Raw genomic sequence first — 111,876 nt, forward strand, 5'->3', positions numbered from 1 at the left:
CCACCACCTGTGATATAGATGAATTTGTGTTTTTCTTCTGTTGGGGTGATGACAAGAGGGCCACCAAAACCGCCACTACCTTTTACAACTTTTATGCTTTTGTATGTCATAGGAATGTCCTCTTTCTATCAAAGTGTCTTGCTCAATGTGATACCTTGTTGTTTAGAAACGTAAGCTGTTGTGAAGTCTGTCACCCAACCACCTACGAAGTTCATCACCAAACCAACTAAAAGGTAACGAATCGCCAAATCCATAGTGTTTAGACCAAGCGCTTGAACACCTGATGCAATCCCCATCCAAACGAAGAGTTCACCTGGGTTAATGTGAGGGAACACGCCGTTTGATGTATGACAGAATTGCATCTGAGCAGCTACAAAACCTGGCTTGTAGTATTCTGGCAAGAAACGTCCCATACTGATAGACATTGGGTTTCCTAAGATAAATGCCGATACAAATGGCAAAATCATATAGCGGCTAACTGGATTTTTAGCAGAAGCCTGAGCCAATTTGTTAACTTTCTCTTCACCTAGGAGAGCAATCAAGGTATTCATAGCTACCAAGAGCATAAGAACAACAGGTACGATACCAGTCATCCAGCTGATAAAGGTTTCTCCACCTAGCTTAAAGAGGTTCATAAAGCCTTCGGCAAATTTTACAATATAGTCCATAATAAACTCCTTTGTTTTTTATTTTTTGAACTGTAACTTAAGACGAGTGGACAAGAGTTTCAACCGATTGCCCACATTTAACACTGGTGCGAACTTAGGAACATCTTCATAATTCCCAGCTTCTGTTCTGAGAAAGACTTCCCTCGCATCTTCAATCGCAATTTGTAAAAGCTTGTTCTCCTTTCTAACAAGTGGATTGTAGGTGTCAAAGTAGTGAATATCCTGACCGATATAATCTGGCATGGTCTTAAAGCGTGCCGCAACGGTTACACCCTGCATCCGTCTGGCATCTAATACCTTACCTGACTTGTCCACTGCAAACATGACAATGGTTCCAGCCTTGATTTTCCCTGCTCGACGTCCGATGGCCACACGGCCCTTTTTACGTAATTCAGAATAGGTGGTATTAAAATGTTTCAGCTGTCTGAGTCCGAGGATAATTTGCAAGATATAGGCAACAATCACCACCGCTCCCAAAATATAAATCGAATCCATCTCTTCCTCCTATTCTGTTACTCTATAAAGTAAGAATATCTGACCGCTGGCCAATTCCTAATCGCTCTTTAATATGCGACTTCTTGCCCATACGGAAAGTATTATCAAAAATGTTAAATAATAAATCTTGATTAAAATCATCTAGTTCCGACGGAACGAAAATGAGGATAAAGTCTTGAACAAGCAAACCTGACTGACTCTGTAAATCTAGTTTGTCCTGATCTGCTACCACTAATACTATCTGTTCCAAACTTGCGTCCGTCAAGTGTGGAAAAGCATATCCATTCTCCGAAATAGCTAAGCGATCCTGTTCTTTTTCTTGCAGTTTCCGTGCTACTTCTTTCCCGATAACCTTCCTTGCGACTAACTGATCCAACAAAGAATCTCGATTCTCTTCATAGCTTTTCGCTTCATCAAAACGAACTGTTTCAACTTGGCAATGCATTTGAATCTTTCGTCCCAACACTGTACGTTCTAAAGCTTCTCGCTCTGCTTGATTTTCCTTAGTTACCAAAGACAAGGACAAGAAGGGTTGAAAGAGTTCTTGACTATACAAAAGATTGTCCGTAAAAATCAAATCATAAGTCCGATTCAGTTCTTCATAAGGTGGATGATTCGTAAAATCCAAAAAATCCAACTGTACTTCACTGTTGAAAATCTGACGAATTTGATTCTCAACCAAGTAACTGAAAGACTGACCAGACTGAGTAATAACGGCAACCTTAGCAATTAAAGGCTTGCTCTTCCGGGCAAGTAGCAACTCCATCCAAGCTGCCAGCAAAACCACCTCTTTATCTGATATTGTCAATCCTGTCCGTTCAACGACCTGATCTACAAAATACTGGGAAACAACTTTGGAAAAAGAACTTTGAATCAATTGTTCCCGCAAACTGATTTCCGTAAACTGCCACTTCATCACACTTCGATTAAGCATATATACTAAGTGGCGTTGTAGAATGATAGCACTTTCTTCAATGTCCAAACTGATTCCAAATTCTTGGATTGTCAAACCTAAGATTTCCTCGGCCATAGATAGAATATCTGGTCGCCCAATCTCTGAAGCTAACAAACCAATCTGCATAGGAAAAGTTAAAAAAGTTTTTTCTTCCGTACTTATCTTTCTTCCCAAGAAATAAGTTAGGATATCGTAGAAGATAGACGGCAAATCCAGCTTATCCTGACTAGTAAACCATGATAACCCTTCTTCTTTTACCGGCATCTCTTTTCGGAGAATAGTCAATTTTAGAGTGGACAGGAAGGCCCGCTCTACATCAATTGGAAAGCGGTGGTTTTCCATAAAATCCGTATAGGTTGCCAACAACTCTGGTGGCAGTTCCAGCTCGTGCTCCAGATAGTCCATGACTTCGTAGAGGTAGAGCAAGCGCTTGTTCAGCTCTGTCCCAACAAGTTTTATCCCCACCCCCGACTTAGACTCCAAGTCAAGTTGGTAGACCAACAAGACCTCTTTCATCCGATTGATATCACGGCTAAGACTTCGTCGACTAATCCCTAGCTCTTCTGCAATGTGATCAGCAGATACATAACCTTCCGCTTCTAGTAAGGTTTGGAAGAAAATAGCCTGACGCTTATGGAAAGAATTTAAATCTGTCGAAAGCAATAAATCTTCGGTGACTAGAACTTTAAAAGCTTCCTCATCAAAAATATGAAGACTTAACTTTCCAGATTGTTCTTGAATGGAAAAGATATGGTCATAGCTATACAAAAGTCCCTCGATCAGCAACTTCAAAGAGTGTCTGGATAGATTCAATCTCTCTTCTAGCTTGTCATAACTGACACTGGCATGAGATGATAGATAGTACAATAAGGCTTTTTTGTTTAGCTCTAAACTCATTTCTGTTTCCTAACCTCTTGTTTTTCCGCCTGCCACGTTGGTTGTCACACCGGTGATGTAGCTAGCCCTATCTGATAAGTAGTAACATACCAAGTCAGCTACTTCACTCAAACGGCCACTACGACCCAATGGAATGGTGCTGGTATTTCCATATCCTGCCCGCAATTCTTCAACAGTTTTGCCACGTGTATAGGCTAACGCTTCTTCATAGGCTAGAGTGCGAAGACCAGTTGCTTCCATGATACCCGGTGCAATTCCTACCACACGAATACCATGCTTGGCCAATTCCTTGGACCAAGACCGAGTCAGCGAATAAACTGCTCCTTTAGTCGCTGCATAGACACTCTGTCCCTCACTACCTTCTAGACCTGCTTCTGAAGCCATATTAATGATAACACCTGAACCCTTGGTTGCCAAAATACGAGCAACTTCTTGGGATACGAAGAACAAACCTTTGAAATTGATATTTATCATCTTATCAAACTTAGCCTCATCAAGTTCATACTGGCTGGCTTCTTCCTTTGTATCGACCAACAAGCTTGGAATGTTGATTCCCGCATTATTGACCAGACCATCAATGGTCCCAAAATGTTCTACGACTACCGCAACTGCTTCTTTTACAGCCTGATGACTGGCTACATTTGTTTCCACAAAAAGTAGTCGCTCGTGGGATACGTCCGAATCTCGAATATCCAAGTTAGCGACCTTGGCTCCCTGCTCTAGCAATCCTTCTACGATAGCTAGACCAATACCTGAACTTCCACCCGTGACAACATAAACCTTATCACGAATATTCAACCAATCTGACATCATCATGTCCTCCCCTTGTTTTCTAACATATTCAGTATAAACTGAAAACGCTTCAAAGTTAAGGACAGGATTTTTCAGACTGTTAAAAAAATAGTGTCTAGAAGTTCTTCCACCTCTAGTATAGCAAAAAGTTAACTCTCGCTGAACAATTTCTGAAAAATATCAGAAAAAGAAAAAACAGCCCCGAAGGACTGTTTTGAAGGTTGTTATTAAAGTTCACCAACCAGTTTCACAACATTTTCAACTGTGAAGCCATAGTTGTCGATAACGGTTTGGGCTGGAGCTGAGGCACCGAAGGTATCGATACCAAGGACTTTTCCATCCAGACCGACATACTTGTACCAGCTGTGAGTAGCACCCATTTCGATTGCCAAACGACGACGGATAGCGCTTGGAAGGATTTCTTCCTTGTAAGCTGCATCTTGGGCATCGAAGAGTTCAGTTGATGGCACAGAAACCACACGAACCTTAGTGCCTGCTGCTTCTAGTTCTTTGGCAGCTTTAACAGCCAAGTTGACTTCTGAACCTGATGCAAGAAGGATAGTATCAAAGCCTTCTGCCTCATAGACAACATAAGCCCCTTTTGCAACCTTGTCAAAGTCTGTTCCTTCTTCAACTGTCAAGTTTTGACGAGTGAGAACAAGGGCTGATGGTGTAGACTTGCTAGTCAATGACAAGTACCAAGCTGCCTGTGTTTCACGCGCATCTGCTGGGCGGAAGACATTGAGGTTTGGCATAGCACGAAGTCCTGCCAAGTGCTCAATCGGCTCGTGAGTTGGTCCGTCTTCACCAACTGCGATAGAGTCGTGTGTGAAGACGTAAGTCACAGGAAGTCCTTGAAGGGCTGACAAACGAACTGCTGCTTTTACATAGTCTGAAAAGACGAAGAAGGTACCACCATAGACACGAAGTCCACCGTGGGCTGCCATACCATTCAAGATTGTCCCCATAGCAAATTCACGCACACCAAACTGGATATTGCGGTTGAGGGGATTTACTGAATCTTGCAGACCATCTTCCTTGATATAGGTCATGTTTGAGTGAGCCAAGTCAGCTGAACCACCTAAGAAAGTTGGCAAGACCTTAGCCGCTGCGTTGAGGGCATCTTGTGATGAGTTACGAGTTGCTTGTGAGAAGCCATTTTCATAAACAGGGAAGTCTTCTGGCTTGATTTCGACTACATCACGACCTTCCAAGATAGCTGTTACTTCAGCTGCTAATTCTGGATGAGCTACTTTGTAGTCTTCGACCAATTTCACCCATGCATCGTAGGCAGCAGCACCGCGGTCTGCTACATTTGCTTTGAAGTCCGCATAGACTTCTGCTGGAATTTCAAATGGTGCGTAGTTCCAGTCAAGTGCTTTGCGAGTTGCTTCTGCTTCCTCTGGTCCAAGCGGCGCACCATGGACGGCATTTGTACCTTGTTTGTTTGGCGAACCATGACCGATAACAGTCTTGATTTCGATAAGAGATGGCTTGCCTGCTGCCTTAGCTTTTTCAATAGCAGCAAAGATTGCATCCACATCTGTACCGTCTGTTACGAGGTCTGTATGCCAGCCATAAGCATTGTAGCGTGCGCGCACATCTTCTGTGAAGGAATCTTTTGTTTCACCATCCAAGTTAATGTCGTTTGAATCGTAAAGAACGATGAGTTTTTCTAATTTTTGAAGACCAGCGTAAGAAGCCGCTTCTGCAGAAACACCTTCCATCAAGTCGCCATCACCACAGATTACGTAAGTATAGTGGTCAAAGATTGGGAAACCATCGCGGTTGTACTTAGCTGCAAGGAAACGCTCTGCTTGCGCAAAACCCGTCGCAGTTGAGATACCTTGTCCAAGAGGACCTGTTGTTGCATCTACACCTGCTGTGTGACCAAATTCTGGGTGACCTGGTGTTTTTGAACCCCATTGACGGAAGTTCTTGATTTCATCCATAGTGACATCTTCAAATCCTGACAAATGAAGAAGTCCGTAGAGGAGCATTGACCCATGACCTGCTGATAAGATGAAGCGGTCACGGTTGATCCAGTTTGGTTGAGCTGGGTTGATACGAAGTTCTTTAGTAAAAAGGCTGTAGGCCATTGGAGCTGCACCCATAACAACACCTGGGTGACCTGATTTTGATTTTTCAATGGCGTCGATACCAAGGAAACGAATTGCGTTTACTGAAAGTTGTGACATGTTTTTCTCCTTTTAAAAAGTCATAGTTCTATTATACCATAAAGCGTTTTCGCTTGTCATTTTCAAAAGGCAGGACTTGCGTCCCGCCCTCGGAGTGATCTATTATAGCAAAGCCTTGAATTGAATGTTTGAATCTTCCAAGAAGCAATCGTCAAAGCCACGTGGGTGATGGTATTCAATACGGTCTTTGTCAAGTGGATAGGTGTACTTGCCACCAACTTCCCAGATAAATGGATGGAAGTCATATTGCAAGCGTTCCTTACGCATTTTCCAGAGCTGCAAGATTTCATCTGTTGACGCCATGAAGTTAGACCAGATGTCATAGTGAACAGGGATAATCACCTTAGCACGCAAGTTTTCTGCCATACGGAGAAGGTCGATTGATGTCATCTTGTCCTGAATACCGATTGGGTTATCACCATAGTTGTTGATAGCAACGTCAATGTTGAAGTCACGACCGTGTTTGGCAAAGTAGTTTGAGAAGTGGGAATCTGCACCGTGGTAGATGGTTCCGCCAGGTGTTTCAAAGACATAGTTGACTGCCTTGCGAGCCATGAGTTCATCTGTCACAGGAAGTCCTGCCAATTTACCACCATTTTCGTCATAACCTTCGATCGGAAGTGTCACCAAGCAAGTACGGTCGAAGGATTCTACAGCGTGGACCTTGATGTCTTTGAACTCAAAGCTATCACCTGGTGCGATACGGATGATACGATCAGCTGGAACACCCCATTTCTCCCAGATGTCGCCACTTTCAACTGGACCGACAAATTTGACGTGGTCCAATTTAGGATTGTTGATGATGGCAGCGGCTGTGCTGATGTCCATGTGGTCACTGTGGACGTGCGATACTAGGTAGTAGTCCAATTCATTGATGGCAAATGGATCGATAACCATTGGTTGCACTCGCAAGTTTGGTTGCAATTTGCGCACACCGGCCATGTTAGCCATTTGGTGTCCCCAAACCATATCTTTCACTTTTTTAGTGGATTTCCCACGTGATGACCAGAGGTCCATGACCACGTTCGCTCCACCAGGTGTCTTAATCCAGACACCGCAGTTTCCAAGCCACCACATAGCAAAGTTGCCCTCTGGCACTACTTCTTCTTCAATTTCTTCATTGAGCCAAGTTCCCCATTCTGGGAAGGTTGAAAGAATCCATGATTCTCTTGTAATATCTTGAACTTTAGCCATTTTTCATTCCTCCTATAAGGCTGATTGTATTTCTATGTTTCTAGTATATGCGCAACAGGTCACAAAAAAAAGACCAAATAAAACACAGGCTTGTGTTCACATTTGGACTTTTGTACATCTGGTTAATAAAGGTCTGTTTCTAAATCGGAACTAGCTAAGCTTGCCAATAATTCATTGGCAATCAGATTTTGCAAACGCTGTTTCAATTCCAAGGCTTCCTGGCCATTTTCAACATATGACGCTAGGAGTTTGTCCAATTCCATAGCAAAACCTTTTTGGCTGTCGGTCAGACTGCGGTATTTGGCAAAATGAATCAAACGCAAGACATCATCAAAATCCAGAATCGGATGGACCTGAATCACAGGCAAATCCGTATCTGTCACTTCATTGGTCGAAATCAAGAAGTCCACCTCCAACAGGTCTTCCACACTTTTAAATTGCTCTGTTGTAAAGACGGCAGAGATGGTTTTTTCAGGTAGGTGGTGCTGGCATTGTTTCATCAACAATTTCTGCACAGAAACTCCCTCATCACAGATAAGAAAGACAGTCGGACTGGTCAGCTTTCGACTACTACTTCGACGAAGGGCTCCACCCAAATGCACCGTCAGATAAGCAATATCCTCATCTGTCAACTGGATTTGCCAGGCCTCTTCCAGAATATGACTAGAAGATTTTGTCAATCGAAAAAGAGTATCATACTTGTAGCGAATTTGATCAACCAAAGGATTGCGCGATAAAATCCCATAGGTTTTTCGAAACAGCATGGCCTTGCAGTGAGCCAGCAAATCATGGGCTAACTCCTCTTTTTTCTCCAATTCAAAATCTGAATGTAACTCAAAATGACGGATGAAGACATCGACAATCTTCTTCAAATCCGCAAAATCCTGGCTAGTAACATGGGCATCCCGGTCCTTGCGATAAGACAAGAGCAAGACAGCAATCAGCGACACTTCAATCTCGTCTAAATCAAGACCAAACTGCTCTTCCAGGGACTGACTGATTTTTTGGGCAACACCATACTCAATCCGTTCATAGACCAAGGCAAATTCTCGGACAATCGCATCCTTTTCCTCTTGCTCCAAACTCATATTGCGATAAGTTAGCAACATATAGGGTAGAATCTTGAGCATCAGTTCAATTTCAGAACGGTTGATTTTCTTACCTAAGTCTTTTTCAATTCCATAAACCTGCTGAGACAAAAATTTTGCCAACTCCTTCGAAAACAAGGATTGACACCCGTGAAAAAGACTAACCTTGTCTTCCAAAATGCTGACAAAACTCTTGCTCGCTTCTGTGAACAAACTATAGAGTAGAGAGTGGATATACTGGATTTTTGTCAAGGGATGACAGGCCAGATCGTAACCTTGTGACTTGGAAACATAGAGGGTCATCTGATACTGTTCCTTGCTCAATCGACTACGGATTTCATTTAGATCGTTGAGAACGGTATTCCGTGAGACTTCTGTCAAATCCATCAATTTTTCCAAGGTAATTCGTTCGTGTGCAATGCAGATATAAAGGAGCACCAACTGCATGCGCTCATCCATATTCATAATATAGCTATAGGAATCAATGGAATCTAAGAGTTGACGACAGGCTTGCTTTTGCTCTTCGGATAAACGAATACCAATCCGAGGCAAACTTTCCTGAGCTTCAATACCTTCTGGTAAAGATGCATTGATTTTTTCCAAGTGGTAGTAGATTTTTCTACGCGATTGTTGCAATTCCTTGGAAATAGCCATAATGGTTTCTGGCTCTTGGATACCAATCAAATGACGCAATAAGGCACAACTACTTTTATCTAGTAACACCCTTTCTCCCTCCTTTCTTTCCCTATCTCTATCTTAACACATTTATGTATTAAATTCTAATAAATGCAAAAACTGAGCTTGCTCTTGCGCCTTCATTCAAAGGTGCCAGCCCCACCTAAAAAGCTTAGTAGATACTCTTAATAATCTCCACTCGTGTAATCAATTCACCATGCATATTGTCAATCCGTAGAGCCACATTCTTCAGATAGACACAGGCACCAATAGCAATGGTTTTCTCTTCTTCATTGAGTTTTCGTGTCACAAAATCTCTCAAAGTCTCGCTACCTTCACTTGGAATTTTTACTCGTGCGATGATATTGGCAACTTTGACCTTTTGACTGGCCCGCATGATGATGTTATTAGAGTCATCAAACTGGGTAAAGAGGTACTTTCTCACGGCAAATAAGATGGCAACCGATGCAATACCAATCAAGTAGTCCATGCTTGAGCCATGTTCCACAATTAGTTGACGAGCAATGGCCACCAAGAGCACCTCGATGACAGTACTAGGGGATTGTTTGCAGAGCATTTTGATGAATTCGACCCCGACTGCCAAAGTCATAGCCTTGCTTAAAAAACTCTGGATAAAGTTATCCGCTTGAATACCACCCGTCAGTGAACCAACTAAATCCGCCAACAACAAACCTGACAGCGCTAGGAGGGCTAATCCTAAAATAGCTGATAATATCAATTCTAGATAATAGGCAATCTCTGTCAGACTATCTTGTAAAAATTTTCTCATATCCTCTCCTTTCAAAAAAAGAAGAATGAGGAGAGCTCTTTTCTCATTCTTCTAATCATTTTTGGCTAGAAACAAAGCTTAGTGTTCATCACCTTTTTGTCCGTAGTAGGCATTTGGACCGTGCTTACGGAGATAGTGCTTGTCCATGATATAGCTTGGTGCTGGTTCCACCCGTGGATTGATTTGCTCTGTGTAGCGGTTCATCCGAGCCACTTCTTCTAGGACAACACTGTGGTAAACTGCCTGAGCAGGATCCTTGCCCCAAGTAAACGGACCATGATTGCGAACAACAATTCCTGGCACAGCAACTGGATCGATGCCACGGCGCTCAAATTCCTCAATGATGACTGAGCCTGTTTCTTTTTCATAGGCAGCGTTCACCTCTTCAGCCGTTAAGGAACGAGCGCACGGTACTGGACCGTAGAAATAGTCTGCGTGCGTTGTTCCATAAAATGGAATGTCACGACCAGCCTGAGCCCAACCAACTGCCTCTGTCGAATGTGTATGCACAACAGCATGGACATTTGGCCAAGCCTTGTAGAGAGCAACGTGGGTCGCCAAATCAGAAGAGGGGTTGAGATCACCTTCTACCACATTTCCATCCAAGTCAGTCACCACCATGTTTTCTGGTGACAATTTTTCATAATCCACACCAGAAGGCTTGATAACAATGCGACCAAGTTCACGGCAGACTTCTGATACGTTACCCCAGGTGAATTTGACAAGACCGTGGGCAGGCAGAGCGATATTGGCTTCATAGACCCGCTGACGCATTTCCTGTAAATCTTTTGGCATTAGTTCAACCCCGCTTTCTCAATCAATGGATAGAGGAAATCTTGTGCCTCTTTAATGGCTGCACGTGTTTCCTCAACAGTTTCACAATTCTCTGACCACATTTCAATCAAGAATGGACCTTGGTAGTTGGTCTTTTTCAAGACTGCAAACATATTGTCCCAGTCCACACAACCCTGACCGAATGGTACATCGCGGAATTGACCTTTGGAGCTTTCAGTTACCGCATAGGTATCTTTGAGGTGAAGGGCTGCGATAGAGCGATGACCTAGGTAAAATTCGCTATAAATATCATTGTGCCAAGCAGACACGTTTCCAGTATCTGGATAAACAAAGAGATATGGTGAGTCGATTTCCTTCTCAACTGCTAGATATTTTTCAATGGAGTTGATAAATGGATCATCCATAATCTCAATAGCCAACATGACCTGAGCCTGTTCTGCCCAGTCGCAAGCCTTGCGGAGATTCTTGATGAAACGTTCTCTGGTTTCAGGTGATTTTTCCTCGTAGTAAACATCATAGCCAGCCAACTGGATGACACGGACACCCAAGTCCTGAGCTAGTTCGATACACTGTTTCATGGTCTCCAAAGACTTAGCTTCAAGAGCAGGGTCATTAGAACCAAGCGGATAACGACGGTGACCAGAGAAGCAAATGGTCGGAATACGGACACCTGTTTCATAAATTGCTTTGACCAAGTCTAAACGCTCTTCCTTGGTCCATTCCAAACGAGCCAAACGAGCATCGCTCTCATCCACCGACATTTCCACAAAGTCGAAACCTAATTCTTTGGCAAACTCCAAACGCTCTTTCCATGTAAAGTGTTTGGGCGTTGCCTTTTCATATATTCCGATTGGTCGTGCCATAGGTCTTACCCCCAGATACGACGGATTTCGTCTTTGAATTCACGCGCTGCAGCTGCTGGATCTGCTGCTTCTGTAATACCGCGACCTGCGATAAAGGTAAAGACATCTACACCCTCGAAGAGTTTGAGGGTATCCACATCCAAACCACCTGTCACAGAAACGCGGAAGCCCATGTCAACCAATTTTTTCACTTTATTGAGGTCTTTTTCACCCCAGGTTTCGCCAGCAAGAAGGGCGTCACGAGATTGGTGATAAATCGCTTGGGAAATGCCTGCGTCCAACCAAAGTTGAGCCTGTTCATAAGTCCAGTCACCGTAAAGCTCGATTTGGATTTCACCCTTGTCGCCACGCACTTCCTTGATAGCCTTCAAAGCAGCTTCCATGGTTGGAATGGTCGCAGAACAGATACAAGTCATCCAGTCCGCACCGCGAACGGCATTGTTTTTGGCAACTGTACCACCAGCATCCGCACATTTGGTATCTGCAACGATAATCTTGTCCGGGAAGAGGCTACGAAGAACTTCCACCAATTCGCTACCAACTTGGAGCAAGCAAACCGTACCTGCTTCAATCACGTCAACTTCATGACCAACAGAGACAGCAGCCTTAATCGCTCCCTGCAAATCTGAGTGATCCAATGCAACCTGTAAATTTGGGATATGTTTTGTCATAATACTATTACCAAGAGTGAATAGACGGCCGATAAAGCTTTCTATTCACCTTCAATTCCTTTCATTTTTGTCTACGTCAATTTCTAACCGTCAAATTAGCTTTCCAAGTCTAAACCTTCTAAGTAAGGGCTGTTTTTAGACTCTTCAACCATTGCCAATACTTCTTCTGGTGTCTGACAGGCTACCAGACGCTCAATGGAATTTTCCAATTCAAAGAGGGCAATAATCTGTGGAATAGCTACTGATGTGTGAATCTTTGGATCTGTCGCAGCCAAGGTCAAGAGGACAGAAACCTCTTTACCATCTGAAAAGGCTACTGGCTTGGTCAGGGTAATTAAAGCAAAAGAATCTTTCAATACACCGATACCTGCCTGGGCATGAGGCATAGCCATACCTGGCATGAGCACATAGTAGGGACCGTATTCCTCGGTTGAAGCAATGATTGCATCGTAGTATTCTTCTGTTGCAGCACCACTTTCAATCAAAGGTTCAACAGCCTTGTGAACAGCCTCCTGCCAGGTTTCCGCCGTCAATCCCAAGCGAATGGAATTGTTTTCCGTAAATGATTTTTGTAAATTCATGTTATTCTCCTCTCTATGTGAAAGGGGATGAGAAGAAATCCCGCCCCCTTTTTCCATTACAATACTTGACTAAGTTTTGTCTTGATTTCGTTATCGTCCATGAGGTTGTCAAGACCAACCAGATGACCTTTTGTACGACCTTCCAATTCAGCGATCAAGTGATTTGAAGCAACAACGATGTCATAGCCTGCTGCCAAGCCTTTTGCTTCACCTACTGAGCAAGAAGCAGATTGGAAATCTGTTACACCGAGTTGACGAAGGGCATTTTCAACCTTCATCTTGATAACCATGGATGAACCCATGCCATTACCACAAGCTGTTAATACCTTAACCATATTGTTTTCTCCTTGTTTTTTTATAAAATATATTTTGTTGTTTTTCTTAATGAACCAAGTAATAAATGAAGTTTTGTTCTGTTAATTTTCGAAGGGCTATCATCTTACTGAAGAACAGGCACTCAATGAAAATCAGAAGTTGTCGATGTTAGTCAGCTTGCGCCTCACCGCGATAATAAGCTTCCTTATCTTTTGCTTTTGCAAATTGAAGTTGTGGGATTGCCAACAAGAAGAGGCAGACAAGAACATAACCAGCAATACCAAGGTATTTGAAGGCATAACCGAATGGCAACCATGGGATTTCGAAGTCGATGTTTCCGTGGTAACCACCGCTCAATTCAAGCAAGCCGACGCAGACTGCACCAAGAGCTACTTGAAGGACACCTGAGAGGAAGGAAAGGATTGCTGCTGCTTTCCAACCACCACGTTTGTCAGCGTAAACTGCGATAGCTGCGTTATCGAAGAATACAGGTACGAAACCAGTGATGATGAGGATTGGGCTCTTGAAGACAATCAAGAGAACGATAGTGATCAACTGACCGACCAAACCGAAGGCAAATCCTGAAAGAACTGCGTTAGATGAACCGAAGCCGTAAGAAGCTGCAACGTCTACCGCTGGGAATGAACCTGGAAGCAGTTTGCTTGAGATACCTTGGAAGGCATTGGTCAATTCTGCTACGAACATACGTACACCTTGCATCAAGATGAAGAGATATACTGAGAAAGTGAAGGCTGTTTGTACAACGTACATGAAGAAGGCTTGTTTAGCTGGGTTGTATGGAGTACCAGAAGTGATCACTTCTGGGTTTGCCATGATTTCTGGACCCAAGATGAACAAGATAACACCGAAGAATACCAACATCAAGGTTGCTGATGCAACAACTGTATCGTGGAAGATGTTAAGGAAGCTAGGCAACTTCAAGTTGTCCAAGTTTTCTTCTTTTTTACCAAGTTTTGGAGCAATCTTATCTACAAACCAGATAGCGAATTGTTGTTGGTGACCGATGGCAAATCCACCACCACCAGTCAAGCGTTGTGTTGCTTCAACAGTCATGTTTGAGCTGACTGCCCAGTAGATACCACAGATGATACCGATAGCTGCTGTACCGAATTGGTTACGAAGACCTGGGATAAGGAAGAGCACCATCAATGAGATTGTTGCTGCTTGTTGTACCATGATGTGTCCAGTGATGAACAGAGTACGTACTTTTGTAACCTTACGAAGTGCAACCAAGAGGATGTTGACACCAAAACCAATCAAGAGAGCTGTCGTTGCTGCTGATACGAAATCAGGAAACTCTTCAGCGATTTTTCCGTTTGCTGCTGCAAGACCGAAGTAAGGATCGATAACTGCCGCATCAATTTGGAACTTGTAGTTCAAGGCTGCCAAGATTGGACGGAAGGTTGTTACCAAACCACCAGCAGCTACGTTCAAAATCATGTAGCCGACCGTTGCTTTGATAAACCCTGCAAAGACATCATGAGGCTTTTTCTTTAAGAGGGCATAGCCCACCAATACCAAAAGACCTACGAAGAAGGCTGGATTCTGCAAGATGTTTTGCGAGAACCAGTTTAATGGGGTTTGAAGAAAATCCATTTTTCAATTCTCCTTTTTGAAATGATTTTTATGGCTTTATTATAATTCTTGAAAGCGCAAACAAAAAGACCAAATAAAACACAGGCTTGTGTTCACTCTTGGACTATTTACCAAAGTTTCTATTGACTACTTCTAAATCGTAAAATTTAAAAGACGATTTGGTTTCTGCCCACAAAATAAAAAAGGCTCTATAATTTCTGTAGTGGGTAAAACCACCATGGAAATTATGGAGCCTTTTTGAGTGTAGAAAAAAAGTCCCATATGACCTATAATGAAAAGCGACTAAACTCACATTAGAAAGGGTTCATATGGAACAACTAAATCTTATCACAAATTTTCTCAGAATTAAAGACAAAAATATCACTATCACTGATGAATTTGATATGGGAACTCACTTAGAACTCCACGGTCACTTGGATTACACAGCCCCTAAATGCCCTAAATGCAAGGGACAAATGGCAAAATACGATTTCCAGAAAGCCTCTAAGATCCCCTACCTAGAAACAGCTGGCTATCCCTTACTTATCCGCCTTAGAAAGCGTCGTTTCAAGTGCAAGGAATGTGGGAAAATGGCTGTCGCTGAAACTCCTCTTGTCAAGAAGAACCACCAAATCTCCGTCGCTGTTAACCAAAAGATCGCTCAATTACTCATCGAAAATCAAGCAATGCAACATATTGCACACAGGCTATCTATCTCAACATCATCAGTTATGAGAAAGCTCAATGAGTTCAAGTTTGAAACGGATTGGAATACCTTACCTGAGGTGATGAGCTGGGAGTCAAACAGTCTGGGAAGAGACTGTTTGAGCTGCCTTCAAGAAGGGGAAGATGAGCTTTATTGCACAAGATTTCAATTCCCTAAATGTCATAACCATTCTGGACGGAAGAACTCAAGCAACTATCCGAAACCACTTTCTACGCTATCCTAGAAAGGTTAGAAATCGGGTCAAAGTGATTACCATGGATATGTTTAGTCCCTATTATCAACTTGCTAAACAACTTTTTCCGAATGCAAAAATCGTACTCGACCGCTTTCATATTGTTCAACACCTTAGCCGTGCTATGAATCGTGTTCGTATTCAAATTATGAATCAATTCGACAGAAAATCGCAGGAATACCGTGCCTTGAAACGTTACTGGAAATTGATTCAACAGGATAGCCGTAAACTCAGCGATAAACGATTTTATCGCCCTATGTTTCGAATGCATTTGACCAATAAGGAAATACTGGAAAAACTCCTGTCTTTCTCCGAGGAACTACGACAGCACTATGAACTCTATCAATTGCTCTTATTCCATTTCCAAGAGAAGAACTCAGACCATTTCTTTGACCTCATCGAACAGGAAATAGCCACTGTTAATCCTATTTTCCAGACGGTATTTAAGACATTTCTAAAGGATAAAGACAAGGTTTTGAATGCCATGGAATTGCCTTATTCCAACGCCAAACTGGAAGCTACCAATAATCTCATCAAAGTCATTAAGAGAAATGCCTTTGGTTTCAGGAACTTTGAAAACTTTAAAAAACGGATTTTGATTGCTTTGAACATAAAAAAAGAGAGAACGAAGTTCGTCCTCTCTAGATGTTAGCTTTTCATCTACCCACTACAGTTGACAAAGAGCCTAAAAAAACTAGAGATGTGCATCTAATCTTATTCAGTTACAGCTTCAAGCTCTGCTTCTGCTGCAAGTTCTTCAGCAACTGTATCTTCAATGATTTCAACTTCATTGATGGCTTGTGGTTCAAGATTACGGTAGCGGGCCATACCTGTACCTGCTGGGATAATCTTACCGATAATAACGTTCTCTTTAAGACCAAGAAGGTTATCACGTTTACCACGAATGGCTGCATCTGTAAGGACACGAGTTGTTTCCTGGAAGGATGCGGCAGACAAGAATGAGTTGGTTTCAAGGGAAGCCTTCGTGATACCCATAAGAACTGGACGAGCTGTTGCTGGGATACCACCTGCAATAACCACGTCAGCATTGGCATCTGTAAAGTCTGTGATATCCATGAGGGTACCCATGAGAAGATCTGTATCACCTGGATCCATGACACGAACTTTACGAAGCATTTGACGAACCATTACCTCGATGTGCTTGTCGCCGATTTCTACACCCTGGCTACGGTAAACTTTTTGAACTTCAGAAAGAAGGTAAGTTTCAACCGCCAAGACATCACGGACTTCAAGCAAGCGTTTTGGTTGGATAGAACCTTCGGTAAGGGCTGCTCCACGCGCAACTTGGTCACCAACTTCAACCTTCATACGGGCTGTAAATGGAACCACATACTCACCTTCACCAGTCACACCTTTAACAAAGACTTTCTTAGTACGAGTAGAGGCATCTTCTTCAATTGCGATAACTTCACCTTTAACCTCTGTGATAACCGCTTCTCCTTTCGGATTGCGGGCTTCAAAGATCTCTTGGACACGAGGAAGACCCTGCGTGATATCGCTGTTTGAGGCTACACCACCCGTGTGGAAGGTACGCATTGTAAGCTGTGTACCAGGCTCACCGATAGATTGAGCTGCAATCGTACCAACTGCTTCACCCACTTCAACCGCATCACCTGTTGCCAAGTTGATACCGTAACAATGACGGCAGACACCGTGACGAGTGTTACATGTAAATACGCTACGGATGGTTACTTGTTCAACGCCTGCATTGACAATTTCACGGGCAATATCTTCCGTAATCAATTTGTTTGGACCAATGATAACGGCACCCGTTTCAGGATGTTTAACAGTTTTCTTAGTGTAACGACCTTGCAAACGCTCTTCAAGTGGCTCGATCATTTCCTTGCCATCTGTGATAGAACGGATGTCAAGACCACGGTCTGTTCCACAGTCGTCTTCACGGATGATGACATCTTGGGCAACGTCAACCAAACGACGAGTCAGATAACCTGAGTCGGCTGTCTTCAAGGCCGTATCCGTCATACCCTTACGGGCACCGTGAGTTGAGAAGAACATTTCAAGTACTGAAAGACCTTCACGGAAGTTAGACAAGATAGGCAATTCCATGATACGTCCGTTCGGAGCTGACATCAGACCACGCATACCGGCCAACTGGGAGAAGTTGGAAATGTTACCACGGGCACCAGAGTCCATCATCATAACGATTGGGTTCTTCGGATCTTGTTTTTCAACAAGAAGTTTCTCCAATTTTTCCTTAGCTGAACGCCACTCATCTGTAACAGCTGCATAACGCTCATCATCGGTAATCATACCGCGACGGAATTGTTTCTTAATTTGTTCTACACGTTCGTGAGATTCTTCAATGATTTCAGCCTTGTTGTCGATAACTGGGATATCAGCAATACCCACTGTCAAACCAGCAAGTGTTGAGTGATAGTAACCCAAGTCTTTCAAACGGTCAAGAAGGGCTGATGTTTCAGTTGTACGGAAACGCTTGAAGATTTCCGCGATGATATTTCCAAGGTTTTTCTTCTTGAATGGTGGGTTGATTGGCAATTCTGCGATAGCAGCTTTGATGTCAGCACCTGGTTCCAAGAAGTATTTATCCGGAGTTCCTTCTGTTAAGTTAGCATTGTTTGGCTCTTGCAAGTAAGGTAGACCTTCAGGCATAATCGCGTTGAACAAGATTTTTCCGACTGTTGTCATCATAATCTTGTGTTTTTGGTTGTCTTTCCAAGGTTTATCAAGGCTGTCTGTTGCGATACCAACACGGGTATGCAAGTGAACATAGCCATTGCGGTAGGCCATGACAGCCTCATCCGCATCCTTGAAGACCATACCTTCACCTTCACGACCTGCATCTTCCATGGTCAAGTAGTAGTTACCCAAAACCATATCCTGAGATGGTGTTACAACTGGCTTACCATCTTTAGGGTTAAGGATGTGCTCTGCAGCAAGCATAAGGATACGTGCTTCTGCTTGTGCTTCTTCTGACAATGGAACGTGAATCGCCATCTGGTCACCGTCAAAGTCGGCGTTGTAGGCTTCACAGACAAGTGGGTGCAAGCGAAGTGCTTTACCGTCAATGAGAACTGGCTCAAAAGCCTGGATACCCAAACGGTGAAGGGTCGGTGCGCGGTTCAAAAGAACTGGGTGTTCTTTGATCACTTCTTCCAAGATATCCCAGATGCGATCATCACCGCGTTCAATCAAACGTTTTGCAGCTTTTACGTTTCCAGCAATATCACGAGCAACGATTTCACGCATGACAAACGGTTTGAAGAGCTCGATAGCCATTTCACGTGGCACACCACATTGGTACATCTTAAGTGTTGGACCAACAGCGATAACGGAACGTCCTGAGAAGTCAACACGTTTCCCGAGCAAGTTTTGACGGAAACGTCCTTGCTTACCTTTCAGCATGTGGCTGAGTGATTTAAGCGGACGGCTACCTGGTCCTGTAATTGGACGACCACGGCGACCATTATCAATCAAAGCATCCACCGCTTCTTGGAGCATACGTTTTTCGTTTTGCACAATGATTCCAGGAGCATTAAGTTCCAAAAGACGTGCCAAACGGTTGTTACGGTTGATAACACGACGGTAGAGTTCATTCAAGTCAGATGCAGCAAAACGGCCACCATCCAACTGAACCATTGGACGTAAATCTGGTGGAATAACTGGAAGAATGTTGAGAATCATCCATTCAGGTTTATTTCCGGATTTGTAGAAAGCGTCAAGCACATCCAAACGACGAACTGCTTTAATACGTTTTTGACCAGAAGCTGTTTTCAATTCTTCTTTCAAAGCTGCGATTTCTTTTGGAAGGTCAACTTGTTTCAAGAGGTCTTGAATGGCTTCTGCCCCCATTTTTGCAACAAACGAGCCATGACCGTATTCACGTAAACGCTCACGGTATTCGCGCTCTGTCATAATGGACTTGTGCTCAAGCGGTGTTTCTTTTGGATCAATCACCACATAGGCCGCGAAGTAAATAACTTCCTCAAGTGCACGTGGGCTCATATCCAAGGTCAAGCCCATTCGGCTTGGAATTCCTTTAAAGTACCAGATGTGTGAGATTGGAGCTTTCAACTCGATGTGTCCCATACGCTCACGACGGACTTTGGCACGAGTTACTTCGACACCACAGCGGTCACAAACAATCCCTTTGTAACGGATACGCTTGTATTTTCCACATGAACACTCCCAGTCTTTTGTTGGACCAAAAATCACTTCATCAAAAAGTCCATCTCGTTCTGGCTTAAGTGTACGATAGTTGATTGTTTCAGGTTTTTTAACCTCACCATAAGACCATGAGCGGACCTTGTTGGGTGAAGCTAACGTGATTTGCATACTTTTAAATCGATTTACGTCAACCACTAATAATCCCTTTCTTTCTTTGTGAGAGGCGGATGATTCACACCTCGGATTCTTGAATAACAGACAAAGTTGCTGGACTGACCAGCACCAGACAGACCCAGGCGATCCTTGTTGATGCGAGTTCAAGCAAGGACCTGTCCTAGCCTCCTAGCTGCTTATTCTTTGTCTTCTGCTTCTTCTGCTGCAAAGGCTGCCGCTGCGTCAGCTGCTGCTTTTGCACGTGCTTTTTCAAGATCATCTACGTGGATGATGTCATCATCTTCACCTTCATCAAGGTCACGCAATTCTACTTCATTATCATCTTCATCAAGGACACGCATATCCAAACCAAGTGATTGCAATTCTTTAACAAGAACGCGGAAGGATTCTGGAACGCCTGGTTTTGGAATTGGTTTACCTTTGGTAATAGCTTCATAGGCTTTGAGACGGCCTGTCACATCATCTGACTTGTAGGTCAAGATTTCTTGAAGGACGTTTGAAGCACCGTAGGCTTCAAGGGCCCAAACCTCCATCTCACCGAAACGCTGACCACCAAACTGAGCCTTACCTCCGAGTGGCTGTTGGGTAACGAGTGAGTATGGTCCGACTGAACGAGCGTGAAGCTTGTCGTCAACCATGTGGTGAAGCTTGATCATGTACATGACACCGACAGACACACGGTTGTCAAATGGCTCACCTGTACGACCATCGTAAAGAATGGTCTTAGCATCTGAGTCCATACCTGCTTCTTTAACAGTTGACCAGAGGTCTTCTGAACTTGCACCGTCGAAAACTGGTGTTGCAATATGGATACCCAAGTTACGAGCTGCCATACCCAAGTGAAGTTCCATAACCTGACCGATGTTCATACGAGACGGTACCCCAAGCGGATTCAACATGATGTCAACTGGTGTTCCGTCTGGAAGATACGGCATATCCTCAACAGGTACAATACGTGAAACGACACCCTTGTTACCGTGACGACCGGCCATCTTATCTCCGACCTTGATCTTACGTTTTTGAGCGATGTAAACACGAACCAGCATGTTGACACCTGATTGCAATTCATCACCGTTGGCACGAGTAAAGATTTTCACATCACGAACGACACCATCGGCACCGTGAGGTACACGAAGAGAAGTATCACGTACTTCACGTGATTTGTCACCGAAGATAGCGTGCAAGAGGCGCTCTTCAGCAGAAAGATCTTTTTCACCTTTTGGTGTAACTTTACCAACAAGAATGTCGCCTTCTTTAACTTCAGCACCGATACGGATAATACCCATTTCATCCAAGTTGCGAAGAGCATCTTCACCAACGTTTGGAATTTCGCGAGTGATTTCTTCAGGGCCTAACTTGGTGTCGCGGGTTTCTGATTCGTACTCTTCCAAGTGAACAGATGTATAGACATCATCTTTCACAAGGCGTTCAGACATGATAACCGCATCCTCGAAGTTGTAACCTTCCCAAGTCATGTAGGCAACGATAGGGTTTTGACCAAGGGCCATTTCCCCGTTTTCCATAGACGGACCGTCTGCGATAAAGTCGCCTTTTTCAACGATATCGCCTACTTTTACAAGGGTGCGTTGGTTGTAGGCAGTACCTGAGTTTGAACGACGAAATTTCTGGATGCTGTAAACATCCAAGGAACCATCTTCACGACGTACTTCTACCTTGTCCGCATCTGCATAGACAACCTTACCATCATATTGGGCAATAACCGCCGCACCTGAGTCATGGGCAGCCTGGTATTCCATACCAGTACCAACGTAAGGTGCTTTTGGATCAATCAATGGCACAGCCTGACGTTGCATGTTGGCACCCATGAGAGCACGGTTGGAGTCATCGTTTTCCAAGAAAGGAATACATGCTGTCGCAACGGCAACTACCTGTTTAGGAGAAACGTCCATGAAATCTGCTGAATCAGCTGGGAATTCTTGGTTGTTCCCTTGGTGACGACCCATGACAATCTTATCAACGAAACGGTTGTTTTCATCAAGTGGTGAAGTTGATTGTGCTACGATGTAGGCATCTTCTTCATCCGCTGTCAACCAAACGATTTCATTTGTAACAGTGCCCGTTGCACGGTCAATCTTGCGGTATGGCGTTTGAATGAAGCCATACTTGTTGAGGTGACCGTAAGATGACAAGTTATTGATCAAACCGATGTTTGGTCCCTCAGGCGTTTCAATCGGACACATACGACCGTAGTGAGTATAGTGAACGTCTCGAACCTCATAACCAGCGCGGTCACGTGTCAAACCACCAGGTCCTAAGGCTGACAAACGACGTTTGTGAGACAACTCAGAAAGTGGGTTGTGTTGGTCCATGAACTGTGACAACTGAGAAGAACCAAAGAATTCTTTAATAGCAGCAGTAACAGGACGGATATTGATGATTTGTTGTGGCGTCAATACTTCATTGTCTTGAACAGACATACGCTCACGCAAGTTACGTTCCATACGAGTCAAACCGATACGTACTTGGTTGGCAAGCAATTCACCAACGGCACGAATACGACGGTTACCCAAGTGGTCAATATCATCTACACGACCAAGACCTTCAGCCAAGTTGAGGAAGTAGCTCATCTCTGCCAAGATATCCGCAGGTGTTACTGTACGTACGTTTTCCGCCGGATTAGCATTCCCAATCACAGTGACTACACGATCTGGATCTTTTGGTGCAACAATCTTGAATTTCTGCAAAAGAACTGGCTCAGTTAAAACAGCGGAATCATTTGGAATATATTCCACCAAGTTGAGCTCGTCAAACTGATCTTCAATGCGGTCCAAAACATCACGGCTCAAGACTGTACCTGCTTCCAAGACGATTTCGCCCGTTTCACCGTTGATTACGTGCTCAGCCAATGTTTGGTTGAGCAAACGAGTACGAAGGTTGAGTTTTTTATTGATTTTGTAACGACCAACAGGTGCTAAATCGTAACGACGTGGGTCAAAGAAACGAGCAGTCAAAAGGCTACGAGAGCTTTCAGCTGTCTTTGGTTCACCTGGACGAAGGCGCTCATAGATTTCCTTGAGGGCTTCATCTGTACGAGAATCAGCAGGGTTCTTGTGGATGTCTTTCTCGACAGTATTGCGGACCAATTCGCTATCACCAAAGATGTCAAAGATTTCATCGTCACCTGAGAAACCAAGAGCACGCACAAGAGTTGTGAATGGAATCTTACGCGTACGGTCGATACGGGTATAGGCAATATCCTTAGAATCTGTTTCCAATTCCAACCAAGCTCCACGGTTAGGGATAACCGTTGAACCATAACCTACTTTACCGTTCTTATCTACTTTATCATTGAAGTAGACACCTGGTGAACGAACCAACTGAGAAACGATGATACGCTCTGCACCGTTGATGATGAAGGTACCCATTTCAGTCATGATTGGAAACTCACCGAAGAAGACTTCTTGCGTCTTGATCTCGCCAGTTTCTTTATTCACCAGACGGAAAGTTACATAAATTGGAGCTGAGTAGTTCGCATCATGCGCACGCGCCTCTTCCAATGTGTATTTAGGTTCCTTCAATTCATAGCCAACAAATTCCAACTCCATAGTTTCAGTAAAGTTAGAAACTGGAAGCACATCCTCAAAAACTTCCTTCAACCCATGGTCAAGAAAATCTTGGAAAGAATCCGTTTGGATTTCAATCAAATTTGGTAAATCAAGAACTTCCTTGATTCTTGAAAAACTACGACGGGTACGGTGCTTACCGTACTGAACTTCATGTCCTGCCAAAAGTTTTCTCCTTTGTAAAATAAGATACGAGGGCGTGTAGCACTCCAATAGAAAATAAGCGGTAAGTCCGAAATCTTTGATTTCGTTGACGCACCCTCGTCAGAACGACTAGGACTTTCGAGACAGAATGTCGAAGAAAGACCAGACGTTTACGACGCTACGCAGTAAACAAAACCAAAGCTCTACAAACCACATTTTTCTACAGGAGTGTAGCCCGAGTTCAATTAAAAGATACGAGGACGTAAAATTCGAGAGAAAAATAAGCGGTTAGTCAGCTCAAATTATCCAGTGGATGATTTGAGGTTGGAAATGAGAGAAGCAACGCTTCTATCACTTTGATTTCGTCGACGCGCCCTCGTCAGAACGACTAGGACTTTCTAGACAGAATGTCGAAGAAAGGCCAGACGTTTACGACGCAATAAGCAGTAGACAAAACAATTATTCTATTTAATTAACAAAACTTTTTTCCGACGAATTTAGTCCGAGTTCAATTTCCAGCCAACAAGTTGGCTGTTTTGTCCTTTTTCTGAATATTTAGAATCTTTAAGAATAAATGACAAATCTCAAAAATTAGCCTCATAGACACAAAAAGAGCAGCTAAATCTTCCTTTTGAAAAGTATGATTTAACTGCTGCAAGCCTTGTTTGGACAATATTTCAAACAAGACACACGACAAATTATTTAAGTTATTATACCATAAAAACAGATAACATACAAGCCACTTAGACACATAAAGAAAATATACGCAACTTTTCAAATACATGTATTTTTATGTTTTTCGACAACTTACACTTTAATAGGAATGATTATTTTTCCATTTTCAGCATGAGAAAAAACAGTCCTCAGACTGTCTTTCTAATCCAAATAATGAATCAAAATCTTCTCTGTCAAAATATCAGAATAGGTGTAAGACTCAACAAAGGTATTATTCGGATCTTCAAATTCCACGATAAAGAGGGATTGATAAACCTCAATAATTCTCCCTTGCTTATTTTTCTCACGTTTACGACCATTTTCAAGAGTCAATTCAACAACTTGTCCCTCATGGTCCTTGATATCTTGTTTGATTTGCTTCATTTTAGCAACATCTGTAAATGCATCACTCATTCTCTATCCATCCTCTCTCTTGGAAATGCTTGCAAATTTATTGTATTCTTTTTGGAACATCAACTCCACGGTACCACGTGCACCAGAACGGTTTTTCTCGATGATTACTTCAACCGTATTGTTTGGAATGCCACCGTCTTCCTGCTCACCACGTTCATAGTAGTCATCACGGTACAAGAAGGCAACGATATCCGCATCTTGCTCGATGGACCCAGACTCACGAATATCAGACAGAACTGGACGTTTGTCCTGACGTTGTTCAACACCACGGGATAGCTGACTGAGAGCAATAACTGGTACCCTGAGTTCCTTAGCCAAAATCTTCAACTGACGTGAAATCTCCGAAACTTCTTGTTGGCGGTTTTCCCGACCAGTTCCTGTAATCAACTGAAGATAGTCAATCAAAATCAAGCCAAGATTCCCAGTTTCCTGTGCCAATTTTCGCGACCGTGAGCGGATTTCTGTAATCTTGATACCAGGTGTATCATCAATGTAAATACTAGCCTTGGCCAGGTTGGCTTGAGCAATGGTCAACTTCTTCCACTCTTCATCTGTCAACTGACCTGTACGAATGGAACGCGAGTTGATGACACCTTCTGCTGCCAGCATCCGATCCACCAAACTCTCCGCACCCATCTCCAAGGAGAAAATAGCAACTGTCAAACCCAGCTTGGTTCCGATATTCTGTGCGATATTAAGGGCAAAGGCTGTCTTACCAACGGCTGGACGAGCAGCGAGAATAATCAACTCCTCCTCATGCAGACCAGTTGTCATGGCATCAAGAGCAGGATAGCCTGTCGCAATTCCTGTAATATCCGAAGTTTGCCGCGACCGAATCTCCAGATTTTCAAAGTTGATATTCAAAATATCATCAATTTTCTTGAAACCACTACGGCTAGCACCTTCACTAACATCGATCAAGGCCTTTTCTGCCTGTGCAATAATCTCATCAGACTCATCCGCACCTTCGTAGGCAGAGTTGACAGCATCCGTTAACCGCTCAATCAGTTTACGAAGATTGGATTTCTCTGCGACAATCTTAGCGTAATACTCCGCATTGGCTGAAGTAGGTACAGAGTTGATGACCTCCGCCAGATAGGCCAAACCACCGATATTTTCCAAATCACCATGATTGGCCAAATAATTGCGCATGGTTGTCGCATCGATAGCCTCATTGCGATCTGCCAGAGCAATCATAGCCTTGAAAATCAGTTTATGGGCATACTTGAAAAAGTCATCCGCTTCTATGTACTCACGGACGAAAACCAGCTTGCCCTCGTCTATGAAAATCGCACCGAGAACGGACTGCTCCGCGAGGATGTCTTGGGGCTGTACCCGCAATTCATTAATTTCTGCCACCACTCTCACCTCCTATCTGCTGAGTTTTTTACTAGGCTTCTTTTATACTTAAGTTAATCACACCCGTTACATCATGGTAAAGTTTGACCGGAACATCAATCAAGCCGAGAGCACGGATTGGATGATCTAGTTGAATATGACGTTTATCTACTTTTATTCCAAATTGTTTCTCTAGCTCCTCTGCAATTTTCTTGCTAGTAACAGAGCCAAATGTACGACCATCTGGACCAACCTTTTCAACAAATTGAACCAAGGTAGCTTCTTCTGCCAATTTAGCCTTGATGGCTTCTGCCTCTGCAACCATTTCTGCATGTGCTTTCTCTTTTGATTTTTCTTGTCCACGTAGAGCACTGATTGCTTGATTGGTCGCTTCCTTAGCTAAATTTTTCTTAAGCAAGAAATTTTGAGCATAACCTGTTGGAACTTCCTTAATTTCCCCTTTTTTCCCTTGACCTTTAACATCTGCTAAAAAAATAACTTTCATTTGCTTACCTCTCTCTTAGTTCTTCAAAAATGAGATTTGTCAAAGACTCTTCTACCTGTCCAATGCTCTGATGTTCAATCTGAGCAGCTGCTAGGTTGAAATGTCCTCCTCCCCCCATTTGTTCCATAATCCGTTGAACATTAACTTTGCTATGGCTACGAGCTGATATTGCCACATATCCCTTAGTATTGCGACTTAGAACAAAGACAGCCTCAATGCCTGCCATCTCCAAAATTGTATCCGCTGCTTTGCTCGGAATAACAGAATCATAGGTTTGTTCCTCATCACCGCAAGCAATGACAATCTGGTCCGTTAGCTTTCTCCCTCTGAGAATCAGCTGATTAATTTGCCGGTACTCATCAAAATCCGTAGCTGCAATCTGCTGAATTTCCAAACTATCACTACCCCTAGTTCGCAAATAACTAGCCACATCAAATGTCCGGCTCGTCACACGAGTAGTAAAGTTTTTTGTGTCCAACATCATACCAGCCATAAGCAAACTAGACTGGAGACGATTTAATTTGTGATGTTTATCATTTTGAAATTGAATCAATTCTGTCACAAGTTCACTGGCCGAGCTAGCACCACTTTCAATATAGGTCAAAATAGCATTGCTTGGAAAATCCGTATCCCTACGGTGATGGTCAACAATAACCACTTGACCAAATTGACTATAGAATTCTTTTGATAGAGCCAAACTAGTCTTGGAATGGTCCACCATAATCAAGAGAGATTGCGGGGTCACCATTTTTTGGGCTTTTTCAACAGTCAGTAAATTGGAACAATTCTCTCCTTCAAGCTTCTGAATTGCCCGGGCAATATCTGGTGCCATTTCAGTTTCATTATAGACTGTATAGGCATTATTCATAATGTTTTGAGCAAAATGCTGCATACCGATTGCAGCGCCTAGAGCATCCATATCCAGATTACGATGGCCGACAACAAAGACACGGTCCACTGACTTCAGTTTATCCGATACAGCCGTCATCATTGCTCGAGTACGAGTACGGGTTCGTTTAACAGAAGAAGCCGACCCTCCTCCAAAGAAAAGCGGTTGCTTACTCTCATTATTTTCTTTGACAACAACCTGATCGCCGCCGCGTACTTCAGCCATATTTAGGTTTTGTAGAGCAACTTGACCAACTTGCTGGTGATTTCCGTCCCCGTACGCAATCCCCATACTAAGCGTCAAGGCTAAATCTAAATTTTTCGCCTCTTCTCGAAACTTATCAACAACCTTAAACTTATCATCAATTAATTTTTCTAAAACCGCGTAGTCTGTAAAAAAGTAGAAGCGATCCATAGCGCCACGACGATAGTATATATCATTCTCATCAGCGAAATCCGATACGAACTGAGCCAAAAAGGAATTCACTTGACTCACTTGAGAGTCCGTCAGTCGGTCCTCTAACTCATCATAATTATCAACCGAGACAATCCCAATGACTGGACGGCTACCAATTAGATTAGTCGTTGCCGTATATTCTGTTGAAGCGTCAAAAAAATAGAATAGCCCTTGTTCAAAGTCTACATGAACTGCATATCGTTTATCTGAGAAATTGGCATAAAGGCGGTCCTCATCCAGACCAACATTAACAATCTCTCGTAATTTTTTTTGATCAAACTCCCCATTTTCCTGGGCGAAAATTAATTCTGCATAAGGGTTAAACCATTCTACTTGATTACTATCCAATCGCACCTTTATAACACCAACCGGCATCTTATCTAGAAGTTTCATCAGCCCAGTATTAGCTTGTTGGTTTAGGTATTCAATCTGTTCTAGCTCACTAATCGCATAAGATTTCTCTTGAAAAACAAACAAACAGACTAGTAAAAACAGAGCAATAAATAGTGACAATAATAGGATATGTGACCCCGGGAACAAACTAACAATTGTCGCCAACAGACCAAACAAAATAACGCCAATCATCACAAAGTGAATCGTTGCAAACCGAAATTTTTTCATCATTAACCTCTTCCAGCCATTTTACCATAAAACACTGTAAAATGCTAGCTTTGTTTAGTTTCTTACCTAAGCTCCTATATCAAGAAAAGCATGTAACTCTATTCGAATTACACGCTTCCTCCAATATGTTTATGTAATGATAATTCCTTTGCCACCAAACCTTTTGTAGAACATTTCCACAAACCCCAATCGCTAGTACATTTTACCTCCGCGAATTCTCCTCTGAACTAGTAGAGGTCGAGGAATTACTTGTAGACGAACGATTTGTGGTTCTTATTCCTAACGAATTCCACGCTTGTGCATAATCGCTATCTGTCCCCCCAATCATAAATTTATATGTCATGGCTGGAGCACCTGATTTTGCCCAATAACTTGTGGTAGTCGCTCCTGAAACAGTAATCGATTGGCCATTGACTTGGACGGTTCCCGGTCGTAGACCTGTCGACACCAATACGTTAGATGAAATCACGTCCGAATCCAATTCAAACTTACCTTGGAATAAACTTGGGTTTGTATCATATAAAGCACTCACTAGATAGGCAACATATTGGGCGTTATTATTGTAGCCGGTTAGACTATCCATACCCGTGTTGTCATCGTGTCCAGCCCAAGTTCCCAATGTAACTTGAGTTGTCGCAAGCATCAACCAGACATCTGCTGTATCATTACTTGTCCCTGTTTTACCAATTAAATCTGTGGAAGCTGCTTGTGGATTGAGAGCTGCCAACCGACTTGGGAAGGTAGTGGTCTCTCCTGATGCAATAACTTGTCTCAATAATTGCGTCATGATACTAGCCGCTTCTTTTGAGTAGACTTGAACTGGTGCTTGCTCGTACTGATACACAACGTCCCCATTGTGATCTGTAATCTTTTCGACAATGTGTTGTTCGTTATACACACCGCCATTCGCTAAAGTTTGATAAGCATTTGTATTCTGAGCTACCGTGGTTTCAATCCCACCTCCGAGCGGTAAACTCTCGATATCATACATAGAGATATCGTAGTTCATCTTATCCATATAACCTTTGACATCTACTCCTGCATTCTGCAACATTTTATAGGTCCAGAACGCAGGAATGTTAGCAGACTTGTTCAATGCATCTTGCAACGTCATCATACCGGTACCTCGGCTACTACCATGCATAATTTGAGTTCCATCTGAAAATGTCGTCGGATAGTTCGATAAGATACTAGCAGAACCCATCAAGCCCTGGTCTATCGCAATACCGTATGCCAAAAATGGTTTGACTGTCGATCCTGGAGACCGCTGTGTATCAAAAACATGGTTATTCTGGTTGCTAGCATAATCACGCCCACCAATAAAACCAAGCACCGCTCCTGTTTTGTTATCTAAAAGAACACTACCCGTCTCCACCAAACCTGTACCATCATCTAAGACCGATCCATAATTGGCAACAACACTCTGCATTGCATCGTAGATTCCTTTATTAACCGTACTTGTGACTGTGTAGCCACCTTGACTCAATTCTTGCTTAGCCAATTCCTGATAGGCAGCAACCGTGGCATCATTTTTCAAATCATTTTCAGACACCTTATCTCGTTCAATCAAATAGTCATATATTCGTTGCTCTGCTTCCTCCATAACCTCATAGTAGAGATAATCCTTAGTATCTTGAGTTACAGGATTTGGTGCAATAAAATCTTGTTTTATGTCATAAGCCTTATAAGTCTCATACTCTTCTTTCGTTAAGTATTCTGCACGATACATATTATAAAGCACATCTTTCGAACGCTCTATCCCATAAGCCATATTCTCATCTGACTTAAAGCTTCCATCTGAAGAATAGGGAGAGTAAACAATTGGACTCTGCGGAAGGCCAGCAATAAATGCCGCTTGAGGAATTGTTAATTCTTTCGCTGTTTTTCCAAAAATCCCCTGTGCAGCCTCCTCAACTCCAGCAATATTTTGCCCCTGATTATTGCGTCCAAACGGCGATACATTGAGATAAGTTGTTAAAATTTCATCCTTACTCATCACACGCTCTAGTGCTAGGGCAGATACAATTTCATTTGCTTTACGTGAGAAAGTCGGTGCATCACCAACCAACTGTTGCTTAATAAGTTGTTGTGTCAACGTCGAGCCACCGCTTGATGAACCGACACCTGCAGAACCTAGCGCTGCTCGAAGAACTGCCTTTGGAACTACCCCATTGTGACTTTCAAAAGTTTCATCTTCTGTCGCAATAACTGCATATTTAACATTATCAGAAATTTCATCACTCGCTACAGGAGTACGCAACAAATCTGATTGCACCTCCGAAATCAAGGTCCCATCAGAATATACAACCTTAGAAATACGCGTCACATCTGTTACTTTGCTGACCAATTCTTCCTGATTTGGAACGGTTACTTCATCAAATAAACTTGCGACATAGCCAATTCCTGTCCCTGCACCAAATAAAGCAACCAACAGAATTAAAATCCCAATGAAATCAAATAATAATTTTAATGTACGTAAAATAATGCCGATAATGTCTGAAAAAGTCAAAGACATATTTTTAGACGTTTTCTTCGCTTTTTTTCTTTGTTTCGTTGTCATAACAAACTCCTTATCTTACCATTATACCAAATTTTGTTTATTTTCCACAATTTCGTGGTATAATAGGGAGGAATTTTTATGATAATAAGCTGTCTTGGAAAGAAAAATGAATTTCATTTTCTTTCTTGACACACCCTATCTTATTAAGGAGAAACACATGAACATTTTTGAAGAACTAAAAGCACGTGGTTTGGTCTTTCAAACGACTGATGAAGAAGCCCTAGTAAAAGCATTAACGGAAGGGCAAGTATCCTATTATTCTGGCTACGACCCAACTGCCGACAGCCTGCATTTGGGTCATTTGGTACCAATCCTCGTCTGCCGTCACTTGCAATTAGCAGGGCACAAACCTTACGCTCTAGTTGGTGGAGCTACTGGTCTGATTGGCGACCCTTCCTTCAAGGATGCGGAGCGGAGCTTGCAGACCAAAGACACAGTGGACGGTTGGGTTGATAAAATCCAAGGCCAGCTCTCTCGCTTCTTGGATTTTGAAAATGGTGACAACAAGGCTGAAATGGTCAACAACTACGACTGGTTCTCAGACATTAGCTTTATCGACTTCCTTCGTGATGTTGGCAAATACTACACGGTCAACTACATGATGAGCAAGGACTCTGTGAAAAAACGGATTGAAACAGGGATTTCCTACACCGAGTTTGCCTATCAAATCATGCAGGGCTATGACTTCTACGAGCTCAATGACAAGCACAATGTGACCCTGCAAATCGGTGGTTCTGACCAGTGGGGCAACATGACAGCAGGTACTGAATTACTTCGCCGCAAGGCTGACAAGTCTGGCCACGTCATGACCGTTCCCCTTATCACCGACTCAACAGGTAAGAAATTTGGTAAGTCAGAAGGCAACGCTGTTTGGCTCGATGCCGACAAGACTTCTCCGTATGAAATGTACCAATTCTGGCTCAATGTCATGGACGATGATGCCGTTCGTTTCTTGAAAATCTTTACTTTCTTGTCACTGGATGAGATTGCTGAGATTGAAGAAAAATTTGACGCTGCTCGTCATGAACGCCTGGCTCAGAAGATTTTGGCTAAGGAAGTCGTGACATTGGTCCACGGTGAAGAAGCCTATAACCAAGCCCTTAACATCACCGAGCAATTGTTCGCTGGCAACATCAAAAACCTATCCGCAAAAGAACTCAAACAGGGGCTTAGCAACGTTCCAAACTACGCTGTACAGGCTGAAGACAACCTTAACATCGTTGAACTCTTGGTTACCTCTGGTATTGTCAACTCAAAACGCCAAGCTCGTGAAGACGTAGCAAATGGTGCCATCTATGTCAACGGTGAGCGTGTACAGGACTTGGACTACACTCTTTCTGACAGTGATAAAATCGACGGCGAGTTGACCGTTATCCGCCGTGGGAAGAAGAAGTATTCGGTGCTGACTTATTAAGCGATGAAAAATACTAAACAAAATCCTAAAAATCAAGAATTTTTGACTGATTATTTTGAGCAAATGGCTCAGGAAGCCTGTCTTTTGCATCCTGAATTAGAGCATCTGTCTGCCGATGAACGTCAAACTTTTTTGGACCAACTCTATCGTGAGGATGAGAGCCGTCGTGCCAAGCGTCTAAAAGAACATCTGGAAGTGTTCTCCGACGCAGTGATTGGGGTTATCATCACCATGATGTTACTGGAAATCCCGTTACCGAGCGACACTGTTGATACACATCACTTTTTCACTGGCATCCTCATCTTCTTTGTATCCTTTTTCATAGTGGCGGATTTTTGGTATGACAACCACAAGATTCTGGGACAGATTGAGCACGCAACCAGCAAAATCTTGATTGTTCAATTTAACTTCATGGTAACGCTGGCCCTCATCCCCCTCTTTACTCGGTGGATGATGGAAGGCATCACCACCACGGCTGTTGTTGGTTATGGGGTCGTGACCATTGCAGTCAATCTCTGTCAATCCATTTTGAATTACTTTGTCCTACAAGAAAAGTTTGCCGGAACAACATATACAAAGCGGTTTGTTTCCATGGCACACTTGCGGCAATTAGTGACCGTCGCCCTCTTCAATATCGTTGTTATCCTATTTGCTTACTTTAATCCGACACTTGCCTTTTATTTCTACATTTTACGGCCAATCGTATCTTTCCTAGGAGCAGCCTTCTTCGAAAAGAAACGCGCACAACGTCGTGAAAAAATGGCAGTTAGAGTAAATCACATATAATTCCCAAGTAAATCCTATGTGATTTCCTTTTCTGCTAACCTAGGAGAAAAGACATGACCTGCATTTTTTGCCACCAACTCAATGAAAATGACATTCTCTACCAGACGGAGCATTTCAAAGTAGTCTGGGATATTGACCCTGTCCAAACAGGGCATCTGCTGATTATCAGCAAGAAACACTATGACACGCTCCACCAAGTCCCTCCTGCTGTTCGCTATGAACTATCAGACTTGGAAGTCTTTTTGACTGAGAAACTCTGTCAAGCATTGGCAATTGACGGCGTGACCATAGCCTGCAACGACCGCTTGTTTGATGCCGGCACCCATTTCCATGTCCACCTAATTCCACGCTTTCAATCAGACGGCTTCTGGGATCAGATAAGTCTATCGCAGGTGCAACTGGATCTAAATGAGTTTCTCAAAGCATTATAAAAAGCAGCTCAAGAGCTGCTTTTACTTTTATTTACACCAATTCTTCTACTTCATAGATTGTATCTTCTAGCACTTCTTGGTAACGCTCCAGGTTGTACTCCACAGAAGTTTCCACTTCCGCTAACTGTTCTTCCAATTGGATTTTAACTTCTTCTATTCCATCCAAGTCCAACAGATGATCCGTCACATGTTGCACACAATTTTGGCACGATAAGTTTTTCAATTTCAAGGTTTGTTTCATTTTAGTTCTCCTTTTTTTATACTCAATGAAAATCAACCTCAGACTAGGCGACGCAGATGCAGATAGAACTAAAGTTCATCAAATCAAGTCAACAACGTCTGAGGTTAATTTTCGAAGAGTATGATGTCCACAAGTACACTGACCCACCAAGCAGCGACAAGCGATTCGCTCAGGTGCAGTCTTTTGTAACTCCGAGATTTTACTGGCTATCTCTTCAAGACTTTTTTGGGAAAATGTCCCTGTGTCTAACAAGTTTTCAACCAGTTGCCCCTGTTTTGTGGAGCATATGGTAGCCAGCAATAGTTCCACCTGCCCCTGTAAATGCTCCTCTTCGCTGACCAAGGGATAATAGTGGTACTTGCTGGTTTCCTTGACCATCTTCAAATAGTCTTTCTTCCGCAAACGCCCTAGGAGCGTCTTAATGGTCGTCGCCTGCCAGTCAAATCCTTCCTGTAAGGCCTGAATAATTTCCTGAGAAGTCGCTCCCGGTTGAGCCCATAGCACTCGCATGACCTGCCACTCCGCAGCTGAAATCGTCTGCTCCACACCTTCACCTCCCAACATCAGCTTTACTAAATTTAGTTTACAACTGTAGTCAAAAAAAGTCAAGAAGAAAGACTGAACTCCTCGTCCAGTCTTTTACCGTTTTATTGTTCTTCTTCCATAAAGCTATTGAAAACTTCTTCAATCATATCCCACTCTGCAGTGGCATCTTCTGGAATCGCTTGAAGGTCACCTTCTGTTCCATTCTCATTTTCAATATAGGAGTACGCTTGAATTTCAACTTCTCCATTTTCATCTTCTTCAGCGCCAGCTGGAATCAAAAGAACGTAATTTTTACCAAACTCTTCTTGACCGTCAATAGTCAATAAAATTTCAAACAAGGTTTCGTTCCCATTGTCATCCACCAAGGTAATCAATTCGCGTTCATCATGATTATGTTCATGGTCGTGATTATGTGCCATTTACTACTCCTTAAAATGTTCTATCTAAATAATTTTGTAAGATTAGCTGAGCAGCTAATTTATCAATAACTTTTTTACGCTTACTTCGACTGATGTCCGCCTGTTCAACCAGCATACGCTCAGCCGCAACAGTTGTTAAGCGCTCATCCTGATATTCCACCGGCAAACCAAAGAGCTCTATTAATTGTTTCCCATAAGACTGGCTCGCGTCAACCCTAGGTCCACTAGTATTATTCATATTCTTTGGCAAGCCAACAACGAACTTTTCTACATTATACTCTTTGACTAGCTCTGCAATCCGTTCAAAACCAAACAACCCTTTATCTTCATCAATCGAAATAATTTCCAATCCTTGTGCTGTGAAGCCTAATGGATCAGAAATTGCTACTCCAACTGTTTTTGAACCAACGTCTAACCCCATTATTCTCATCAGAAATCAATCCCGTTATTTTTGAGGTAAAAACGAACTAATTCTTCTACAATTTCATCGCGCTCATAACGACGAATCTGATTGCGGGCATCATTATAGCGCGGGATATAAGCAGGATCTCCACTTAATACATAGCCAACAATCTGATTGATCGGATTATATCCCTTATCGTCTAGCGAACGATACACATTTGTTAAAGTTTCACTTATCTCTTTTTTATTCGTATCATCTAGACGGAAACGGACAGTTTCTTCTGTGAATCCCATACTTACACCTTCCTTCTTTATCTTATTCGGTCTATTATATCATGTTTCAAACCAAATTTCAATGAATTAACACTAATATAAAAGAATAATACTTTGACTATGGCGAATAAAAAAAAGTCCTTTCGGACTCCTTCTTATAGCGCTGCTCTCATACGCGCTTGGGCATTTTCGACATTTCGGACAGAGCGTGGTAGAAATGCACGAATGTCATCTTCCTTATAGCCAACCTGCAATCGTTTTTCGTCAATAAGAATTGGACTTTTTAAAATGCGTGGATTAGCTGTAATCAGGTCAATCACTTCGCTGACACTCAATTCTTCAATGTCGCACTCCAAACTCTTAGCATAACGATTTTTTGAGGATACGATGCTGGCAATTCCATTTTCTGTTTTAGTCAAAATGTTTAGAATTTCTTCTTTGGTAATGGCTTCTTTTGCTAAATTATGCTCATTGTAAGATAATTGGTGGGCATTGAGCCAATTCTTAGCTTTTTTACAAGAGGTACAGCTAGATACTGTATAGATTTTTATCATGTAGGCTCTCCTTTGCTACATCTTCTTAAACACATTATAGACCATTATACCACATATTTTCTCGGTCGGAAGACCTATTTTTAGAAAAAACTTCAAATTTTTTAGGATATTTTTTGTATTTTCCCTTATTTCAGTCAAATATCGCTAAAAAAGTCTGGAATTTTCTTTCCAGACCTCTTTCTCTAATCTTCCAATTCGATTCCACCGTCTAAGTCTAACACAACATCTTGACTTTCGACAACCTCTTCCACCACTGGTGCTTCGGTATCTTCAATCAAGCCATAGTGAACACGGATTTTACGATCAATTTCTGCAAAAATTTCTGGATTTTCAGCCAGATATTTCTTGGCGTTTTCAGATCCTTGGCCAATTTTCTCATCCTTGTAAGAATACCAAGCACCTGCTTTTTTGATGATTCCTAGCTTGCTTCCAATTTCAATCAGTTCACCTGTTTGCGAAATTCCTTCACCATACATGATTTCCACAACAGCTTCCTTAAATGGTGGAGCTACTTTATTTTTGACGATTTTCACCTTGGTTTCTTTACCAACGTTTTGATCTTTTTGATCTCCAGTTCCCTTGATTTGTGTGTTCCCACGAACATCCATACGAACAGATGCATAAAACTTCAGCGCACGACCGCCAGGCGTTGTTTCGGGATTACCAAACATAACACCCACTTTTTCACGTAATTGGTTGATAAAAATGGCTACTGTTTTTGTTTTGTTAATTGAAGCACCAAGTTTGCGCATAGCCTGACTCATCATGCGAGCCTGCAAACCAACGTGGCTATCACCAATATCGCCATCAATTTCTGCACGAGGTACAAGAGCTGCAACAGAGTCAACAACAACCAAGTCAACCGCACCTGAGTCAATCAACTTACCTGCAATTTCAAGACCTTGCTCCCCTGAGTCTGGCTGTGACAAGAGCAACTCATCAATGTTGACACCAAGAGCTGCCGCATAGGCTGGATCCAAAGCATGTTCCGCATCGATAAAAGCTGCAATGCCGCCTTCTTTTTGAGCTTGAGCAACAGCATGAAGGGCAACTGTTGTTTTACCTGATGATTCTGGGCCGTATATTTCAATAATCCGACCTTTTGGATAGCCACCAGCACCCAAAGCAATATCAATTGACAAACTACCTGAGCTCATGACCTGTACTTTTTGTTCAGCACGCTCACCAAGGCGCATAATCGCACCTTTACCAAAGTCCTTTTCAATATTCTTTAGAGCATCATCAAGCGCCTTCTTACGCTCATCTCCAAATTTTTTCGTAATATCATCTAGATTTTTACTTGGTTTTTTTGCCATTTTTTTCTCCTATTTTCTAAATCAACTCATTATAGCAAACTTTTGTTATTTGACAAAGTTTTTCGTACGAAATTCAGAGTCTGCAAGGAGACAATTTGCCGAAGGTGTTGCCATGAATAGCCACCTAAATCCACCTCTTCTTCGACTAATTGTTCTCCTATCGCCAAGGCCAAGTAAACCCTTGCCCTGACATTATCAGCTTGTGACTCCGGTTTTATAGTAACCAATGTAGCCAGCCCCAAATCAGCCCGTCTATTTCGTCTTTCCTTTATAGCCATGTCTGCCGCGGTATCTCGGTCAACTCTGACTTCTGGTTCGATACGTCCACCACGATAGAGTTGACTTTCTTGTAACATTTCTATCAAGTTCGCCTGAACCAATCCAGCGGTCAGATTCTCAACAATTGTTAGACTCAACCCTTGCTCCATTAAACTTGTGACCGCAACTTTTGCCAGACTATTTTCTTCTCCATATCCGTAAAGATAATCTACTAGATTTTCCCTTTGCATAATCTCTGCCTCTAGCCGATCAAGTTTGGCAGTTGCTTCTTCTTGACTAGAAGCTTTTGTGGACAATCGTAAGGTTACTTCACCTGTTTTGGCATATGGAGCCAGGGTCGGATCTGTCTGCTTGTCAATTAGGTCCGCTAAGACAGTCACCAATTGGCTTTCTCCAATTCCAAAGAAGCGAAGAACGCGAGAATAGAGTTGTTGACTTGACTGTGCCAGCAAAGGTTGTAAACTTTCTGTAAACATAGACCTGAGCTCACTCGGTGGCCCTGGTAAAACGACATAGGTCACCCCTGCTTGCTCAAGCATACCTCCAACTGCTAGGCCATTCGGATTTTGTAATGGATGACTTCCTTCAATAATTTGTGCCTGTCGGTCATTGTTGGGAGTACGAACACGACCTGGACGACTAGCGAAGAAACGGTCTAATTTTGCCATAGCTTGCTCATCAAATACCAAGTTTTTTCCTAAAAAGGTTGCCAAGGTCTGCTTGGTCAAATCATCTTCCGTTGGACCAAGACCTCCACATAAAATAACTAAATCACTGCGCCGGCTAGCTACCTCTAACACTGAGAGTAGTCTGTTTGCATTATCTCCAACCGCTGTGTGGAAATAAACATCAATTCCTAGCTCTGCGCATTTTTCAGAAAGAAACTGGGCATTGGTATTGACAATCTGCCCTGTCAAAATCTCTGTCCCAACGGCAATTAGCTCTGCTTTCATATTCCTCCTCCAACTAAGATGCGATTGTTCGCTCATCTAGTATATTCGTTATTTTTTTCAAAAATCACAAGATTCTTCATGCTCATTCAAAAGTCCTGCCGCCTGCAAATAAGAGTAAATACAGACAGGACCGAGAAATTTGAAACCTCGTTTTTTCAAGTCTTTTGAAATTCGCTCTGACAAGTCATTCTTGGTCGGCAACTCTCGGAAAGACTTGACAGGATTGTCAATCGGTGTAAAGTCAACCCAAGACCAAATATATTTAGCAAAACTACCAAACTCCTCCTGTACTTTAAGAAAGGCCTGGGCGTTGGCACGGGTCGCATACAATTTTGCCTTGTGACGAATAATATCGGAATTATCCATAAGGCTGTCCAGCTTAGCATCTGTCATAACGGCTACCTTCTGGATATCGTAGTTGAAAAAGGCAGAGCGGAAAGCCTGGCGCTTATTGAGAACAATTTCCCAAGAAAGTCCTGCTTGGTAAGATTCCATGCAGAGCAATTCAAATAGAGCCTGTTCATCGTGTAGTGGCTTGCCCCATTCTTCATCATGGTAAGCAATATAGAGCGGATTGTTGGGATTAACCCAGGCACAGCGGGACATAGAATCTCCTTTTTTGGAATAGTTAACATCAAATCGAAACAAACTGAATTGAACACGGACTAAGGACTGTGAGAAAAAGACGCACCTACCTTGACCCTAAAGGCTCTACGTTAGGCTTCCTATTTTCTCTTTGTCCTTTACGTCCTTTGTATCTTGTTACTTCATCAACATCTTAAGAGCTGATTTGATGTAGTTTTCAGCGGTATCGGTTGTGCCGTCGAAGAATTTCTTAATCTTCTTGAGTTCAACTGGTCGGTAGCCAAGTGCCTCCATAGCTTCCATAGCTTCATCTAGGGCAATGTTTTCACTAGCAGGTGCTGCTGGTTGAACAGGGCCTGCCTCTTCACTCATGACAAACTTGCCTTCTAAGTCCAAAATCATCTGCTGGGCTGTTTTCTTGCCAATCTTTGGAAACTTGGTCAGGTAGGTAATGTTCTTCTGGTCAATAGCACGAACAAGCCCGTCATTATCATCGACAGCAATGATAGCCAAGGCCGTCGTCGGACCAATCCCTGAAACCGAAATCAGACTGAGAAAAACAGACTTCTCCGCCTCAGACGAAAATCCATAGAGTAAGTGTGCATCTTCACGAATCACTTGGTGAGTATAAACAGTTACTTCCTGCTGAACCTGCCCTGAATACGCATAGGGATTGGCTACTTGCAAGAGATAGCCAACTCCGTGGGTTTCCACCACAATATATTTTGCGGTGATTTTTGTTAGAACTCCTTTGATATAGTCGTACATATATTTCCTTTACTAATTTGTCAACGATTTAATATTTCCCCAATTCCCTCAAACTGGTGTGATTTTCCTGAATGCGACGGAACATTTTTTCCATGTCCGACTTGCTAAAGTGTACCAAGACAGGTCGGCCATGCGGGCAGTTATAAGGATTTTGACAATGCGATAATTGCCGCAATAAGTCGCGTGCTGAATAGTCATCCAAGGCATGATTAGCCTTTATGGACCGTTTACATGACATCATAATGGCCAATTCTGCTCGGTATTGCTTGATTGACACCTGATCTGTCAATAGTAACATATCACACATCTCATAAATGCCAGACTCAATTTCCTCTTCCTTCATCCAAATTGGATGTTCACGTAAGATGAATTGGTTGACACCGTATTCTTCCAAGTTGACACCAACTTGACGCAACGCATCCATTTTATGTGCAAGATTAAGGGCATCATTTTGAGGAAATTCAAAGATATAGGGCACTAAGAGTTGCTGGGCAGAGTTATCTACCTGACCAATCTTTTCACGATAATATTCATATTTGACTCGTTCTTGTGCGGCGTGCTGATCGATGATATAGAGCCCAGTTTTTCCTTGTGCAAACAGGTAAGTACCGTGCATCTGCCCAAAGTATTCCAATTCTGGAAAAGTCGAGGTTTCTTCCTGATCCAGCTTGTCTGCCAATTTAGCCAATTCTTTATTGGATAGGGCTGGATGCTCCAAATCCTCATCATTTTCTTCTTGCCGTTGGGCGAATTTGATATTGACAACTTTGTCAACTTGGCTTATCTCTTCTGTCAACTCCTTGTCTTCTTCCAGAGGCTTGATGTCTTCTGCAACCACCTCTGGTTTGAGGTAGAAGTCCTGCTTAACAATGTCATAGTAGAGATTGCTTTCCTTGAGTGGCAAGGTGACCTGCTCTGCTTTGACCTTGGTACGCGTACTAGATTGAGCTAGGTTTTCAAGGGCATCAGGAATCAAGTCCTGTTCCTTGAGAGCCTTGATAATAGCCTCACGAATCAGGGTCATGAGTTCCTTTTCCTTGGAGATGCGGACCTCTTGCTTAGTCGGATGGACATTGACATCAGCAAGGTAGGGGTCAATTTCAATAGAAATAACCGCTAATGGAAAGCGCCCCACCATGAGCTTGCTTCCGTATCCCTCCAAAATCGCTCGATTGAGGAGGAAATTCTTGATATAACGACCATTGATGAAAATAGAAATATAATTGCGGTTAGCACGGGTCAATTCCGGCAGAGAAACATAGCCAGAAACATGAAAATCCAAGTCTTCCGCTTCGATTTCTACCATTTTTTTAGCAGAAGCAATCCCATAAATGCCTGAAATCGCTTGGCGGAGTTTGCCTGTTCCAGCAGTTGCCAGTAATTCCCTATCTTCATTCACCAAAGTAAAGGCAATTTCGGGGTGGGCAAGGCTCAAGCGGTTAATAATATCCGCTATATGCGACAGCTCTGCCTGCTGACTACGGACATACTTGAGACGGGCAGGGGTATTGTAAAACAAATCCGCAACCCGTATCTGTGTGCCAACCGGACGGCTGATTGGCTCCTCCGACTCAATGACGCCGCCCTTTGCTTCCATACGAAGTCCGTGGGCGTGATCTGCCGTAGCTGTTTCAATCATCATGTGACTGACAGATGCGATGGACGGCAGTGCTTCGCCACGGAAACCTAAGGTCCGAATCCGAAAAAGGTCTGCCTGATTTTTTATCTTGCTAGTCGCGTGACGGCGAAGCGCCAAGGCCACTTGGTCAGGGGCAATTCCTTCTCCGTTATCTGTGATTTGAATGGTTTTAAGCCCTGCTTCTTCGATACGAATCTCAATTTGACTAGCACCTGCGTCAATCGAGTTCTCTACCAACTCCTTGACCACACTGGCTGGACGTTCAATCACCTCGCCCGCCGCAATCTGGTTGGCTAAGATTTCTGGTAATTCTATAATTTGTGCCATATGATTCTTCCCTGTCTGTTAATACTCCTATTATACCACAAAGCAAAAGCAGTCCCTATTTGGACTGCTGCTGGTTTTTCCAAAGGAAGTAGAGGTTAATCGAACAGGCAACGATAATCACCACAGACCACAAGAGGTTGAATACGGATGCCCGATTGATATTATAAATCATATAAAGTAGATTGTAGCCGACAGCCACACTATATAAAATTGCTAGAAAAATTTTCATAAAACACTCCAATCTTAGTGCTTTATTATACCACAAATTCATCTAGACCTACAATCTCCCGTTGATCTCCTTGATGTGCCGCTCCATTTTCCGATAATTTAGGAAAAATAGCAGAGCGTAAATCAAGATAAAAATAAACCAGAAAAAGAGGAGGGCACCAAGTTTCACAGGAAACCAGCCAGCCAAAATACTCAGCGGTGTGAAAACTAAAGCTGTGATGCTAAAATGCGTTGCCGTCATTCGCAGAAGACTCCACTCCTGTTCAAAAATCCTTTCTGCTAGCTGAAACAGGAGACCAATTGCTGCCCAAATCAGCACACAAATAAACATGACGGTTACCTGATTAAACGTACTCAGGTAGTAAGCCCCCATGGTTGAGTGTGGGTTAACTGGCAAATAATAGCCTTCGCCAAAGAAACCTGCCATAACGATTGAAATCAAACTGCCAATTGCAATGCCTTGACTGGCTGATGAGATGTATTTTTTCATAGTCCTAACCTTTCTTTAATGAGCTTGAGATAGCGACGGGATGAGTAGGTGACTGACCCATTTTTCATGACCAGTTTGACGAGCCCATTGGCTGTCAGTTTGAGGTGGTCTATTTGCTTGATATGGATAATCTCCGACTGAGAAATCTGCAAAAAGTTTGCAGGCAACTCTTCCTTGACCTGATACAAGCGTAGGTTGGAAATGAAAGAATCCTCCTCCGTTTCCACCTGCAAAACCTTGCCTTCCAGGTAAAGACGCACAATATTGGTATAATCTACAAAATAGACCTCTTCTCCTTTTTTGACCGTCAAACAGGAAGTTTGCTTGTCTAAGTTTTGGATATAGGTAACTAAGTGCGAAATTTTCTCTGAAATCTCTCTTGCTTCAATGGTCACCAAGTCTTCTAAAATGTCTGGTGAAATGTCTAGTTTTACTTTCATCTTCTCTCCTTTCTATCCCTATTAAACACCTTTCTTAGCAACCTTTCAAGAGCTTTTGGCTATGTGGTTGTTTCAGTGAGCTAGACGGTAAAAAAGCCAGAACAATCGTCCTGACTTCATTTACTTTACAATTTCTTCTTCAACTCTGCCACAGCCATCATGACTTCCATGGGGGTCATATTGTAGATGTCTAAACTAGCCAGCTCTTCGAGAACTGGGTGAGAAGGCTGTTCAGCAAAAAGGTCTAGTTGACCAAAGTCATGCTGACTGATTGGTTCTGCCTGACTAGGCTGGGCTGACGGAACTGGGCTAGTTGGTGCAGTCGGCGCTTGGTTTTCAAGCGTCTGCAAAATACTATCTGCCCGCTTCAATAAGTCCTCTGGCATTCCCGCAATCTTAGCCACATGAATCCCGTAGGACTTATCTGCTGGTCCCTTGGCAATCTTATGGAGGAAGGTGACCTGTCCATCTCTCTCCAAGGTTGAAACATGGACGTTTTCGAGGTGGGCCAAAGTCTGACTGAGATCTGTCAATTCATGGTAGTGGGTGGCAAAAAGAGTTTTCGCCCCAATCTTATCATGAATGTACTCGATAATAGACTGAGCCAAGGCCATACCGTCGTAGGTAGCCGTTCCTCGACCAAGCTCGTCAAAGAGAATGAGCGACCGCTCGGTGGCCAGACGAACAGCCTTATTGGCCTCCATCATTTCCACCATAAAGGTGGATTGACCGCTGACTAGGTCATCTGCCGCCCCGATGCGAGTGAAAATGGCATCAAAAATCGGTAACTCAGCCTGATCTGCAGGCACATAGGAACCCATCTGAGCCATAATGACAATGACTGCCAACTGCCGCATGTAGGTGGATTTACCACTCATGTTTGGACCTGTAATCAGCTGCATGTGCGTATCAGTGCCTAAGTGAATAGAGTTCGGAATATAGGTCTGCTTGCCCATAACCTTCTCCACCACCGCATGACGACCACGGTCGATAGTCAATTCCCTCCGCTCTGTAAAACGTGGGCAGACCAAATGTTGCTGCTCCGCCACAACTGCAAAAGCCTGAAGAACATCGATGGTCGCAATGGTCCGAGCTAATTTCTGCAAACGACTGATATACTTTTCAACTTCCTGACGAATCCGCATGAAAATCTCGTATTCCAGATTAGCCGACTTATCACGCGCCTCCAACATCTGCCCTTCAATTTTAGCCAACTCTTCCGTTCCATAGCGCTCCGAGTTTTTCAGAGTCGCCTTACGGAAAAAATGACTCGGCACATTGCCCAGATTTGAATTGGTCACATGGAAATAGTAACCGTCTTTTTTATTGTAATCAATCTTAAGATTGTTGATACCAGACGCTTCACGCTCCTTGGCCTCAATCTCCGCAATCCAACCCGCTCCCTCACGCATGACCAGACGGTACTGATCCAGCGTTTCGTCAAAGCCCGTACGGATGATGTTTCCATCTGTGATGGTCCCTTGGGCTTCTGGGTCAATAGCAGAGCTGATGAGAGCATGTAGTTCTGGAATTGGGTCCAGACCAGCTACCAGATTGCCTAGAGCAGGCTCATTGATTTGTTGCAAGATGTTCTTAATAGCTGGGACATTTCCCAAAGTCTGGGAGAGTTGTAAGAGATCCTTGGGCATAGTTTTTCCAAAAGATACCCGACTGGCCAAGCGTTCGATGTCATAGACACCTTTTAAAGCCTCGACCAAGTCACTCCGTTCAAAGAAGTAATCCAGAAAAACCTGCACAACAGCCTGACGATTCTCAATCCGCTTAAGGTCAATCAATGGACGGTCAATCCATGTCCGCAATAGTCGCATACCCATGGCTGTCCTTGTTTCGTCTAGCAACCAGTACAAACTACCATGCTTCTTTCCTGTCCGACCATTTTCAAGCAAATCCAAGCTTGACTTAGACGCATAGTCCATTTGCAAATAGTCCTTGATTTCATAGTGGACCACCTTCTGTAAATGGCTCAAATCCCGCATCTGCGTCCGATGAAGGTAGCTAAGGAGTTTGCCAGCCGCAGCCTTTTCCAAGTCTGTCAAGGAGCTGTCAATCAAGTGTAAATCTTCTGTCAACTCATCTTCAAAAGAAAGGAGCAAGTTCATCTGATTAGAAAAAACTTGTTCTTCCTCCTCCGACAGAGCATAGCCGATGACCAATTCACGCGCACGCAGATTGCGGATTTCACCGCAAAGACTGGTGAAATCATCTAGGCTCGTCACAAAAAACTGCCCTGTTGATACATCCATGTAAGAGAGTGCAAATTGTACACCTTGACGATCAATCGTCACCAGATAGTTGCTGTCGGCTCCCATTTTGGACGAATCCAAGACAGTCCCTGGAGTGATTATCTGCACCACTTCGCGTTTAACAACTCCAACAGCCTGCTTGGGATCTTCCATCTGCTCAGCAATAGCAACCTTATGCCCCAACTCAACCAGCGTGTCAATATACTGCTGGGCCGCATGATAGGGAACACCTGCCATGGGAATGGGATTTTCCGCATTCTTATTCCGGCTGGTCAAAGATAATTCCAAAATCTGTGCAGCTTCTACCGCATCGTCATAAAATAATTCATAAAAGTCGCCCATACGAAAGAGCAAAAAAGCATCTGGATAGTTTGCCTTAATGTCCAGATACTGCTGCATTCCAGGGGAAATTTTTTCTGTTCCCATTCTCCCTCTCAATCTAAGAAACTTTTGATTTCTTCCTCAATTTCTTGAGCCGCAGTTTCATCACTACATATCACCAAAAGAGTATCCGCTCCTGCCAAGGTCCCAAGTATTGTCTCTGGTTTTTCTGCATCAATGATATTGGCCATTAAGGCCGCCTCTCCCAAATCCGAATGCAGGACCAATATAAAACTTGCTCGCTCCACTTTGTAGGCATACTGAGCGAGAAGTTGACTAAAATCTGTTACATCTTCCTTGTCTGGCAAAGCATAGTAGGCCTCCCCATTTTCATAAAGTTTAACTAATCCCAGCTCTCGCAAATCACGTGACAGGGTCGTTTGCGTAACCGTAATCCCTCTCTGCTTCAAGCTCTCCTGAATATCTGCTTGACGACCAATTTTTTCCTGACGAATCATCATCTTGATTAACTCATGACGTTCTTGCTTATTCATCTTCTTACCTCAGAATGTATAATTATTAAACATTATAACATTTTTACCATATCTTGTGGCAAATTATGGTAAAATAGAAACAATGAATCCGGAGGTATGATTATGAATCAAAAACAAGTCATTGCAGAAAGACTGGCTGCCATCCTTCCGAGTTTGGATATTGAAGCCATCTACAATCTGCTAGAAAAACCAAAATCATCCGAAATGGGCGACATCGCCTTTCCTGCCTTTTCACTCGCAAAAGTAGAACGAAAAGCTCCTCAGGCTATCGCAGTGGAAATTGTTGAAAAACTTGATACAACTGGCTTTGAGAAGGTAGTCGCAACTGGTCCTTATGTCAACTTCTTCTTGGACAAGGCAGCTATTTCCCACCAAGTCTTGACAAATGTCATTACTGAAAAAGACCAATACGGTAAACTCAACATCGGTCAAGGTCACAATGTCACCATTGATATGTCTAGCCCAAATATTGCCAAGCCTTTCTCAGTTGGTCACTTGCGTTCAACCGTTATCGGCGATGCCCTTGCCAATATCCACGCAAAACTCGGCTACAATCCAATCCGCATCAACCACTTGGGTGATTGGGGCAAACAATTTGGTATGTTGATCGTTGCCTACAAGCTATGGGGAGATAAAGCTGCGGTCGAAGCAGACCCAATTTCAGAACTCCTCAAACTCTATGTTCGTATCAATGCGGAAGCTGAAGAAAAACCTGAACTCGACGAAGAAGCACGCCAATGGTTCAAGAAATTGGAAGATGGTGACCCAGAAGCACAAGAACTATGGCAATGGTTCCGTGACGAAAGTTTGGTCGAATTCAACCGTATCTACGACAAACTTGATGTGACGTTTGACAGCTATAACGGCGAGGCTTTCTACAACGACAAGATGGACGAAGGTATCCAAATCTTAGAAGAAAAAGGACTTCTTCAAGAATCTAAAGGTGCGAAAATTGTTGACCTTGAAAGCTACAATCTTCCACCAGCACTCATCATGAAGACAGATGGTGCAACACTTTACATCACACGTGACATGGCAACAGCTATGTACCGCAAACGCACCTACGATTTCGTGAAAAGTATCTATGTCGTTGGTCAGGAGCAAATCAACCACTTCAAACAACTCAAGGCTGTCTTGAAAGAAATGGGCTTCGACTGGAGCGATGACATGACCCATGTCACCTTCGGTCTAGTAACCAAAGACAAGAAAAAGCTCTCTACTCGTAAAGGAAACATCATCCTGCTCGAACCAACTCTTGACGAAGCTATTTCACGCGCCCTTACTCAAATCGAAGCTAAAAACCCTGATCTTGAAAACAAAGAAGAAGTGGCGCACGCAGTTGGTGTCGGAGCCGTTAAGTTTTACGATCTCAAGACCGACCGTGACAACGGCTACGACTTCGACCTCGAAGCCATGGTTTCCTTTGAAGGTGAGACAGGTCCTTATGTGCAATACGCATACGCCCGCATCCAGTCTATCTTGCGCAAAGCCAATTTTGTTCCAAACGCAGAAAATGACTACAAACTAGCTGACGCAGAAAGCTGGGACATCATCAAGCACATCCAAAACTTCTCAGCTGTTGTAGAACGTGCTGGTGACAAATTTGACCCATCCCTTATTGCAAAATACGCTATCAACCTAGCTCAAGCCTTCAACAAGTACTACGCACATACTCGTATCTTGGATGAAAGCCCAGAGCGTGACAGCCGTCTAGCGCTTGCTTACGCAACAGGTGTTGTCCTCAAAGAAGCGCTTCGTCTTCTTGGCGTAAAAGCACCAGAGAAAATGTAAAGAAAAAGACCCAGACGGGTCTTTTTATCATGAGCTTGAAAACGAGAGACCTACACAGGTCCTGTTATTAAATATCTGTTGCATTAGTTACCATACTTGGCACTTCTTTGGGTTTACGAAGCAAGAAGAAGACTGTCAAGCCAAAGTAAATTACAAAGAATATAGTACCAACGATAAAGGTTCCTAAGGCAGTAGCTTCCAATGTTACACGCAAGGTTTCATTGGCAATACCCGCATAAAGACCTTTGGTCGTCACATAAGCATATACTGCCTGAATCAATGTTCCAAACAAGTAACCGATATAGACATAGGAAGCCAACTCGTTTTTCTTTTGGAAAAGAAAAACAATCGTTACAATAAGAGCAAGTAAAAGTAAGATAGCAAAAACCTTATAAAAGATGCCTACTTGTGCTTCTAATAAGCTTTTATAGAGTGATAATAACTCTTCTTTCGTCCCAACCCCCAGGCTAGACTGCTGTTCCGCAAGTACCTCAGCCGCAGCCGGATTTGTAAAGAAAGCACTCCATACACGATTAATAAGGGTAGCAATAGTCGATAAAGTGACAAAAATATACAAATGAATTGGTCTTTTCATACAAACACCTCCTAATTTTAGTTTTATTCTACTCCAAAAACTATGCTTTGTCAATGTGATTATGCGATCAAGCTTCTATTTCATTTATTAATATGATATAATAAATAAAACAAAACTAATGGAGGTATGGTTATGAAACATTTTAGAAAATACTACTGGCTTTACCTATATCTATACCTACTCTTCTATCTTTTTGTGAAAATTCTCTTCCCTGACTTCGCTAATATCCTAGCTGCTATCGGTTTCTGGAGCTTTGTCGCCGCTCTACTCTATACCATCCACTACTGGATTAGCTACTGGCTCTACGTTCGTAAACAGAAACATAAAGGAGTGAGCAATAATGAATGATATCCTACAATTACTATCTATTACCATCTTCACTTCCTTGACTATCTACGCCATGTCTGCTTGGGAGAAATACTGGGAACAGGGAAATGATGATTAGTGAATAGTCCTTATAGAACAACTCCTCTAAGTCAGACTTAGAGGAGTTGCATTTTTTATGTTAAGGAAAGATATTGGAAAGTCCAAAAACCAATTGATGATTACGATTCTTGAATCTTCATCCTCCAAACATATCGCAAGCCTTTACAAAAAGAGACCGGGCTCAAGTCCAGTCTCGCTTCTCAGGGTTCGTATCAACATCTCAGCGCAGTGGTTGATTGGCAGATTTGTTCGTATTTCATACTCCAAATCTGACCTAATCAACTGTGCGGGGGGTGAGAAGACGAACTCTTTTTTAGCCGATTGAGTTCTTTCTCTCTCCCTCTGTAGTTTCTTGTTCAGTAGCTTTTGCAAGAACATTCTCACGTCGATAAGTTACTGTCAAATCAAGCAAGTCAGCTTCAATAGCTGGGGTTAGTTGGTCAGCAGTCATCCGCCAGGTCCAGTTGCCACCGAGGGTGTTTGGTAGGTTCATACGGGCTGATCCATCCAAACCAAGCAAATCTTGCATGGTAGCCACAGCCATAAAGGCTGGAGAGCCGAACAGCATACGGAACATGGCGTGATTAATTGATTCATCATCACGACGATTGCTGTACTTGTCTAAAAAGTCACGTGATTCTTCGGTCGTTTCATTCTCATACCAACCAAGAATGGTATCGTTATCGTGCGTACCTGTATAAGCTACGACATTATTGCGGTGGTTGTGTGGCATTTCAATGCTGTCACCCTCAGGGTCAAAGGCAAACTGCAAGACCTTCATGCCTGGGAAACCGGTCGTTTCACGCAGTTGAATAACCTTGTCTGTCACAGTCCCCAAATCTTCAGCAATGATGTTCAAATCACCCAAGTGATACTTGATGGTTTCAAAAAGTTCAAAACCTGGTGCTTCAACACGGTAGCCATTGATAGCTGTTTCTTCTCCGGCAGGAATTTCCCAGAAAGAAGCAAAACCGATAAAGTGGTCGATACGGACCATGTCGTAAATCTTGAAGGATTCTCTTAAACGGGCTACCCACCAAGTGAAGCCGTCATGCTTCATAGCTTCCCAGTCGTAGATAGGATTCCCCCAAAGCTGACCGATTTCTGAAAAGGCATCTGGCGGACAACCTGCAACCACGCTCGGCTTCCCTTCTTCATCAGTCTTGAAGAAATGAGGATTGGCCCACATATCCGCAGAATCAGCAGCGATATAAATAGGCATATCTCCAACAAACTCGATCCCTTTGGCATTGGCGTAAGCCTTCAAAGCATGCCACTGGCTAAAGAATAAATATTGGGTAATACGGTGGTAATCCATCTGTTCTGCCAAGAGATGACGGTAATACTCCAAAGTGTCATGGTAACGCAAACGAGCTCCCTGATCCTCCCAGTCCGTCCAAGGTTTGAGGTCAAAATGCTCCTTGATAGCCATGTATTCCGCAAAAGTGTGCAACCAAAAACCATTTTCCCACAAGAAGACATCATATTCTTCTGGCAAGCCTTGTGCCTTCATATTCGCCACAGCCTTTTCTAAGACAGGACGACGGCCATGAAAGACCTTGGCATAATCAACCTCTGTATCCTTGTCACCAAAGTCAATACCTGCTACATCTGCCTCTGTCAACCAGCCTTTTTCAATTAAAAAATCAAAGTCAATAAAATGAGTATTGCCTGCAAAAGCAGAAAATGATTGATAAGGCGAATCGCCATAACTGGTTGTACCTAAAGGCAAAATCTGCCAGTAGCGTTGCTTGGTTCTTTCTAAGAAATCAACAAAATCATAGGCAGCCTGTCCCATGGAACCAATGCCGTATTTTCCTGGTAGAGATGAGATGTGCATCAACACACCACTTTGGCGTTCTTTCATAATATTCCCCTATTTCTTTCTAAAAAAATATATAAAAAATACACGCAAACGATTGCTTTGTTCCATTATATAATGATAGCGCTAACAAATCAAGTGTTTCTTGTTCATTTCATACATTTTTTCTTATTCCCTCTCATTTTTCTTCTATTGTAGGAAATATATTTTGAGATATACGCTAAAAAAAATTAAAATTTTTTACGAAAAGTACTTGCAAGCGGATACATTTTGGTGTATAATGATAACAGTTTAAGAAAACGTTTGCGTTGATGCGACGTTATATCAATCAATTTTATTCTTGGAGGGAATAATATGAAACACAAATTGCTCAAAGGCGCTGCTCTTCTTGCAGCTTCAACTGCTGTTCTTGCAGCTTGCTCTTCAAACTCATCAAACTCTACTGATGCAGGTAAAACATTGACTGTTTATGTCGATGAAGGCTACAAAGAATACATCGAAGCTGCTGCAACTGAATTTGAAAAAGACAATGACGTTGACGTAACCGTAAAAACTGGTGACGCTTTGACTGGTTTGGACAACTTGTCCCTTGATAACCAATCTGGCTCAGCTCCAGACGTGATGATGGCACCATACGATCGCGTAGGTAGCTTGGGATCAGAAGGACAATTGAGTGAAGTCAAACTCGCTGAAACAAGTAAAGTCGACGATACAACAACTGCGCTTGTTACCAATGACGGAAAAACTTACGGTTCTCCAGCAGTTATCGAAACACTTGTTCTTTACTACAATAAAGACTTGATTTCTGAAGCACCAAAAACATTTGCTGAATTGGAAGAACTAGCTAAAGATAGCAAGTACGCTTTCGAAGGCGAAGATGGTAAAACAACTGCTTTCTTGGCTGATTGGACAAACTTCTACTACACTTACGGTTTGTTAGCTGGTTACGGTGGCTATGTATTCGGTGATAACGGTACAGATGCCTCTGATGTCGGTCTTGCTAACGATGGTTCTGTTAAAGCGATTGAATACGCTAAAACTTGGTACGAAAAATGGCCTCAAGGTCTCCAAGACGGGACAGCTGCTAACAACTTGATCAATACGCAATTTACTGAAGGTAAAGCTGCTGCAATCATCGAAGGCCCATGGAAAGCTGCATCTTACAAAGAAGCAGGTGTGAACTATGGTGTTGCAACTATTCCTACACTTGTAAATGGCAAAGAATACGCTGCATTCGGTGGTGGTAAAGCTTGGATAATTCCAACAGGCTCTCAAAACCCTGAAATGGCGCAAAAATTCGTAGACTACCTAACTTCTACTGACCAACAAAAAGCACTTTACGATGCTACAAACGAAGTTCCTGCTAACACAGAAGCACGTGAATATGCTGTATCTAAAAACGATGAATTGACAACTGCGGTTATCAACCAATTTACATCAGCTCAACCAATGCCAAACATCTCTGAAATGAGTACTGTTTGGGAACCAGCTGGTAACATGCTCTTCGAAGCTGCAAGTGGCGCTAAAGACGCTAAAACAGCTGCGACTGATGCGGTTGCGTTGATCAAAGATACCATTGCACAAAAATACGGTGAATAATAATGGTAAGTAAAGCAGGACTGGTCTCCCAGTCCTCTTTATTTATACAGACTTGTTTGCTATAATAGAGGAAGTAGATAGAATTATTTGGCACTCTATCTCCCTCATACCAAATAAGGAGTTTTATGATGACAAAACAAAATCCAGGTAAGGCACTACTCTTGTCCCTTATCCCAGGCCTAGGTCAGATTTATAACAAGCAAAAAGCCAAAGGATATATCTTCTTAGGAGTATCTGTTGCTTTTCTAATTTACTTTATAGCTATCGCATCGGGTGAACTTAACAACCTCGTCACACTTGGAGACATGCGCGGTCGTGATAATTCACTCTTCATGTTGATTCGTGGTTCCTTCCACTTAATTATCACCGTCGTTTATCTGGCTTTCTACGCCTTGAACTTGAAAGATGCTCGCGATACAGCTAAACGTTGGAATGAAGGTATTCCTGTTGCGACTTCCCTTAAGGATATGGTTAAAGGAATTTACGAGAATGGATTCCCATATCTCTTGATTATTCCTTCCTACATTGCAATGACTTTTGCAATTATCTTCCCTGTTGTTGTAACGCTTTTTATCGCCTTTACCAACTATGACTTCCAACATTTGCCACCAGGAGCACTCTTGGATTGGGTAGGCTGGACCAACTTTACAAATATCTGGAAATTGAGCACTTTCCGTGCAGCCTTTGGTTCTGTCTTGTCTTGGACCATTATCTGGGCCCTCTGTGCGTCAACTGCTCAGATTGTGATTGGTATCTTGACAGCGATTATTGCGAACCAACCTTTCATCAAAGGAAAACGGATTTTCGGTGTTATCTTCTTGCTCCCTTGGGCTGTACCTGCTTTCGTGACTATCTTGACTTTCAGTAATATGTTCAACGATAGTGTCGGTGCTATTAACACACAAGTATTGCCATTCTTGAGCAAATTCTTGCCATTTATCGATAACTTCTTGATTCCTTGGAAAACTGACCCATTCTGGACCAAGGTTGCCCTCATCATGATGCAGGCTTGGCTTGGTTTCCCTTACATCTACGTATTGACCTTGGGTATTTTGCAGTCTATTCCAAATGATTTGTACGAAGCAGCTTATATTGACGGTGCAAGTCCGATTCAAAAATTCCGTAGCATCACCCTGCCAATGATTTTGGCGGTAGCTGCTCCAACTCTTATCAGCCAATACACCTTCAACTTCAACAACTTCTCTATTATCTACCTATTCAACAACGGTGGTCCTGGTAGTGTCGGTGGTGGAGCTGGTTCAACTGATATCCTAATTTCTTGGATTTATAAGTTGACAACTGGTACTGCTCCGCAGTATTCAATGGCAGCAGCGGTTACGCTGATTATCTCAATGATTGTCATCAGTATTTCCATGATTGCCTTCAAGAAACTAAATGCCTTTGAAATGGAGGACGTGTAAAATGAAATTATCTGTAAAATTTAGACGTCGTCTTAACCAGACTTTAACCTATCTCTACTTGATTACCCTTTCGGTTATCATCATTTACCCACTCTTGATTACGATTTTATCTGCCTTCAAGTCTGGTAACGTGGTGGCTTTCAAGTTAGACGGCAATGTCAACTTTACCCTTGAAAACTTCAGTAAACTCTTTAGTGAAACCCTCTACGGCACTTGGTACCTCAATACCTTGATTATCGCCTTGATTACCATGACTGTTCAGACCAGCATCGTAGTCCTTGCAGGTTACGCTTATAGCCGTTACAACTTCTTAGCTCGTAAGCAGAGTTTGGTCTTCTTCTTAATTATTCAAATGGTGCCAACCATGGCAGCTCTTACTGCCTTCTTCGTTATGGCCCTCATGCTCAATGCACTCAACCAAAGCTGGTTCCTCATCTTCCTCTATGTCGGTGGTGGTATCCCAATGAATGCTTGGCTCATGAAAGGTTACTTCGATACGGTGCCAATTTCCCTCGATGAATCTGCAAAACTAGACGGTGCTGGTCACTTCAGACGTTTCTGGCAAATCGTTCTCCCTCTTGTTCGTCCTATGATTGCGGTACAAGCACTCTGGGCCTTCATGGGACCTTTTGGAGATTACATCCTATCCAAATTCTTGCTTCGTGAGAAAGAATTCTATACAGTTGCCGTTGGTCTTCAAACCTTCATCAGCGATGTGAAAAACTTGAAGATTGCTTACTTCTCAGCAGGTGCAATTCTGATTGCCCTTCCAATCTGTATCTTGTTCTTCTTCCTACAAAAGAACTTTGTATCAGGTTTAACAAGTGGTGGCGACAAGGGGTAACCTTGTCCCACCTTTTCCCTTTTCTTAAGGGAAGCAGAAATATTTATGAAAGAAATGATTTATGTTCCCTTATCCTTTTTCTTATTTTGCTAGTATTTTTCAGTCAAGAAAGATTTTTGCCAATCGCCAAATCTTGACTCTTTGGCAACGTATTTTTACAACAATTTTCTTAATTTCCCTCTTAATCATTCCTGCTTCCTTGCAGCCCCTAGAGTTAACTACCTATCCTATGGAAAACTTTGTAGAGGGGGTGTATTCTCCTCTAACAGACGAAGTTGTGGCTGATATGAAACAATATGCTCGGATTGAAAATGGCCAGTTCAGCTATACCGGAACTACCAGCTATGACCAAGTAACATTTGGGAATAGCGTGAGCGATACTAATGATTTTTCCTACCAATTTGCTCAAAATCAGCTTATCATCCGCAAAGGAAGTGATATTTTGACAGAATTGTCTTACGATAGTTTTGCAACTTCCAGCTTCGATAGCAAATCTAACCTAACTGCAAGTATCTCTCAAGGCTGGTTTAATAGCAATCGCCTGCTGATTAGTTTGTCTATTACCCTAGTCTCTGCTGTGATTTTAGCAACCAATTTTCTCTTTATCTTGTTAGGGGCTAGTTTCTTCCTCTTTTTAACCAAGAAGTCTCGCTTCTTCCAAATCGGTTCCTTCAAGGAAGCCTATAATCTCTCTCTTAACTGTTTGGGATTACCAACCTTGATTGCTTGTTTGATTGGGATTTTTGGTCAACCTGTCACAACCGTTCTGACAGTGCAAAATATTTGCTTTGTACTAATCTTGATTTGGGTCTTTTTCAAAACACGATTTAGGGACGAATAAGATTGTCTATCATTCCATTTTATCTTAGAAAGGATTAGGAGGTTTGTATGCGTGCCACTATTAAAGACGTCGCTAAGTTGGCTGGAGTTTCTCCATCAACTGTTACACGGGTCATTCAAAACAGCTCTGCTATTAGCCGAAAAACCAAAGATACAGTACGAAAGGCTATGCAAGAACTTAACTACCACCCAAATCTCAATGCGCGAAGTTTGGTTTCCAGCTATACACAAGTTATTGGACTAGTTTTGCCAGATGATTCGGATGTCTTCTATCAAAACCCCTTCTTTCCAACAGCACTACGAGGAATTGCCCAAGTAGCTGCCGACTATAATTACGCCATTCAGATTAGCACTGGGAAAAACGAGGAGCAACGTTTAGAAGCTATTTCCCAAATGGTCTATGGTAAACGAGTTGACGGATTGATTTTTCTTTACTCCAAACCAGACGATCCCGTGGTTCAACTAGCTATTCAGCACAATTTTCCATTCCTCATTTTAGGGAAGGCTGCCTCCCCTTTTGTCTCTCTAGTTGATAACGACAATATTCAAGCGGGATTTGAAGCGACTACCTACTTCATTAACCAAGGTTATAAGAATATCGGATTTGTAGCTGGTAACAAAGAATTGGTTGTATCTCAAGACCGTTATCAAGGCTATAAAAATGCTCTAAAATCACATAATATCTCTTTAGATGAAAATAAGGTTAAGTTTGTATCTGGCTTCCTTTTGGAAGACAGCTCTTATAAAATCTCTAAAAAATTACTTAAACAGGAGATTGATGCTATCGTAACGACAGATACTATGGTAGCCGAAGGTATTGTCAAGTACCTCAACGAAGTTGGAATCAAACTGCCGGTCATTTCTTTTGACTCTGTCAAACCAAAATTAGATATTGAAGCCTACGTTGATGTTCATGCAATAAAACTAGGACGTGTAGCCTTCAATACTCTTCACCAAATTATTGCCGATAGCAAAGACGGTAAGCAGGTGTGCTACCGTCGGGTTATCCCTCATACTATTACAGAACTTTAATCTTAGAAAGGAGCCTTTTGGCTCATGGCACTACGTGAATTTCAAACATTTCTTGACGATGATGCAACGATTCGTCTGGTCATGGAAAAGCGATTTGATTGCGATTCCATGACCTTTACATTGGAAAGCTCTGACAATGAAGAAGAGCTGTCTATCCATTCTCGTCTAGAGACAGACTGTGAAGTCATTTACTACTTGACTAGCTTACATGCACTAAATTTAGAAACAGATTACCTTGTCTATGACCAGGATCGCAATGCTGTAGAATTAGGTTACGGAGCGATTGTCCGATCTGCTCGATTTGAAAAAAAATTTACCTATTCAGGAGACGATTTGGGAGCTAGCTACCGACCTGAGCAGACTTCTTTTAAGTTTTGGGGACCTATTTCCAAAGCTGTCTTTGTTGTGATTGAAGGTCAACCTCATGCCATGACTTTGACAAAAAAAGGGGTGTGGCAAACCCAGGTAGCAGGGGATTTAGAAGGACAATCCTACCATTATTTGCATAAAGTCAATGGCCAGTGGGTTGCTGTCCATGATCCCTATGCTCTTTCATCAAAAGCCAACTCTGGTGATAGTTATATCATCGATCTTAATAAATTAGCGACTCCTCGTCGCGCAAAAACACAACTCCCTATCTCACAAGCAATTATCTATGAGATGAGTATTCGTGACTTTTCCCAACAAAAAGAAGCTGGCTTTCAACACCGTAGTCAATTTGCTGGACTAACTGAATCGCCTGTCCTTGATGGAATGAAATTGGGGATGGATTATATCAAAGATTTAGGAGTGACTCATATCCAACTCCTTCCCCTCTATGATTTTGGAAGTGTGGATGAGAAGAAACCTCAAGCTGTCTATAATTGGGGTTACGATCCTGTCCAATACAATGTTCCTGAGGGTTCTTTCTCCAGTCAGCCAGATGACCCTTACGCCCGCATTCGTGAACTACAGACAGCCATTCAAGCCTATCATGATGCGGATATTTCGGTTATTATGGACGTCGTCTACAACCACGTCTATCATGCAGAAGAATATGCTTTTGAACGCATTGTTCCTGGATATTTCTACCGCTACAATCAAGATGGCTTCCGTACAGACGGAACCTTCTGTGGCAACGATGTAGCAAGTGAGCGCAGTATGGTACGCAACTATATCAAGCAATCCCTCCGCCAATGGACCAAGCTCTATGGCTTTGATGGTTTTCGTTTTGACCTCATGGGTATCTTGGATATCCAGACCATGAATGAAATTGCTACTGAACTAAAAGAACTTCATTCTAACATCTATCTTTATGGCGAAGGTTGGAAAATGGAGACAGGTTTAGAGTTTGATAGACTAGCTCACCAGTACAATGCTGATCAAATGGAAGCAATTGGATTCTTCAACGATGATTATCGTGACACCTTCAAAAAACTGCTGCTCAATCCACAACGATTGATTGAAAAGAATCTACATGAAAAAATCCAACATCTTTTAGCTGGTAGTCATTATAGCCACTTCCTTTCACCAAATCAGTCACTCAACTATCTAGAATGCCATGATAATGCCACTGTCTTTGACTACTTTCATATAGAAAATCCTGACTGGTCTAACCATCAGCAAAAGCGGGCTGCAAGCTTTGGTCTTCAACTCATCTTAGTTTCACAAGGATTAGCTTTCATCCATGCTGGTCAGGAATTTTTCCGAACAAAAGATGAAATTGACAACACCTACAATGTAACAGATGACATCAACCGCTTAGATTGGACTCGTGCAGTACGTTACCAAGAACATATCGACTACATTAAATCTCTAATTGCCTTACGTAAAGAACACCCAGAGCTCAGCTATGCTGACTACTCCAGTATTGAGAAATCCTGTGATTTTTACTGGTTAACAGAGTTTGTTCTTCGTTATCAGGTAACTACTGAAACTGGAGTTCTGCAATTCATTATCAACTTTGCCGACAGCGACTTTAATTATGAAAAAGAAGAAGATAAAACTATTCTCTTCTCTTACCCAGAGGTATCAAATCCTCATCAAGAAAAACTAACCTTAGCAGGACAAACCATCTGCATTTTAAAAGGTTAAAAAATACTATTACAATAAGAAAATACCTCTGAAAATAGAGGTATTTTCTTATTGTAATACATCATAGCATAGCTCCATCGTTTAGTTGACTAAGGCTATAATCTTTTTACCAATGCGTTCAATATCATTCTGCAAACCGCGTAATTCAAAGTTATCAATGACTGGAAAACCGAAACGCTCTGCATATTGCTTAGCAGTTAAACAATATTGGTGATTAAAATTTCGATTGCCTGAGCCAACGACGCCCAGACAAAATTTAACATTGTCCCCAAAAGCGATAAAATCTCCTAGAGGATTTGTCAAAATCTCTACATCCCCGTTATCAACACCATTTCCACCTTCTAAATAGGTAGGTAGAAAAGCAACAAACGGCGCATCAAGCTGATAGAAGGGAATATCTTCCTTAACCAAGTCCTTGACATGAACTAATTCAATCTCCCAATCTGTTTGAAACTGAAAAAAAGACTTCAACCGTTTGACAAAACTTTCTGTATTGCCGCTCAAACTAATATAAACCAAGTATATTTTCTTCATATATTCCCTCTTCATAATAAAAACACTACATGTAGATTGTAAATATTATTTTACTCCTACATCTAGTGCTTTGTCAATTATTCACTTTCCACAAAACGACCAATAATATTGACGTTATCAGCTACCGATACAAAGGCTTGGGGATCTGCTTTTTTCATAATTTGCTTAAAATCGCTAAACTCAGCACGAGTGATAATCGTAATCAAAACTGTCTTTTGTTCATGGTTATAAGCACCCTCAGCACCATTGATAATGGTCACACCACGATTAAGTTTCTTATGAATCTTCTTAATCACTCTCTCTGGCTGATTGGTGATAATCATGGCCTGCATCCGCTTTTGTTTCACGAAAATAGCGTCTGTCATTCGACTGGATATAAAGAGTGCAACCATGGAATAAAGTGCATAAGGCCAACCAAAAGTCAGTCCTGCTATCAACATAATCATAATATTGACAATCAGGGAAATCGAACCAACTTGCCGGCCTGTCTTCTTACGAATGATGATAGAGACAATGTCTGTACCACCACTGGATACATTATTCCTCAGAGCGAAGCCAATTCCAGTTCCCAGCATAAGACCACCAAAAATAGCATTAACCAAAGGGTCTGTTGTCAGAGTGACTGGCGGCATGAATTGGATAAAGAGCGAACTGAAGGAAACTGTAATAAAGGTAAATATGGTGAATTTATAACCAATTTTGTACCAGGCCAAAATGAGCAAGGGAACGTTCAGACCATAGTATACCACCGCGATAGGTAGAGCCCAGCCTGCATAAGAAGCTGCCAGTGCAGAAACAATCTGGGCAAGACCTGTTACACCTGATGAATAGACATTTCCTGGACGGAAGAAGAAATTGACCGCAATACTAGATAGGAGCCCATAAATAATGGACCCCGATATCCGTTCAGCATATTTTTCTCGAGAAATTCCCGAAATGACCGACCAGAATTTATTTTTTCTAGCCTTTCTTAACAAGAGTATTCGCTGTTTTCTGAAAAATTTATTCATTTTCAAGTTCAATATTTAAAGCTAGTTCCTCTAATTGAGCTGATGCAACTGTACTTGGAGCCTGTGTCATTGGATCAGACGCCTTGTTATTCTTCGGAAAGGCGATGACTTCACGAATGTTGTCCTCGCCTGCTAATAACATCACGAAGCGGTCCAAACCGATAGCCAAGCCACCGTGTGGTGGGAAACCGTAGTCCATAGCTTCCAGTAGGAAACCGAATTGCTCATGGGCATCTTCCGCTGAGAAACCAAGGGCTTTGAACATCCGCTCTTGCATCTCTTTTTGGTTAATACGAAGACTACCTCCACCAAGCTCATAACCGTTTAAGACGATATCGTAAGCAACTGCACGTACTTGTGCCAAATCACCATCCAAGTGATGAGCCGTTTCTTCCGTTGGTAAGGTGAATGGGTGGTGGGCACTCATATAGCGTCCTTCTTCCTCTGACCATTCAAACATTGGCCAATCCACAATCCAAAGGAAATTGAATTTGCTTTCATCAATCAAGCCTTGTTCCTTGGCCAGTCGGTTACGCAAGGCTCCCAAGGTATTGTTGGCAACTTCCAATTCATCTGCTACAAACAGGACCAAATCCTTGTCCTCAAGTTGTAAACTTTCTGTCAATCTTGCTGCAATGCCTGTCAAGAACTTAGCAACTGGCCCAGCCAGCTCACCTTGGTCAACCTTGACCCAAGCAAGTCCTTTTGCACCGAATTGTTTTGCGTATTCTGTTATTTTTTCAATATCTTTGCGTGAGTAGCTATCTGCTGCACCCTTGACTACAATAGCTTTGACAACAGGTGCTTCAGAAAAGACTTTAAAGTCAACTTCCTTGACAACTTCTGTCAAGTCTTGTAACAGCATGTCAAAACGTGTATCAGGCTTGTCTGAACCATAGAAATTCATGGCATGGTCATAGGCCATACGAGGGAATGGCAAGGTCAATTCGATCCCTTTGGTATCTTTCAAGACCTTAGCAATCAAACCTTCTACAATATCCTGGATTTCAACTTCGTTCAAGAAGGAAGTTTCCAAGTCCACTTGTGTAAACTCTGGTTGACGGTCACCACGCAAGTCTTCATCACGGAAACACTTAACGATTTGGTAGTAACGGTCAAAACCTGCGTTCATCAAGAGCTGCTTGGTAATCTGTGGACTTTGAGGAAGGGCATAGAAATGTCCCTTGGAGACACGAGAAGGCACCAAGTAATCACGTGCACCTTCTGGTGTTGACTTGGTCAACATTGGTGTTTCTACATCGATGAACTCCAAATCATCCAAGTAATTGCGAATGCTGTGGGTTACAGCTGCACGCAATTTAAAGTTGTTGAGCATTTCTGGGCGACGAAGGTCCAAATAACGGTAACGGAGACGTGTATCGTCGCTTGCTTCAATGCCATCCTTGATTTCAAATGGTGTTGTTTTAGCTGTATTGAGAACTGTCAAGTTAGTTACCTGCAATTCAACAGCTCCTGTTGGGATGTTATCATTGGCTTGCTCACGCGCCACAACTGTTCCGGTCACTTCAATCACAAACTCACTACGAAGACTTTCGGCAGTTGCCATTACATCGCTGGCTACAACCTCTGGATTGATCACCAACTGCATAATGCCCTCACGGTCACGCAAGTCGATGAAAATCAAGCCACCTAAGTCACGGCGGCGACCAACCCAACCTTTCAGTGTAATTTCTTGTCCAATGTGCTCTTTACGAACACGTCCAGCATACATAGAACGTTTCATTTTCTTCCTCTTTTACTGATTTTATACCTATTCATTCTACCATAATTTGGCTGATTTTTGGGGGAAATTACCGAGAAAAATCTAAGAACCTGTACTCGCAGCCCAGCACTTCTATCTTAGGTTAGTTTTTCAGCCACTCGTCGTTCGTTTTTTTTCCAACATACTATCAGTATCCCTCAAAAACCACCTTTTCTATCAAACACTTTACTTATTTTTAAAAATCAGCCTTATAAAGCTGGTTTTTGATACAACATATCCAGATGAGGGATGTCGTCTTCCAAATAGGCTTGAGCTCCAATCTTAATCTGACCTTCCTTCAATTCCTGAACGATATAGTTGATTGCCTGCTCCATCATTGGTCTACCTAGACCCTTACCACGATGGCTTGGCTTGATCACCACACGCCCAATAGAAACTTCATCATAGCTCAGACCAGCTGGCAATATTCGCAAGTAGGCTACAAGCTCGCCATTATCTATTCCCAAAAAATGAAAACACTCCGGGTCCTTTCCATCTACTTCAGGATAGGGACAGGCTTTTTCAATTAAAAATTAAGTCTTTTAGTTTACTTTTAGTACAAGGAAACGAGCTGTAAGCTGTACTAAAGTACGGTAAAGCGAGTTCAAATAATCGTTGATTATTTGAAGTTGGAAATAAGGAAACGAAGTTTCCTCATTCGTCGAAGTAATAAAAGAAAAACTAAGAGACTGATACATCCGTTCTGAGTGTCAAGATACTGTAAAGTTCTTGTAAACTTAGTTGTTCAAATGCTTTTATTTCCCACTGCACGGTTGCCTCCTAAGGTAAAATGTTTCCTGCACTTTTATATATTTCATACCATTCTGGACGTGTCAAACTAATCTTGTTTGCCTGAGCAATTCTTGTTAAACGTTCTGGATTCATAGAGCCAACAATGGTCTGGATTTTAGCTGGATGTCGCAATATCCATGCCACTACGATTGTTTCATGTGAAACATTGTACCGCTCTGCTATTTCGCTAATGGTCTGATTCAAAGAAGCATAGCCTGGGTGATTAGCAAAAATACCTCTTTGCAAATCAATCAAGAAAGGTGACCAGGCTTGAATGGTGATTTTTTTCAACTGACAATAATCAAGCAGTCCTCCATCTCGCATGGTTGCCGCATCATCTTTCATGTTGACATGCAGCCCTGCATCAATCAGAGGAGTGTGAGCAGGGGATAGTTGCAGTTGATTGACCGCAAGCGGCTGGTCTAGATAGGACTGCAACAACTCCATCTGATATATATTTTGATTGCTGACTCCAAAGTGCTGAACTTTACCTGCTTTTTTCAAGTGATAGAAAGCTTCTGCCACCTCTTCAGCTTCCATAAGGGCATCAGGTCGGTGCAGGGCAAGGACGTCCAAATAATCTGTGTCTAACCGCTTGAGAATACCGTCCACAGACTCCAAAATATAGTCTTTTGAAAAATCAAAATAGCCCTTACGGATACCGCATTTTGATTGGAGGAAAATATTATCCCGTTTGATACCTGCGATTTTAGCCCCTTGAGCAAAGCGAATTTCTGACTCACCGCCACTGTAAATATCGGCATGGTCAAAAAAATTGATTCCCTGTCCAACCACTGTATCCAGAACTTTAGCGGTTTCCTTCTCTGTCAAATTCGCCATTCGCATACAGCCCAAAGCAATGCGGGAGACCTGTAAACCTGTCTGTCCTAATTCTTGCATTTCTATCACTCCTTTTCTGACACCATTATATACGAAAAAAGGTTGGGACAAAAGTCCTAACCTCTCTATTTTTAAAATTATTCCCAGGTATCCTAGTCAACTAATTTCTAATACACTAGTGAGAAAAAATTAACCAATCTCCTGTTAGCAATGCTCTTTTACAAGGTTTTTTTCTTCTGTGCCAGCTTACTGATACTAATTTCGATGGAATCACTGATACTTAACAAGGTGTCAATCACTTGTTTGTCTGAGAAACTCGAATCTAAATCAACATTGTAGGGCAATTCCAAGCTATTACTCTTTTTAATATTCTTAATGCTAACCAACTCTACATACTTACAAGTATTGATAAAAGTCGCTTCAAATAGCAATTCATAATCCAATTCCCTAGGTACTCGAATCGTGATATTCCGTCTAGTCTGGCTAACTGCTGTAAAGGAAGAATTTTCCAAAATCAGCAAAACGAGACAAACAAAGATGGTGAAAAGGGCAGCTAGGATGATAAATCCCATACCACAAGCCAAACCTATCCCTGTGGCAATAAAGACCATCAAGAGCTCCTTAGCTCCGCCTGCTGCTGAACGAAAACGAATCATTCCAAAGGTACCCGCAATCGCCACACTGGTCCCCAAGTTTCCGTTGACCATAAAAATAATCATGGTCATAAGAACCGGGAGAACGGTCAAGGTAATCACAAATTTCTTAGAATACAAGGTCTTGTATTTATAAACGACTGCAATAACTAGACCTAGTATCAAGCTAACCACTAAACTGGTTGCCAGCATAGATGGTTCTGCAGGGCCAGTATTTGTTTCAAAGATACTTTTAAACAATTGCTCTTTCAAAAATAATGTCCTCTTCTTGACTTTCTACTAACTTACGGTGCGCTGTCCCATATTTTGAAAATGACACGCGCTCCAGACCATATTTATCAATAATTGCTTGAAGCCAGTCTGGATAGGTTTCAGGTACCTTGATTTCCATAATAACCTGATTATCATCTAATAATGGATAGCCATATTTTCCTGCAAACAAATCCACATCATAATGACGGTAGAGAATATTTTGGTCAATCGTGATACGAACCTCCCTATCTTCAAGTCCCTTCATTGAAAAACGATCATAATAAATATACATCATCGGCTCAATCTTACCATAACGCTCACGTAGCTCTGCCATTGTTTCCAATAATACTGGATTACTAATGGTTTCATCTACTAGATTGTGGCTCATAAACTTCAAAACAGAATTTGGCTTGGAGGTCAGCCTATCCTTCAATCCAATTCCCTCTTCTTTCTTCTTGATTTCTAAGAAGACTTGACTATTTGGAGTTGGATGAGCATCATAGGTCCGCATACGAATTTTCTCACGTTTCCACAAACGATCTGCTGAGTCCTGAATCATCTGATACTGGCTTGTACCGTTACTTATTTTTAGCAGACAGGTCCATAGCTAACATTGAAACAAGAAAAAAACTCAGCCGAAACTGAGTTTTAGTTAAAACCATAAATTCTTTTAGCAATCTTATAGACTGCATTAGAAATTTTTCGACCTGGATAACCGTAAAGATTCGTCAATTGGCCTAGAAGTCCATTTCGAACAATTTTAAATAAAGCTGGATTGTTATCACGGATATAATGCCAGAGTTCCTGTTTTTTCATCATGTGTTCAGCTGTTCCACCACGATTTAGAAGAGCACAGGAGATGATGGTCGTAATCTCCACATGATTAAGCAAGTAACTCCGCAAATCAGGATTAGCCAAGGTATCTAAATCTAGATTATCCACCAAGATTTTATTGACTTTAATCTGCTGGTCAATCCGCTTGATCATAACGGATTCGTTGACAGACTGATCGTTTCGTCCAATAAAGTAGCGGTAAAAATCTACTGGTAGGTAATACATGGTCTGCACAGCCTGCAAGGGAGTAAAGACGAAGATATTATCGACATAAAAAGTATGTTCTGGTAATTCTAAACCTACTTCTCTCAACAGTTCGGTTCTGTAAATCAGAGAGTGCATCATCATGTACTGCCCTTTAGAAAAAGCACCTACATCCTCCCAACCAAATATCTGATTTTCTGGTAGGACATTTTGATAAGACATGGATTTTTTCCGTGATTGTCCTTCTTTTTCATAGACAAAGTTAGAAATAAAGGCATCAACAGGGGTGTTTTTCTCTTCCAAGACTTGGAGTCTTTCCAAGATTTTCAGATAGGCTCTGCTATCTACCCAGTCATCTGAATCCACTACTTTGAAATACTTGCCCTTAGCCTCGCGAATCCCTGTATTAACTGCTCCACCATGCCCCTTATTCTCCTGATAGATGGCACGGACATTTGAGAAACGAGCGGCCAAATCTTCGGAAATAGCTTGAGTCTGATCACTGGATCCGTCATTGATAATCAAAACCTCGACCAAGTCCCCTCCGATAACGAGTGAATGCACGCAGTAATGAAGGTAATCTTGAGCATTATAGCTAGGAATAGCAATGGTTAATAAGGTCATCTTTCTCTCCGTTTTGACACAATTTGTTACTATTTTATCACATTTTTAGGAAAGTTGCTTTTGGTATTGTCTTTTTGCCTTGAATGCCTTAAGGACTTGATTCAAACCTTTGAAGAAATGTCCATTTACCATGGTTAGTATTCCTTCAACCATCGGTAAGTCAATGCCGTCTCCCGTCATTTTTGCAATAGCACGAAAAGGCATATTATAAAGGAAAAGTAGATTGAGATCTGGTTTCCCTTTTTTCTCTGCTTGCTGAAGTAAGTTACGCAGAATTTTATAAACCAAGCGGGCTAGTCCACTTTTGGCATACTGCATTTTAGACAGTGGGTCATTGAGACTTAGTGCCTGCCCAATTTGCCAAGTTTCTTTTGGTAAGTCCCTGCCAAGCAAATGCGAGAATTCTTTATCAGACACCGTGGTTACTTGTGCAGACCAGTAACTTGGAAGATTGCTATAATCTGGGAATTGATCACTTGTCCCAGCTCTTTCGATTTCACCAACCAGACGAATATCTTGACTGCTAGCACCTACATAAAGCTGATAGGTGCCTGCTTCTTCTTCAAACTGATTAGTGAGGGTATTGAAATAGCGGAAGGTCTTATCATCAAAGGCAATGAAAACTTGCTGGCTCTCCTCTGCTTCCAGATACACTTTTGCAAAGCCTTTCAGTTCACGCACCGGACGGAAAATCTGACTGTCTTCCTTACCAACGTAGAGCTGAACAACTTCTGCCCCTGCTCGCTGACCAGTATTGGTCACGGTGAGTTCCAGACCGTCTGGCTGCACACGTAGATTGCTGTAGTTGAAAGTTGTATAGGACAGGCCGAATCCAAATGGATACTTGACAGCCTTGCCCGCACTTGTAAAGTAGCGATAGCCCACATACAGTCCTTCGCGGTAATAGGCGTGTTCTTCTCTTGCCGGGAAGTCTTTGGAAGACGGAATATCCGACAAGGCATGTGGGTAGGTTTCACTCAACTTCCCAGACGGGTTGACACGACCTGTCAAGGCATCCAGACTCGCCCGAGCACCTGCCTGACCACCCAAGTAGGAATGGAGAACAGCTGGAACTTGACTGTCCCAAGCCATATCCACAACCGCTCCCGCTGACAATACCACCACAATCTGCGGGTTGACAGCCTGTAAACTTTCTAGCAACTGCAGTTGATTTTTAGGTAGGCTGAGGTGACTTCTATCCAAACCTTCACTCTCTCCCATTTCGTCCAAACCTAGATAGAGCAGGACAAGGTCTGCTTCTTTTGCCAGGTTGACAGCTTCTGTCAAGAGCTTCTGATCCTCTTGATCAAGCCGTTGGTAGCCTTGGGCAAATCCGACCACAGACAAGTCATAGTCTGGCAGGCAAGCAACCACGGTATCCAATTGCTTGCTGTTGATAAGGGAGGAGCCAGCACCCTGATAGCGTGGATTTTGAGCAAACTCACCAATCACTGCAACCTTCTTATCAGGAGAGATCGGGAGAATGCCTTGGTCATTCTTCAAAAGGACAATGCTCTCTGCAGCAGCCTTGTGAGCTAGTACATGCTGGGCTGCGTAGTCCACTGACTGTTTCTCTGCCTGAGCCAATTCCAAGACAACAGTTAAAAGTTCATCCACTCGCTCATCTAAAACGGCCTCGTCTAGTCGTCCAGACTCTACAGCATCTATAATTTCTTTTTGACCAACTGTAATGGTACCAGGCATTTCCAAATGACTACCACTTTCAACTCCTAAAACATGGTCATTCGAACCGCCCCAGTCGGATACAACAAATCCTGTAAAGCCCCATTCATCACGAAGAATATCACGCAAGAGTCGCTTGTCTTCATTTGCATAAATCCCATTGATTTTATTATAGGCAGACATGATAGCCTTAGGATTACCCTCACGCACTGCTATTTCAAAGCCAGTTAAATAAATTTCACGCAAGGTGCGTTCATCTACAATCGAATCAGAAGCCATCCGACGCAATTCTTGACTGTTAACAGCAAAGTGTTTAGGAGTTGCGGCAACGCCTTGGGATTGGATACCTCGAATCATTGCAGCCGCCAGTTTGCCCGCCTGATAAGGATCCTCTGAATAGTATTCAAAGTTCCGACCACAAAGGGGATTTCGCTTAATGTTGAGACCTGGTCCCAATATAACATGAACACCTAGACTACTCGCTTCTGCACCTAGGCCTTGTCCAACACGCTCAACCAAGTCCAAATTCCATGAATTTGCGAGGGTTGCAGCTGTTGGAAAACAGGTTGCTGGAACAGAAGCATTGAGACCTAAGTGATCTCCTTCCCCTTCTTGCTTACGGATACCATGCGGTCCGTCTGATAGAAAAATCGACGGAATTCCTTTGTCTAGGTAGTCTTTGGTTTCCCAGACAGACTTTCCTGACATAAGAGCAGCTTTTTCTGCTAGTGTTAAACGGTTAATAATCTCCTGATGTTTCATGATACATTCCTCATTCTATTTCTTTACCCTTATCATATCAGACGAATCAGACAATTAAAACGCATTCTTCATAATTTGCATTATTTTAGGCATAATTTGTTATAAAAAATCTCCCCAGTCAAATTGGCTAGGGAGATTGATTTCATCACTTTTTATTTCATGATTACAAACTTCATCATCGGATAGTTGACAGCTACTTGTACAAAGATATTGACCCAGTTGGCAGCTGTTTGTGCCCAACCTAGACTCAAGCCCCATGATGTAAAGAGTTGAGTGGTATAAGGTGGTAATACGATGGACAAAATACCTGCAACTAAAACAGTTAAGATATACCAATGGAGGGTTTTGGAAATATCATTTTCTGCTCCAAAGACCAATTTCCTTTGGACGATATAGTTGACAATCTGTGCCGCTACATAGGCCAAGAGGAAGGAGAGGAAGCCGTTCAAACCGCCATTTTCTACGGAATAGTGAAAGATAAACCAGTGAAACGGCTGACTTGACAGGGCTGTAAAGAGGAAATTGGTTGACAGCCAAAGAACGCAGAAGTTTGTAATGGTCGCAACGTTTGATAACACATTAAACTTGATAAATTCCCACAAGTCTGGGTGTTTGGCAATCCATTCTTTCATACGGTCTCCTTGAAATACAAGGGGGATCTCCCCCTTGTTATGCTGCTTCTTTTTCTTCTTTTTTCTTACCTGTTAGTTTTACAAGACCTAGACCTGTCAAACCAACAAGGACAATGTTGCTTGCAACCAAGACTACAATCCACCATTTTGTTTTTGGTTTGTAGATATCAAAGGCTGCGGAATGGGCTACTGTATACAAGATATTCTTGCTTGCCTGACGAAGTGCTGCAACACCTTCTTCAGTACCAGTTGAAGTGGCTGTTGGAAGATCACCCATAGGTGTCAACATGAGGTCACCACCGTTGCGGATAGCTTGGTCTGGACTCATATAGTCTTGACCGTCAAAGTCTGTGATGACCATTCCTTTGAAGCCCCACTCGTCACGAAGGACAGTATTCAAGAGGTCGCTGTTACCACCTGCCCAAAGGGTACCGATACGGTTAAAGGATGACATAATAGCAGTCGCTCCACCTTCTTTGACAGGGATTTCAAAGGCCTTCAGATAGATTTCACGCATGGCTTGTTCGTTAGACCAAGTCGCCACACCTTCACGGTTGTCTTCTTGGTCGTTGAGGGCAAAGTGTTTGGTAAAGGTATAGACACCATTTTCAAGAGCTTTTGCTACCAGTGAGCTTGCCATTTTACCTGAAATTAGTGGATCTTCTGAGTAATATTCGAAGTTACGTCCTGAGAATGGTGAGCGGTGGATGTTCACAGCTGGTGCATACAGACCAACGATACCGTGTGCTAATGCCTCTTTAGCAAAAGCATCACCCATTTCTTCAGCCAAGTCAGTATTCCAAGTAGATGCAACAACGACTTCTGAGTTGTATTGGATACCTTTGATACCTTGGAAGATACCGTTGATACCAGCAGGGCCGTCCAAGTCAACAACAGCTGGTTTATCGATTGATTTGACAGCTCCTGTTGCGTAACCTCCGTAACCAATCAAGTTGACCATTTCATTAACAGACATTTGAGCAACGAGTTGTTCCCAACGCTCGTCATCATAGTCTGCACCAATCAAATCAACTAAACGAAGTCCGTTATCCTCTGTTGTCACCGTATCAATCGGTGTTTCTGAAGATTCGTCAATACGGAAGTTTGAATTATTGATTTCTGTAGCAATTTGCTCGCTAGCTTCTTTATCTTTTGTACGTTCAGTTGGCAAAGTACCTGCCCAATCTGCACGGGTTACATACTTGACATCACCTACAGCATATTCAAAGGCATTGGTTACTTCAGCCTTATCAGATGAACGTTGCGTCAAGACTTCCTTGCTATCAACTGTGTAGGTTTCTGAATCCAATACATCATGAGCATTATTCATGAGTTTGATTTGGTAGTCACCCTTATCCAAAACATAGGCTTTTTCAGTCTTTTCATCGTAAGATGCCATGTCATCACGGTCGAAGGAAATAGTTAATTCCTCGCTCTTACCTGGCTCAATAACATCTGTCTTGTCAAATCCAGCCAAGACAACATGGGATTTTTCAATACCTCCTTCGGTATATGGAGCAGTGTAATAAACTTGTGCAACCTCTTTACCAGCCACATCACCAGTGTTGGTTACCTTGACATTAACCTCAATCTTGTCACCATTCTCTTTCATACTGGTGATTTCTTGGTCAAATGTTGTATAGCTCAAACCGTAGCCAAATGGGTACTGCACTGTTGCATCATAGGCTGCCTCATCTACTTGACCCGTTGCATTGTCGACAAAGCGAGTTTCATAGTAGCGATAGCCTAGATAGATGCCTTCTTGGTAGTTAACAAATTTATAGTTGAAGGTTTGAGGCTCCTTTGCTCCCCATGGAGTTTTTTCATAGGTGATATTGGTATAAGAGAAGTCACCTGTATTCCAGTAGGTTGGGTTGCTTTCCAAGTCGTAAGCGTAGGTATCGACCAAGCGACCAGACGGGTTGACATCTCCTGCCAAGATATTGGCTACACCGTTCAAACCAGTTGAACCAGGTCCGCCAATCCAGAGAGCCGCATCGACACCTGCATCTTCCAAGAAACCAAGTTCCATCGCATTTGAGGAGTTCACTAGGACAACAACCTTGTCAAAATTCTCTGTTACAGTTTTCAACATAGCTTTTTCAACATCTTGGAGTTCAAGATAATGTTTATCCTTGTCTCCTTGTTGGTATTCTGCCATATTTTGTGGAAGGTCTGCCCCCTCACCACCGTTACGAGAAATGACCACCAAGGCTGTATCAGAGAAGTTCTTCGCGTTTGTTAGCAATTCATCTGTGTATTTGTCTTGAGTTGGCTCATAGATATTGTAATCTCCACCATTGAGGGAGAAGATGTTGGTGCCTTCTTTTTCTGGTAGATTTTCTGTGTAAAAATCGGTCAATTCACTGTTGACTTCAAAACCAGCGTTTTCAAGACCTTGTTGCAGATTGACGTTTTTGGACTCATCTGCAGCACCTGAACCAGATCCTCCGTAAGTAATAGCTACAGAAGAAATACCAAAGACATTGACCTTAGATGATTTTTCAAGTGGTAGAGTCTGGTTTTTGTTTTCGAGCAAAACAGTTCCCTCTTCTTGAATGGTCGTTACTAAAGATTTGGAAACTTCTTCTGCTTCTGCAATCTTAGCATCATCCGCATAAGACGGTGCAAAGTAGGTGTCAATCACATTGACAAACATATTGACAGCATAGTTAGCACCGACGATAACGATACTCAACAGTGCCAAAAGCCCGAAGCCAAGCTTTTTCTTCTTAGTATCAAGCGATTTCTGTTTCACAGCCCGATAGATTGCATAGCCCAATAATCCGACAATAGCTACGCTAGCACAAATGAGCACTGTTTTAGTAATGCCAACAGCATCCCAGGACTGATAGCTACTAGGATAGCTATCTGCATAAGCAGTATTTCCAACTAGCAGAGCTCCTGCCACACTCAACAGAGCTCCTTTCTTTTTCCAAGTCTTCATAAGACTCCTCCTAAAAATTTTTTAGAACCAGCTTTTGTAAGCCTTTTCTTTTTTCTTGACTACACTATATCAATTAACGCACTCGATGAAAACCCTTTCTTCATAATCTGTCATTTTTACTTCATAATTTGCATTTTTTCACTTTTCTCAGCAAGGTTTTTATTTTTCAAAATGAAAATTTTTAGTTGAATATTTATAAAAAACGTGTTAATATTGTTCAAAAATAGCGATTTTTGAACAATAGAGGTGTCATAATGGACTACAAAGAATTAAAAATCATTAAATATCAACAATATGATCAGGTGGAAGCGGAGTATCATAAACGTCTGAACAGCATTGGAACAATCCGAACCGATCTTTATCCTTATCTCATGCAAAGAGGACAATTTAAAACGAAACAATATCCCCTCTTTGTTGTTCCCTTGTTGGATATCCAACTATTAATTCAAAAAATAAATGAAAATTCTATACAAATCCGCAACATCTCATCTCTTTTACCGAAAGTTGCTCACCAACATTTTTATAGGGAACAGCTCTATAAAGCTGTCATCAATACTAATGAAATCGAAGGGATTAAAACGACTCGGAAAGAAGTTTCTGATGCCTTTCAAGCATTAAAACAAGAACAGAATCAAAAGACAAGACTCCTTTCTACCGTTCGAATGTATCATGATATTACTGAAAATGATTTTTTGCAAATCGATTCGTTAACTATTATCCGCCAAATTTACAATCAATTGACAGAAGGCGAAGTAAGCCCTGATGATCAACTGGACGGTGATTTATTTCGAAACCATTCAGTTAGTATTGTAGATAATCAAACTGGAAAAATTGAGCATATTGCTCCTTCTAACGAAGAACAAATCATTCTCATGTTGCAGAGCTGGATTCAGTTTATTAATAACAGGAGTCTCCCGTTTCTTATAAAAGCAACTGTTGCCCACTATTTCTTCGAAAACATTCACCCTTTTTATGACGGAAATGGTCGGACTGGGCGCTATATTTTATCACGTTATTTGGCACGCAAACTGGATGTTTTTACTGGACTAGTCCTCTCGCAAAAAATCTATGAACAGCGTTCTAAGTATTATAAAGCATTTGCTATGACCGGTGACTCTAACAATTATGCAGAAGCAACCTTTTTTGTGAAAATGTTACTAGAAATGATTGAAGAGGGCCAACGTGATATTATTCAACTTCTTGAAGAGAAACAGGGATTACTTGATCAATCCTGGAATGCTCTAGAAGGCAATGATGACTATACGATACTCCAGAAGCAAATCATCTTCCTATTACTACAATCCACAATATTTGTAGCAAATCCAAAAGAAGGTTTAAAAGACAATGAGTTGATCCAAATTCTTCGACCAGATTTTTCTAAGAAGAAGATACAAGAGGCAATTATTTCTCTACGGAAATTGGGATTGATTCAGCAACTATCGCTTAAGCCAAGCATTCACCGCTTGATTTCTATTGAATTTTAGAGGGAATTTATCATGAAAATCGCGATTGTCGAAGACCAAAAAATTGAGCAAGAACGATTGCAAACCTACATTCAAACCGCCTGCCATACCCGCAATCTACCTGTGGAGATTCGGTGTTTTAATGACGGAATCGATATCAGCAGTGATTATCAGAAACAGTTTGATGTCATCTATCTGGATGTTGAGATGGAAATCATGGACGGAATGACAACTGCTAAAAAGATTCGGTCTGTGGATAAAGATGTTCTCATCGTCTTTGTAACCAACCATTCTCAAGTGGCGATTCAAGGATATTCTGTTGAGGCAATTGATTTTCTGCTCAAACCTCTCAGCAACTTTGTTTTCGAGGAGCATTTCAAGAAAATCCTACGCAAACTTCCTAGTCAAGATGAGGAGCAAGCGTTTCTCTATATCAAACACAAGGCCAGTACTATAAAAATTGCCCAAACGGATATTTTCTACATTGAGAGTCAAGGGCACCAACTCTATATTCATACCAACAACGACATCATTACGACCAGCAATTCTCTGAAAAATATAGAACCTTTATTAGATTCTAAGACTTTCTTCCGCTCCAATTCAGGCTACATTGTCAACTTAGCTCATGTGGAAAAAGTCGAGGGAAATCTAGTCTTTCTCAACGAAGAGGCCTTACCAATCAGTCGTCCCCGTAAAAAAGATTTCATGACTGCCTTAACTAACTATGTAGGAGATACTCTTTTATGACGGCTACACTTTTTCCCGATATTCCACGCATCTATACAGCTTTAGCTGAATCCATTGCCTGCATACTCGTTTGTTTTCCCCTACTCCTTGAGATGAGTTGGACAAAGAAAATACGCCTGGTCATCCTTATCCTTCTGGGACAAATAGCACTCCAACTACTCGCTGGTACCTTCCCACTCCTGTTTTGGACCTTGGGTATGGGTCTCAATATCGCCTTTATGTATCTGTCCATCTATCTACTAGGTGTGGTTGATAAAAAAGTTTCCCTCTATCTAACAGCCAAAGCTTTTATTGCGGCTGAGCTTGTTGCTTCTATCGCTTGGCATATCTACTGCTTAACAATTTATCAACAGCCTGTGGATAACTTAGGATCGCAGGTTGGTCTAATGGCCCTGATTTCTACAGCTGTCTTTTATCTATTCTACCAACAAAATCGAAAAATGAAGCTGGAAGAGCTAGATAAAATCATCGAAAAACGTGATGTTTGGGTGGCTATATTCACCTCCCTATCCATCTTTGTTCTCAGCAATATTGGTTTTATTCTGTCTGGTACCCGCCAATTTCAAGACTCGACCTCTATTTTTATCCTCCGTACAACTGTAAACCTATCAGGCTTACTCCTACTCTTGACACAAGAATCTCAGCAGTACGACCGCTATCTGCGTCAGGAACTTTCTTCTATCAATAACATCTTCCAGCTCCAGTATAAACAGTACCAAGCTTATCGAGAAAATAGTGAGTTAATTAGCCGAAAAGCCCATGATCTCAAGCATCAACTCTATATTATTCGACAGGAAGCAGATAAGACTAAGCAGAATCAATATCTAGACGAAATGACACTCAATATCCAACAATTTGAGTCGAAAATTGAAACAGGCAATCCTGTCTTAGATACCATTCTAACTCAAAAAAATCAGTACTGCCTTCAAAATAACATTAACTTTACCTGTATTGTTCAAGGGGAACTCTTGCACTTTATGAATGTTATGGACATCTCCGCGCTGTTTGGAAATGCCATTGATAACGCAATAGAAGCTGTGGAAAAAATTACCAATCCTGAACAACGCTTAATTACCCTGAAAGTGTCTAAACATAGCCAATTTGTCATCATTCGCTTGGATAATTATGACCAATCTGACCTAGACTTATCCACAGGGCAATTCCCCACAACATCAAAATCCGATAAGGATTACCATGGATTTGGTCTAAAAAGTATGGAATTTGTCGTCAACAAGTACGATGGAAATCTCACACTCAGCAAGGAAGACAGCTGGGTCCAACTTAAAATTATTTTGCCACAAAAATAGGGGGAGGTCCCCCTTTTTTTGTGTAGACAAAAAAGCCCTGAAACAGGACTTTTTTGATTGATTTGTAAATCTTAGAGCATTTTGTTGTAGAATTCTACGACAAGAGCTTCGTTGATTTCTGGGTTGATTTCATCGCGTTCTGGCAAGCGAGTCAATGAACCTTCCAATTTTTCAGCATCGAATGATACGAAAGCTGGACGACCAAGAGTTGCTTCAACAGCTTCGCGGATAGCTGGAACGTTCAATGATTTTTCACGAACTGAGATAACTTGACCAACTTCAACGCGGTATGATGGGATATCAACGCGTTTACCGTCAACAAGGATGTGACCGTGGTTTACGAATTGACGAGCTTGGCGACGAGTAGTTGCCAAACCAAGACGGTAAACGACGTTATCCAAACGACGCTCCAAAAGAAGCATGAAGTTGAAACCAAGAGTACCTTGTTTGATTTTAGTAGCTTGTACGAATAAGTTACGGAATTGTTTTTCACCCAAACCGTAAGAAAAACGCAATTTTTGTTTCTCAGCCAATTGCAAACCATATTCTGACAATTTAGAACGGTTGTTTGGTCCGTGTTGACCTGGTACGTAGTTACGACGTGCCAATTCTTTACCTGTACCTGTCAAAGACAAGCCAAGACGACGAGCTTGTTTCCAAGATGGTCCTGTATAACGTGACATTTGTTATGTCCTCCTAAAATAAAAAATAATAATTATTGTAGGAAATAACGTTTTAAGCAAACCTGATTCGTGCAGGAGGCCTTCATCGAAACAGCAACGATTACTCTTCTTGCTGACCTTCTGTTGACGAGCTTCATTTTGCTCTGCTGTTATTTCACACAATGGTTAGTATAACACAAAAAAAAGGCTCTGTAAAGCCGTATTATCTATCTTTAGCTATAATTTACCTAAATTTCACTCTTTACATTTTTTGCAAAAATAGTATACTAAATCTATGGAGAGTTCTCATATGAAAATACATCTTCGTTATTTACTTACCTTAGCTGTAGCAATGCTAATTGTAACCTCTACCTCTATGGCAGTCCAAGCTACTGAAACCACATCATTTATTGGTCGGCTATCCGGTACCAAGGAAGCAGTGATTGGGACTGATGATCAATTGCCCGTTACTGACTTAACTTCCGTACCTTATCAGTCAGTTGTTTCGATTGAGGCTGTTTATCCTACCCATGTTTCAGGTAGCTCTGGAGTGCTCATCGCTCCGAATTTAGTTCTCGTTGCGGGACACAGTATCTACGCACATGAAAACAAGGAGTGGCCTCTAATGGTCTATGTCATGCCCGCTAGCTCTCCGGAAAATTATGCCCCTTATGGTACTTATACTGCAACCGACTACTACGTCTTGCGAAATTATCTAAAAGCTGGAGCCAATGAACCATTTGATGATATGGGGATTATCCGACTAGATAGAGCTGTTCAAGGAGTGGGATATTTGGAACTTACGACCCAAGTAACCACTGATGAAGAATTACAGATTGTTGGCTATCCTGTCGATACATCAACAAAAGTAGGAAGGATGTATACCAGTTTTGGACGGTTATCTAGTATTGAGAAATATCCTAATTTTCTATCTTATTCCATCGATGCAGAAGGCGGTCAAAGTGGTGGTCCTATCATCAATACTGCCAATCAAGTTGTGGGTATTCACGTTGTAACAGAATATACTTCTGAAGCTCGTGATCAGGTTGTGGAAAATCACGGTCGCAAGGTTAAAGAGGATACTCTGGAAATGATGGAACTGGCAAAGAATAGAAAGCCATCTACAGAAACGGTTGCACGTCTTGGTGAGATTTATAGACTTTACCATGCTGGTATCAAACGGCACCTCTACACTCAAAACTTCTCTGAAGCCCAGATATTAACATCAAAGGGGTGGAGACATGAAGGGATTGCATTCTTGACAGTTCCTAGCGGTACTCCTGTCTATCGTCTTTACCACTCTGGTACAAGAGAACACCTTTATACTATCAGCACCCCTGAACGAGATGTTTTAGCTCAACGAGGATGGCGGTATGAAGGGATTGCTTGGTACTCCTTGTTCAATGTTCCGTTTTCAAAACCTGTTTATCGCCTCTATCATGCCGGACTGAAGGTGCACCTCTACACATCAGATCAACATGAAAAAAATGTCTTAATTACAAGAGGTTGGCAGGATGAAGGTACTGCCTTCTATATTCTACCTTGATATATGCTTCCTGTCTCATAGAGAGACAGGTCAGAACGTAGACAAACTACTAAAAATATAAAAAACAGAAGAAGTTTGCGAAAGATAGTAAGTCATTAAACTCTTAGAAACGTTGATATTGCGGTATTTCTAAGAGTTTTTAATTTTTAATATAAAGAAAAAGGATTGAAGAAAATTGGTCCAAAATGGACTTTTTCTTCAATCTGAAGAGATTTCGTTCTTATTTTTAGTCCAAATAATGAATCAAAATCTTTTCTGTCAATATATCGGAATAGGGATAGGATTCGACAAAGGTATTATTCGGATCTTCAAATTCCACGATAAAGAGGGATTGATAAACCTCAATAATTCTCCCTTGCTTATTTTTCTCACGTTTACGACCATTTTCAAGAGTCAATTCAACAACTTGTCCCTCATGGTCCTTGATATCTTGTTTGATTTGCTTCATTTTAGCAACATCTGTAAATGCATCACTCATTCTCTATCCATCCTCTCTCTTGGAAATGCTTGCAAATTTATTGTATTCTTTTTGGAACATCAACTCCACGGTACCACGTGCACCAGAACGGTTTTTCTCGATGATTACTTCAACCGTATTGTTTGGAATGCCACCGTCTTCCTGCTCACCACGTTCATAGTAATCATCACGGTACAAGAAGGCAACGATATCCGCATCTTGCTCGATAGACCCAGACTCACGAATATCAGACAGAACTGGACGTTTGTCCTGACGTTGTTCAACACCACGGGATAGCTGACTGAGAGCAATAACTGGTACCTTGAGTTCCTTAGCCAAAATCTTCAACTGACGTGAAATCTCCGAAACTTCTTGTTGGCGGTTTTCCCGACCAGTTCCTGTAATCAACTGAAGATAGTCAATCAAAATCAAGCCAAGATTCCCAGTTTCCTGTGCCAATTTTCGCGACCGTGAGCGGATTTCTGTAATCTTGATACCAGGTGTATCATCAATGTAAATACTAGCCTTGGCCAGGTTGGCTTGAGCAATGGTCAACTTCTTCCACTCTTCATCTGTTAACTGACCTGTACGAATGGAACGCGAGTTGATGACACCTTCTGCTGCCAGCATCCGATCCACCAAACTCTCCGCACCCATCTCCAAGGAGAAAATAGCAACTGTCAAACCCAGCTTGGTTCCGATATTCTGTGCGATATTAAGGGCAAAGGCTGTCTTACCAACGGCTGGACGAGCAGCGAGAATAATCAACTCCTCCTCATGCAGACCAGTTGTCATGGCATCAAGAGCAGGATAGCCTGTCGCAATTCCTGTAATATCCGAAGTTTGCCGCGACCGAATCTCCAGATTTTCAAAGTTGATATTCAAAATATCATCAATTTTCTTGAAACCACTACGGCTAGCACCTTCACTAACATCGATCAAGGCCTTTTCTGCCTGTGCAATAATCTCATCAGACTCATCCGCACCTTCGTAGGCAGAGTTGACAGCATCCGTTAACCGCTCAATCAGTTTACGAAGATTGGATTTCTCTGCGACAATCTTAGCGTAATACTCCGCATTGGCTGAAGTAGGTACAGAGTTGATGACCTCCGCCAGATAGGCCAAACCACCGATATTTTCCAAATCACCATGATTGGCCAAATAATTGCGCATGGTTGTCGCATCAATAGCCTCGTTGCGATCCGAAAGGGTAATCATAGCCTTGAAAATCAGTTTATGGGCATACTTGAAAAAGTCATCCGCTTCTATGTACTCACGGACGAAAACCAGCTTGCCCTCGTCTATGAAAATCGCACCGAGAACGGACTGCTCCGCGAGGATGTCTTGGGGCTGTACCCGCAATTCATTAATTTCTGCCACCACTCTCACCTCCTATCTGCTGAGTTTTTTACTAGGCTTCTTTTATACTTAAGTTAATCACACCCGTTACATCATGGTAAAGTTTGACCGGAACATCAATCAAGCCGAGAGCACGGATTGGATGATCTAGTTGAATATGACGTTTATCTACTTTTATTCCAAATTGTTTCTCTAGCTCCTCTGCAATTTTCTTGCTAGTAACAGAGCCAAATGTACGACCATCTGGACCAACCTTTTCAACAAATTTTACAAGGGTAGCCTCTTCGGTCAATTTAGCTTTGATAGCTTCTGCTTTTGCTACCATTTCTGCATGAGCTTTCTCACGTGATTTTTCTGGTCAAACTCTCCATTTTCCTGTGCGAAAATGAGTTCTGCGTAAGGATTAAACCATTCTACCTGATTACTATCCAAACGAACCTTAATCACCCCAACTGGCATCTTATCCAAAAACTACATGAGGCTTGAGTTGGCTTGGTGGTTGAGGTACTCAATCTGCTCTAACTCGCCAATCTCATAGGATTTTTTCTGAAAGAGAAGGGTCCGTAGCAAGAGAGTAACAAAGAGAGCTAGTAAATTCATGCTAGACGCAGGAAAAAGACTACTGATTGCAGCCAATAGTCCAAACAAAATAATCCCAATCATCACAAAATGAAATGTTGTCAATCGAAATTTTTTCATCATTAACCTCTTCCTGCCGTTTTACCACAAAGAGCTGAAAATTGCTAGTTTTCTCTGGCATTATAGGAAGAAAAGAACAGTCTTAGTGACTGTCCTTGCTCTTATTTTTAGAAATGGAACGACTGCGTCCTTCCAGATAGACCATGAGAATAGAAATATCCGCTGGATTGACACCTGAAATCCGACTAGCCTGTCCAATGGTTTCTGGAGAAATCAGCTTGAACTTCTGACGAGCTTCCGTCGCAATGGAGTCAATATCATCCCAGTCGATGTCTGCTGGAATGCGTTTTTCTTCCATGCGTTTCATCTTCTCCACCTGATCCAATGCCTTGGCAATGTAGCCCTCATACTTGACCTCTGTTTCAATCAGTTCAATGGTCTTGGCATCCAAATCCTCTGCCGCAGGACCGATAAAGGCTACTGCATCGGCATAGGTCACATCAGGACGACGCATAAATTCCTTGGCAGTAAGAGCATCTGTCAAAGGCTTGAAGCCCATGGCAACTACTTTTTCATTGGTTTCCTTGATTGGCTTGAGTTTGATAGACTCCAAACGTTTCATCTCATTATCAAACTGATTTTTGTGAATTTGGAAGACCTGCCAGCGCTCATCATCCACCAAGCCCACCTGACGACCGATTTCTGTCAATCGCATATCGGCATTGTCATGACGCAAAATCAAGCGGTACTCTGCCCGACTGGTCAAGAGGCGGTAGGGCTCTACCGTTCCTTTAGTCACCAAGTCATCAATCATGACACCAATATAGCCGTCACTCCGTTTCAAAATCAACTCTGGCTTGCCTTGTACCTTGAGGGCTGCGTTGATACCCGCTACAATTCCCTGACCTGCCGCTTCTTCGTAACCCGATGTTCCATTGGTCTGACCCGCTGTAAAGAGTCCGGAAATCTTCTTGGTTTCAAGGGTTGCTCGCAACTGATGAGGCATAATCATATCGTACTCGATGGCATAACCCGTCCGCATCATCTGAGCACTTTCCAGACCTTTGATAGAATGAATCAAGTCCTGCTGCACATCTTCTGGCAGACTGGTTGACAAGCCTTGCACATAGATTTCATCCGTATTGCGACCTTCTGGTTCTAGGAAAAGCTGGTGGCGTTCCTTGTCGGCAAAGCGCACAATCTTGTCCTCAATAGACGGACAGTAACGGGGCCCAATCCCTTTGACAATACCTGAAAACATAGGTGCCCGATGAAGATTGCTGTTGATAATCTCATGGCTGGTCGCGTTGGTATAGGTCAACCAGCAAGGAATCTGGTCCTGCAAATAATCCTCATCCTTGGATAAGAATGAAAAGTGATTTGGCTTTTCATCGCCCGGTTGAATTTCGGTTTCTTCGTAGTTAATGGTACGAGCATTGACACGCGGTGGCGTCCCTGTCTTGAACCGACCGATTTCAAGGCCCAATTCTTTCAGATTATCCGCCAGCGTGATAGAAGCCAGGCTATTGTTAGGTCCTGACGAATACTTAAGGTCTCCGATGATAATCTCACCACGCAGGGCAGTACCAGTCGTCACTACAACTGCCTTGGCGGAAAATTTCTGGTTGGTAGCCGTGCGGACACCGATCACCTTGCCCTCTTCCACCAAAATCTCATCAATCATGGTTTGACGCAGGGTCAGATTTTCCTGACGCTCCACCGTCCGTTTCATCTCCGCTGCGTACTCTGCCTTGTCCGCCTGAGCTCGCAAGGCACGAACAGCTGGCCCCTTGCCCATATTGAGCATTTTCATCTGGATATAGGTCTTGTCAATGTTGCGGCCCATTTCGCCACCCAGGGCATCAATTTCCCTTACCACAATCCCCTTGGCAGAACCACCAATGGAGGGATTACAGGGCATAAAGGCCACCATATCCAAATTTATCGTCGCAAGCAGGGTCTTACAGCCCATCCGACTAGCTGCCAAGCCTGCTTCTACACCCGCATGCCCCGCACCGATCACGATGACATCGTAGTTTTCTGCAAATGTGTGTGTCATATTGTTTTCTCCTTCATGTTCATGATGTGTTTGACTTGCCCATTCCAGTTTGGCAATTCTTGAGTCAGAAAGGCTGGTACGACATCTAGGTTGACAAGCTTGTCAAGTTTAATCCATTCACAAGCTTGTTTCAAGTTATCTTCAATCATCTCCTTAGGCATTTCTCCAATGGGCTCAACGATAAAATGAAACTCGATGTTGTGAAAATCTATATCTTCATGTGTAAACTGATTTTCAACGACAAAGGCTAGTTGATTGACACGGATGTCAACCCCTAATTCTTCTTTGACTTCTCGAACAACCGCATCTTGTGCCGTTTCATTGACTGCTATTGCACCACCAATGGTGTAATAACGCCCTTTAGCGTCCTTGGTGAGAAATATTTTTCCGTCTTTTATAAGCAATCCAGTGGCACGAACACCAAAGACCTGATTGTCAATTCTAGTTCTAAAACCCATTCTTCATTCTCTTTTCTAGGATTTCTTCAAGATATGGAACTAAGTTTTTCTTGTTTTCATCGCTACTAGTAATCCATAGAAAATCAGTATGCTCTTCTGGGTCAAGAAGAATTGTTGGGGGCTGTTCAGGAAGTTTCACTTCATAGACCAGCCTCGTAAACACTGCCTCTTTCTCTTCATCAAACTGACTATCTTCATGGATAATGGTCAGATTTTCCTTGGCTATCAAAATGCCTGTTTCTTCCAAGCATTCTCGAACAGCAGCATCACGAGGCAATTCATTCTCCTCGACACGACCACCCGGAATATCCCAATACTGAGGAAAAACGTTGGGTTTGCCACGCTTAATCTGAGAACGCTGAATAATCAGGTGACTGTCTGCAACAGTCAGTAAAACATGAGCAATCAGTTTGACAGGCATGGTTCCTCCTAATTTCACAAAAATAGCCAAAACTCTCGAAAACTGCAGGACAAAAAGCCTACAATTCCCATGAGCTTTGACCATCATGATAATTGTTACTCTTATTCTATCAAAAGATTTGTAGAATTTCAAATCTAGTGTTACGCTAACGTTTCAATATATTCTAAGCCCCAAGCCTCAACAGCATCCAGTACCGAACGAAATTTTTCGCCCATCTCAGTCAAGCTATACTCTACACGAGGGGGGACTTCTGCATAGACCGTGCGACTAATAATGCGATCCTCCTCCAATTGTCTAAGGTGCCTTGTTAACATGGTTTGAGTAATACCTGGAATCAGTCGCTGTAATTCATTGAAGCGTTTCGTTCCTGTACTGAGTTGGTAGATAATCACCAATCCCCACTTACCAGTCAAGACTTTTTGTGTTGTTGCAAAAGGGCAAATACCATATTCACTAACTTTTTTCAAAAAAATTCTCCTTTATTTATCACAATAGTATCACTTTTGATACCAACGAATGCAAAAGTACCTACTTGCATAATGGAATGCTTCAGCTATAATTGTACTATATCAAAAAAATTGGAGGACATCAAATGTCAACAAACTTGGAAATTTTTAATGCCTATAACAATGCTCTCATCGCTGGTGATTTTGCAGCTCTTTTTGAAACAATGGCTAATGACATTATCTGGCATCAACCCGGAAATCATTCAACATCTGGTGCTAAAATTGGTAAGGAAGTACTCGGAGCGCATCTAGCAACTTTCGCCGAAAAAACAAATGGAACTTTCAAAGTAGTGACAAACTGGGTATCCGATAATGATACTCTTGTTGCCGCTAACGTAACATTCCTCGGTACTCGAACAGATGGTAAAGAACTAAATATGAATGGCATCGATCTTTTCCGTATGGAAGATGGCAAAATCAAGGAAGTTTGGCTCTTCTCAGCCGACCAAAAAGCCGAAGATGCTTTCTGGGGATAAGATAAAAAGCTTAGCATGAGGGTGCTAAGCTTTTATTTTTGATTAAATATACTGACAAGCTACTCCGTCCTTGTAGGCCATATCAATCATACCGCCACCCAAGCATTCTTGTCCATCGTAGAAAACAACGGCTTGGCCTGGTGTGATTGCTCGCTGTGGCTCTACAAAGATGACTTCTGCCTTGTCACCTTTTACCTTGACAGTTACTTGACTGTCTGGTTGACGGTAGCGGAATTTAGCCGTGCATTCAAGCGTGAATTCTTCAGGCATATCACGTGTAAAGTGCACTTGACTAGCCTGTAAAGAAGTTGACATCAAAGACTCATGATAGAAACCTTGACCGACATAGAGGATATTTTTTGACAGGTCTTTTCCGACAACAAACCAAGGTTCATTGTCCCCACCGATTTGTCCTCCGATACCAAGCCCGCCCCGCTGACCAATGGTATAGTACATAAGACCTGTATGTTCTCCCATGTCACGACCGTCAACTGTCATCATCCGACCGGGCTGGGCTGGCAAATATTGCCCTAAAAATTCTTTGAAGTTCTTTTCACCGATAAAGCAGATGCCTGTCGAGTCTTTCTTTTTAGCGGTCGCCAAGCCTGCTCGCTCTGCTATTTCCCTTACCTGAGGCTTTTGTAAATGGCCGAGCGGAAACATGGTTTTCTGCAGCTGTTCCTGTGAGAGTTGGCTAAGGAAGTAGGTCTGGTCCTTGCCATTGTCTGCCCCACGTAACATATGGACGGTGCCGTCCTCGTCGCGTGACACCTGAGCATAATGGCCCGTCGCCACATAATCCGCACCCAAGTTCATAGCGTAATCCAAGAAAGCCTTGAACTTGATTTCCTTGTTACACATAACATCTGGATTGGGTGTGCGACCCGCCCGATACTCAGCTAAGAAATATTCAAATACGCGGTCCCAATACTCTTTTTCAAAGTTGACAGAGTAGTAGGGAATGCCGATTTGGTCTGCCACTGCAGCCACATCCTTGTAGTCTTCTGTTGCTGTACAGAAGCCATTTTCGTCCGTGTCGTCCCAGTTTTTCATGAAGATACCGATGACATCGTAGCCTTGCTCTTTTAGCAAGAGAGCTGTAACCGATGAATCGACACCGCCACTCATACCGACAACGACACGAGTTTTAGAATTGTCAATTGACATAATCTTCTCCCATCTTTTCGTAGAAATAACGATTTGAAGGTCGTATTTCAAAATTTTTTCCAAAAAACGATTTGAAGGTCGATTTTGAACAACTTGTATTATATCACACAAATGGGAGAAGCTACAGGAATTTGGCATTGAAAACCCATTCATCTTAGCATATTCCTTGACCGGAAATTTTGATATAATATACCTAAGAATGAAAGGCGAGGAAAACTATGACAAACTTAAAATTTCAATCGGTTTTTGACATCATTGGACCGGTTATGATTGGACCGTCTTCTAGCCACACAGCTGGTGCGGTCCGAATTGGGAAAATTGTATCTTCAATTTTCGGCGATGAGCCAACAGAGGTGGAATTTCAACTTTACAACTCTTTTGCCAAGACATATCGCGGTCATGGTACAGATGTAGCCTTGGTGGCAGGTATTTTGGGCATGGATACGGATGATTCCCGCATTCCAGACTCCCTTGACATTGCAAGAGAACGTGGCATCAAGGTTTACTGGCGTGTCAACAAGGACAGCAATACCCCACATCCCAATACCACCAGAATCATCATAAAAAACGATAAAAAATCCATCTCAGCCACAGGCGTTTCCATCGGCGGCGGCAATATCCAAGTAACCGAGCTCAACGGCTTTTCTGTCAATCTCAATATGAATACGCCAACTATTATTATTGTTCACCAAGATGTCCCTGGTATGATTGCGAAAGTGACCGATGTCCTTTCTAAGTATGACATCAATATCGCCCAAATGAATGTGACACGTGAACAAGCTGGCGAAAAAGCCATTATGATTATCGAAGTGGATGCTCGCCAATGTGAAAATTCTATTGCAGAAATTGAAAAAATTCCACACCTGCACAATGTAACCTTCTTCAACTAGAAAGAGAAAGACATGTTTTATACTATCGAAGAATTAGTTCAGCAAGCAGACAACTTTTCTGGTAATGTAGCTGAACTCATGATCGCTACTGAAATTGAATTGACTGGTCGTAACCGCGAAGAAATATTGACAATTATGTCAAGAAACTTGACAGTTATGAAAGCCTCCATCGTAGATGGACTTACTGAAAGCAAATCTCTATCTGGTTTAACAGGAGGCGATGCTGCCAAGTTAGATGCTTATATGAAATCTGGTAAAACCCTATCAGATTCCGCCGTCCTATCCGCTGCAAGAAATGCCATGGCAGTCAATGAATTAAACGCCAAAATGGGACTAGTTTGTGCCACACCAACTGCTGGATCTGCTGGTTGTTTACCTGCTGTTCTAGGAGTTGCTATTGACAAACTCAACTTGACCGAAGACCAACAACTTGACTTCCTCTTTACAGCAGGAGCCTTTGGGCTGGTCATCGCTAACAACGCCTCCATCTCAGGTGCAGAAGGGGGCTGTCAGGCAGAAGTCGGATCTGCCTCTGCTATGTCTGCCGCAGCATTAACTCTTGCAGCAGGTGGAACTCCCTACCAAGCCAGCCAAGCCATCTGCTTTGTCATCAAAAATATGCTGGGTCTGATTTGCGATCCCGTCGCTGGTCTAGTGGAAGTCCCTTGTGTCAAACGTAATGCAATGGGAGCAAGCTACGCCATGGTAGCTGCCGATATGGCACTAGCAGGTATCGAATCCAAAATTCCCGCAGATGAAGTCATCAATGCCATGTACCAAGTAGGGGCAGCCCTGCCAACTGCCTTCCGTGAAACGGCTGAAGGTGGTCTCGCAGCTACACCTACTGGTCGTCGACTGGCGCAAGAGATTTTCGGAGAAAGTTGACAATATTGTAAACTAAAAGGACCGTAATGGTCCTTTTCTTATTGTTTTGTAAAAGTAAGTTGATCTAAAGTCGTATCATTTGTATCAATCTCTGTCAAGGTGAGAGTTGAACCATTCAAAGTGTAGCTATCTGCTTCTCCATCAATATAGGCAAGTTTTTTATCTAAATCAAAGATGACTTGTTCAATGTCTTGATCCCCATCGTTGTCAATTTCTGTCAAGGTCGCTTGATTCCCTTTTACAGTCAAAGTATAAGTGTCATTCCCTGATGTTGCAGTATAGGTTCCATCTAATTCGGAAGTGTCAATCAAGTTTACACCATAGCTCGCAGCCAGTTGACTAACTGATGTTGAATTGGTAGCTGTTGCAGTTGATGAATTTGCAGTAGTAGAATTTGTCGCTACTGATGATGGACTAGCTACGGTAGATGAAGATGAGTTTGCTGTTGCAACTACCTGTTGATTGTCATCGTCAACATCAACGATACCAACTTGTTGCTCAATCTGATTTTCCAAAGCTTCTAGTTTATTTTCATATACTTCAGCCACAATAAAACCAGTCGTTACTAATGCTAAGGTAGCAACAGACAAAAGGAGAATTGATTTTTTACTCATACCTGTAACCTTATTTTTGACTGATTCCCAAGCACCAGTTTTTTTGTTTTCTGTCACTTCGATGATTTCTTGTTGTTGATTTTTGTTTTCCATTTTATCTTCCTCTTTTAGATATTGTCGTTTAGTTTGCTTTTAGTACTAGGCAACGAGCTGCAGGAGACTGGGCAAAAAGCCCAGCACCGCTTCTCAAAGTTAGTATCAACATCTCAGCGCAGTGGTTGATTGGCAGATTTGTTCGTGTTTTACACTCCAAATCTGACCTATACGACTGATGCGAACGAGTTCGCTTCATTTCCAACCTCAAACTGTCTCCCAGACAGTTTGAGCTATGCGGGGTGGGAGTAAAATAGTCCAGTGGACTATTTTAGCCCGAACCTACATGTTTGGAAGTGAGAGGAACTCTTCTATGAATGGTCGAGTTCTTTCCCGCTCCCAAAGCGAGTTAACGAAGTAATAAAAGATAAACTAAACGACTGATATATTTCTTTCAGCTCCATTGCTGATATGTCTATTATAGAGGATAATCTTGAACACTTTAGGGAAAATTTCTAAACAAATCTTAAACACTTATAAATTAAGCATTAAGTCGATAACCTGCACCCCAAACCGTTTCGATTAAATCAGCTCCCAATTTATCTCGAAGACGATTGATATGGACAGCAACTGTCGCACTATCTCCCACATAGTCATATCCCCAAATCGTTTCAAACAAGTGATCTTTAGAAAAGACACGATTAGGATGTTTTGCTAGGTAAACAAGTAACTCAAACTCTCTATTCGGTAATTTTATCTCTTGACCATCCAAGGTCACCTTCCAATTATCCAAGAAAATAGTTACATTTCCGACTGTCAATTCGTTAGAGTTTGTATCTTTTTGAAAACGTTGGTAACGAGCTAAATGCGCCTTAACACGCGCCACCAACTCCATCGGGTCGAAAGGCTTGCTGATATAATCATCTGCTCCAAGACCTAAACCTCTCACCACATCCATGGTTTCTTGCTTGGAAGTAACCATCAAAATAGGAAAATCTACCTTATCTCGCAAATCACGGCAAAGATCATACCCCGTCTTATTAGGTAGCATAACATCCAATATGAGAAGGGAATAGTCTTCATTTTTCAGTTGTTCCTCCACAAGACCACCATCATAGACCAAATCGACTTGGTAAGCCTGCATTTCCAGATAATCGCGCTCCAAAGAAGCAATTTCTATATCATCTTCTGCAATTAAAATCCGTGTCATTTCATATCCTTTCTCGGTAAGCTAAAGATAAAGCGAAGACCTGGAGTTGCCTCAACAGACACACGACCACCTAAACGCTCAATAATATTTTTTACAATGGCTAATCCTAAACCATGTCCTTCTACTTGCTGACGAGTATCATCTTCCCTGTAAAATTCTTCAAATATCAAGTTCAACTTGTCACTTTCTATTCCCTTACCATTATCTGTAAAGGTCCAAATAACCTCTTGACCGGCAACATGACCAGCAATATCTATCTTTAAAGGGCTAACAGCTGCATATTTTCGAGCATTATCTACTAGATTATCTAAAATCCTGCGGAATTGAATGGGGTCAATCTCAACCAATAATCCAGCTGATACTTTCAATTGAAACTCAATAGCTTCATCTGCTAATTCAGCTGTTTTTTCTTTTACATAGGCCTGTAACAACTCCGCCAAATCAAGTTTGACCTTATCAAAAGGCATCTTATCTGTTTGTAACTGTGAAAAGGCAAATAATTTTTCCAGTAATTTTTCCATTACCTGAGATTTTTGATAAATAACAGTCAGGTACTGATTGCGTTTTTCCTCCGTATTGGCAATACCGTCCAAAATTCCCTTGGCATAGCCTTTGATTGACGTCAAGGGAGTTCGCAAATCATGAGAAATATCTGCGACCATCTGCGTTCGGTTTTGCTCATACAATCGATTTTTCTCATGGGCAGCTAACAAGGAAGTCTGCATTTGATTGAACCCTTGGGTCAATTCTTCAAATTCCTTATCTCCTTGATAGGTTAAGGGGACTGTATAATCACCCTTCTGAATGCGTTCTACACCGCTATGCAATTCATCCAAAGGACGCATAACGACACCTAAAAGACGGCGAGTAAAGAAGAAATTAAGTATCACTACAATTATGATACCTGCCCCACCGACCAAGAAGAGTTGTAATAGAAAGGCTTGGAATTCCTGACTTTCTTGTTGCTCTTCCAAGTCTTCTAACAAAGCATACACATAATAAATCTGACCATCAGTAGCTAGTTTCCGACTAATTACAACTTCTCCATCTACATAGGAGGTGTGAGTGGTTGATGATACTGTAACTTCTGAAAGTTCATCTGCATCATCTTTGAGGTTTGAAAATAAGACTTGTCCATTACTTTCAACATACAATTGAGCACCACTTCCAGCTAAATCATCCGCTAATTTTGGAAAGTCTGTCCCAGAAAAACTTTCTAACGTTTGCTGGCTACTAGCAGTTTTCTGACTGGTTGATTGCCAAGTTCCCTGATTACGATAAATGCTATTGACAACGTAGACGCTGACACCTAGCATGGCTATCAAGGAAAGGACTAACATAATCATGTTTAAGCGAAAAATTCGTTTTTGTAAATTCATAGTTCTTCTTTTCTAGTCAATTTTTCCACATTATAAGCAAAATCTAGCAGTTTGTAAAGTTGAAAAGACTAATTACCAAAAAAAGCCTAGCAAAGCTAGACTTCATATTCTCAATTTGAAATGGTTTTAGTACCAACCGTTTGCCAACCAGAATCCCATAGCGGCTGACCATGAACCGTAACGACTAGCAACGTAGGCATCAGCTACACGTTCCTGATTTTCTGGAGAATAATCACCGTTCAAATAAGTATTCGTTAACTGATAACGACCATAGTAGATACCATTTTGTGCTGTATAGCTACCACCTGATTCTTTCATGGCAATCCATTCTTTGGCTGCAGCATCCTCTGCGCTCAAGTTTGAAGTATAAGTTTCTGTTGTTGTACTTGCCGTCACAGCTGCTGTAGTCTCTGTTGCAGTAGTTGTCGCTACAGTTGTTTCTTGAGCAGCAGTAGTAATAGTTTCTCCTAACTCAATCACTTGACCAACATGGATTAGGTTTCGATTGGTAATGTTGTTCAACGACACCAGTTGATCAACTGTTGTGTTGTGCGTCTGAGCAATTTCAGAAAGAGTATCACCAGCTTTGATTGTATATGTATCCGCACTAGCAATTGCTGGGATTAACATAGCACCAACCATCACCATTCCTAAGAGAGTTGATTTGATTTTTTTTGTTGTCATTTTCATTATAAAAAGTCCTTTCATTCAACTGAAGACTATGATACAGGTCCAATATTACTCTGACTTTGTGAAAATGTTACAAATATTACAATTAGATTGGGATTAAGCAAAAAAACGCTAGTTTCAGCGTTTTTTCTAATTTTTTAAGAAGTAAAGTGCTAGGCCAAGTAAAAACATTACTAAAATAACTCCTGTATCCGACCACTTCCAATCTAAAACACGGTATCTAGTTCTCCCTTCTCCACCTTGATAGCCCCTTGCCTCCATCGCAATGGCCAAAGCATATGCTCGTTTGAAACTAGAAGCAAACAGAGGAATGAGAATAGGAATAACAGATTTTACCTTCTGCATCAAATTCCCTTCTCCAAAATCTACACCTCGTGCACGCTGAGCATTCATAATCCGTGTCGTATCATCCATAAGCGTCGGTACAAAACGCAAACTCATGGACAACATGAGTCCGATTTCATGGACAGGTACCTTAAAACGTGCTAAAGGAGAAAGACCAGCTTCAATACCATCTGCTAGACTAAGAGGAGTTGTAGTCAAGGTTACTAAGGTTGAGAAGAAAATGATTAACAGGAAACGAACAAAAATAATTGCTGCTTGCTCTAATCCTGCAGCAGTCACCTGAACAAACCAAAAACTCCACAAAACTTCTTTTCCACTCGTGAAAAAAATCTGAAAAAAAGTTGTAAAAAGAATAATTCCAATCATCGGTTTTAGGCCATTGATAAAGAAAGAAAAACGAATTTTTGATAGAAAAAGTAAACCAATTACAAATACAATCAATATAAGATTGGTAATGAGATTATTGGCCCAAAAGATAATCAGTAAAAAGAAGAACATAGCCAACAATTTACTGCGTGGATCTAGTCTATGTAAAAAAGAGTCACCAGGAACATAGCGTCCAAGAATTAACTTATCCATTGGCAAGTACCTCCTTGAACTCTTCTATAGTAATCGGGAGGCGATCAAAAATGAAACCTCTTCGTTCTAAGTTAGCAGCAAATCGTGTGATTTTAGGCACTCCTAACTTAATAGACTCCATAAACTCAACATCTTGAAACAGCTCGATAGGTTGACCAGAAGCTACTACTTTACCAGCCTCCATCATATAAACAAAGTCAGCATAATCTGCCACATCATCCATCAAGTGTGTCACTAGGACAATCGTCATTCCCTGTCTATGCAAACCTTTGAAAATATTCATCAATTCCTTGCGACCAGCTGGATCCAAGCCAGCAGTTGGTTCATCTAAGACTAAGACCTCTGGTTCCATAGCTAAGATACCTGCTATTGCTACTCGTCGCATCTGACCACCTGACAACTCAAAGGGACTACGGTCAAATAAATCCTCAGAAATCCCAACTAACGTTAATTTTTCTCTCGCAATTTTTTCTGCTTCTTCTCTTGAAACGCCAAAATTTTGTGGCCCAAACGCTACATCTTTCAACACTGTTTCATCAAATACCTGACTCTCTGGAAATTGAAAAACTAGACCTACTTTTTTTCGGACTTGCTTGATATTTTTATTGATAGAGTCGGACGTAATAATCATATCATCGATTAGCACTGTTCCCGCTGTAGGAACCGCGAGTCCATTTAATAACTGTAAAATAGTTGATTTCCCAGACCCAGTGTGACCTACCAAAGCTGTATAAGATCCAGTTACAATCTCCAAATTTATGCCAAAAAGGGCCCGCCCCTCAAAAGGCGTCCCAGCTTGATAGGTATAACTTACTTCTTGGAGAGTGATTGCCATAGTATTTCTTCTAATTCCTCATCTGTAAAATAGCGGAGCGGTATATCTAATCCAATCTGACGGAGTTCTTTGGCCAGCTGAATAGAGAATGGTTCTTCCAATCCCAAATCCAGAAGATCTTCTCGCATAAAGAGCTGGTCAGGGGGACTAATTGACTCTACCTGTCCCTCCTTCATAACCATAACTCGGTCACTCAGGGAAACCTCATCTAAGTCATGAGTGATAGAGATAACCGTGATTTGGTACTTTTCTTTAATCTCTTGAACAACATTTATCAGTTCCCTACGTCCCTCAGGATCCAACATACTAGTCGCTTCATCTAAAATGATGATATCTGGTCGCAAAGCGACGACACCTGCAATAGCTACTCGTTGTTTTTGCCCACCAGATAGTCGAGCTGGTTCTCTATCTTTAAAGTCTGCCATACCAACTAACTCTAAAGCATGTTGGACCCTGTCCCTCATTTCGCTTAAGGGTAAGCCTTGATTTTCTAAACCAAAAGCAACATCGTCTTCCACTGTTGCTCCAACAAATTGGTTGTCTGGATTTTGAAAAACCATCCCAATCTGGCGACGCTTATCCCAAACATTATCAACAGTTAGTTTATCTCCACTGATAATAATGTCCCCAGATTCTGCCTCTAAAAGTCCATCAATCAAACGAACAGTCGTTGACTTTCCTGATCCATTGTGACCAATAATGGAAAACCATTCCCCTTGTTTCACGTGAAACGAAACATCTTTTAATATATATTCATTCTCAATAGTCTCGTATTTATAATTGAGATTTTTTATTTCAATAATTGTTGTCATTAGCTAAAAATATCTTTAAATAAATAAGACGCACCCTTGAAATAATCGTATCCTGAATAAAGGGTGAAAAAGAGAGCAATATACAACGTTACTTGTCCCAGTAAAGTCCAATGGAGCAAAAGAAAGATGATTGCAAACATCTGGGAAAACGTCTTGATTTTTCCAGGCATGGCCGCGGCCAAGACTGTTCCACCATTTTCGACCAGCAAGAGACGAAGGCCTGTCACTGCCAATTCACGACAGATAATAATGGCTACCACCCAAGCAGGTGCAAAGTCCAATTCCACCAACATAATGAAGGCTGTCATAACTAAGATTTTATCTGCCATAGGGTCAGCAAATTTACCGAAGTTAGTCACCACCTGCCACTTACGTGCCAGGTACCCATCCAGGTAATCTGTTGCACTAGCTAGAGCAAATAGCAGGGCTGCAAAAATATGGCTAGCATAGTTGTCCCATACCGTCAGTAGTAGGATAAAAACAGGGATAATTAGGATACGCCCCAGAGTGAGGGCATTAGGAATATTTTCTTTTTTCATATATTTCCTTTATTGAATGGTCAGATAAACTGTACCGTGTTGATTAGTCAACGCAGAGGTATCTAGCGTTTGACCAGCGATAGTCACTGAAACACCATCTACTACACCCAAAGTTAAAGTTGCAGATGTAACCCCGTCTGGAATCGTAGCAGTCACACTTGTGCTAGTTGGAGAGAGCGTAAAGCCATTGACAATATCTGAATCGGTTAGACTAACCCAACTAGTTACAGATGTAGCAGATAACGTTACTTCTACGGGACCCGTTGTTCCTGAAACCGTCACCGTCATATCATCACCACCGCCTGATGTGGTCAAAATAACACTTTCCTCACTACTACTTGAACTTGTTGAGGAACTTGCTTCTGTTGAACTTGATGAGTCTACATTGGCACTAGATGATGAAACAACAGAATACGAAGTTGATGACGTTGATGTCGAAGTCTGATTTTGTACCCGACTATAAACAATATAAGTTATAAATACCAAAATAAATGTAGCTGCTAGTAGTAAATAGAGAAGAGGCAGATAGTTTCCTCTTTTCTTTCTAGCCTTATAACTACGTTTGAACTCCGACTGTACGTCTTCCTCATCTCCAACTCCATAATACACTACTAAACTTTCTGTTTCATAGGCATGCAAAATGACATCAACATCTAATTCTAATACTTCAGCATAGCGCTTTAAAAAAATTCGAGTATACTCTTCACTAGGAATAAAATCAAAATCATTATACTCTAGAGCCTGCAAATATTTAGCCTGAATATTGGTTGCTCGTTGCAATTCTGTAAAACTCCACCCTCGATATTCACGCGCGGCTCGTAAAACTTCCCCTATACTTATTTGTCTCATCGGCGCCTCTTTCTATATATATCTAAACCAATCATCATAATAATCTCAAGTAAAAAAATTGTAGATAATCAACATGCTTTTATCTGGTACAATCTCCTAGTTTTCAGTATCCTATTGTAACAAAAATTCAAAAAAATTTCGACCCTAACTGTCCTTATTTTGGAAAAATCACAAAATCTGTCATATCAGCTTGACCAACAAATTTTCGTCCAATGTCCAAAACATCCTCTAAACCAATTTGTTCAAGAATAGCGGGGGTATCTAAAAACGACTGTTTTTCTCCATTAAAACTAGCCATATGACCTGCTGTAACTTCAAGGGAATTTAAACTCTTGATAAAATCTCCATAAGCTTCCTTTTTTAACAACTGTAGATGTTCTTCTGACATATCCGAATCATGCTCAAATTCCCTAATTGCACGTCTCAATATAGCAGACAAAGCAATTGGTTCTGTCGTATCTGCGGTAATGATTAAAAAATGATAATTCGATCGAATATCCAGATGAAAACCAAAGGATGCATCAATTTTTCCTGTTTCATACAGTCTCTGATAACGTTTAGAAGTCCACCCTAGGAGCATTGAAAAAAGTAGGTTTAGACAAATACGATAGGTTTGTAATTGATTCTGTTCAATCTTATCATTCCCTCTTAATCCAATCGCTAATTTTGGCATAGCAACCTCAAGATAGTCTGTCTCATACTCTAAAATTGGCAACTTTTTTATTTCTTTTCGTTCAATTAATGGAACACTAACTTCTCCTGTATTAAATTGATTAGATAGCTCATCAAGTTTCTGTAAAATGTCCTCCACTTCCATTTTTCCCAAAAGACACAAATGCATGTTGGATGGCTTATAAAATGTTGTAAAGCATCTGTAAAGCGTTTGATAAGTAATGGATTGAATAGATTCAATAGTGCCTGCAATATCAACCGCCAAAGGGGTGTTAGGATAGAGTTTTGATAGTATTCCTATGTAAAGACGATGATCTGGATCGTCTTCATACATCTCAATTTCTTGAGCAATAATTTCCTTTTCTCGTTCTACACTTTCCTCTGTAAAGTGAATTTCTTTTGTAATAGACATGAGTAATCGCAAAGACTCCAGAATATTATCGGTAGTTGAGAAAAGATAGGAGGTTTGATGCAAGCTGGTGTAAGCATTTGCGCTAGAACCCAAACGAGCGAATTCTTGCAACGCATCCCCACTTTCTGTTTCAAATAACTTATGTTCTAAAAAATGTGCTGTTCCAACAGGAATAAAATTTTTCCCCTTACCTCTTAAAGAGTCCACAGCTCCAAATTCTGTTGTTAGGATAGCATACGTTTCATAATAATCAGACTTAGGTAACAAGGTTACTGTCAATCCGTTGTCAAGTTTCCCTTGAAAAACGGTTTCTTTCAAATATGGGTAGTCACATTTAATCAACTTCATTTTCTTCCCCTTCCATGAAATAAATAGCCTGTAAACGAATAAGTCTAGCGACGCGTATAACATCCTCTCTTGACACCAGATTTACAGCAGCAATCCAATCTTCCCAGTCCATATTTCTCTGACCTAAAACTGCTTTATTATAGGATTGCTCTACTAAATTAGCTTGTTGATCTTGCGCTAAAGTTGCTGCATTTACAAGCAAAAATTTAGTCATAGATAAGTCTTCATCAGAAAAAATCCCCTTTTTAATGTCTAATAATTGTTTCCGAATAAGCTGCATGGTTTTTAATCGATTTTCCTTATCAATACCTGCATAAACCTTCATCATCCCTGAAAAAATCGATACTGAACTTCCAATTGTATAGGCTAATCCCTCTTTCTCTCGCACATTCATAAAGAGCTTAGAATGTGAAAAGCCACCAAATAAACCATTCAAAACGAGCAAAGGAATGTAGTTGTCATCATTGTAAACTATCTGTAAATTATAAGCTATTTCTAAGATAGACTGTCTTGCTTCTTTTCGCTCCATCTTTTCTCGGGTAATATTGGAATACTCCTGGTGCAATTCTAATTCTAGTTTCGGATTACGATAAGTAAAGGCAAACCGCTCAAAACCTTCCTGAACAAGCCTTTTATCCACTTCCCCTAAGACAAAAATATCAATCCGATCTAATTTAAGCATATCACACAATGCTTTGTAAGCTGTCTCAGCAGTTTCTTGCTCCACCAAGTCCAATCGAGCAACTCGAGGTATTTGGACATTTTCATTTTCATAAAAGAGTTTACCTAACTCAACATCCGCATGATAAAAATTATCCTCAACCTCCGCCTCTAGATAAGCAATAAGATTTTTCTTTTCCACTTCAAACAAATCACGTGCAAATCCCTTACGCTCCTTGAGAGGTCTAAATAAAGCGCTGTAAAGAAAGTCCAGTAACTGACTTGTCAAGTCCTCCTGATTAGGTAACTGATCTGCTCGAACATAGGATATGGTTACATCTACAAAATGTACCTTACCTCGCTTAGCCACAGATGTAGAAAACTGGGCACCATAGAAGGTTGCCAATTTTTGACGGAAAGCTTGAGCAGTAGGATAATCTTCATTAGCAATTTCTAAAATATTGGCTACCAACACCCGTCCTGCAACTGTTTTAGCAGACATAGGAGCTGCAAACCGTAATTTAATACGATTAGTTGTAAACTTGTTAGTCTCGATAAAATGGAGATGCACTCCTTCTTGTAGTTTCATAGCGTCCTCTTTCAAGCATTATGAGCTTTATTATACCATTTTATGATATAATAATCTGAAACGAGGTAACCTATGGAATACAAATTATTTGAAGAATATATCACATTACAAGCCCTACTCAAAACCTGTGGCGTACTCCATTCAGGCGGTGCTATAAAAGGATTTTTAGCAGAAAATACAGTGTTATTTAACGGTGAGGATGAGAAGCGTCGTGGTAAAAAAATTCGAATTGGAGATCGAATTGACCTGCCAGGCCACCAGATCAGCATTAGCATCGTTGCACCAACCGCAGAAGAAGTCGCTGCTCATCAAGAAGACTTGGCTGAAAAAGAGCGGGTTGCTGCCATTGTCAAGGCTATGAACAAGCAGAACAAAGAGGCAAAAGCCAAGACTAAAAGTAAGAGCCCTCGTCCAACCAAGGCCAAACTAGAAAAGGCTGACAGAGTACCTGTCCGCTTCCCAGGTACTTAATATGTGGCTCAAATCGCTTCGTCTACAACACTTCCGTAACTATGAACAGCTTGAAATTGATTTCCACAAGGGACTCAATATCTTTTTAGGGCAAAATGCCCAAGGTAAAACCAATATTTTGGAAGCCGTCTATTTTCTGGCTCTGACACGCAGCCACCGTACTCGCACGGACAAGGACCTGATTCAGTTTGAGCAAGATAATCTCGGTGTCGAAGGCATTTTAGAGCGAACAAAAGGAACCATCCCACTTGACATTCACTTGACAGAAAAGGGAAGAATTACCAAAGTTAATCACCTCAAACAATCGAAATTATCCGATTATATAGGTCATATGAACGTTGTGTTGTTTGCTCCTGAAGATTTACAGCTGATTAAAGGGGCTCCTGCTCTCCGCCGTAAATTCATGGATGTCGAACTAGGGCAAATCAAACCAATCTACCTATCTGACCTGTCCAACTACAACCATATCCTCAAGCAACGCAATGCCTATCTCAAGACAGCAGAGAAGGTTGATGAAACCTTTCTTTCTGTCTTGGACCAACAACTAGCAGAATATGGTAGTAAAGTCATCCTCCACCGCCTCGACTTCTTGAAAAAATTAGAACACTTTGGTAGTCAAAAGGTAGCAGATTTGTCCAACGGCAAAGAAGAGTTGACTCTATCCTACCAATCCACAATTGAATTTACAGAATCTGTAAACATTCTTGACAACTTTTTGACACAATTATCAAGAAGTCGTAAACGTGATTTATTCAAAAAAAATACCGGTGTGGGACCCCACCGAGATGATATTCTATTTGCTATTAATGGAGTGAATGCACATTATGGTAGTCAAGGTCAACACCGTAGTCTCGTACTCTCTCTCAAACTAGCTGAGATTGAGCTAATGAAAGAAGTGACACGAGAATCTCCCATTCTACTCTTGGATGATGTCATGAGTGAGTTGGACAATAGTCGGCAGATTAAGTTACTTGAAACAATTTCTGATACCATTCAAACCTTTATCACTACAACTTCATTGGACCATCTCCATAATCTCCCACAGGAATTAAAGATTTTCCATATTGAAGCAGGAAAGATACAAGAAGAACTGTAAATATTCTTTACACTATTGTCAATCTTATTTATAATACAGTAAAAGACTTTGCCTATGCAAAGTCTTTTTTTGTCTTATTGTACAGAATAGTTAGGGGCTTCATTAGTAATTTGAACGTCATGTGGGTGGCTTTCTTTCAAACCTGCACCTGACATCTCGATAAACTGAGCATTTTCATGAAGTTCAGCAAGGTTGCCAGCTCCTACATAGCCCATACCTGAACGTAAACCGCCGACCATTTGAAAAATCATATCGGAAACAGATCCCTTGTAGGCCACACGTCCCTCAATTCCTTCTGGAACAAGCTTGTTAGCTTCGTTAACTGAAGATTGGAAGTAACGGTCTTTTGAGCCCTGTTTCATGGCTGCGATAGAGCCCATTCCACGATAGGTCTTGAATTTACGACCTTGGAAGATTTCTGTTTCTCCTGGTGCTTCGTCAGTTCCTGCAAACATTGAACCAAGCATAACCGCATGACCACCTGCTGCCAGAGCCTTAACAATATCTCCTGAATACTTGATACCACCGTCAGCAATGATAGTCTTGCCATACTCGCGTGCAACGCTTGCTGCATCGTAAATAGCTGTTACTTGTGGTACACCTACCCCTGCAATAACACGAGTTGTACAGATTGAACCAGGTCCGATACCTACTTTAACAACATCTACACCTGCTTCATAAAGAGCACGCGCACCTTCTGCTGTCGCAATGTTTCCTGCAATCAAGGTACGATTTGGGAAATGCTCACGGATTTCCTTGATTTTGCGGAGTACACCAGCCGAATGACCGTGTGCTGTATCAATGACAATCGCATCTGCACCTGCTTCAAAGAGGGCTTCAGCACGTTCAAAGGTATCAGAAGTAACCCCAACAGCACCTGCAACCAAGAGGCGACCAAACTCATCTTTAGCAGAATTTGGAAACTCGATGACTTTTTCAATATCCTTAATAGTAATCAAACCAGATAAACGACCAGTTTCATCAACCAAAGGTAATTTTTCAATGCGATGTTTATGAAGAATTGCTTCAGCAGTTTCTAAATCTGTTCCAACTGGCGCCGTTACCAAGTTGTCACTGGTCATGTTAGTTGAGATTGGTTGGCTATAATCGATGATAAAACGCATATCACGGTTAGTGATAATTCCTACCAATTTACGGTTGTCCATGGTTTCTACAATTGGCACACCTGAAATACGATAGGTAGCCATCAATTTCTCAGCTTCTGCAATTGTATGCTCTGGTGTCAAGAAGAATGGATCAATGATAACCCCATTCTCAGAACGTTTTACCTTACGAACTTCGTCTGCCTGCTCAGCTATGGACATATTCTTATGAATAACACCAAGCCCCCCTGCTCGAGCCATGGCAATTGCCATTTTACTATCTGTAACGGTATCCATTGCTGCTGAAATAATTGGAAGATTCAGGGTCAAGTTTGGTGCTAGTTGTGTTTTCAAATCAATATCATGTGGCAAAACATGACTCTCTGCCGGAATCAGCAAGACGTCATCAAAAGTAAAACCTTTTTTCAAAAATTTAGTGTCCCAGTTTGACATTTTCTTCCTCTTTTCTCTTTTTAATCAGCCTGATAACTGTTTTTTATTTCATATATGATAACATTTTGAAATCATTTGTCAATCATTATTCGCTTTAAAATACAATTTCTCAAAAATTCAGAAAATTCTATCCTTGTTTCTTTTAGAAAGTCGAATGTTTGGTTTTTACTCATCTTATTTAAAAAGTAAAAAAGCAACGTTTTTCCAACATTGCTCTTTTATTGTTAATTTATTTGAAATAGTTGATTCCCATAGCATCTTTCACTTGATCGAGGGTACTTGCTGCAACCTGTCTAGCTTTCCGACTGCCTTCTTCTAACATGGCATAGACCTGTCCCATATCCTGTGCAAACTCCAATCGACGTTCACGGATTGGTCCTAATTCGCGTTCCAAAATGTCCAAAAGATAGCGTTTGGTTTTCACATCCCCCAAACCACCACGCTGATAATGCTCCTTCATGGCATCAATTTCAGCTCTATCCTCTTCGCGACCAAAAACATCTAGGTAGTGGAAGACCATATTGCCTTCAATCTGACCTGGATCTTCTACACGGATATGATTTGGATCTGTATACATGGACATAACTTTCTTCTTCAAAGTATCCATATCATCCGCCAAATAAATACCATTTCCAAGCGATTTAGACATCTTTGCATTTCCATCAAGACCAGGCAAGCGACCTGCTGCTTCGTTTTCTGGATAAATTCCTTCTGGCTCAACTAAAATATCCGTCTGATAGGCATGATTGAAACTACGAACCAGTTCTCTGGTCTGCTCAATCATCGGCTTCTGATCATTCCCAACTGGAACAAAATTAGCTTTAAAAGCAGTAATATCAGCCGCTTGAGAGACTGGATAAACAAGGAAACCAGCTGGAATCCCTTCACCAAATCCTTTCTGGGCAATCTCCGTTTTAACTGTCGGATTGCGTTCCAAACGAGCTACTGATACCAAGTTCATATAGTACATGGTCAACTCTGCCAATTCAGGAATCTGACTTTGTATAAAAATAGTAGTCTTCTCTGGATCGAGACCTGCTGCTAGATAGTCAAGTGCCACATTGCCAACCGACTCGATGATTTTTTGTGGTTCCTTAGCATGGTCCGTCAAAGCTTGCTGATCAGCTAAAAAGACAAACAATTCGTGCTGACCAGCATTTTGCAAGAGCACACGATTTTTCAAGGAGCCTACATAGTGGCCGATATGGAGTTTTCCTGTTGGACGGTCCCCCGTCAAAATAATTGATTTGGTCATTGTTTCACCTCATTTGATAATTTTCATAGAAAAAGCCCTGCACAATAAACTGTGCAAGGGCGTCAAGGACACGGTACCACCTTACTTATGAGTGTTCACTCATTTCTCTATGCACATAAAGCCTGCTAGCCGAATCCTCATTGTTTCAGATTCATTCAATATCAGTCCATTCATCAATCCTTATTACCTGTTTTCAGCAACCACAAGCTCTCTAAAAATAAGTAACCAATTACTCTTCTGATTGACTTCCATTATACCGTCTAAAAAAAAGAAAGTCAAGTCACCAATCCCTTGACGATAAGCTTTAAATCAGGGATAATAAAAGGTGCTGTTTAAAATATTAGAAATGAGGAGTTATATGAAAGAACGTTTCAAAGACTTTGTTTTAGTAACTTTGGGATCCATTGTTATGGCAGTAGGTTTTAATATGCTATTTATGGAAAATCATATTGTTTCTGGGGGAATTGGTGGCCTCTCCATTGCCTTAAAAGCTATTTTAGGCTGGAATCCTGCTGATTTTGTCCTTTACTGTAACATCCCGCTCTTAATACTTTGCTGGTTTTTTCTTGGAAAATCCGTCTTTATTAAAACAGTATACGGCGCCCTTGTCTATCCATTATGTATCAAGTTTACAGCAAGTTTACCAAACTTGACAGATAATCCTCTCCTTGCAGCAATCTTTGGTGGCATTATTCTCGGATTTGGTCTAGGACTCATCTTTCTTGGAAAGTCGTCAACAGGTGGGACAGGAATTCTCATTCAATTGGTTCATAAATATACACCATTGCCACTAGGTGTGACAATGGCTATTGTGGATGGGCTGATTGTTGGTGTTGGTTTTGTAGCTTTTGATCCAGATACTGTTATGTATTCTATCATTGCTCTGATTACTATCACCTACATTGTCAATCGCATGATGTCTGGTACAGAATCTTTACGAAATGTTATGATTATTTCTCAAAAATCAAAAGAAATCAAAGATTATATTACCAAGGTTGCCGACCGTGGTGTAACAGAATTTCCAATTATTGGTGGGTTTACAGGAGTTGAAAAGCGAATGTTGATGACAACAACCTCTATCCCTGAAATGCGAAAATTAGAGTCTGCTATTCTATCCATTGACAAAACAGCTTTTGTAATTATCATGCCTGCTAGCCAAGTTCGTGGCCGTGGCTTTAGTTTACAGAAAGACTATAAGCACTATGATGAAGATATCCTGATTCCAATGTAATTCATTGAAAATTCAAGTCCTTTCTAGTACAATAAAGCTAACAGACAAAAATATAGGAGAAACTATGCTTACAGTATCAGACGTGTCACTTCGTTTTAGTGACCGCAAATTATTTGACGATGTCAATATTAAGTTTACAGCTGGAAATACCTACGGCTTGATTGGTGCCAACGGTGCTGGTAAATCAACTTTTTTAAAAATCCTTGCAGGTGACATTGAACCAACAACGGGTCACATCTCACTAGGACCAGATGAACGCTTGTCAGTTCTACGTCAGAACCACTTTGACTATGAAGATGACCGCGTGATTGACGTCGTTATCATGGGTAATGAGCAACTCTACAGCATCATGAAAGAAAAAGATGCCATTTACATGAAAGAAGATTTTTCTGATGAAGACGGTGTCCGCGCTGCTGAATTAGAAGGTGAGTTTGCTGAACTTGGTGGTTGGGAAGCAGAAAGTGAAGCTTCTCAACTACTCCAAAACCTCAATATCTCAGAAGACCTTCACTACCAAAATATGAGCGAATTGACCAATGGTGAGAAGGTCAAGGTTCTCCTTGCCAAAGCACTCTTTGGTAAACCGGATGTTCTTCTTTTGGACGAGCCAACCAACGGTCTTGATATTCAATCCATCAACTGGTTGGAAGATTTCCTAATTGATTTTGAAAACACAGTTATCGTCGTATCCCACGACCGTCATTTCCTTAACAAAGTATGTACTCACATGGCTGACTTAGACTTTGGAAAAATCAAAATCTTCGTTGGTAACTATGATTTCTGGAAACAATCTAGTGAATTAGCAGCTAAATTACAGGCTGACCGTAACGCAAAGGCAGAGGAAAAAATCAAAGAATTACAAGAATTCGTAGCTCGTTTCTCTGCTAATGCTTCTAAGTCAAAACAAGCTACCTCTCGTAAAAAAATGTTGGATAAAATCGAGTTGGAAGAAATCATTCCTTCTAGCCGTAAATACCCATTTATCAATTTTAAATCAGAACGTGAAATTGGAAATGACCTCTTGACAGTTGAAAACTTGAAAGTTGTAATTGATGGTGAAACTATCTTAGATAATATTAGCTTCATCTTACGTCCAGGTGACAAGACTGCTCTCATCGGTCAGAACGACATCCAAACAACTGCTCTTATTCGTGCTCTCATGGGAGATATTGAATACGAAGGCACAGTTAAATGGGGTGTCACTACTAGTCAATCTTATCTACCAAAAGATAACACTCGTGATTTTGATACCAATGAATCAATCCTTGATTGGCTCCGTCAATTTGCCAGCAAAGAAGAAGATGACAACACCTTCTTGCGTGGTTTCTTAGGACGCATGCTCTTCTCTGGCGATGAAGTAAACAAACCTGTAAACGTCTTGTCAGGGGGCGAAAAAGTGCGCGTGATGTTGTCAAAACTCATGCTCCTCAAATCAAATGTCTTAGTCTTGGATGATCCTACCAATCACTTGGATTTGGAATCTATTTCTAGTCTAAACGACGGTCTTAAGGCCTTCAAAGAATCCATTATCTTTTCCAGCCATGACCATGAATTTATCCAAACCCTTGCTAACCATATTATCGTCATTTCAAAAAATGGGGTTATTGACCGAATTGACGAAACCTATGATGAATTCCTAGAAAATGCTGAAGTACAAGCAAAAGTACAGGAATTGTGGAAAGACTAAATAAAAAGCGTAGGGAATATGGCACTCACCCCTACACTAAGATAGTACTATAAATTCTGAAAAGTGGACTTGGGCTTGCCCCAGCCTCTTTTCTTATAAAGGAAACTATGAAAAAATTAAATTTTACGACACGAAAAACACTTATTTTATGTAGTACAGCCTTTCTTCTCCCTTTCAGTATCGTTCTGATTGCTCTGGCTCTAAAAGGAATTTGGTGGGGGAGTGATACGACTATTCTAGCCAGTGACGGGTTTCATCAATATGTGATTTTTAATCAAGTTCTTCGTAATACTCTACATGGTGACGGTTCTCTTTTTTACACCTTTACAAGTGGGCTAGGACTTAATTTTTACGCTTTATCTTCCTACTATCTTGGTTCTTTTCTCTCTCCCTTAGTTTTCTTTTTTGATTTGAAAACCATGCCGGATGCCCTGTATTTCTTTACATTATTAAAGTTTGGATTGACAGGGATGTCAACCTATATCAGCTTAAAAGGCATTTATAAACGACTACATCCTATTTTAGCACTTATCTTATCTACCAGCTTTTCTTTGATGAGTTTTGCAACTAGTCAATTGGAAATCAATAACTGGTTGGATGTATTTATAGTAGTTCCTATCATATTACTTGGTTTACACAAGTTGATTGACGGTGATAATCGTATTCTTTATTATATCAGTCTGACCTGTTTGTTTATCCAAAACTATTATTTTGGTTACATGACTGCTATTTTTATTACTCTGTGGTTCATGGTCCAACTATCTTGGGATTTCTCAAAACGGAAGAAGGCAATCCTAGACTTTATTGTAATGTCACTATTAGCTGGTTTGTCAAGTATGATTATGCTACTACCTACCTATTTAGACTTAAAAACACATGGAGAAACATTTACAGAAATTGTCAACTTTCAGACCGATAATTCTTGGTACTTAGATATTTTTGCTAAAAATTTGGTTGGAAGTTATGATACAACAAAATTTGGAGCTATTCCTAGTATATATGTTGGATTACTTCCCTTACTATTTTCCTTGCTATTTTTCACCTTGAAATCAATTAAATGGCAGGTAAAACTAGCCTATATTGCCTTATTTACTATCCTAATTGCAAGTTTCTATATCCAATATCTTGATCTTTTTTGGCAAGGAATGCACGCTCCGAATATGTTCTTGCATAGATATAGTTGGGTTTTCTCACTAGTCATTATTTACACTGCTGCTGAAACAATGTCCCGTCTCAACAGACTTTCTTTACTCAACATTATCTTCCCATTCAGTCTTTTATTGATCGGATTTGGTGTGACTTATCTTTTCAGAGAACAGTATGATTTTTTATCTGCTATTCAATTCATCTTATCCGCTGAATTTCTCGTAGCCTACGTTATTTTATTCTTTACCCTTCTAAAGAGAAAAATCACTCCTTCAATTTTTGCTTTAGCTAGTCTTTGTTTTGCACTTTTTGAAATTGGGATTAATACGCATTATCAAGTTGAAGGTTTGTCTGCTGAATGGCATTTTCCTAGTCGATCAAATTATGAACAAAATTTGACAGATATTGACACTCTTGTAAAGAATGTAGAAAATAGTGAAAATCAATTTTACCGTACTGAAAGACTTTTTCCCCAGACTGGTAATGATAGCATGAAATACAACTACAATGGAATTTCTCAATTTTCTTCAATTCGTAACCGTGCTTCTAGTAATACTTTGGATAAACTAGGTTTCCGTTCAGACGGAACAAATCTTAATCTACGTTACCAAAATAATACACTGATTGCAGATAGCTTATTTGCAATTCGATACAATCTAGCTGATTTAAATCCGGACAAGTTTGGTTTTGTTACTAGTCAACAAGAAGGGACTATGACAGCTTATCGTAATGAATATGCTACACAATTGGCTATCTTGACAGAAGGAGTTTACAATGATGTCAAGTTTACAAACCTTACTTTAGATAACCAAACAAACTTCTTAAATCAATTAACTGGTCTAGGTTTACAATATTACTATACTTTACAACCACTATCTGTAGAGAATGCCACTGAATTAAACAATCGTGTAACTGTCAATGCGGCTGAAGGAGAGGACACTACCCGTGTTCATTACAGTTTGACAATCCCTGCTCATACACAGCTGTACATCAATCTACCTAATATTACATTCTCAAATGACGCAAGTAAGAATGTACAGATGACAATAAACAATACTCCTGTCAACTTTACATTAGATAATACTTTCTCCTTCTTCAGCGCAGGATATTATGCCGAAGAACAGAATGTTGCTATCACAATCAGCTTCCCGCAAAATTTACAGGTTTCTTTTGATAGGCCCGAATTCTATCGTTTGGATTTAGAGGCATATCAAACAGCTATCAATCATTTATTAGCAAAAGATGTTACAGTCACCACAAAAGGAAATACCGTAACAACAAACTATTCCAACGATAAAGATGCCACACTTCTATTAACTCTTCCTTATGACAAAGGATGGTCTGCAACTTTAAACGGTCAAGTTGTTCCGATCACACGTGCCCAAAATGGATTTATGAAAGTAGATATTCCTGCCGGAGAAGGAAAACTTGTTTTGACCTTCATTCCACAAGGATTGAAGCTAGGCCTTACATTCTTCTTCACTGGAATAGTCAGTGTAGTTCTATATGAACGATTCTTAAGAAAACGATACTACAAAAGGGAGATCTAATTCTCCCTTTTCTTCATTTTAATAAACAAAAAAACACCAATCGGTGTTTGTACTCCGCCAACAGGGCTCGAACCTGTGACATCATGATTAACAGTCATGCGCTCTACCAACTGAGCTATGGCGGAAAGAATAGTCCGTACGGGATTCGAACCCGTGTTACCGCCGTGAAAAGGCGGTGTCTTAACCCCTTGACCAACGGACCATTACAAGCACTATCCAGTATAATATACATCTGAGTCTTTGTCAAGATTTTTTTTACCCATCTTGACATTCTATAACCTTTAGGTTAGAATAAGAGAGTTGATGTGGTTCCATAGCTCAGCTGGATAGAGCATTCGCCTTCTAAGCGAACGGTCGCAGGTTCGAATCCTGCTGGAATCATCTACTTGACCTAGAATATATTTCTAGGTCTTTTTTCGTTCCATAATTGAATATTTACATACAACAATGGCAGTAAAATACCTACTAAAGCCATTTCGTGCAAAGAAAATGATAATAAGGTAGAAAGAGAAACTCCTAACAAAAATGCAATAATTGTGACCATAATATGATACGCTGTTCGACGAAGTTCCTTATCTCTTTCAATCACTCCTTTACACAATAGATAAGCTGCATTCTTTACATTCCCTGTCATCATAACATTAGCATAAGAAGCTCCCCGAAGCTTACGAAAAGTTTCAACTTGAATAGAAGCAACAATCGCTAATAAAGCAATTGTAAAAAATGGGGGGAAAAATGGGGTTAAGACAATAGTGACTATAATAAAAGTTAGCATGATGATACTGCTTCCAAAATGCCAAGGTAAATGATGAGTGAGTGCATATCGTTTTGCTAAATAAGTTATGCATTGACCAAGAGCAAAAAAAACAACTGGTACCAAAAAATGAATCGATTTTGAGAAATTTCCTTGTGCAACGTGAAAAGCTAATGAGATTAGATTTCCTGATTGCACTCCTGCAAATCGTCCTCCTTGTGTTACAAATGTAAAGGCATTTAAGTACCCACTAATAAAAGTAAGACAACTGGCTACACGTAATCCTTCATATACACGATAGTCTTTTTTATTCATTCTCCCTCCTGTTTCACATGAAACTATTTGTGATATGGACTCCCTTGCTGAATCATAAAAGCCCGATAAATTTGTTCAACAAGAACAAGTCTCATTAATTGATGGGGTAAAGTTAATTTTCCGAAACTAATCAGCAAATTTGCCCGTTTTTTAACTACTGGATCGAGTCCAAGACTTCCTCCAATCACGAAACTAATGTCAGAATACCCTCTTATAGTCGCATCAGCTAAAAGCTTGCTAAACTCCTCTGAAGCATATTGTTTTCCTTCTATGGCTAGAACAATCACATAATCTCTCTCTCCTATTTTTCCAGTAATTCGTTCAGCTTCTTTTCTTAAAATTTGCTCTTTTTCTGCCTGACTAGACCGATCGGGTGTTTTTTCATCAGCTAACTCAATCATTTCAATCTTACTAAAACGTCCCAGACGCTTGACATATTCAGCAATACCTTCTTTTAGATAATTCTCTTTCAATTTTCCAACTGTTATCAATTTTATTTTCATAAATCCATTCTAACATATTCACAATACTGAGGACAAGTTATCTTTGAAGCAATCTCCGTTCCAATCCCATTTATACACCTTATAGAAAAAGTTATCCACAACTTGTGGATTGATTTTTGAAAATTTTAAGTTATAATTAAGAAAAACGAAGTAAGATTTTAGAAAAAATTAAGAAACATTAGGTAGGTTCAATATGAAAAAATACACAAAATTTGCACTCATTTTTCTTATTGGATTTGTCGGAGGAATTGTAGGGTATTTTGTAGGATTCCTTTTCCAAATGGCCAATCCAATAACTAGCAACAATACTAACACCCCAGAGACTACTGTTAGCACTGTTCAATATAATAATGAAACCTCTACAACAGAGGCTGTCAAGTTAGTACAGGAAGCAGTTGTATCTGTTTTAAATTATCAGACAATAAGCGGCACAAGTTCTGTATTTGGAGGAGAAGATTCAAGCGAATTAGCTGTAGCTGGAGAAGGTTCTGGCGTTATTTATAAGAAAAATGATGATACAGCCTTCCTAGTTACAAATACACATGTGATTGCAGGTGCTGAAAAAATTGAAATTCAGTTAGCATCTGGTGAAAAAGTAGAGGGGGAATTAGTTGGTTCAGATACTTATTCTGATATTGCTGTCATTAAAATTTCAGCTGATAAAGTAACTACTGTTGCAGAATTTGCTGATTCGGATACTTTAAATGTAGGAGAGACAGCTATTGCTATTGGTAGCCCATTAGGCAGTGTATATGCAAATTCCGTTACACAAGGAATAGTCTCTAGCCTTAGTCGAACTGTTACTTCAGAATCTGAAGATGGTCAGACAATTTCAACAAATGCTATTCAGACTGATACAGCTATCAATCCAGGAAATTCAGGTGGTCCTCTTATCAATATTCAAGGTCAGGTAATCGGGATTACTTCTAGTAAAATCACCTCTATATCCGCTTCGACAACAGATGTTGCAGTAGAAGGTATGGGATTTGCGATTCCATCAAACGATGTGGTTGCCATTATTAATCAGCTAGAAACCGATGGAAAAGTAATCCGTCCTGCTCTTGGTGTTAGAACGGTGGACGTATCTGAATTATCTACCAGTCAAAGAACAACTGTTGGACTAGAAGATAGTGATTTAACATCTGGAGTTGTGGTTATTTCAACACAATCGGGCCTTCCAGCAAGTGGAAAGTTGGAAAAATATGATATTATTACAGCCATTTCAGGTGAAACTATCGAAACAAAAAGTGACCTACAAAGTGTCCTTTACAAGCACAGTATAGGAGATACCATTCAAGTAACCGTCTACCGTGATGGAAAAGAACAACAAATCGATATTACACTGACACATTCAACAGAAGATTTACAATAGTGCTCTGTCAATCCAACTTTACAGGTTTGTAAAGTTGGATTTTTTCTGCTACAATAGGCCTATATGGAAGAATTACGTTACGTTCCTATTAAGGATATCACCCCAAACCCTTATCAACCACGCCTCATTTTTGATCAGGAAAAATTGGAAGAATTAGCTCAATCTATCAAGGAAAATGGTCTCATCCAACCTTTAATTGTCCGTACGTCTGCTGTTATTGGCTACGAATTATTGGCTGGTGAAAGACGTCTGAGAGCTTGTCAACTTGCTGGTCTAGACAAAGTCCCAGTCATTATAAAAGAACTAACAGATGAGGAATTACTTTATCAGGCTATTATTGAAAATCTCCAACGTGCTGACCTCAACCCCATTGAAGAAGCAACATCATACCAAAAATTAATAAAAAAAGGACTCACCCATGAAGAAATTGCTAAAATTATGGGAAAATCGAGGCCTTATATTTCAAATTGCCTTCGTTTACTCAATCTAACTCCTTATTGTTTACAATCTCTCGAAGAAGGAAAAATTTCTCAAGGACATGCTCGCCTTTTACTCTCTCTTTCCAAAGAAAAACAAGAAGAATGGGCAAAGCGCATTGAAAATGAAGAAATCAGTGTCCGTCAGCTCGAAAAATTAGTATCCAAAACGAAAACAGAAAAAAAAGGAAAAAAAAATACTCAAATTTTTCTTTCTGAACAGGAAAAGAAACTTCAAAAATTACTAGGAACACAAGTCAGTATTCAGCAGACAAAAAATGGACAAGGAAAAATTCTCATCTCTTTTTCTTCAATAGAAGAATATGAGCGAATTATCAACAACTTAAAATAAAGCAGAGGATTAAAGAATCTTATTTACAGCCTTATCCACATGTTTTCTTACCAGAAAACATGATATTTTCAGATAGTTTCTTATTTTTTACACAATTTGTGGAAAACTTTTATAAAGAATGTGGATAATTTAATTACCTGTGGAAAACTTTGTTGATTTATGATACACTAGAGGAACTAAATAAATTAGAAAAGGAGGAAAAAA

General features: G+C 41.4%; 98 protein-coding genes, 3 tRNA genes, 4 pseudogenes and 1 other annotated feature (1 of these 106 only partly in view). Of the genes and pseudogenes, 27 read left to right on the top strand and 78 right to left on the bottom strand.

Annotated features, from left to right (window positions below; all coding sequences use genetic code 11):
- The 15 genes from srlE to AC4CS8_RS09675 all read right to left on the bottom strand — a co-directional run.
- Nucleotides 1–110, bottom strand: partial view of a PTS glucitol/sorbitol transporter subunit IIB gene (gene srlE / locus AC4CS8_RS09605; RefSeq protein WP_105122274.1) — the beginning only. Its footprint begins 880 nt before the window's first position; only the first 110 of its 990 coding nucleotides appear in the window; it begins with the start codon at nt 108–110; its stop codon lies beyond the left edge, outside the window.
- An 18-nt stretch (nt 111–128) separates the two neighbouring features.
- Entirely contained in the window at nt 129–668 is a 540-nt protein-coding gene (srlA, locus tag AC4CS8_RS09610) for a PTS glucitol/sorbitol transporter subunit IIC (protein WP_099871533.1), read from the bottom strand.
- A gap of 18 nt (nt 669–686) precedes the next feature.
- Complete coding sequence (locus AC4CS8_RS09615) at nt 687–1,163, bottom strand: transcriptional regulator GutM (protein ID WP_105122275.1); 477 nt, start codon at nt 1,161–1,163, stop codon at nt 687–689.
- Nucleotides 1,164–1,185: 22 nt separating this feature from the next.
- A complete protein-coding gene (locus tag AC4CS8_RS09620; protein WP_493892962.1) occupies nt 1,186–3,015 on the bottom strand; it encodes a BglG family transcription antiterminator in 1,830 nt (609 codons plus the stop codon).
- 9 nt (nt 3,016–3,024) lie between these two features.
- On the bottom strand, nt 3,025–3,825 hold the full coding sequence (locus tag AC4CS8_RS09625; RefSeq protein WP_493892963.1) for an SDR family oxidoreductase: 801 nt from the start codon (nt 3,823–3,825) through the stop codon (nt 3,025–3,027).
- Nucleotides 3,826–4,034: 209 nt separating this feature from the next.
- Complete coding sequence (gene tkt / locus AC4CS8_RS09630; RefSeq protein ID WP_493892964.1) at nt 4,035–6,005, bottom strand: transketolase; 1,971 nt, start codon at nt 6,003–6,005, stop codon at nt 4,035–4,037.
- A gap of 102 nt (nt 6,006–6,107) precedes the next feature.
- On the bottom strand, nt 6,108–7,199 hold the full coding sequence (gene ulaG, locus AC4CS8_RS09635; RefSeq protein ID WP_024381204.1) for an L-ascorbate 6-phosphate lactonase: 1,092 nt from the start codon (nt 7,197–7,199) through the stop codon (nt 6,108–6,110).
- Between the two features lie 122 nt (nt 7,200–7,321).
- Nucleotides 7,322–9,010, bottom strand: coding sequence for a BglG family transcription antiterminator (locus AC4CS8_RS09640; RefSeq protein WP_493892965.1), 1,689 nt, complete (start codon nt 9,008–9,010; stop codon nt 7,322–7,324).
- Nucleotides 9,011–9,134: 124 nt separating this feature from the next.
- Nucleotides 9,135–9,752, bottom strand: coding sequence for a phosphate-starvation-inducible PsiE family protein (locus tag AC4CS8_RS09645; RefSeq protein ID WP_105108664.1), 618 nt, complete (start codon nt 9,750–9,752; stop codon nt 9,135–9,137).
- A 78-nt stretch (nt 9,753–9,830) separates the two neighbouring features.
- A complete protein-coding gene (locus AC4CS8_RS09650) occupies nt 9,831–10,547 on the bottom strand; it encodes an L-ribulose-5-phosphate 4-epimerase (RefSeq protein ID WP_105107424.1) in 717 nt (238 codons plus the stop codon).
- Nucleotides 10,547–11,410 (bottom strand): L-ribulose-5-phosphate 3-epimerase, encoded by an 864-nt coding sequence (locus AC4CS8_RS09655; RefSeq protein ID WP_024419273.1) that lies wholly within the window; start codon nt 11,408–11,410, stop codon nt 10,547–10,549. Before AC4CS8_RS09655 ends, AC4CS8_RS09650 begins: the two co-directional genes overlap by 1 nt.
- Before the next feature lie 5 nt (nt 11,411–11,415).
- Nucleotides 11,416–12,081: a 3-keto-L-gulonate-6-phosphate decarboxylase UlaD gene (locus AC4CS8_RS09660; protein ID WP_024376144.1), complete on the bottom strand. Its 666-nt coding sequence runs from the start codon at nt 12,079–12,081 to the stop codon at nt 11,416–11,418.
- Between the two features lie 95 nt (nt 12,082–12,176).
- Nucleotides 12,177–12,662, bottom strand: a complete 486-nt coding sequence (locus AC4CS8_RS09665; protein WP_172026081.1) for a PTS sugar transporter subunit IIA — start codon at nt 12,660–12,662, stop codon at nt 12,177–12,179.
- Nucleotides 12,663–12,718: 56 nt separating this feature from the next.
- Nucleotides 12,719–12,997 carry a PTS sugar transporter subunit IIB gene (locus AC4CS8_RS09670; RefSeq protein ID WP_002939872.1) on the bottom strand — a complete coding sequence of 93 codons (279 nt, stop codon included), beginning with the start codon at nt 12,995–12,997 and terminating at the stop codon, nt 12,719–12,721.
- Nucleotides 12,998–13,145: 148 nt separating this feature from the next.
- A complete protein-coding gene (locus AC4CS8_RS09675; RefSeq protein ID WP_105113481.1) occupies nt 13,146–14,594 on the bottom strand; it encodes a PTS sugar transporter subunit IIC in 1,449 nt (482 codons plus the stop codon).
- A gap of 308 nt (nt 14,595–14,902) precedes the next feature.
- On the opposite strand from AC4CS8_RS09675, the pseudogene AC4CS8_RS09680 reads away from it, so the two are divergent.
- Nucleotides 14,903–16,184, top strand: a pseudogene (locus tag AC4CS8_RS09680) (ISL3 family transposase).
- A gap of 62 nt (nt 16,185–16,246) precedes the next feature.
- Here the strand turns inward: AC4CS8_RS09680 and rpoC are convergent.
- The 7 genes from rpoC to pbp1b form a co-directional block, all read right to left on the bottom strand.
- Entirely contained in the window at nt 16,247–19,894 is a 3,648-nt protein-coding gene (rpoC, locus tag AC4CS8_RS09685) for a DNA-directed RNA polymerase subunit beta' (protein ID WP_493892966.1), read from the bottom strand.
- Nucleotides 19,895–20,049: 155 nt separating this feature from the next.
- Nucleotides 20,050–23,622: a DNA-directed RNA polymerase subunit beta gene (rpoB, locus tag AC4CS8_RS09690; RefSeq protein WP_493892967.1), complete on the bottom strand. Its 3,573-nt coding sequence runs from the start codon at nt 23,620–23,622 to the stop codon at nt 20,050–20,052.
- 855 nt (nt 23,623–24,477) lie between these two features.
- Complete coding sequence (locus AC4CS8_RS09695; protein ID WP_493892968.1) at nt 24,478–24,729, bottom strand: Veg family protein; 252 nt, start codon at nt 24,727–24,729, stop codon at nt 24,478–24,480.
- 3 nt (nt 24,730–24,732) lie between these two features.
- Nucleotides 24,733–26,088: a replicative DNA helicase gene (gene dnaB, locus AC4CS8_RS09700; protein WP_493892969.1), complete on the bottom strand. Its 1,356-nt coding sequence runs from the start codon at nt 26,086–26,088 to the stop codon at nt 24,733–24,735.
- 31 nt (nt 26,089–26,119) lie between these two features.
- Nucleotides 26,120–26,572 carry a 50S ribosomal protein L9 gene (rplI, locus tag AC4CS8_RS09705; protein WP_493892970.1) on the bottom strand — a complete coding sequence of 151 codons (453 nt, stop codon included), beginning with the start codon at nt 26,570–26,572 and terminating at the stop codon, nt 26,120–26,122.
- A 4-nt stretch (nt 26,573–26,576) separates the two neighbouring features.
- A complete protein-coding gene (locus AC4CS8_RS09710; RefSeq protein WP_493892971.1) occupies nt 26,577–28,538 on the bottom strand; it encodes a GGDEF domain-containing protein in 1,962 nt (653 codons plus the stop codon).
- A 202-nt stretch (nt 28,539–28,740) separates the two neighbouring features.
- Nucleotides 28,741–31,098, bottom strand: a complete 2,358-nt coding sequence (gene pbp1b, locus AC4CS8_RS09715) for a penicillin-binding protein PBP1B (protein WP_493892972.1) — start codon at nt 31,096–31,098, stop codon at nt 28,741–28,743.
- Nucleotides 31,099–31,255: 157 nt separating this feature from the next.
- Between pbp1b and tyrS the strand changes: the two genes are divergently transcribed.
- Genes tyrS through AC4CS8_RS09730 form a run of 3 tightly spaced genes read left to right on the top strand, consistent with a single transcriptional unit; the run spans nt 31,256 to nt 33,729 of the window.
- Entirely contained in the window at nt 31,256–32,512 is a 1,257-nt protein-coding gene (gene tyrS / locus AC4CS8_RS09720; RefSeq protein WP_029184969.1) for a tyrosine--tRNA ligase, read from the top strand.
- A gap of 3 nt (nt 32,513–32,515) precedes the next feature.
- Nucleotides 32,516–33,298 carry a TMEM175 family protein gene (locus AC4CS8_RS09725; protein WP_493892973.1) on the top strand — a complete coding sequence of 261 codons (783 nt, stop codon included), beginning with the start codon at nt 32,516–32,518 and terminating at the stop codon, nt 33,296–33,298.
- Between the two features lie 53 nt (nt 33,299–33,351).
- A complete protein-coding gene (locus AC4CS8_RS09730) occupies nt 33,352–33,729 on the top strand; it encodes an HIT family protein (RefSeq protein WP_493892974.1) in 378 nt (125 codons plus the stop codon).
- 31 nt (nt 33,730–33,760) lie between these two features.
- Here AC4CS8_RS09730 and AC4CS8_RS09735 read toward each other — a convergent pair whose 3' ends face one another.
- From AC4CS8_RS09735 to argR, 16 genes are all read right to left on the bottom strand, one after another.
- Nucleotides 33,761–33,970: a heavy-metal-associated domain-containing protein gene (locus AC4CS8_RS09735; protein WP_493892975.1), complete on the bottom strand. Its 210-nt coding sequence runs from the start codon at nt 33,968–33,970 to the stop codon at nt 33,761–33,763.
- Between the two features lie 78 nt (nt 33,971–34,048).
- Nucleotides 34,049–34,534, bottom strand: a complete 486-nt coding sequence (locus AC4CS8_RS09740; RefSeq protein WP_493892976.1) for a CopY/TcrY family copper transport repressor — start codon at nt 34,532–34,534, stop codon at nt 34,049–34,051.
- An 83-nt stretch (nt 34,535–34,617) separates the two neighbouring features.
- Nucleotides 34,618–34,935, bottom strand: a complete 318-nt coding sequence (locus AC4CS8_RS09745; protein ID WP_493892977.1) for a DUF1292 domain-containing protein — start codon at nt 34,933–34,935, stop codon at nt 34,618–34,620.
- A 10-nt stretch (nt 34,936–34,945) separates the two neighbouring features.
- A complete protein-coding gene (gene ruvX / locus AC4CS8_RS09750; RefSeq protein ID WP_493892978.1) occupies nt 34,946–35,365 on the bottom strand; it encodes a Holliday junction resolvase RuvX in 420 nt (139 codons plus the stop codon).
- Nucleotides 35,365–35,631: an IreB family regulatory phosphoprotein gene (locus AC4CS8_RS09755; protein ID WP_493892979.1), complete on the bottom strand. Its 267-nt coding sequence runs from the start codon at nt 35,629–35,631 to the stop codon at nt 35,365–35,367. The genes ruvX and AC4CS8_RS09755 overlap by 1 nt, the downstream gene beginning before the upstream one ends.
- Nucleotides 35,632–35,765: 134 nt before the next feature.
- Nucleotides 35,766–36,164 (bottom strand): transcriptional regulator Spx, encoded by a 399-nt coding sequence (gene spx, locus AC4CS8_RS09760; protein ID WP_493892980.1) that lies wholly within the window; start codon nt 36,162–36,164, stop codon nt 35,766–35,768.
- A gap of 182 nt (nt 36,165–36,346) precedes the next feature.
- A complete protein-coding gene (recA, locus tag AC4CS8_RS09765) occupies nt 36,347–37,480 on the bottom strand; it encodes a recombinase RecA (protein ID WP_493892981.1) in 1,134 nt (377 codons plus the stop codon).
- A 29-nt stretch (nt 37,481–37,509) separates the two neighbouring features.
- A complete protein-coding gene (locus tag AC4CS8_RS09770; RefSeq protein WP_493892982.1) occupies nt 37,510–38,712 on the bottom strand; it encodes a competence/damage-inducible protein A in 1,203 nt (400 codons plus the stop codon).
- A gap of 57 nt (nt 38,713–38,769) precedes the next feature.
- On the bottom strand, nt 38,770–39,318 hold the full coding sequence (locus AC4CS8_RS09775; protein WP_493892983.1) for a DNA-3-methyladenine glycosylase I: 549 nt from the start codon (nt 39,316–39,318) through the stop codon (nt 38,770–38,772).
- A gap of 156 nt (nt 39,319–39,474) precedes the next feature.
- Nucleotides 39,475–40,065: a Holliday junction branch migration protein RuvA gene (gene ruvA, locus AC4CS8_RS09780; protein ID WP_493892984.1), complete on the bottom strand. Its 591-nt coding sequence runs from the start codon at nt 40,063–40,065 to the stop codon at nt 39,475–39,477.
- Between the two features lie 28 nt (nt 40,066–40,093).
- The gene (gene mutL / locus AC4CS8_RS09785) at nt 40,094–42,031 is read right to left on the bottom strand and encodes a DNA mismatch repair endonuclease MutL (protein WP_493892985.1); all 1,938 of its coding nucleotides are present in this window, start codon (nt 42,029–42,031) and stop codon (nt 40,094–40,096) included.
- 55 nt (nt 42,032–42,086) lie between these two features.
- Nucleotides 42,087–42,260, bottom strand: coding sequence for a hypothetical protein (locus AC4CS8_RS09790; protein WP_493892986.1), 174 nt, complete (start codon nt 42,258–42,260; stop codon nt 42,087–42,089).
- A gap of 48 nt (nt 42,261–42,308) precedes the next feature.
- The gene (locus tag AC4CS8_RS09795; RefSeq protein ID WP_493892987.1) at nt 42,309–42,749 is read right to left on the bottom strand and encodes a DUF3021 domain-containing protein; all 441 of its coding nucleotides are present in this window, start codon (nt 42,747–42,749) and stop codon (nt 42,309–42,311) included.
- Entirely contained in the window at nt 42,746–43,189 is a 444-nt protein-coding gene (locus AC4CS8_RS09800) for a LytTR family DNA-binding domain-containing protein (RefSeq protein ID WP_493892988.1), read from the bottom strand. Before AC4CS8_RS09800 ends, AC4CS8_RS09795 begins: the two co-directional genes overlap by 4 nt.
- A gap of 125 nt (nt 43,190–43,314) precedes the next feature.
- Nucleotides 43,315–45,879: a DNA mismatch repair protein MutS gene (mutS, locus tag AC4CS8_RS09805; RefSeq protein ID WP_493892989.1), complete on the bottom strand. Its 2,565-nt coding sequence runs from the start codon at nt 45,877–45,879 to the stop codon at nt 43,315–43,317.
- An 8-nt stretch (nt 45,880–45,887) separates the two neighbouring features.
- On the bottom strand, nt 45,888–46,328 hold the full coding sequence (argR, locus tag AC4CS8_RS09810) for an arginine repressor (protein ID WP_493892990.1): 441 nt from the start codon (nt 46,326–46,328) through the stop codon (nt 45,888–45,890).
- Nucleotides 46,329–46,430: 102 nt separating this feature from the next.
- Between argR and argS the strand changes: the two genes are divergently transcribed.
- Nucleotides 46,431–48,119 carry an arginine--tRNA ligase gene (gene argS / locus AC4CS8_RS09815; RefSeq protein WP_493892991.1) on the top strand — a complete coding sequence of 563 codons (1,689 nt, stop codon included), beginning with the start codon at nt 46,431–46,433 and terminating at the stop codon, nt 48,117–48,119.
- A 67-nt stretch (nt 48,120–48,186) separates the two neighbouring features.
- On the opposite strand, the gene AC4CS8_RS09820 is transcribed toward argS, so the two are convergent.
- Nucleotides 48,187–48,714 (bottom strand): ABC transporter permease, encoded by a 528-nt coding sequence (locus AC4CS8_RS09820; RefSeq protein ID WP_493892992.1) that lies wholly within the window; start codon nt 48,712–48,714, stop codon nt 48,187–48,189.
- Nucleotides 48,715–48,846: 132 nt separating this feature from the next.
- Between AC4CS8_RS09820 and AC4CS8_RS09825 the strand changes: the two genes are divergently transcribed.
- On the top strand, nt 48,847–49,062 hold the full coding sequence (locus tag AC4CS8_RS09825; RefSeq protein WP_493892993.1) for a hypothetical protein: 216 nt from the start codon (nt 48,847–48,849) through the stop codon (nt 49,060–49,062).
- A 391-nt stretch (nt 49,063–49,453) separates the two neighbouring features.
- Here AC4CS8_RS09825 and malQ read toward each other — a convergent pair whose 3' ends face one another.
- The gene (gene malQ / locus AC4CS8_RS09830) at nt 49,454–51,007 is read right to left on the bottom strand and encodes a 4-alpha-glucanotransferase (protein WP_493892994.1); all 1,554 of its coding nucleotides are present in this window, start codon (nt 51,005–51,007) and stop codon (nt 49,454–49,456) included.
- Nucleotides 51,008–51,316: 309 nt separating this feature from the next.
- Between malQ and AC4CS8_RS09835 the strand changes: the two genes are divergently transcribed.
- From AC4CS8_RS09835 to pulA, 6 genes are all read left to right on the top strand, one after another.
- Nucleotides 51,317–52,561: an extracellular solute-binding protein gene (locus AC4CS8_RS09835; protein WP_493892995.1), complete on the top strand. Its 1,245-nt coding sequence runs from the start codon at nt 51,317–51,319 to the stop codon at nt 52,559–52,561.
- A 128-nt stretch (nt 52,562–52,689) separates the two neighbouring features.
- On the top strand, nt 52,690–53,982 hold the full coding sequence (locus AC4CS8_RS09840; protein WP_493892996.1) for a sugar ABC transporter permease: 1,293 nt from the start codon (nt 52,690–52,692) through the stop codon (nt 53,980–53,982).
- 1 nt (nt 53,983) lies between these two features.
- Entirely contained in the window at nt 53,984–54,826 is an 843-nt protein-coding gene (locus AC4CS8_RS09845) for a sugar ABC transporter permease (RefSeq protein WP_493892997.1), read from the top strand.
- Between the two features lie 61 nt (nt 54,827–54,887).
- Nucleotides 54,888–55,667, top strand: a complete 780-nt coding sequence (locus tag AC4CS8_RS09850) for a hypothetical protein (protein ID WP_493892998.1) — start codon at nt 54,888–54,890, stop codon at nt 55,665–55,667.
- A gap of 47 nt (nt 55,668–55,714) precedes the next feature.
- On the top strand, nt 55,715–56,698 hold the full coding sequence (locus tag AC4CS8_RS09855) for a LacI family DNA-binding transcriptional regulator (RefSeq protein ID WP_493892999.1): 984 nt from the start codon (nt 55,715–55,717) through the stop codon (nt 56,696–56,698).
- A gap of 24 nt (nt 56,699–56,722) precedes the next feature.
- Nucleotides 56,723–58,771, top strand: a complete 2,049-nt coding sequence (pulA, locus tag AC4CS8_RS09860; RefSeq protein ID WP_493893000.1) for a type I pullulanase — start codon at nt 56,723–56,725, stop codon at nt 58,769–58,771.
- Between the two features lie 81 nt (nt 58,772–58,852).
- Here pulA and nrdI read toward each other — a convergent pair whose 3' ends face one another.
- The 11 genes and pseudogenes from nrdI to AC4CS8_RS09915 all read right to left on the bottom strand — a co-directional run bounded on the left by nrdI (nt 58,853) and on the right by AC4CS8_RS09915 (nt 72,300).
- Nucleotides 58,853–59,305, bottom strand: a complete 453-nt coding sequence (gene nrdI, locus AC4CS8_RS09865) for a class Ib ribonucleoside-diphosphate reductase assembly flavoprotein NrdI (RefSeq protein ID WP_493893001.1) — start codon at nt 59,303–59,305, stop codon at nt 58,853–58,855.
- Between the two features lie 77 nt (nt 59,306–59,382).
- Nucleotides 59,383–60,321, bottom strand: coding sequence for a YitT family protein (locus AC4CS8_RS09870; protein ID WP_493893002.1), 939 nt, complete (start codon nt 60,319–60,321; stop codon nt 59,383–59,385).
- Nucleotides 60,308–62,059: an aspartate--tRNA ligase gene (aspS, locus tag AC4CS8_RS09875; protein ID WP_493893003.1), complete on the bottom strand. Its 1,752-nt coding sequence runs from the start codon at nt 62,057–62,059 to the stop codon at nt 60,308–60,310. Before aspS ends, AC4CS8_RS09870 begins: the two co-directional genes overlap by 14 nt.
- 227 nt (nt 62,060–62,286) lie before the next feature.
- Nucleotides 62,287–62,610: pseudogene (locus AC4CS8_RS09880) on the bottom strand (GNAT family N-acetyltransferase); the annotation flags it as partial.
- Nucleotides 62,611–62,857: 247 nt separating this feature from the next.
- The gene (locus tag AC4CS8_RS09885; RefSeq protein WP_493893004.1) at nt 62,858–63,769 is read right to left on the bottom strand and encodes an aldo/keto reductase; all 912 of its coding nucleotides are present in this window, start codon (nt 63,767–63,769) and stop codon (nt 62,858–62,860) included.
- 158 nt (nt 63,770–63,927) lie between these two features.
- Nucleotides 63,928–64,614 (bottom strand): DUF4956 domain-containing protein, encoded by a 687-nt coding sequence (locus AC4CS8_RS09890; RefSeq protein ID WP_493893005.1) that lies wholly within the window; start codon nt 64,612–64,614, stop codon nt 63,928–63,930.
- Nucleotides 64,595–65,173 carry a polyphosphate polymerase domain-containing protein gene (locus AC4CS8_RS09895; RefSeq protein WP_493893006.1) on the bottom strand — a complete coding sequence of 193 codons (579 nt, stop codon included), beginning with the start codon at nt 65,171–65,173 and terminating at the stop codon, nt 64,595–64,597. Before AC4CS8_RS09895 ends, AC4CS8_RS09890 begins: the two co-directional genes overlap by 20 nt.
- An 89-nt stretch (nt 65,174–65,262) precedes the next feature.
- Nucleotides 65,263–66,276 (bottom strand): glycosyltransferase family 2 protein, encoded by a 1,014-nt coding sequence (locus tag AC4CS8_RS09900; protein ID WP_493893007.1) that lies wholly within the window; start codon nt 66,274–66,276, stop codon nt 65,263–65,265.
- A 45-nt stretch (nt 66,277–66,321) separates the two neighbouring features.
- Entirely contained in the window at nt 66,322–68,721 is a 2,400-nt protein-coding gene (locus AC4CS8_RS09905) for a glycoside hydrolase family 3 C-terminal domain-containing protein (RefSeq protein WP_493893008.1), read from the bottom strand.
- Nucleotides 68,722–68,873: 152 nt separating this feature from the next.
- Nucleotides 68,874–69,353: a GtrA family protein gene (locus tag AC4CS8_RS09910; protein ID WP_222291129.1), complete on the bottom strand. Its 480-nt coding sequence runs from the start codon at nt 69,351–69,353 to the stop codon at nt 68,874–68,876.
- A gap of 37 nt (nt 69,354–69,390) precedes the next feature.
- The gene (locus AC4CS8_RS09915; RefSeq protein WP_493893009.1) at nt 69,391–72,300 is read right to left on the bottom strand and encodes a glycoside hydrolase family 3 protein; all 2,910 of its coding nucleotides are present in this window, start codon (nt 72,298–72,300) and stop codon (nt 69,391–69,393) included.
- Between the two features lie 254 nt (nt 72,301–72,554).
- On the opposite strand from AC4CS8_RS09915, the gene AC4CS8_RS09920 reads away from it, so the two are divergent.
- From AC4CS8_RS09920 to AC4CS8_RS09930, 3 genes are read left to right on the top strand one after another with little or no spacing between them, the layout of a single operon-like run.
- Nucleotides 72,555–73,784 carry a Fic family protein gene (locus AC4CS8_RS09920; RefSeq protein WP_493893010.1) on the top strand — a complete coding sequence of 410 codons (1,230 nt, stop codon included), beginning with the start codon at nt 72,555–72,557 and terminating at the stop codon, nt 73,782–73,784.
- Between the two features lie 12 nt (nt 73,785–73,796).
- A complete protein-coding gene (locus AC4CS8_RS09925) occupies nt 73,797–74,510 on the top strand; it encodes a LytR/AlgR family response regulator transcription factor (RefSeq protein ID WP_493893011.1) in 714 nt (237 codons plus the stop codon).
- Nucleotides 74,507–75,817, top strand: coding sequence for a sensor histidine kinase (locus AC4CS8_RS09930; RefSeq protein ID WP_493893012.1), 1,311 nt, complete (start codon nt 74,507–74,509; stop codon nt 75,815–75,817). Before AC4CS8_RS09925 ends, AC4CS8_RS09930 begins: the two co-directional genes overlap by 4 nt.
- A gap of 71 nt (nt 75,818–75,888) precedes the next feature.
- Here AC4CS8_RS09930 and rpsD read toward each other — a convergent pair whose 3' ends face one another.
- Nucleotides 75,889–76,500, bottom strand: a complete 612-nt coding sequence (gene rpsD / locus AC4CS8_RS09935; RefSeq protein ID WP_493893013.1) for a 30S ribosomal protein S4 — start codon at nt 76,498–76,500, stop codon at nt 75,889–75,891.
- Nucleotides 76,501–76,789: 289 nt separating this feature from the next.
- Here rpsD and AC4CS8_RS09940 point away from each other — a divergent pair, with 289 nt between their 5' ends.
- Nucleotides 76,790–78,025, top strand: coding sequence for a trypsin-like peptidase domain-containing protein (locus AC4CS8_RS09940; protein ID WP_493893014.1), 1,236 nt, complete (start codon nt 76,790–76,792; stop codon nt 78,023–78,025).
- Nucleotides 78,026–78,251: 226 nt separating this feature from the next.
- Here AC4CS8_RS09940 and AC4CS8_RS09945 read toward each other — a convergent pair whose 3' ends face one another.
- The 8 genes and pseudogenes from AC4CS8_RS09945 to AC4CS8_RS09980 all read right to left on the bottom strand — a co-directional run bounded on the left by AC4CS8_RS09945 (nt 78,252) and on the right by AC4CS8_RS09980 (nt 83,885).
- Entirely contained in the window at nt 78,252–78,503 is a 252-nt protein-coding gene (locus tag AC4CS8_RS09945; protein WP_493893015.1) for a Veg family protein, read from the bottom strand.
- A 3-nt stretch (nt 78,504–78,506) separates the two neighbouring features.
- Nucleotides 78,507–79,862 carry a replicative DNA helicase gene (gene dnaB / locus AC4CS8_RS09950; protein WP_493893016.1) on the bottom strand — a complete coding sequence of 452 codons (1,356 nt, stop codon included), beginning with the start codon at nt 79,860–79,862 and terminating at the stop codon, nt 78,507–78,509.
- A 31-nt stretch (nt 79,863–79,893) separates the two neighbouring features.
- Nucleotides 79,894–80,196: pseudogene (rplI, locus tag AC4CS8_RS09955) on the bottom strand (50S ribosomal protein L9); the annotation flags it as partial.
- Nucleotides 80,193–80,540: pseudogene (locus AC4CS8_RS09960) on the bottom strand (DHH family phosphoesterase); the annotation flags it as partial. The pseudogenes AC4CS8_RS09960 and rplI (AC4CS8_RS09955), both read right to left, overlap by 4 nt.
- 82 nt (nt 80,541–80,622) lie before the next feature.
- Nucleotides 80,623–82,539 carry a tRNA uridine-5-carboxymethylaminomethyl(34) synthesis enzyme MnmG gene (mnmG, locus tag AC4CS8_RS09965; protein WP_493893017.1) on the bottom strand — a complete coding sequence of 639 codons (1,917 nt, stop codon included), beginning with the start codon at nt 82,537–82,539 and terminating at the stop codon, nt 80,623–80,625.
- Complete coding sequence (locus AC4CS8_RS09970) at nt 82,536–82,997, bottom strand: NUDIX hydrolase (RefSeq protein WP_493893018.1); 462 nt, start codon at nt 82,995–82,997, stop codon at nt 82,536–82,538. Before AC4CS8_RS09970 ends, mnmG begins: the two co-directional genes overlap by 4 nt.
- Nucleotides 82,987–83,418 carry an NUDIX hydrolase gene (locus AC4CS8_RS09975; protein ID WP_493893019.1) on the bottom strand — a complete coding sequence of 144 codons (432 nt, stop codon included), beginning with the start codon at nt 83,416–83,418 and terminating at the stop codon, nt 82,987–82,989. Before AC4CS8_RS09975 ends, AC4CS8_RS09970 begins: the two co-directional genes overlap by 11 nt.
- Before the next feature lie 140 nt (nt 83,419–83,558).
- Nucleotides 83,559–83,885, bottom strand: coding sequence for a winged helix-turn-helix transcriptional regulator (locus AC4CS8_RS09980; RefSeq protein WP_014638837.1), 327 nt, complete (start codon nt 83,883–83,885; stop codon nt 83,559–83,561).
- 125 nt (nt 83,886–84,010) lie between these two features.
- Between AC4CS8_RS09980 and AC4CS8_RS09985 the strand changes: the two genes are divergently transcribed.
- Entirely contained in the window at nt 84,011–84,400 is a 390-nt protein-coding gene (locus tag AC4CS8_RS09985; RefSeq protein WP_105116500.1) for a nuclear transport factor 2 family protein, read from the top strand.
- 42 nt (nt 84,401–84,442) lie between these two features.
- Here the strand turns inward: AC4CS8_RS09985 and mnmA are convergent, their stop codons facing one another.
- Nucleotides 84,443–85,567, bottom strand: a complete 1,125-nt coding sequence (gene mnmA / locus AC4CS8_RS09990; RefSeq protein ID WP_029176172.1) for a tRNA 2-thiouridine(34) synthase MnmA — start codon at nt 85,565–85,567, stop codon at nt 84,443–84,445.
- A 218-nt stretch (nt 85,568–85,785) separates the two neighbouring features.
- Here mnmA and sdaAB point away from each other — a divergent pair, with 218 nt between their 5' ends.
- Nucleotides 85,786–86,457, top strand: a complete 672-nt coding sequence (sdaAB, locus tag AC4CS8_RS09995; protein ID WP_493893020.1) for an L-serine ammonia-lyase, iron-sulfur-dependent subunit beta — start codon at nt 85,786–85,788, stop codon at nt 86,455–86,457.
- 12 nt (nt 86,458–86,469) lie between these two features.
- Nucleotides 86,470–87,342, top strand: coding sequence for an L-serine ammonia-lyase, iron-sulfur-dependent, subunit alpha (gene sdaAA, locus AC4CS8_RS10000; RefSeq protein WP_493893021.1), 873 nt, complete (start codon nt 86,470–86,472; stop codon nt 87,340–87,342).
- A 38-nt stretch (nt 87,343–87,380) separates the two neighbouring features.
- Here sdaAA and AC4CS8_RS10005 read toward each other — a convergent pair whose 3' ends face one another.
- From AC4CS8_RS10005 to yfmF, 11 genes are all read right to left on the bottom strand, one after another.
- Entirely contained in the window at nt 87,381–88,049 is a 669-nt protein-coding gene (locus AC4CS8_RS10005) for a DUF3642 domain-containing protein (protein WP_493893022.1), read from the bottom strand.
- Between the two features lie 481 nt (nt 88,050–88,530).
- Nucleotides 88,531–89,199, bottom strand: a complete 669-nt coding sequence (locus AC4CS8_RS10010) for a response regulator transcription factor (RefSeq protein WP_493893023.1) — start codon at nt 89,197–89,199, stop codon at nt 88,531–88,533.
- Nucleotides 89,196–90,578, bottom strand: coding sequence for a HAMP domain-containing sensor histidine kinase (locus AC4CS8_RS10015; protein ID WP_493893024.1), 1,383 nt, complete (start codon nt 90,576–90,578; stop codon nt 89,196–89,198). Before AC4CS8_RS10015 ends, AC4CS8_RS10010 begins: the two co-directional genes overlap by 4 nt.
- A gap of 126 nt (nt 90,579–90,704) precedes the next feature.
- On the bottom strand, nt 90,705–91,268 hold the full coding sequence (gene apf, locus AC4CS8_RS10020; protein WP_493893025.1) for an aggregation-promoting factor: 564 nt from the start codon (nt 91,266–91,268) through the stop codon (nt 90,705–90,707).
- A gap of 129 nt (nt 91,269–91,397) precedes the next feature.
- Nucleotides 91,398–92,192, bottom strand: a complete 795-nt coding sequence (locus AC4CS8_RS10025; protein ID WP_493893026.1) for an energy-coupling factor transporter transmembrane component T family protein — start codon at nt 92,190–92,192, stop codon at nt 91,398–91,400.
- Nucleotides 92,185–93,027, bottom strand: coding sequence for an energy-coupling factor transporter ATPase (locus AC4CS8_RS10030; RefSeq protein WP_493893027.1), 843 nt, complete (start codon nt 93,025–93,027; stop codon nt 92,185–92,187). Before AC4CS8_RS10030 ends, AC4CS8_RS10025 begins: the two co-directional genes overlap by 8 nt.
- Nucleotides 93,003–93,839 (bottom strand): energy-coupling factor ABC transporter ATP-binding protein, encoded by an 837-nt coding sequence (locus AC4CS8_RS10035; RefSeq protein WP_493893028.1) that lies wholly within the window; start codon nt 93,837–93,839, stop codon nt 93,003–93,005. The genes AC4CS8_RS10030 and AC4CS8_RS10035 overlap by 25 nt, the downstream gene beginning before the upstream one ends.
- Complete coding sequence (pgsA, locus tag AC4CS8_RS10040) at nt 93,839–94,378, bottom strand: CDP-diacylglycerol--glycerol-3-phosphate 3-phosphatidyltransferase (RefSeq protein WP_493893029.1); 540 nt, start codon at nt 94,376–94,378, stop codon at nt 93,839–93,841. The genes AC4CS8_RS10035 and pgsA overlap by 1 nt, the downstream gene beginning before the upstream one ends.
- Before the next feature lie 9 nt (nt 94,379–94,387).
- On the bottom strand, nt 94,388–95,227 hold the full coding sequence (locus tag AC4CS8_RS10045; RefSeq protein ID WP_493893030.1) for a helix-turn-helix domain-containing protein: 840 nt from the start codon (nt 95,225–95,227) through the stop codon (nt 94,388–94,390).
- A 154-nt stretch (nt 95,228–95,381) separates the two neighbouring features.
- Complete coding sequence (gene yfmH, locus AC4CS8_RS10050) at nt 95,382–96,659, bottom strand: EF-P 5-aminopentanol modification-associated protein YfmH (RefSeq protein ID WP_493893031.1); 1,278 nt, start codon at nt 96,657–96,659, stop codon at nt 95,382–95,384.
- Complete coding sequence (gene yfmF / locus AC4CS8_RS10055; RefSeq protein ID WP_493893032.1) at nt 96,646–97,908, bottom strand: EF-P 5-aminopentanol modification-associated protein YfmF; 1,263 nt, start codon at nt 97,906–97,908, stop codon at nt 96,646–96,648. Before yfmF ends, yfmH begins: the two co-directional genes overlap by 14 nt.
- A 72-nt stretch (nt 97,909–97,980) precedes the next feature.
- On the opposite strand from yfmF, the gene yaaA reads away from it, so the two are divergent.
- Together yaaA and recF are read left to right on the top strand one after the other, a co-directional pair.
- Nucleotides 97,981–98,379, top strand: a complete 399-nt coding sequence (gene yaaA, locus AC4CS8_RS10060; protein WP_493893033.1) for a S4 domain-containing protein YaaA — start codon at nt 97,981–97,983, stop codon at nt 98,377–98,379.
- Nucleotide 98,380: 1 nt separating this feature from the next.
- Nucleotides 98,381–99,475 (top strand): DNA replication/repair protein RecF, encoded by a 1,095-nt coding sequence (recF, locus tag AC4CS8_RS10065; RefSeq protein ID WP_493893034.1) that lies wholly within the window; start codon nt 98,381–98,383, stop codon nt 99,473–99,475.
- A 74-nt stretch (nt 99,476–99,549) separates the two neighbouring features.
- Here recF and guaB read toward each other — a convergent pair whose 3' ends face one another.
- Nucleotides 99,550–101,031 carry an IMP dehydrogenase gene (gene guaB / locus AC4CS8_RS10070; RefSeq protein ID WP_493893035.1) on the bottom strand — a complete coding sequence of 494 codons (1,482 nt, stop codon included), beginning with the start codon at nt 101,029–101,031 and terminating at the stop codon, nt 99,550–99,552.
- Between the two features lie 229 nt (nt 101,032–101,260).
- The gene (trpS, locus tag AC4CS8_RS10075; protein ID WP_493893036.1) at nt 101,261–102,286 is read right to left on the bottom strand and encodes a tryptophan--tRNA ligase; all 1,026 of its coding nucleotides are present in this window, start codon (nt 102,284–102,286) and stop codon (nt 101,261–101,263) included.
- A 52-nt stretch (nt 102,287–102,338) separates the two neighbouring features.
- Nucleotides 102,339–102,541 (bottom strand) — a binding site (T-box leader).
- A gap of 103 nt (nt 102,542–102,644) precedes the next feature.
- Here trpS and AC4CS8_RS10080 point away from each other — a divergent pair.
- The 3 genes from AC4CS8_RS10080 (at nt 102,645) to AC4CS8_RS10090 (ending at nt 107,900) form a co-directional block, all read left to right on the top strand.
- The gene (locus AC4CS8_RS10080) at nt 102,645–103,517 is read left to right on the top strand and encodes a YitT family protein (RefSeq protein WP_493893037.1); all 873 of its coding nucleotides are present in this window, start codon (nt 102,645–102,647) and stop codon (nt 103,515–103,517) included.
- Between the two features lie 64 nt (nt 103,518–103,581).
- The gene (locus tag AC4CS8_RS10085) at nt 103,582–105,204 is read left to right on the top strand and encodes an ABC-F family ATP-binding cassette domain-containing protein (protein ID WP_493893038.1); all 1,623 of its coding nucleotides are present in this window, start codon (nt 103,582–103,584) and stop codon (nt 105,202–105,204) included.
- 107 nt (nt 105,205–105,311) lie between these two features.
- Nucleotides 105,312–107,900 carry a YfhO family protein gene (locus tag AC4CS8_RS10090; protein ID WP_493893039.1) on the top strand — a complete coding sequence of 863 codons (2,589 nt, stop codon included), beginning with the start codon at nt 105,312–105,314 and terminating at the stop codon, nt 107,898–107,900.
- 52 nt (nt 107,901–107,952) lie between these two features.
- Here the strand turns inward: AC4CS8_RS10090 and AC4CS8_RS10095 are convergent.
- Both AC4CS8_RS10095 and AC4CS8_RS10100 read right to left on the bottom strand, forming a co-directional pair.
- Nucleotides 107,953–108,025, bottom strand: a tRNA-Asn gene (locus AC4CS8_RS10095).
- 5 nt (nt 108,026–108,030) lie between these two features.
- A tRNA-Glu gene (locus AC4CS8_RS10100) sits at nt 108,031–108,102 on the bottom strand.
- 105 nt (nt 108,103–108,207) lie between these two features.
- Here AC4CS8_RS10100 and AC4CS8_RS10105 point away from each other — a divergent pair.
- A tRNA-Arg gene (locus AC4CS8_RS10105) sits at nt 108,208–108,281 on the top strand.
- 10 nt (nt 108,282–108,291) lie between these two features.
- On the opposite strand, the gene AC4CS8_RS10110 is transcribed toward AC4CS8_RS10105, so the two are convergent.
- Complete coding sequence (locus tag AC4CS8_RS10110; RefSeq protein ID WP_493893040.1) at nt 108,292–108,969, bottom strand: YoaK family protein; 678 nt, start codon at nt 108,967–108,969, stop codon at nt 108,292–108,294.
- Nucleotides 108,970–108,992: 23 nt separating this feature from the next.
- Nucleotides 108,993–109,472 (bottom strand): 23S rRNA (pseudouridine(1915)-N(3))-methyltransferase RlmH, encoded by a 480-nt coding sequence (gene rlmH / locus AC4CS8_RS10115; protein WP_493893041.1) that lies wholly within the window; start codon nt 109,470–109,472, stop codon nt 108,993–108,995.
- A 193-nt stretch (nt 109,473–109,665) separates the two neighbouring features.
- Between rlmH and AC4CS8_RS10120 the strand changes: the two genes are divergently transcribed.
- Nucleotides 109,666–110,844 (top strand): S1C family serine protease, encoded by a 1,179-nt coding sequence (locus AC4CS8_RS10120; protein WP_493893042.1) that lies wholly within the window; start codon nt 109,666–109,668, stop codon nt 110,842–110,844.
- A 63-nt stretch (nt 110,845–110,907) separates the two neighbouring features.
- Nucleotides 110,908–111,672 (top strand): ParB/RepB/Spo0J family partition protein, encoded by a 765-nt coding sequence (locus AC4CS8_RS10125; protein ID WP_493893043.1) that lies wholly within the window; start codon nt 110,908–110,910, stop codon nt 111,670–111,672.
- Nucleotides 111,673–111,876 lie beyond the last annotated feature (204 nt).

It is taken from the genome of Streptococcus sp. NSSLK0004 (genome assembly GCF_059039125.1).

Bases quoted from the DNA above. Each gene is read 5' to 3' on its own strand.
- srlA (WP_099871533.1), bottom strand. From the start codon at position 668: ATGGACTATATTGTAAAATTTGCCGAAGGCTTTATGAACCTCTTTAAG.
- AC4CS8_RS09615 (WP_105122275.1), bottom strand. From the start codon at position 1,163: ATGGATTCGATTTATATTTTGGGAGCGGTGGTGATTGTTGCCTATATC.
- AC4CS8_RS09620 (WP_493892962.1), bottom strand. From the start codon at position 3,015: ATGAGTTTAGAGCTAAACAAAAAAGCCTTATTGTACTATCTATCATCT.
- AC4CS8_RS09625 (WP_493892963.1), bottom strand. From the start codon at position 3,825: ATGTCAGATTGGTTGAATATTCGTGATAAGGTTTATGTTGTCACGGGT.
- tkt (WP_493892964.1), bottom strand. From the start codon at position 6,005: ATGTCACAACTTTCAGTAAACGCAATTCGTTTCCTTGGTATCGACGCC.
- ulaG (WP_024381204.1), bottom strand. From the start codon at position 7,199: ATGGCTAAAGTTCAAGATATTACAAGAGAATCATGGATTCTTTCAACC.
- AC4CS8_RS09645 (WP_105108664.1), bottom strand. From the start codon at position 9,752: ATGAGAAAATTTTTACAAGATAGTCTGACAGAGATTGCCTATTATCTA.
- AC4CS8_RS09650 (WP_105107424.1), bottom strand. From the start codon at position 10,547: ATGCCAAAAGATTTACAGGAAATGCGTCAGCGGGTCTATGAAGCCAAT.
- AC4CS8_RS09655 (WP_024419273.1), bottom strand. From the start codon at position 11,410: ATGGCACGACCAATCGGAATATATGAAAAGGCAACGCCCAAACACTTT.
- AC4CS8_RS09660 (WP_024376144.1), bottom strand. From the start codon at position 12,081: ATGACAAAACATATCCCAAATTTACAGGTTGCATTGGATCACTCAGAT.
- AC4CS8_RS09665 (WP_172026081.1), bottom strand. From the start codon at position 12,662: ATGAATTTACAAAAATCATTTACGGAAAACAATTCCATTCGCTTGGGA.
- AC4CS8_RS09670 (WP_002939872.1), bottom strand. From the start codon at position 12,997: ATGGTTAAGGTATTAACAGCTTGTGGTAATGGCATGGGTTCATCCATG.
- AC4CS8_RS09675 (WP_105113481.1), bottom strand. From the start codon at position 14,594: ATGGATTTTCTTCAAACCCCATTAAACTGGTTCTCGCAAAACATCTTG.
- AC4CS8_RS09695 (WP_493892968.1), bottom strand. From the start codon at position 24,729: ATGAGTGATGCATTTACAGATGTTGCTAAAATGAAGCAAATCAAACAA.
- rplI (WP_493892970.1), bottom strand. From the start codon at position 26,572: ATGAAAGTTATTTTTTTAGCAGATGTTAAAGGTCAAGGGAAAAAAGGG.
- AC4CS8_RS09710 (WP_493892971.1), bottom strand. From the start codon at position 28,538: ATGAAAAAATTTCGGTTTGCAACGATTCACTTTGTGATGATTGGCGTT.
- pbp1b (WP_493892972.1), bottom strand. From the start codon at position 31,098: ATGACAACGAAACAAAGAAAAAAAGCGAAGAAAACGTCTAAAAATATG.
- tyrS (WP_029184969.1), top strand. From the start codon at position 31,256: ATGAACATTTTTGAAGAACTAAAAGCACGTGGTTTGGTCTTTCAAACG.
- AC4CS8_RS09725 (WP_493892973.1), top strand. From the start codon at position 32,516: ATGAAAAATACTAAACAAAATCCTAAAAATCAAGAATTTTTGACTGAT.
- AC4CS8_RS09730 (WP_493892974.1), top strand. From the start codon at position 33,352: ATGACCTGCATTTTTTGCCACCAACTCAATGAAAATGACATTCTCTAC.
- AC4CS8_RS09735 (WP_493892975.1), bottom strand. From the start codon at position 33,970: ATGAAACAAACCTTGAAATTGAAAAACTTATCGTGCCAAAATTGTGTG.
- AC4CS8_RS09740 (WP_493892976.1), bottom strand. From the start codon at position 34,534: ATGTTGGGAGGTGAAGGTGTGGAGCAGACGATTTCAGCTGCGGAGTGG.
- AC4CS8_RS09745 (WP_493892977.1), bottom strand. From the start codon at position 34,935: ATGGCACATAATCACGACCATGAACATAATCATGATGAACGCGAATTG.
- ruvX (WP_493892978.1), bottom strand. From the start codon at position 35,365: ATGAGAATAATGGGGTTAGACGTTGGTTCAAAAACAGTTGGAGTAGCA.
- AC4CS8_RS09755 (WP_493892979.1), bottom strand. From the start codon at position 35,631: ATGGGATTCACAGAAGAAACTGTCCGTTTCCGTCTAGATGATACGAAT.
- spx (WP_493892980.1), bottom strand. From the start codon at position 36,164: ATGATAAAAATCTATACAGTATCTAGCTGTACCTCTTGTAAAAAAGCT.
- recA (WP_493892981.1), bottom strand. From the start codon at position 37,480: ATGGCAAAAAAACCAAGTAAAAATCTAGATGATATTACGAAAAAATTT.
- AC4CS8_RS09770 (WP_493892982.1), bottom strand. From the start codon at position 38,712: ATGAAAGCAGAGCTAATTGCCGTTGGGACAGAGATTTTGACAGGGCAG.
- AC4CS8_RS09775 (WP_493892983.1), bottom strand. From the start codon at position 39,318: ATGTCCCGCTGTGCCTGGGTTAATCCCAACAATCCGCTCTATATTGCT.
- ruvA (WP_493892984.1), bottom strand. From the start codon at position 40,065: ATGTACGACTATATCAAAGGAGTTCTAACAAAAATCACCGCAAAATAT.
- mutL (WP_493892985.1), bottom strand. From the start codon at position 42,031: ATGGCACAAATTATAGAATTACCAGAAATCTTAGCCAACCAGATTGCG.
- AC4CS8_RS09790 (WP_493892986.1), bottom strand. From the start codon at position 42,260: ATGAAAATTTTTCTAGCAATTTTATATAGTGTGGCTGTCGGCTACAAT.
- AC4CS8_RS09795 (WP_493892987.1), bottom strand. From the start codon at position 42,749: ATGAAAAAATACATCTCATCAGCCAGTCAAGGCATTGCAATTGGCAGT.
- AC4CS8_RS09800 (WP_493892988.1), bottom strand. From the start codon at position 43,189: ATGAAAGTAAAACTAGACATTTCACCAGACATTTTAGAAGACTTGGTG.
- mutS (WP_493892989.1), bottom strand. From the start codon at position 45,879: ATGGGAACAGAAAAAATTTCCCCTGGAATGCAGCAGTATCTGGACATT.
- argR (WP_493892990.1), bottom strand. From the start codon at position 46,328: ATGAATAAGCAAGAACGTCATGAGTTAATCAAGATGATGATTCGTCAG.
- argS (WP_493892991.1), top strand. From the start codon at position 46,431: ATGAATCAAAAACAAGTCATTGCAGAAAGACTGGCTGCCATCCTTCCG.
- AC4CS8_RS09820 (WP_493892992.1), bottom strand. From the start codon at position 48,714: ATGAAAAGACCAATTCATTTGTATATTTTTGTCACTTTATCGACTATT.
- AC4CS8_RS09825 (WP_493892993.1), top strand. From the start codon at position 48,847: ATGAAACATTTTAGAAAATACTACTGGCTTTACCTATATCTATACCTA.
- malQ (WP_493892994.1), bottom strand. From the start codon at position 51,007: ATGAAAGAACGCCAAAGTGGTGTGTTGATGCACATCTCATCTCTACCA.
- AC4CS8_RS09835 (WP_493892995.1), top strand. From the start codon at position 51,317: ATGAAACACAAATTGCTCAAAGGCGCTGCTCTTCTTGCAGCTTCAACT.
- AC4CS8_RS09840 (WP_493892996.1), top strand. From the start codon at position 52,690: ATGACAAAACAAAATCCAGGTAAGGCACTACTCTTGTCCCTTATCCCA.
- AC4CS8_RS09845 (WP_493892997.1), top strand. From the start codon at position 53,984: ATGAAATTATCTGTAAAATTTAGACGTCGTCTTAACCAGACTTTAACC.
- AC4CS8_RS09850 (WP_493892998.1), top strand. From the start codon at position 54,888: ATGTTCCCTTATCCTTTTTCTTATTTTGCTAGTATTTTTCAGTCAAGA.
- AC4CS8_RS09855 (WP_493892999.1), top strand. From the start codon at position 55,715: ATGCGTGCCACTATTAAAGACGTCGCTAAGTTGGCTGGAGTTTCTCCA.
- pulA (WP_493893000.1), top strand. From the start codon at position 56,723: ATGGCACTACGTGAATTTCAAACATTTCTTGACGATGATGCAACGATT.
- nrdI (WP_493893001.1), bottom strand. From the start codon at position 59,305: ATGAAGAAAATATACTTGGTTTATATTAGTTTGAGCGGCAATACAGAA.
- aspS (WP_493893003.1), bottom strand. From the start codon at position 62,059: ATGAAACGTTCTATGTATGCTGGACGTGTTCGTAAAGAGCACATTGGA.
- AC4CS8_RS09885 (WP_493893004.1), bottom strand. From the start codon at position 63,769: ATGCAAGAATTAGGACAGACAGGTTTACAGGTCTCCCGCATTGCTTTG.
- AC4CS8_RS09895 (WP_493893006.1), bottom strand. From the start codon at position 65,173: ATGATTCAGGACTCAGCAGATCGTTTGTGGAAACGTGAGAAAATTCGT.
- AC4CS8_RS09900 (WP_493893007.1), bottom strand. From the start codon at position 66,276: ATGACCTTATTAACCATTGCTATTCCTAGCTATAATGCTCAAGATTAC.
- AC4CS8_RS09905 (WP_493893008.1), bottom strand. From the start codon at position 68,721: ATGAAACATCAGGAGATTATTAACCGTTTAACACTAGCAGAAAAAGCT.
- AC4CS8_RS09910 (WP_222291129.1), bottom strand. From the start codon at position 69,353: ATGAAAGAATGGATTGCCAAACACCCAGACTTGTGGGAATTTATCAAG.
- AC4CS8_RS09915 (WP_493893009.1), bottom strand. From the start codon at position 72,300: ATGAAGACTTGGAAAAAGAAAGGAGCTCTGTTGAGTGTGGCAGGAGCT.
- AC4CS8_RS09920 (WP_493893010.1), top strand. From the start codon at position 72,555: ATGGACTACAAAGAATTAAAAATCATTAAATATCAACAATATGATCAG.
- AC4CS8_RS09925 (WP_493893011.1), top strand. From the start codon at position 73,797: ATGAAAATCGCGATTGTCGAAGACCAAAAAATTGAGCAAGAACGATTG.
- AC4CS8_RS09930 (WP_493893012.1), top strand. From the start codon at position 74,507: ATGACGGCTACACTTTTTCCCGATATTCCACGCATCTATACAGCTTTA.
- rpsD (WP_493893013.1), bottom strand. From the start codon at position 76,500: ATGTCACGTTATACAGGACCATCTTGGAAACAAGCTCGTCGTCTTGGC.
- AC4CS8_RS09940 (WP_493893014.1), top strand. From the start codon at position 76,790: ATGAAAATACATCTTCGTTATTTACTTACCTTAGCTGTAGCAATGCTA.
- AC4CS8_RS09945 (WP_493893015.1), bottom strand. From the start codon at position 78,503: ATGAGTGATGCATTTACAGATGTTGCTAAAATGAAGCAAATCAAACAA.
- mnmG (WP_493893017.1), bottom strand. From the start codon at position 82,539: ATGACACACACATTTGCAGAAAACTACGATGTCATCGTGATCGGTGCG.
- AC4CS8_RS09970 (WP_493893018.1), bottom strand. From the start codon at position 82,997: ATGGGTTTTAGAACTAGAATTGACAATCAGGTCTTTGGTGTTCGTGCC.
- AC4CS8_RS09975 (WP_493893019.1), bottom strand. From the start codon at position 83,418: ATGCCTGTCAAACTGATTGCTCATGTTTTACTGACTGTTGCAGACAGT.
- AC4CS8_RS09985 (WP_105116500.1), top strand. From the start codon at position 84,011: ATGTCAACAAACTTGGAAATTTTTAATGCCTATAACAATGCTCTCATC.
- mnmA (WP_029176172.1), bottom strand. From the start codon at position 85,567: ATGTCAATTGACAATTCTAAAACTCGTGTCGTTGTCGGTATGAGTGGC.
- sdaAB (WP_493893020.1), top strand. From the start codon at position 85,786: ATGACAAACTTAAAATTTCAATCGGTTTTTGACATCATTGGACCGGTT.
- sdaAA (WP_493893021.1), top strand. From the start codon at position 86,470: ATGTTTTATACTATCGAAGAATTAGTTCAGCAAGCAGACAACTTTTCT.
- AC4CS8_RS10005 (WP_493893022.1), bottom strand. From the start codon at position 88,049: ATGGAAAACAAAAATCAACAACAAGAAATCATCGAAGTGACAGAAAAC.
- AC4CS8_RS10010 (WP_493893023.1), bottom strand. From the start codon at position 89,199: ATGACACGGATTTTAATTGCAGAAGATGATATAGAAATTGCTTCTTTG.
- AC4CS8_RS10015 (WP_493893024.1), bottom strand. From the start codon at position 90,578: ATGAATTTACAAAAACGAATTTTTCGCTTAAACATGATTATGTTAGTC.
- apf (WP_493893025.1), bottom strand. From the start codon at position 91,268: ATGAAAATGACAACAAAAAAAATCAAATCAACTCTCTTAGGAATGGTG.
- AC4CS8_RS10025 (WP_493893026.1), bottom strand. From the start codon at position 92,192: ATGGATAAGTTAATTCTTGGACGCTATGTTCCTGGTGACTCTTTTTTA.
- AC4CS8_RS10030 (WP_493893027.1), bottom strand. From the start codon at position 93,027: ATGGCAATCACTCTCCAAGAAGTAAGTTATACCTATCAAGCTGGGACG.
- AC4CS8_RS10035 (WP_493893028.1), bottom strand. From the start codon at position 93,839: ATGACAACAATTATTGAAATAAAAAATCTCAATTATAAATACGAGACT.
- pgsA (WP_493893029.1), bottom strand. From the start codon at position 94,378: ATGAAAAAAGAAAATATTCCTAATGCCCTCACTCTGGGGCGTATCCTA.
- AC4CS8_RS10045 (WP_493893030.1), bottom strand. From the start codon at position 95,227: ATGAGACAAATAAGTATAGGGGAAGTTTTACGAGCCGCGCGTGAATAT.
- yfmH (WP_493893031.1), bottom strand. From the start codon at position 96,659: ATGAAGTTGATTAAATGTGACTACCCATATTTGAAAGAAACCGTTTTT.
- yfmF (WP_493893032.1), bottom strand. From the start codon at position 97,908: ATGAAACTACAAGAAGGAGTGCATCTCCATTTTATCGAGACTAACAAG.
- yaaA (WP_493893033.1), top strand. From the start codon at position 97,981: ATGGAATACAAATTATTTGAAGAATATATCACATTACAAGCCCTACTC.
- recF (WP_493893034.1), top strand. From the start codon at position 98,381: ATGTGGCTCAAATCGCTTCGTCTACAACACTTCCGTAACTATGAACAG.
- guaB (WP_493893035.1), bottom strand. From the start codon at position 101,031: ATGTCAAACTGGGACACTAAATTTTTGAAAAAAGGTTTTACTTTTGAT.
- trpS (WP_493893036.1), bottom strand. From the start codon at position 102,286: ATGACCAAATCAATTATTTTGACGGGGGACCGTCCAACAGGAAAACTC.
- AC4CS8_RS10080 (WP_493893037.1), top strand. From the start codon at position 102,645: ATGAAAGAACGTTTCAAAGACTTTGTTTTAGTAACTTTGGGATCCATT.
- AC4CS8_RS10085 (WP_493893038.1), top strand. From the start codon at position 103,582: ATGCTTACAGTATCAGACGTGTCACTTCGTTTTAGTGACCGCAAATTA.
- AC4CS8_RS10090 (WP_493893039.1), top strand. From the start codon at position 105,312: ATGAAAAAATTAAATTTTACGACACGAAAAACACTTATTTTATGTAGT.
- AC4CS8_RS10110 (WP_493893040.1), bottom strand. From the start codon at position 108,969: ATGAATAAAAAAGACTATCGTGTATATGAAGGATTACGTGTAGCCAGT.
- rlmH (WP_493893041.1), bottom strand. From the start codon at position 109,472: ATGAAAATAAAATTGATAACAGTTGGAAAATTGAAAGAGAATTATCTA.
- AC4CS8_RS10120 (WP_493893042.1), top strand. From the start codon at position 109,666: ATGAAAAAATACACAAAATTTGCACTCATTTTTCTTATTGGATTTGTC.
- AC4CS8_RS10125 (WP_493893043.1), top strand. From the start codon at position 110,908: ATGGAAGAATTACGTTACGTTCCTATTAAGGATATCACCCCAAACCCT.